Here is a 112112-nt window from a genome sequence, read left to right as displayed (position 1 = left end):
GCGACCACACGGGCCATGTCCGGGTCGGCCAGGCCCCCGGACACGTCGTTGATGATCGCGGCGCCGAGTTCGACGGCCCGTTCGGCGGTCGAGGCGTTCATCGTGTCGACGCTCACCGGGATGCCCTCGGCGACGAGCTGCCGGACGACCGGCAGGACGCGCTCCTGCTCGACCGGCACCGGCACCCGTTCGGAGCCCGGGCGGGTCGACTCCCCACCGACGTCGATGATGTCGGCACCCGCAGCGACGAGGTCACGCGCGTGCTGCACGGCGGCGTCGTAGGCCTGGTGCAGCCCGCCGTCACTGAACGAGTCCGGCGTCACGTTGAGGATGCCCAACACCCGCGTGCGGTCCGGTGTCGGACCGCCGCGGGTGTCGACCCGACGAGCACGTCTCGTCGGCAGGTCGGTCATGCCGGCCCCCTACGCCGGGGCGATACCCGGGTTGCCGAAGGGGCGACGACGGGGCTTCGAGGTCGACTCGCTGTCCGACTGGTCCGCTGCGGTGGCGGCGGCCTGCCCGGGCACGTCGATCGCGGGCAGGTTGCTCACCGGACGCTTGTCGCTGGAGAGCCACTGCGGGCGCTCCGGCAGCTTGCGGACGTCCTTGAAGATCTCCACGAGCTCCGGTGCGTCGAGCGTCTCCTTCTCGAGGAGCTCGCCGGCCAGGCGGTCGAGGATGTCGCGGTTGTCGTTGAGCACCTGGTAGGCCTCGTTGTGCGCGGCTTCGAGCAGCGCACGGGTCTCGGCGTCGACGGTCTGGGCGATGTTCTCCGAGTAGTCGCGACCGGTCCCGCCGCTCATGTCACGGCCGACGAACGGCTCGCTCGACCCGGAGCCGAGCTTGACGGACCCGACGGCCTGGCTCATGCCGTACTCGGTGACCATCTTGCGGGCGGTGCCGGTGGCCTTCTCGATGTCGTTCGAGGCGCCGGTGGTGGGGTCGTGGAACACGATCTCCTCGGCGACGCGTCCACCCATGGCGTAGGTGAGCTGGTCGAGCAGCTCGTTGCGGGTGACCGAGTACTTGTCCTCGAGCGGGAGCACCATCGTGTAACCGAGGGCACGGCCACGCGGCAGGATCGTGATCTTCGTGACCGGGTCGGTGTGCCGCATCGCCGCTGCCGCCAGGGCGTGGCCGCCCTCGTGGTACGCGGTGATCAGGCGTTCCTGGTCGGACATGATCCGGGTCCGGCGCTGGGGACCCGCCATGACGCGGTCGACGGCCTCGTCCAGCGCACGGTTGTCGATGAGCTGCGCGTTCGACCGGGCGGTGAGCAGCGCGGCCTCGTTCAGGACGTTCGCCAGGTCGGCGCCGGTGAAACCAGGCGTCTTGCGGGCGAGCAGCTCGAGGTCGACGCTCGCGGCGAGCGGCTTGCCCTTCGCGTGCACCTCGAGGATCTGCTTGCGGCCGGCCATGCCCGGGGCGTCGACACCGATCTGGCGGTCGAAGCGGCCCGGACGCAGGAGCGCGGGGTCGAGCACGTCGGGACGGTTCGTCGCGGCGATCAGGATGACGTTGGTCTTGCCGTCGAAGCCGTCCATCTCGACGAGCAGCTGGTTGAGCGTCTGCTCGCGCTCGTCGTTGCCGCCGCCGATGCCGGCACCGCGGTGACGACCGACGGCGTCGATCTCGTCGATGAAGACGATGGCCGGCGAGTTCGCCTTGGCCTGCTCGAAGAGGTCACGGACACGGCTCGCACCGACACCGACGAACATCTCGACGAAGTCCGAACCGGAGATCGAGTAGAACGGCACACCCGCTTCGCCGGCGACGGCGCGGGCGAGCAGGGTCTTGCCGGTTCCGGGAGGGCCGTACAGCAGCACGCCCTTCGGGATCTTGGCGCCGACGGCCTGGAACTTCGCCGGCTCCTTCAGGAACTCCTTGATCTCGTGGAGTTCCTCGATCGCCTCGTCGGAGCCCGCGACGTCGGCGAACGACACCTGCGGGTTCTCCTTGTTGTTGATCTTCGCCTTCGACTTGCCGAACTGCATGACCTTCGAGCCGCCGCCCTGGGCGCTCGAGAGCAGGAACCAGAACAGGGCACCGATGATCAGGAACGGGAGCAGGACGCCGAGGAGCGACAGGAACCAGTTGCCCGTGTTCACGTGGTCGTCGTAGCCCTTGGGCAGGTCGGCGTCGTTGACGGCCTGGATGACCTCTTCGCCACGGGGCGTGGAGTAGTAGAACTGCTCCTGCTTGTCGCCGTCGCGGGTGATCATGTCGACCCGCTGCTCGGTGGAGTTGACGATGACGGACGAGATCTTGCCGTCGGCGAGCTGCTCGAGGCCCTTCTGGGTGCTGACCTCGGTCGTGCTGCCCTGGCTGATGACGCTCCAGCCGATGAAGATGCCCGCCAGCGCGATCAGCACGTAGAGGTACGGGCCGCGGAAGATGCGCTTGAAGTTCATGTGATCCGGGCGCGAGTGCCCGACACCTTTCTCTGCCGAAGTTGCGTGCAGGTCAGCATACGGCCGCGATTCTGTGGCGAGAATGGGTGTCCTCTGCGGGCGAACTCAACCCGAGGCAAGTACCCCCTGGACGGGTTACGAGTACACGTGCGGCGCCAGGACGCCGACACCGCGCAGGTTCCGGTAGCGCTCGTCGTAGTCCAGGCCGTAGCCGACCACGAACTCGTCGGGGATGTCGAAGCCCACGTACTTGACGTCGACCTCGACCTTGGCGGCCTCGGGCTTGCGCAGCAGGGCGACGATCTCGACGCTCGCGGCACCGCGGGACTGCAGGTTCTGCTTGAGCCAGGACAGCGTCAGACCGGAGTCGATGATGTCCTCGACGATGAGGACGTCGCGGCCGTGCAGGTCGGTGTCGAGGTCCTTGAGGATCCGCACCACACCGGACGACTTCGTGCCGGAGCCGTAGGACGACACCGCCATCCAGTCCATCCGCGCCTGCATCTTGAGGTGCCGCGAGAAGTCCGCCATCACCATGACGGCACCCTTCAGCACACCGACGAGCAGGGGGTCGCGGCCCGCGTAGTCGGCGTCGACGACCGCCGCGAGTTCGGCGAGCTTGTCGTCGATCTGCTCGGGGGTGAAGAGGACTTCGGACAGGTCTGCCTGGACGTCGGAGAGTTCCACCGGTCCAGCCTAACCGGCGCTGAACGACAGGCGGTCACCGGATCGCGACGCCCGGACGCCCGGCAGGTCGATCGGTCCCTGTCCGCTCCAGTCCGTGACGAGCCGGCAGACCTCGAGCGTCTGCACGCGCGACAGCGTCACGCCGAACTCGCTCTCCACCGCCAGGCGCACGAGTCGCTGCCGGAGCGCCGGCGGGTTCGCCCCGAGTGCCCGGACGGACAGCGAGATGCCGGCCTCGGAGTGCTCGGCGATGTCCTCCGCCATCTCCTCCGCGAAGTGGTCGAGTGCTGCCGAGTCCTCGCGCAGCTGGTCGGCCGTCCGCGCCAGCGCCTCGGGCACTCCGGCACCGAGTTCGCGCTCGAGCACCGGCATGAGGGTGTTCCGCACGCGGACACGGGCGTACGCCGTGTCGTCGTTCTGCGGGTCGTGCCACGGCGCCAGCCCGGCGGCGGCGCATGCCTGCCGCGTGGCGTGCCGACGCACGGCGAGCAGCGGGCGGCCGTAGGCCGGTCCCTGGTCGCGCCGCGCGAGCGGCAGCATGCCCGACAGGCTGTCCGGCCCGCTGCCGCGCAGCAGGCCCAGCAGCACCGTCTCGGCCTGGTCGTCCAGGGTGTGTCCCAACAGCACGAGAGGCGCCCCTGTGGCGGACGCGACCTCGGCGATCGACGCGTGGCGGGCCTCCCGGGCGGCGCCCTCCGGACCACCGTCGGAGCCGACCGCGACCCTGCGGACCGCGACCGGGTCCAGACCCAGCTCGGATGCCTGCCGGGAGGCGCGGCTCGCGACCGCCTCGGAGCCCGCCTGGAGCGCGTGGTCGACGATCACTGCCCCGGCTCGGAGCCCCTGCTTGCCCGCCTCGAACGCGGTGGCCGCTGCGAGCGCGAGCGAGTCCGGTCCGCCGCTCAGCGCGACCAGCACGAGGTCACCCGCGGTGACGACGCCGTCGTCGAGCGCGGTGGCGAGCAGGTCGCGGACCGCAAGGCGGGTCTCGGCGACGGCAGGGTCCAGCCGGGGACGCGGAGAGTTCACCCGGTAACGTTAGCCGCGCTCTCGGGACCACCGACAGCCCCACCGACACACCAGGAGTGCAGACATGGCCGCGTACGACGTCGTCGTCGAGATCCCCAAGGGCAGCCGCAACAAGTACGAGGTGGACCACGAGACCGGTCGTGTCTACCTCGACCGCGTGCTGTTCACGTCGTTCGTCTACCCGACCGACTACGGCTTCTTCGAGAAGACCCTGGCCGACGACGGCGACCCCGTGGACGCGCTGCTGCTCCTCGAGTTCCCGACGTTCCCCGGCGTGGGCGTCAAGGTCCGTCCGGTCGGCGTCTTCAAGATGAGCGACGAGGCCGGCAAGGACGAGAAGGTCCTCGTGGTCCCCGCGAAGGACCCGCGCTGGACGCACATCCAGGACATCTCGGACGTCGACGAGCAGACGAAGGCCGAGATCGCGCACTTCTTCGAGCGCTACAAGGACCTCGAGCCGAACAAGTGGGTCAAGGCCGAGGGCTGGGGCGACGCCGCCGAGGCCGAGGCGATCGTGCAGGCCGGCCAGGCCGCGTACGTGCCCGCTGGTCACTGACGCTTCCTGACGCCGAACGGCGCCCGCTCTCCATCGGGAGGGCGGGCGCCGTTCTGTGTTCGTGGGGTCGGGTCGCGAACCTGGTGGGAACGGGCGTACCTGGTGCTCTGATCCGGGCAGGTATGCCCGATCCCGATTGCTACCGCAGCCGTTCTGGGAACGACCGGGCTGCGGGCTAGAGGGAACCGCTCGGGCGGGCGACGTACGGCAGGAGCTGACTCGGCGTCCAGACCGCCCGCTCGACCACGCCGACGCCCGGTCGGGCCGCTTCGACCATCATCCCGTTGCCGGTGTAGATCGAGTCGTGGTAACCGCCGGAAGCGGTTCCGTTCGACGAGTAGAAGAGGATGTCGCCGGGCTGGCGCTGCGAGAGCGGCACGAGGCGACCGATCGAGCCGAAGTAGTTGTACTGCCAGACGACGTTGTGCCCACCGGTCGCGATGCCCTGCGAGCTGTACGCCATCATGACGAGGCCGGAGCAGTCCCAGGTGCTCGGGCCGGCGCCGCCGAGGACGTAGGGCTTGCCGAGCTGGGTGCGGGCGTAGGAGATCGCACCGGCGGCCTTCGAGGGGCTGCTCGGGGCGGGCGCCGGAGTGCTGGGCGCCGGGGTGCTCGGCTTCGAGGGGGGGGCGTACTCGGCTTGGCGGGAGCCGGGGCGGGAGCGGGAGCGGCCGGCGTGCTCGGCTTCGACGGGGTGCTCGGGCGCGACGGGGTGGTCGTGCCGCTGCCATTGCCACCGCCGGTGCTCGGGTTGGTGGTCGTGTTGCCGTTGTCGGTGCCGCCGCTGGTGCCGTTGTCGGTGCTGGTGCCGTTGTCGGTGCTGGTGCCGCTCGTGCCGCTGCCGCTGGCCGTGCCGGTGCCGCTCGTCTGGGCCGCCAGGGCGGTCTCGGCCGCCTTGGCCTGCTGCGCACTCCAGTACGCGCTCTCCGTCGCGACGCTCGTGCCCTTGAGGTACGCGAGCTGGCGGAGGACCTCGTCCTGCTGGTCCTGCTGCTTCTGCACCCGGGCCTGGGCGTCGGCGGAGACGTCGTTGGCGGTGGCGAAGGCGGTCTTCGTCGCCTCGGTCGCCTTGCTCAGTGCCGTCGTGGCCACGGCCTGCTGGTCGGCGAGCGAGTCCACCGTCTTCTGGTCGGAGCGGGCCTGCGCCAAGATCGTCGCCGACCGCTCGGACAGGTGCGACATCGTGCCGACGCGGTAGAGCAGGTCCCCGGAGTCAGACGCGTCCGTGAGCATCGTCGTCGACAGGTCGCCGCCGCCCGTGCGGGACAGCTCGACCACGAGCGCGGCCACCTGGCCCGCGGAGTCGTCGGCCTTGCCCTTGGCCCGCTTCGACTGCGCGGACAGGTCGGCGAGGGTGTCCTTCGCCTCCTGCTGCTGCGACGCCGCGAGGGCGTACGCCTGCCCGGCCTGCTGCTCGACGATGCCGGCGCGGTCCGCGGCGGCCTGCAGCGAGGTCAGCCGGTCGCTCAGCTCGTCCACCGTCTGCTGCGCGTCGGCGGCATCCGACTTCGCGGCCTTGACGTCGTCCCAGGACGGCGCCGACGGCGCGGCCTGGGCGGGTCCGGCGATGACGACCGACAGTCCGATGCCGAGCACGGCGACGGTGGCGATCCCGCAGGAGAACGAGCGAGCGGACGGGGTCATGGCAGGGTCAACGCATCCCGGCTGCGCTGATGCTCATACCGAGATCCCCCGCGCTGCCATGAAGGGGACCGGGTCGACGGCAGCACCGTTGATCCGGGTCTCGAAGTGGAGGTGGCACCCGGTCGACCAGCCGGTCGAACCGATCTTGGCGATCTGCTGCCCGGCGGTGACGTGCTGGCCGCTGGCGACCATGATCCCGCCGTCGACGATGTGTCCGTAGGCCGTCGAGATGCCGCCGCCGTTGTCCAGGATGACCTCGTTGCCGTAGCCACCGCCGTTCCCCGCGAAGGTCACGGTGCCGTCGTGGGCCGCGTAGATCGGGGCGTAGCAGGCGGGAGCGAGGTCGACCCCGGCGTGCAGTGCCGTGTAGTGCGTGTACGGGTCGACGCGGATGCCGTAGCCGCTGGTCTGGAAGCCGCCGGCCGGACGGACCCACCCGGCGGAGTTGGCCGTCCCGCCGCCGGTGCCGCCCTGGCTCGTCGCCGCGGCCTTCGCGGCTGCCTTGGCCGCAGCAGCGGCGATGCGGGCCTGTCGCGCCTTCTCGGCGGCGACGCCCTTGCGGTAGTCGGCCTCGACACCGCGCTGCTTCGTGGTGAGGGCGGTCAGCTGGGCCTCGAGCCGCGACTCGTTGTCGTTCTGGGCGTCGACGGCGGTCTGCGCCGCGTCGGCAGCACCCTGCGCCTGCTGCATCTTCGACTGGGCCGCGTCGGCGAGGTCGCCCAGCGCCGCCTTGGCCTTGTCCGCCTTGTCGGCCTGCGCCTGGGCAGTGCCCCGGTCCTGCGACGCCTGCGAGTAGATGCCGTCGGCCTGCTCGCTGAGCTTCGACATGGCGCCGAGCTCGTAGAGCAGGTCATCGGAGTCCGAGGGGTGCGTGAGGATGTCGGTCGTCACGTCGTTGGCGCTGGCCCGACCGAGCTGCGCGGCGAGCTGACCGGCCTGCTCCTCGGACTGTGCGGCGGTCTGCTCGGCGTCGTCCGCCTGCGACTGGAGCGTCTTCTGCTCGAGGGTCGCCTCGTCGTACTTGTTCTGTGCCGCCTGGTAGGCCTCGCCGGCGGCCTGTGCGGCCTTCTGCTTCGCAGCGGCCTCGGACTTCAGGGTCGAGATGAGCGACTTGATCTCGGTGACCTTCGCCTGCTGGGCACTCGTCGAGGACTTGGCCTTCTGCACCTCGGACCAGCTCGGGTAGCTCGCGGCACTGGCCGACGTCGCCGGGGCGAGGACCGCGAGGGTGCTGCCGGCGAGCGCGACGGCGACCGCGGCGGCGACGAGGCGGCTGCGGTTGCGGAGGGAGAGCGAAGGTGAGGTCGACATGTATCTCGATTTCGTAACAGCGCGGCAAGGCTCACGCACGTAACACTGTTAACAGACGCAACAGTAACAACAGGTGTCGCAGCCCCGCAGCCCCTCGGACGAGGGGCGCGGAGCCGACGACGATGCTCGCACCGCAACCTCGACACCCGGTGCCGGACGGGCGCGACACGCCGGGGATTCCGCGGGAACGCGGCCCGATTTGCGAACCCCCGGGGGCATCCGTATGCTTGTCCATCGGTAGCGCGAAGCACCACTTGCGGCCCTATCGTTTAGTGGCCTAGGACACCGCCCTTTCACGGCGGCAGCACGGGTTCGAATCCCGTTGGGGTCACTCTCCGAGTGAGCGAGCAAGTAGTACTGAGCAACACCACAGCAATTCAACATGGCCCTGTAGCGCAGCTGGTTAGCGTGCCGCCCTGTCACGGCGGAGGTCGCGGGTTCAAGTCCCGTCAGGGTCGCCACGGCTGGATAGCTCAGTTGGTAGAGCGTTCGACTGAAAATCGAAAGGTCCACGGATCGATGCCGTGTCCAGCCACAGCAGGAAGCCCCCGGTGAAGCCGGGGGTTTTCTTGTTTCCGGGGTCGGATTCGCTGCCGCTCCGGTGACGCTGTGCCGGTTCTGTGCCGGTTGCTCGTCGCCAGGCAACTCCCCCAGGGCTCCCGATCGAGCTAGCGTCGGAGCATGGAAGACGCACGACGAGTACCCGAAGATGGAGCTCCGACGTTCGACTTCGATGCCGTCGACTTCGTCACCGCAGACCATCACTTCGGGCATGCGCGGATCATCGAGCACGCGAGGCGTCCGTTCGGCAACGTCGAGACGATGGATACCTCTCTCGTCGAGCGCTGGAACTCAGTCGTCCCGCCGGATGCCGTCGTGCTGCACCTCGGCGATCTGCTCATGGCCTCGATGAACGACATCGGTGATGCTCTTGCCCTCACCCGTCAGCTGCACGGCCGTCGGCTGCTCGTCCCGGGCAACCACGACTGGGTCTCGCGAGCGACGCAGACAAGGACTCGCATCCAATCAATGACGCCTCTGTACGAAGCCGCCGGCTGGACGGTGCTCCCCGAGGTGCTGAACGGGTCACGACACGGGCAACTGCTCCGTGCTTCGCACTATCCGTATGACACTGTCCCGATCGACAAGCTCAAGAGGGTCCGTCCGGTGGACGATGGTGTTCCACTCGTTCACGGGCACACGCACTCGACGGCGGTCTTCACGAATGACGACGCGATGATGCATGTGGGCGTCGACGCTTGGAAGTTCGCACCGGTCCCGATGAGCGCGGTCGACACCTGGCTCCGAGAACGCATCTGAGCGCGGCCGTGCGGATCACTCGGTTGTTCGAAACTGAAGGACGGAGGTTCCACTTACGCTCGCCCCATGTCTTGGACTGAAAGCTATGGACTCATCTGCCAGGTGTGCTCGTTCGACAGCTCTGTCGTCTCGTTCACGCCGATTGAGAACGGTGGGGTCATCTGCTCTTGTGGAGCAGCTTGGAACGCGGATGGATCGCGACGCAGCGACTACACGCCCCCAGCATCCTTCGGGGACTACCCCGACCTGACATTGACAGAGTGGGTGTCTCGCGGAGACGCCGGGACGCTCCCTCCCGTCACACGACGGGCCGATTGACACAGAGCCGTAGTACCCCTGCTCCCCCGCGCAGGAGGCCGAGAATTGGTGCTCCCTCACGTCGGCCGTCGCAATCACCGAGTCTGATGCAGCCTGGCGATCAGAGCGCTTGGCTCTGGTCCGGTGGACCGCAATCAAGGTCTCGAGAGCCAGGACACGCACTTCAAGGTCAGACCTGCTACCCGTGATCGGCCACGCCTCATCAAGCAGCTCTCGCTCGATCCGCACTCGGGCCATGGGCCAAGAGCGCGCCAGTAGGGGCCAGCGGCGCTAGCTTGTCACCTGAGGGTGTTAGGACTGAAATACTCGACCTATGGGACACTCGGCTTCAGCTCCTTGGTGGCTTGCGATCACCCTCGCGGTCCTACCAGCCCTGATCGCTCTAAGTGGAACGATCGTGATCGCGGTACGGCAAGGCAAGAGTCTCATGGCAGCGCAGCGCACTGCACAACAGAATGCAGAAGCCGCAGACCGTTCATCGCGGGCCGCTGACCGGGCAAGTGCCGTTGCAGATCGAGCGGCGCAGAACGCCGACCGTGCTGCGGAGAAGCTAGATACCTTTCGTCTCCATGAAGACACGATGCGAACGCTCTACTGGGCGGCTGACCACGCGGTCGTGCCAGACAGTGGACGCGCTCTGCTCGGCCTCGAAGTCCTCGGAGGGTTGGTAAGCCAAGTTGATGACGATCGCGATCAACGAGGCGGACGCATCGTGAGGGCGACCGCCGAAGCCGTCAAGACAGTGGCGATCCCCACCTTCATTTCCGTGCTTACGAACTCCTCCGAGGACGACGGGGAAGGCGGAGGACTGATCCGCGTCAAGGCGATCGAAGTCAATTCGGCGAAGTTGCTCCTAGCTGTATGAGGCCATGACGTTGGTGACGCCGGTGCGGAGACGAGTAGCGGGTGGCATGTTGCCGGCGGTGGTGTGGGGCCGATGGTAGTTGTAGTGCACGTTCCACACCTTCAGGGCGTCCGCGCGCTGCTGTTCTGAGGTGAAGGTGCGGGCGTAGAGGAACTCGTCGGCGAGGATCCGGTTGTAGCGCTCAACCTTCCCGTTATGCCGGGGCGTGTAGGGCCGTGTCCGTTGGTGCCGGGACGCGTGTGCGAGCACGATGCGGTGGAACCGGTCGGCGCGGTAGTTGGAGCCGTTGTCGGTCACGACCCTCGTCAACCGGGTGATGCCGTGCGCTTGGAAGAACGCTCTCGCGCGGGTGAAGAACCCGATCGTGGTCGCCGCGGTCTCATCCGGCAGGTGCTCGGTGTAGGCCAGCCTCGAGTACCCGTCGATCGCGGAGTGCAGGAACACATACCCGGGGCGTTTCCCACCTGTCGCGCGGTCCTTCGTGCGTGCCCGGCCGGTGGCGCGGTGTTGGTCGGAGCCGCGGCCGTGGACGCGCCAGCCGCCGCCGTCAGGGATCCGGCCGACCTTCTTCACGTCCAGGTGCACCATGTGCCCCGGATACCGGGCCGTGATCGTCCGCGGCGTCCGATTTACCTCCCCGTCGGGGTCGATGTGGCGGCGACGGTTCAACCCGAGCCGGTCCAGAACCCGGGTTACCGTCCGCACCGAGATGACCACCTGGTCTGCGGCGAGTTCGGTCACGATGCGGCGAGCCGAGTGCTTGCCGTCACGGCGGAGTTGCTCGATCCGAGACACGACGTGCGCGGGCGTCGCGGTCGGTGACGTTCCGGGCGCGCTGGAGCGGTCCTCGAGACCGAGACCGCCGTGCTGCCGCCACCGGTTCACCCACTTCGACGCGCACGCCCGTGAGATGCCCATCTCGGCGGCGACATGGCTGATGGGGCGGGTGCGGCAGCGTTCGATGAGGCGGCGGCGGCCCTCGACGGACAGCGGGGCGTTACGGTGGGTCACGAAGCGGGTCCTTGCAGGTCGGAACGGTTGTCAGCACTTCCATCCAACCGACAACGGACCCGCTTCTTCACACCCACCCGACGTCTACAACGTCATGACCCACAACACCTAGCCCACGGTCACGACCTTGACACCGACCTTCGCGCGGAAATCGCACTCATCGCTGAGGCAAAACTCGGCACCGCGATCAAGATCAACGTTCTGCACGGGGCAAGACATGTAAACCGCCAGCTCGAATCTACCCAGGAGAGCACGCTCGATGATGAGCATCGGCGGACGGAAGCGCTCGGCGTTTCGCTTGAACGGTAATAGCGCGCCAGTGAGTGGTTAGCGAATCGATGGGACTTCCAGCCCGCCAAGGTCCTGATGATACCGCCGTGCGCATTGCATCATAACGAGCGCGGCTGGACCGAATCGATCAGCCTCTTCCTACTCGATCACGGCTCGCCGTCCTGGACGCATAGATCACGTAGGCCGGTATGCAGTGTCAGACGGCGACGTGCTCGCGGAGATACTCGATGATCGCAGTCTCGTCGGGGTAAGTGTGAGAGCGCAAGTTTGGGATCACCTGCTCACACCTATTGGCGCGCGCCCTAAGCCCCCTGCCAATGAGCCGATTCCCGATCGAGTCCGTCACGGAAGCGGTCGATCAACGATGCGTCATCGAAATCTGCAACGGGCCGGTGCGCTCCCAATAGAAGAGTCTTCACGTCGCGGTCCTTCTTAGCGTCATACCGGGCCTCCCACATCGCTTCACGGAGGGCCACCCCGCCGACCTGCAGAGACATCCGCCCGCTGCGTACGAACGCATATGCGGGCTCCACAGCACTGAAGAAGAACCAAATCGTGTTCAGCTTGGCCGCAAACCCAGGCGTGCGGACCAGATTCGCTCGCTCTACTTGCCTCGGGAAGCGGTCGACCTCGACCACATCATCCGGGAAGTCCCGCAGCGACTCTGCGACGGTCGTCTTACCGTTCACGGACCCGTCCCTCCTAGAAACAGCTGGTCAAGTGCGCCGGTTGCTCGCACTGCGGAGTCGGAACGTGCACGACTGTAGCGCTCCGTGACCTGCATCGAAGAGTGTCCCAGGATGGCCTGCACGTCGTTGGCAGCGCTCCCGGCATCGAACAGGAGCGTTGCGAGAGTGTGTCGGAGATCGTGGATGCGCAGATCTGGCCGGTCCAGGACTCGTCGAAGGTTCTCCCAGTCGACGGCCCGACGGACGTTCGACACCTGCAGGCGTCCCCCCTTGGGACCGGTGAACACGAGATCGTTGCGGCGTTTACCCTCGACCTGCTCGGTTATCGAGGGCAGGAGCGTCCCTGGCAGGGGGACGGTTCGCTCCTTGTGACTCTTGGGGCTCTGTTCGATCAACTCACCATTGCGTCCAGGGGAGAAGCTCCGCCGGACGTGGATCACTCGTCCCGCGAGGTCGACGTCGGACACGCGAAGCGCGCTAGCCTCGCCCGCTCGCATACCGGTGAACACGAGTGCCGAGAGGTACGCACGGTAAGGACCGTCCTCTACAGCAGCGAGAAGCGTCCTGACCTCATCAGAAGAAAGCGCTCTCGACCGAAAACTCCGAGCTCCGTCTTCGCGAGGCCGACGAACCAGTCGCGCCGGGTTCCCGCCGATCACGCCGAACCGGACCGCACCGTCGAGAAGCCGACTGAGCATGGCAAGAGCGTCGTTGCGCGTCGAAGCCGATCCGCTCCACTGTCCGATTGCCTCATCGACGTCGCCGGCAGAGATCGTCTCGAGCTTGCGATGCCCGAACCACGGCTGCACTCGGCGTCGCCACGCAACGTCGTACCCGCGAGCCGTGGCCGGACGGATACTCGATTCGATGGTCGGCCAGTACCGCGAGTGCCAGACATCGAGGGTCATACCGCCGTCTGGCTTGATCCGCGTTTGGGCTTCACTCCGCACACGCTTCGCTTCGGCAAGCGACCCAACGAGGAAGCTCCGCTCTCGATCCTCACCGTTCAGGCCCGTAGCCCAGACGCGGACCTGGTACTTGCCCCGGTCCGCCCGGTACCTGATTCCCTCAGGGAGGGGCTTGCGCGTCCGCGGGTCCAGCCGTTCAGTGCGCTCCGCCACTGGTCCCACCGGATTCGAGGAACGCAACGATGGTCGACGTCTTCCAGAGCATGTGCTTTCCCATGCGCGCATCGGGGTAGGGCACTCTGCACTGCCGACGGAGTGCGTCGAACGTCGACAGCGGAACACGGCAACGCGCAGCTGCCTCTCGTCGCGTGAGGTACGCATCGTCCTCGACAAGCGCCGTCTCTTCCTGTACCTCGTGATCAGCAAACATGTTCTCCTCCATCTGTCCTCTTCGTTCTGCGTGAATCTCTCCACTCCCTCGCCGCACGGGCAGCTTCGATCGCGAGAGCCTTGTCGCCCTGCGAGGTCCAGCCCATTCCGGCGTAGGACCAACTCCCGATGACGAGCACGCTCTCGCTTTCTGCACCGTCAAGCTCTCTGTCGGCGGCAGCAGCGATCCGGTCCAGTCGCCACTGATGGCGAGCGTCGCGAAGCGAGCCGAGTGTGACCGAGTACCGCCTCGACTTCGTCGAGAAGTGGCCGCGAAAGCCGAGCATCCGAGACCAACGCTCAAGCAGCACGTACGGCGAGTGCGGTTCTGCAGCGACGCCGATCTGTTCGGCGATATCGCGGAGCCTGACGAGGTGTGGACGGGGCGAGGCCCCCGCATCCAGATCCTCCGTCGCCTTGGTCGCGTACTTGGCGATGTAGGCGGCGACGGCACGATCCGACAGGCGTCCATCGAGACCTTCGCTTCGAACGATCGGCTTCACATCGATCTGCCGCCCCCAACGGAGCACCTTCGGTAGGCGTCCTGAGGGAAGGCTGGGCGGTTGATACCGCACCGCACGCGCAGCCTGGCGGATCGCTTGCGTCAGGTGAGCGGTCGTCATGCGATCATCTGGCGCTGGGAAAGCATCATCGCTGTCGACACCGTCGAGTCGCACGATCGCGTGGAAGTGGACGGCGCCCCGCTTCTGGAACTCCGCCACTTTCGCGAACTGTGGTCGGACGAGGGTGGAAGCCTCTCGCTGACTCATGCCAAGGACTCTGGCGAGCTCTCTCCGAAGCTGGATGGTGAATCGCCTCCACAGCTCGGACGCGAAGTACTGCCACACGACGTGGCCCTCGTAGTCGTAGCAGTCTGGGCAAATCGCATCGCCGAGCTCGGGACTACCCCCTCCGTGTCCGGTCGCGCATTCCGGTCGACGACCGTGTGCGCAAGGTTTGGCCCGCGCGCAGGACGCGCCGTGGACGGCGCCGAATGACGGAGCGGTGAGCGTCAGGAAGACCATCGGGTGTGCCGCGACTGAGTTGGGAACGCCCTTCATCCCGCCAGCTGCACCAGCCATGATCATGTGCCAGGTGTCGCCCTTGTACTCGTGGCTGCACGAGGCGCAGCGTTGCGCGCGGCGGTTGCCGCAGCGGGTGAAGAGGACGTGATCCGGCTGGTCGGCCGACGAGAACCTGGCGCGCTCCTCCCCCGTCTCAGATCCGAAGGTCGCGGATGCTCCGACCAGCCGAACCGGGTTCGTGCAGAATCCCACCCGGGCGGCACCACGCATCCAACGGTCGAACTCCGGACTACGGAGACGGCGCGCGACTGACTCAGCGAGGCCCATCAGACACCACCAGTTCGGGGACCGCGCATCCGATCGGGTACACGTACCCAGTCACGTCGTCTGTGCGCAACACTGGACGGCAGACGTCGACCGCGGCGTGCTCCTTGCGTCGTTGATCGATCCAGTCGGTGAGCTGCGCGTCAGTGCACGACTGGTTCGCGATGTGCCCGTACCGCTGGACGAGTGAACGGTCTGCAGGATCTGGCGCAACGTAGATCGCGTGCTCTGCACCGTTCGTCGTGTCCCACGAGATGCGCAGGTTGCACATCGACGGTTTTGCCTGGGCCGCGGCTGGAGCGTGTTCCGCTGCGGTGAAGTGGCCGACGATCGCACCGCCGGCGACGAGCACCCCAGCGACGACGATGACCAGTACGGATCGTGCGATGTTCTTCATGACTCCTCCTTCGATTGAGCAGCGCTCCGCGTCCGACGTCGCGGACGGGCGGGCTCTCGCGCACTTTGTGTCTCAGGTACGACCACCGGCTTGAAGCGCGGCGCTGCGAAGGCTCGTGCCGCGTGCGTGATCAGGGCATCGTCTGCGTACCCAGCCCGCACCCGCTGCGGTGTCGCGAGCTCGTCGGACAGGACGTAGGCGGTGCCGGGCGCGCCGATCGGGATCTCGTGGCAGAGCGCACCGGCAGCGACAGAGCCGTCACCGAGCACCATCGACGTTTCGGTCCGGTCACGGAGACGAAGCCCGACCGTCTGGGTGAAGAGCCCCCGCGCGGGCAGCGTCTCCTTGCGTGGATCCTGCAGGCACGCGATCACCACGAAGCCGACAGCACGCCCTTGTGACGCCAGCGTTGCGATGCTGGCGTTCGCCCGGCGCTGCAGATCCCGGTCTGATTCGTACGCCGTCAGAGCAGCGAGTTCGTCGATCAGGACCATCACAAGGGGAGCCTCGGTGGAAGCTTCGTGCTGCCGAGTCGTCCCGGCGAGGTCGCGAGCCCGTGCCTGCATCTGAGCGACGGCCTCCTCGAGCATGGTCACCGCATGCACCGAGTCGTTCGCGAAGCGAGTCAAGAGAGGCTTACCCATCCCGAGCTCCATGCCGCCCTTGAGGTCAACGCCCCACACTTCGACCATCCCGGATCGAACTGCGCCGGCGAGCCCCAAGAGGAGCGCCCAGACGATCGACGCCTTGCCGCTGCCCGAGGCCCCTGCAACCAGCGTGTGCGGGCCGAGACGGAGCCTCCAATCGTCGCCCTCTTCAGTCCGGCCCATCGTGACCGCTCGGCCGTCCCACTCATCGCATGGAGCAAGTACGAACGGTTCGGCAAGAGGGTCGGCGTAGTACAGGCGAAGTTCGAGCTGATCGATCCGCGTCCCGGACAAGGTGGCGCGACGCGCCCCGAACGCTGCCGCGATCCGGTCCAGGTGAGCTCCGACGTCCCCGGACGTGAGACCGCTCGGGAGGTACAGCGGGACAAGACACGCATCTGCGTCCCAGCTCGGTGAACCGATACCGGCTGCGATACGCGATCCACTCGGACCATGCGCTTCAAGCCGGAGTGTCTGCGCAAGAGCCGGCCAGGCGGCCACGATGTGCCGGGAGATCGAGCGCTGCTGCGCTCGGTGGAGGGCTTCGTCGATGGTGCCCCACACCCGCAGACGGCGAAGCGCGAAGATCAGTGCCACGAAGCCGTTGAGCCACCACACAAGTGGCAACCAGGTGGTCAAGAGATCCACGAGAGTGAGGATCATCAGTCCGATCAGCACCCACCGGAAGCGTCGGGCGAACCCCTCGAACTCGTCAGACCAGTAGCGGACCTCCTTACGAACGGACCAACTCATCACTCACCACCCCGTGGCTTCGCGGCGGCCTTCATCTCGCGAGCCCGGAGTGAGTACGCGACGCGTGGTCGACCGCCGTTCTCCTTCACGTACGGGGTGACCGACAGACCATCGAAGACGACCGGCCGGAACGGGAGGCCTTGGATCTCCGGCGGGGCAACCGGCTCACTGATGCTGATGATCTTGACCGTTACCTCGTTCTGGCCCTTGCGCGCGTCAGGATCAGCGTCGATCACGCGCACCTGCCACATCGGCTGACCGGAGTTCTTGTCGAGGTCCTGTCCCTGACGCTGGCCGTCGTCGGACCACTTCACGACCGGCTCGACCTCACCCACCATGAACGCGCCCTTCGGGAAGTACGCGTCGAAGCTCACCGGGATTGCTGTCTGGAGTGCCATGGCATTCCTCTCTAACTTGGTCTGTCTAGATAGGTTGCAGTAAGCGCCCACCGACACCTACTGAGGCCAACGGTAACTTATCTAGACAGGCAAGTCAACCAACGTGACCGGCGCACGACCGTCACGAACGGTCTCCGACCGTATGACCTCAACCCCGTCGCTCAGTCCGACATGCCGCGTGACAAGCACAGGCTGCTCCCTCGGCAGAAGCAGATCCGCAGCCTCGCTCCGAGTCGGCATCCTGCTCAGGACCTCCTCGTGCAGTCCATCCACCGAGTCGGCAACCGCGCACAAAGTCGCTACGGATTCGGTGACTGCATCGCCATGCGGCGAGGCCTCAGGGAGGACGTAGCGGCTCACGGCGAAGACCTGACCGGAGTGCTTGTGGAAGATCTCCAGCACTCGGCCCTCACCCAGCCACTGCGGAGCGGACACTAGCCCTCCTCGATTAGACAACGCGCGCGAGTCGGTCAGTCGAAGATCACCCGCGGCGAGCATCGCCAGCACGTCAGCGAGGTCCGGCAGCTTCGGCAGCGCACCAGTCAGCGCAGGCAACGCTGACGCGTCGAAGGAGAGCGTCCTCATGGCCACGCGTAACGGCGGTGGCCCGTCCACGTACACACCCTTGCCCTTCTCCGACACGATCCGCCCGGCTGCGCGAAGGACGTTCAACGCCTCGCGGATCGTCATGGGTGCCACGCCGAAGTGCCGAGACAGCTCGGGCGTCGACGGCAGCATGTCCCCGGAGGCCAGCGCGCCGGCCTGCATGAGATCGAGGAGCCGGTCGGCGATCTGGCGATACAGCGGATCGCCAGAAGCTCGGTCGAGCTCGCCGAGGTCAGAAGCAGCCAGACGGTTCATATCTAGACAGGTTACCCGACTGCCCCGGCCAGCGCTTCAGCCCGAGCTGTGAGAACTTTCTCTACTCGTTCAAGGCGCTGACGCGCCAGGGTGGCCCGCCGAGCCTGCGGTGCGTCCGGTCCTCGCTCCGCTGCGGTCCGGGCGCTCCTCGTCTCGACGGGCCACCCACCGTCTGACCTTCGTTCCGCGATGAGATCCACATCGCTCAATTGAAGGTGCGTATCCAACGGATACCAAAGCAGCTACCGGCATCGTTCGCCCACTACTCGCCTTCATCGACCGCCTCAAACTTTGCCGCCATCGTCGGGTTACCACGAGTCAGCGCCTTGATCGTCAGCCCCTCTGCCTTGTCATTAGCAAGTCGCAAGTTGTTGCCGGACCTAAGCAGGGCCTCCTTAGTCTTCTCTAGATCCTTGATCGCCTCATCAATGCGCTTGATGGCCTCCTGGAACTGGGATTGAGCAAGATTATAGTTCCGACCAAAACCATCCTTAAAGATTTGTAGTTTATCCTCAAACTTCGTGATATCGAGGTTTTGTTCCCGAACTCGAAGTAGCTCATTCTTCACCTGCACCGTACTCAAGGCCGCATTACGCAAAACAGTAATCATAGGAATGAAGAACTGCGGACGGACTACATACATTTTCGGATAGAGATGCGAAACGTCAACGATGCCGCCGTTATAGAGCTCACTATCTGGCTCGAGCAGGGAGACCAAAACGGCATATTCGCAACCCTTTTGGTTTCTATCCTTGTCCAGCTCTTTGAGGAAGTCCTCATTTTTACGCTTGCTGCTTGTAGCCTGGTCCTCATTCTTCATCTCAAACATGATGGACACAAACTCCACCTGGTCTTCATCGAAGTCTCGGTAGATATAGTCACCCTTGCTGCCTTGAGAGGAATCGTTATCCTTCCCGAACGAAGCCGACCGGAAAGCAGAAGATCGCCAACGCTCGAACTCGATCTCGCAATGTTGCTCAAGCGTCTCGCCCAACATCTTCGTCGAAAGACGAGCCTTAAGATCCTTCCACCTCTCAATCTCATCCTCGCGATCCCTCAACTGCGTCTCGTACTTGTCCTTCAGTGAAGTCTCTACGAGCATCTTTTCCAGTTCTTTACGTTCAGCTTCCGCCTTGAATGAATCGCGCTCGTGAGCGATGGACTCGACTGCCTCTTTAACAGCGATCTGCTTTGAAAGTCCAGCCGAATGCAAATCAGCCTCCACACGCGCGATTTCTGCGGCCCCTGCAGACTTCTCCGCGGCCAATGTCGCTGCCGCTTCCGCCCTCGCCTGCGCAAGCATAGACGCGGCTTCGACCTTCTCGCTGTTGTACTTCTCCAGCAAGGAATCGCGCTCCTGGAGTACATTCGCAGTAGCCTCTTGCACTGCAACCTGAGTCCGCAGCTCTGCCGACTTCATCTCTTCGGACAAGCGGTCGAGTTCAATCGATTTAGCCGCAGCCGCTCGCTCATATTCTGCTGCAGCCTTAGCAAGCGCGAGCTCCACGGCCACAGACTGATCTCGCGCCGCAGTCTCCAGCCGGTCATGTACTGCAGCTTCGAATTCCGCATTTCGTACCTGATCCACAATCTTCGCATAGTTCACCTCGTCAATCGTGAACGCCTTGCCGCACTGAGGGCACGTGATTTGGTCAGTCATTGGTTCTCCTACACTTCATTGTGGGCAGTAAGGACTCGCTACACCTGTGGACGGCAACTCTCCGAGGATAGGAGACTTACAAGCGTCTAAGATCAGCTTGATCGGACTATCTGCGTGATGCGCCGCAGCCAACCCCGAAGGTCACCCGGTCCGTCAATCTCGTTAAGCATCTCCGCTGTCATGTGGCCGACGGCGTCCATGTTGAGCCAGGACTTCGCGCTGTTTGCCTTGCTCTTGCGCTTATCTTTTTCGAGGTCGGCCCAAGCGATGCCGTTGTCCTCTGCTTCATAGAGAGCCTGAGCACATACAGCAGGAACAGAGTCCCACTCACCGAAGTTGGCGAACTCATACCCGGGTCGAGCTAGGCGGATAGCATCCACGTGGAGATAATTTTCGAGTTCACGCTTGCCAGTGTGAACTGCCTCCACAAGCTCGAACGCATTGTGCTCGTCTGCCACCTTGTGATATTTGGGACTCTTCGGTGGCTGCAGATCGCGATCAAAAAGATGGAACTCACGGATTTTCAGATCGCGCAGCCGCGATACCCAAAGCGCCACGTTGCTTCCCCCAGCAGGCACGTAGATCAACTGCCCTGAGGCTTCTAGCTCGGAGAGGTCGGCGATATCAGGCTCTGATTTCGAGAGCGTGTGCGAGATGATGTTGAGGAAGGACATATCATGCTTGCCCTCCACACCGACAAAAACCTTCACGCGATGATCAGGCAAGATCCCCAGCGCTTCGGTTACGGCCTCAAAGGTTTCCGATCCAACGGGTAACACCTTGCGAGTTCCGTCGTCAAGCACGCTGATGTAGCGCAGAGATTCTTCAGGGACCAGTCGCCCCAGCGTCGGGGTATGTGTCGTCATGATTACCTGCGCGCCCTCACGCTCAGCGATATCCCTGACCGCGTTGAGTAGCGCCTTCTGGTGGTCCGGGTGCTGGCCCGTCTCGGGCTCTTCGATCGCGTAAATTACATTCCCACCAGCACTTTTAAGTTCAGCCTGAGCTTGAAGGAAACCGAGCAGAACCATTCTCCGGACGCCACTCCCCCGCTTGTTTATCGGAATCCCGGACTCCCCGTGGAGCGACACCTTGAAGACCGAGTCCCACTTCATCTCGTCGCCAATGCGCGGCGTTAGGCCTTTGGCGATGGAAGGGGACATTGCGGAGATCTTCTCCAAGGTCTTTGACACAACCTCCGTGAGCTGCGCGTTTACAGAGCGAGCGATCGCTTCTAGCTCGTCTTTCTGTCCGTCAATCGCGATCCTGACGGCTGCGCGCATAGGGTCTTGCGCTTCAACGTCCTGATCAGTACTTGGCCGGTCAGCGCTGAACAAGAAGAATGATGGAAGCTCCTGCTGTATCTTCCCAAACACTTCCTTTGCACCGTCGGCGCTTACTGGCACGAGACTTTCCCGGAGCTCTAGATCGGTGAGATGATCCCGGATCGCGGCACGCAGTTCCGCGTTGATCGTCTGGTTCACGCTCGAGAGGTCGACACCCAGATCCTTTGCCCTCTTGACTAGTGCTGCTCTTGTCAACGTGATCAGGTCGTCTGCCTGGGTAGCGGTCGGGTGGTCAGCCCGCAGGTAGATCTTCTTACCAGGCGCTTTCTGCGTGCCGTCGAATACCTGCTCGACCTCAAGAAGCCCCTGCCGATTAAGCAGATACTCCTGCTCAAATGAGGTCTTGAAAGTCGAATCCAGGACGATAGATTCGGGAAGCTGATCAAATTGGCAGGAAATCACCACTCTGGTTCGATCGCCGTTTTTACTGGCATCGTCCTGGTCTGCCTTTTGAACTCCGAAGAATATCGCAAGAGCTTCTAGGATCGTTGACTTACCCGCGTCGTTCCTTCCGATCAGCGCAGCGAAGTCGCCAAGCGGGACGTGAACCCTTTCCCTGTAGCAGCGGAAGTTTTCGAGGGATACTCCTATTAGGCGCATGGGGTCAGTCTGCCTGTGCATGCGAGGCTCGTCTGTAGCCCGTTGGGGGGACGTCGCCGACGTGACGGCGCCGCAGAAGACGAGCAACGACCGTCGTCAGAGTGCCGGTGTCGTGCCGGTGGCGCACCTAGGCCATCGAGCATCAACTGAGGTAGTCAAGCGCGGCGGGCCCAGAACTCTCTCGCAAGCGGGCCTGGATAGTGCCGCCGATCGCTTCAGAATCCAACTGAAAATCGAAAGGTCCACGGATCGATGCCGTGTCCAGCCACCGGTGAAGGCCCCCTGCTTCGGCAGGGGGCCTTTTCCGTTGTCTGAGCCGTCCGGCCCGGGTCGGCGCTAGGCCTCGCGGGTCTTCGGGCTGCTGTCGTTCGTCTTCGCCGGGTCGCGCTCGACGACGGCACCGAGGGCGTCGTCGATCCGGGCGAGCAGCTCCGCGGGGATCGTGACACCGGCAGCACCAGCGTTGTCGTGCACCTGCTCCGGACGCGACGCCCCGATGATCGCACTCGCGACGTTCTCGTTCTGCAGCACCCAGGCGACGGCGAGCTGTGCCATCGACAGGTCGAGCTCCTTCGCGATCGGCTCGAGCTCCTGCACCGAGGACAACACCTCGTCGCGCATGAACCGCTTGATCATGTCCGCGCCGCCCTTGTCGTCGGTCGCGCGTGAGCCCTCGGGCAGCGGCTGACCCGGCTTGTACTTGCCGGTCAGGACACCCTGGGCGATCGGGGACCAGACGATCTGCGAGATGCCGAGCTCCTTCGAGGTCGGCACCACCTCTTCCTCGATGACCCGCCACAGCGCCGAGTACTGCGGCTGGTTCGAGATGAGCTGGAACCCGAGGTCCTTCGCCAGCGCGGCGCCGGCACGGAGCTGCTCCGCGGTCCACTCGCTCACGCCGACGTACAGGACCTTGCCCTGGCGCACGATGTCGGCGAAGGCCTGCATCGTCTCCTCGAGCGGCGTCTCGTGGTCGAAGCGGTGTGCCTGGTACAGGTCGACGTAATCGGTCTGCAGACGGCCGAGCGACCCGTCGATCGACTCGAGGATGTGCTTGCGGGACAGGCCGGTGTCGTTGTGCCCCTTGGGCCCGGTCGGACCGAAGACCTTCGTGGCGATCTCGAGCGACTGGCGACGCTCCCCTTTGAGGGCTTCGCCGAGGACGGTCTCGGCGCCGGTGTTTGCGTAGACGTCGGCGGTGTCGAACGTCGAGATGCCGACGTCGAGCGCTGCCCGGACGCAGGCGATCGCCGCGTCGTTCTCGACCTGGGAGGCGTGGGTGAGCCAGTTGCCGTAGGTGATCTCGGAGACCTTGAGGCCCGAGTTGCCGAGGTAGCGGTACTCCATGTGCGTGTCACTCCTGTCGTGGGGCGCGTCGATGCGACCCGAACCGTGACGGTAGTCGCGCCGCCCCCAGGAGCACTCGGTCAGGAAGCGGGTACCTGTACGCTGAAGTTTCAGATGCAGCAGCCCAAGACGAAACCCCGGCGATGTGGACTGAGCCAGTGATCGTTCCGGGGTCTTCGATATATGAGTCTATGGGGCGAGCGTTCGATGTCAACTGGAGGTCGCGTGGAGCCGGCGGACGTGGTCGACCTGCTGACGCGGGAACGCCTTCGTTCCTACTTCCGAGCCCTGCCCGACGACGCACGCGCTGTCCGGCTCTACGAATGGAACATGCGAGCTGCGGCTGCCGTGATGGAGCTGACCGGGGCCGTAGAGGTCGTGGTGCGAAACGCTGCAGACGTGCAGCTCCGCGCTTGGGCAACTGCTCGTCGCCCAGGCTCATCCTGGCTCGACGTCGTTCCCCTCGACGCACAAGGCAGGAACGATCTGGTCGTCGCGCGAAGGCGTGCCACGCGAGGGGGGAAACGAGCAGAGGTGCACGGGCGAGTCGTTGCCGAACTGAGCTTCGGGTTCTGGCGGTACCTGTTCGAGTCTCGCTACCTGACGGCCCTGTGGACGCCAGCACTCCACCGCGCGTTCCCACACGGCCCAGCGGATGCGCTGACTCGCCAGCGCGAGGTTCGGACACGGATGCAGCAACTGCACTTCGTGCGCAACCGGGCCGCACACCACGAGCCGATCCATGGGCGTGATCTTCGGCGGGACCACGACTACGCGATCGAACTGCTCGGATGGATCCAGCCCGGCGCCGCGGCTTGGGCACAGGACGTGACGATGCTCGGCACGGTGCTCGATGCCCGACCCAGCATCTGAGGGGCAGGATCGGAGGGGTTCGGCGCAGGGTTGCGCCGCGGAGAGCGAGGGAGCATCCATGACCGGAGCGAGCGTGTTGTTCATCGGCGGGAGCGGCGTGATCAGCGCCTCCTGTGTGCGGGAGGCGACCGAACAGGGCCACGACGTCACGGTCCTGAACCGGGGGACCACCGGGGGCAGGCCGATCCCGGAGGGTGTGACGCGCCTCCAGGCCGATGTGTCGGACCGCAGCGCCCTGGCGGACGCACTCGGCGACCGCCACTTCGACGTGGTCGTGAACTGGGTGGCGTTCACGCCGGACCAGGTGCAGGCCGACATCGACTTCTTCGCCGGACGGACGCGGCAGTACGTGTTCATCAGCTCGGCCTCGGCGTACCAGACGCCGGCGACGCACCTGCCGATCACGGAGTCGACGCCGCTGAAGAACCCGTACTGGCAGTACTCGCGCGACAAGATCGCGTGCGAGGAACTGCTGATGGAGGCGTACCGGGAGCAGGACTTCCCGGTGACGATCGTGCGGCCGTCGCACACCTACGACGAGACGAAGCTACCGCTGACGGGCGGCTGGACTGCGGTGGCGCGGATGCGCGCCGGCAAGCCGATCATCATCACCGGTGACGGCACGTCGCTGTGGACCCTGACGCACAGCCGTGACTTCGCGGTCGGGTTCACCGGGCTGCTCGACAATGCGTCGGCGATCGGTGAGGCCTTCACGATCACGAGCGACGAGGCGCCGACGTGGAACGCCATCGCACACGAGATCGCTGCGGCGGCCGGGGTCGACGACCTGCGGATCGTGCACGTGCCAGCGGACGCCATCGCTGCCGCCGATGCCGAGTGGGGTGCGGCGCTGCTCGGCGACAAGGCCAACAGCTCGGTGTTCGACAACAGCAAGGTCCGGTCGCTCGTGCCGTGGTACCGGCCGCGGACGCCCTACCGGCAGGGTGTGCGCGAGGTCATCGCCTGGTTCGAGGCGAACCCCGACGCGCAGGTCGTCGACGATCGCCTCGATGCCCTGATGGACGAGTTGGCGGCGCGCTGGGCGGTGTGATCCGTGCTTGGTGAGCAGAAATGGTCGGGTGCCGTGTGGCGACCCGACCATTTCTGCTCACGAAGCGAGCGCGTGGCGCCGAGCGCGCGGGTCAGGCGCGCGCGGCCAGGACCGACGCGAGCGTGCCGATCGCCCTGCGCAGCTCGTCGTCGGTGACCACGAGCGGCGGGGCGAAGCGGATCGTCGAACCGTGGGTGTCCTTCACGAGCAGCCCGCGGTCGGCGAGGTCCTTCGAGATCGCCTTGCCGGTGCCGAGCGCGGGGTCGATGTCGATCCCCGCCCAGAGTCCGGCGACGCGGTGCGACACGACCCCCTTGCCGAGCAGGTCGTCGAGCAGCCCGCGCAACAGCGGTTCGCCGTCGAGGGCGCGCTGCTGGAACGTGCCCTCGCCGAGCATCGCCACGACCTCGGCGCCGACGGCAGCGGCGAGCGGGTTGCCGCCGAACGTCGAACCGTGCTCACCGGGACGCAGCACGCCGAGGACATCACGCGAGCCCACCACCGCGGACACCGGCACGATGCCGCCGCCGAGCGCCTTGCCGAGCGTGATGAGGTCGGGACGGACCCCGACGCGCTGCACGGCGAGGGTGTGGCCGGTGCGCCCGAGCCCGGACTGGATCTCGTCGGCGACGAACAGCGCGCCGAACTCGTCGCAGAGCTCCCGGACAGCAGGCAGGTACGACGCCGGCGGGATGACCACGCCGCCCTCGCCCTGGATGGGTTCGAGCAGCACGGCGACGACGGTCTCGTCCATCGCCGCGCGCAGGGCTTCGGCATCGCCGTACGGCACGGTGCGGAACCCCGGCGTGTACGGGCCGAAGTCGTTCCGGGCGTCGGGGTCGTCCGAGAACGAGATGATCGTCGTCGTGCGGCCGTGGAAGTTCCCGGACGCGACGATGATCGTCGCCTGCTCAGCAGGGACGCCCTTCACGCGGTAGCCCCAGGCGCGGGACACCTTGATCGCGGACTCGACGGCCTCGGCACCGGTGTTCATCGGCAGGACCATCTCGGTCTCCGTCAACGCCGCCAGCGCCGTGGCGAACGGCCCGAGCTGGTCGTTCACGAACGCGCGACTCGTGAGCGTCACCCGGTCGAGCTGCGCCCGGGCGGCGTCGAGCAGCCGCGGGTTGCCGTGGCCGAAGTTCACCGCGGAGTACGCGGCGAGGCCGTCCAGGTACTGCTTGCCGTCGACGTCGGTGACGGTCGCTCCGGAGCCCGACGCGATGACGACGGGCAGCGGGCTGTAGTTGTGCGCGAGGGCGCGGTCCTCGACGGCGAGCGCCGCCGCGGTGTTGACCCCGAGCGACGCTGCCGCCGACATCAGCTCACCCCGAGCGAGCGGGCGACCGAGTTGCCGGTGCCGACCGGGTGCAGGTCGAGCGTGCAGCACTTCACGCCGCCACCGCCGAGCAGCAGCTCGGACAGGTCGACACCGATCGGGTTGTAGCCCTTCTCCTTCAGCTGCTCGGCGAACCGAACAGCGCGCGCGGCGATCACGACGTTGTACCCGTCGGAGTAGGAGTTCAGGCCGAGGATCGCGGCGTCCTCCTCCGTCGCGATGATCGCGTCGGGGAAGCGCTCGCGCAGGATCGCCAGCGACGGCTCGTCGAAGGCGCTCTCGAGGTAGGCGATGTTGCTGGTGCCGTCAGCGGCGGGCTCGGGGTCGAGCACGGCGATGGCGGTGTCGAGGTGGTAGAAGCTCGGGTTGATGAGCTTCAGGGTGACGACCTCACGGCCGTAGATCGTCGCGAGCTCGTCGTGCGAGGTGCTGTCCGACCGGAAGCCGGTGCCGGCGAAGATCGTGTTGCCGATGAGCAGGAAGTCACCCTCGCCCTCGTTGGTCTGCTCGGGCTCGGCGACGGTCAGGCCGGCCTGACGGAACCAGTCCATGTACGCCGGGCCCTCGGGCTGGCGCTCGGGGTACTGGAACTTCGCGCCGTAGGCGATGCCGTCGAGGACGAACCCGCCGTTGGCCGCGTAGACCATGTCGGGCAGGCCGTCGATGGGGTCGATGTACGAGATGTCGAAGCCGAGCTGCTCGTACACGTCGACGAGCGTCTGCCACTGGGCGACGGCCTTCGACGTGTCGGTCGGCTCCTCCGGGTGCATCCACGGGTTGATCCGGTAGCTCACCGTGTAGAAGTCCGGCTTGCACATCAGGATCGTCCGCTTGGTGGCGGTGCGGGCCGGTGCGTGGGTGGTCGAGGGTGCGGTGTTCGACATCAGTCCTCCTGAGAAGGGACCGGGGCCCGAGCCTGCCAGGAACCGAAACGGAACGAAGGAGAGGTGCTCCGGCGAGATGCAGGCTCACTCGCCGTAGCGGACCAGGTCGACGCCACGTCGATCCTGACACAGACCGTCCGGCAAGTGCAGTACCGGGAGCGAAGCGCCGTGGCACCCGTTCGGGTGACGCACGTTTCGTGCGTCCGAACCGCCGACCTCGCAAGAAGTCCGCGTACGATGGGTGCAATGGATTCGCTCGACCACCGCATCCTGGATCAACTCCGGGACAACGCCCGCGCCGGCTACGGCGACATCGGGTCGGTGGTCGGACTCTCGGCATCGGCCGTCAAGCGCCGCGTCGACCGACTCGTCGGCGATGGTGTCATCCAGGGCTTCACGATCAAGGTCGACCCCGCCGTCGAGGACCGCGGCACCGAGGCCTGGGTCGAGCTGTACTGCCGCGGCACCGTCTCCCCCGACGAGCTCCGAGCGCTGCTCGACACCGTGCCGGAGGTCATCGACGCCGGCACGGTCACCGGGAGCGCCGACGCCGTCGTGCACATGCGCTCGAAGGACCTGTCCGCGCTGGAGGAAGCGCTCGACAAGGTCCGCCTCGCACCGCAGGTGGACCACACGCGGTCGGCGATCGTGCTCTCCAAGCTGGTCAGTCGCGACACCGCGTAACGTCCGGCAGGTGACACGTAACGCGCAGGCCGGGAGGCCCGTGCGGACTCCGCCAGACCGCGAGCAGCGACCCGTCCGGTCGCCGCCGACCCCGTCGCTGACGCGACCCAGCATGACCGGACCCATCGAACCGGAGGCGACCAGCTCGTGACCGACACCCGACCCACCCAGAGCACCCCGGGCCTCCCGGCAACCGCCCCCGGCCTGCCGGGCCGCCCTTGGATCTCGCAGGACTGGCTCGACGTCGTCTTCGTGCACTGGCGCGTCGACGTGTCTGCAGTGGCCCCGCTGCTGCCGGCCGGCACGCGACCCGACACGATGGCACTCGACGGGACCGACGACGGGGTGACCACCTGGGTGGGCCTCATCGCGTTCCGGTTCGAGGACACCCGGTTCCCGCCCCTCGGGGCGCTCGGGCGGACCGGCTCCATCGGCGACTTCGTCGAGGTGAACGTCCGCGTCTACACGGTCGACGAGCAGGGCCAGCACGGAGTCGTGTTCCTGTCGCTCGACGCCGGCAAACTGCTGCCGACGCTCGGCGCACGCGCGGCCACCGGGCTGCCGTACTGGTGGGCGGACGCCGAGTCGCGGAGCGGCGACGGCCGCGTCGGGTACGCGATGCGGCGGCACGGGACGCACCTGCGGTCGATGCTCGACGTCCGCGTGGGCGAGGTACTCGACGAGCCGGGGCCGCTCGAGACGTTCCTGACCGCGCGGTGGGGCATGCACGTGCACCGGGCCGGTCGGACCCGGTTCTGGCCGGACGAGCACGACGCGTGGCCGTTGCACCGGGCCTCGGTGGTGTCGTTGCGGGACGACCTGGTCGGCGCCGCCGGGCTGCCGTTCGGGTTGACGGAGCTCGAGCCGGACTCGGTGCTCTACTCGGCGGGGGTCACGACGCGGTTCGGTCGGGGGCGCTGAGCGGGTCGTCGGCCGGCGGCTCCGGTCGCTGTTCTGGTTCCGGTTCCGGTTCCGGTTCGCCGGCGTCCGCCGCCGATCCGTTCTGGTCGGGGTCGGCCGTCCCCGAGGCGGCTCGCCACTGCAGGACCGCAGTGGCGACGGCGACCGGAACGATGACGATGCTCCACCCGATCCACCGCGATGAGTGTGCTTCGTCGACGCTCGGGACCGTCAACGCCACGACCGCGTACACAGCCGACACGGCCGCGACGGCAGCCGACGCCGCCGAACGCCCCCACAGCTCGAACCGCGTCGGCTCGTCCCGCCGCACCGTGTACAGGCCCGTCGCAGCAGCCAGGGAGCCGATCAGGAGCGTCTGCGCGCCCACCGCGAGGGCGAACACCGCCAACGCGACTCCGGCGGCGCTCCAGACGACGACACGCGTGCGGTGCAAGCGCCAAACCGTCGCGCAACTCGGGTACCAGTACGCCCGTCGTCCGGCGACCGCGAGCACGACCGCGCCGACCAGCCCGACGACACCGACGAGGATCGCGACGGGCAGGGCGGGACGCTGCAGCCAGATGCCGATCGCCACGACCGCCAGCGCCCCGACTGCCTGGGCCGTCGGAGGACCCCACCACTGCTCGGGGAGGATCGGCGCCCGGCGGATCCAGCGCGGCTGCGGCTTCGCCTCCGGCTCGGGTTCCACCGGGTCATCTCGCGTGTCCACGCGACCATCATGCTCGCCACCGTCCGCAGGCACGGGCCGTCGGGGGACACCGGCTGAGTGGTGCATGGTCGGCCGCAGGTACAAGTGAGCCATGACTCGAGTGGCAGTGGTGACCGGTGGATCCGCAGGACTGGGGCGTGCGACCGTCCGGGAGCTCGCCGCGCGGGGGTGGGACGTCGCCGTCCTCGCCCGTGGACGGGACGGCGTCGACGCCGCGGTCGCCGAGGTCGAGGCCGCTGGGCGTCGCGGGCTGGCCCTGGTCGCCGACGTGTCCGACCGCGAGGCCGTCGAGGCCGCGGCCGACCGCGTCGAGCAGGAACTCGGGCCGATCGACCTGTGGGTGAACGGCGTGATGGTCGGGGTGTTCGGCAAGTTCCTGGACACCGCGCCCGAGGACTTCGAGCGGGCGCTGCACGTGACCTACCTCGGCTTCGTCAACGGGACCCGTGCCGCGCTCTCGCGGATGGTGCCCCGCGGCCAGGGGCACGTCGTCCAGGTCGGTTCGGCACTCGGCTTCCGGGGCATCCCGCTGCAGGCCGCGTACTGCGGCGCGAAGCACGCGATCGTCGGGTTCACCGAGTCCGTCGTCTCCGAGCTGCTCGAACAGGGCAGCAAGGTGAAGGTGTCGCGGGTCGACATGCCCGCCCTCAACACGATCCAGTTCGGGTGGGTGAAGTCGAAGCTGCCGCACCACCCGCAGCCCGTCGCACCGATCTTCCAGCCCGAGGTCGGTGCCCGCGCGATCGCTGCCGTGGCCGAGCGGCCGCGCCGTCGCACCTGGGTCGGCGAGTCGACCGTCTACACGATCCTCGGCAACCGGATCAGCGGGCGTATCGCCGACTGGTACGCCGCCAAGACGCTCGTCTCCGGGCAGCAGGCGCCCGACAAGGACGGGCAGGAGCTGCACGACAACCTGTACGAGCCGGTGCCGGGCGACCACGGCGCGCACGGTGTGTTCGACGAGTCCGCGCACGCCTGGTCGCCGCAGACCTGGTGGGTGGAACACCGACGGATCGGCAACGGGATCATCGGGGCGGCGCTCGGCGCAGCCGGGGCCGTCGCACTCGTTGCCGGACGACGACGATGAGCCGCCGCGGATCGTCAGCTCGGGGTCCAGCCATCGTCGAGCTGTGCCGGGCCGGACTCGGCCTGTGGCACCTGGGCCGAGCGGCTCGTGGTCGCGACCAGGGCGTGCTGCACGGCGTGCTCGGCGTCCGGCAGCTCGTGCAGGCCGCCCTCGTCGCACGCGCGGGCACCGGGAACGCACACACGCTGAGCGCCGCCGTCGACGCGGTGCACGGCGTGACGATGGTGCCGCTCGCCCTCGACCCACGACGCCGCGGGTTCGCCCTGCAGCAGGTGTGGATCGCCACAGTGCTCACCGTCGCCGAGGTCGCCGTCGTCGGTCGGGGCAGCCGGCGCTGACGGCGGGCGGCGCTGACGCCTGTCGGGGGTGCTCGGTAGCGTCCGGGGCATGGGTACCACCTACTCCGTCGCGTCCTCGCTGGACGGCTTCGTCGCTGCACCGGACGACGACCTCGACTGGCTGCTGCAGTTCGGTTTCGAGCCGTTCCAGGAGCACCACGACCGGTTCTTCGCGGGCATCGGCGCGATCGTCATGGGCTCGACCACGTACGAGTGGCTGCTCGAGCACGACGACACGTGGGCGTACCCGGACCTGGCGACGTGGGTGTTCACCACGCGTGACCTACCGGTGCCGGACGGCGCCGACGTGCACTTCGTGTCGGGCGAGGTCGCGGACCACCAGGCCGACCTCGAACGGGCAGCCGGCGAGCGCGACGTCTGGGTCGTCGGCGGCGGACTGCTCGCGGCGCAGTACCAGCAGGCCGGGCTGCTCGACGAACTCCGGGTCACCGTGATGCCCGTGGCGCTCGGCGCCGGTGCACCGCTGCTGCCGGTCGCGGCGCCGACCCCGGTGTTCAAGCTGGTCGGGACGACGCCGTTCACCGGCGGTGCGGTCGAGCTGCACTACCGGTCCGCAGCCACCGCGGCGTAGCGTCCGAGCCATGAGCGACAACGAGCAGACCGAGCCCGTCATGGATGGCGCCAACGAGGCCACGAACCACGAGAAGCTGCACGGCCTGATCGAACAGGTCGACAACGACCACCACGGCGAGGGCGCCGGAGCGATGGCCGACCACCTGCGTGACCGGATGGACGAGACCGGCGTCGAGGACGAAGAGGCCGGCGACACCGAGGACTGACCCGGTCGGCGCCACGCCGCACACTTCGTGAGCAGGAATGGTCGGGTCCGCCGCAGCGCACCCGACCATTCCTGCTCACCGAGCGGCAGCCCGTCAGACGCGCAGGTCAGCGAAGTCCGCGTCGACGTCCCCGAACCGGTGCGCGGTGATGGAGACCGACTGTTCACGGATGAACGGGAGCATCTCGATCAACCCGGCCTCGACGACGGGTGCGTCGTGGATCGCGACGTCGATGCTCGCCCCGAGGGCTTCCTCGAGTGCCAGGGCGTCGCCGCCGATGAGCCGGATCCGTGCGCCGGGGCCGCCGAACGCCGTGTGCACGGGTCGGTCCTGCCCCTGCGCGAGCATGTCCCCGAGTGCGTCGACGGGTTCGTCGTCTTCGCCGCTCGTCCAGTTCGCCTGGAACACGGCGCCGGACGACGCGCGGGCGTGGAAGTCCTGGTCCGACTCGACCAGGTGGTCGACGACGTCCAGCGGCGACCGACTCGAGGCCAGCAGCTGACTGAGTGGGCCGGGCAACGGGCGGGCGGTGCTGAGCAGGACGTGGGCGCGTGCAGCCGTGGCAGCGACCAGCGCGCGGACCAGGTCACCCGCCGAGGCGTCCTCGGCCTGCCGCACGATGACGGACTGCGGTCGGTGGCGCAGCACGTTCCGCTGCACCACGAGCCCCGACAGGTCGTGCGACCCGCCGTACAGCTCCTCGCGTGCACGGACGTCGCTCAGCGCACCGGCCCGCACCTGGTCGAACTCCTCGAACGACAAGCCACTGCGTGCGGCCTCGATCACCGAGGTCACACGCGGCGGGAGCCCGTGCAGCTGGATGCTCTTGTGCACGGTGCGCGGGACCGGCTCCCAGCGGCCGAGTGTCGCGACGTACATCGGTCCGCCCGCCTTCGTGCCGGTGCCCACCGACGACCGTTTCCAGCCGCCGAACGGCTGCCGGCCGACGCCCGCACCGGTGATGCCGCGGTTCACGTAGAGGTTGCCGGCGCGCACGCTGGCGAGCCAGTCCGCCACCTCGTCGGCGTCGAGCGAGTGGATCCCCGCCGTCAGGCCGTAGTCCGTGCCGTTCTGGATCGCGATCGCCTGCTCGAGCGTCTCGGCGCGCATGATGCCGAGCACCGGGCCGAAGTACTCGGTCTGGTGGAAGTCGCTGCCCGGCCGGACGCCGTCACGGATGCCGGGTGACCAGAGCCGCCCGGAGTCGTCGAGGGCCGTCGGCTGCACGAGCCAGGACTCCCCCGGCCCGAGCTCGGTGAGCCCTTGCCGCAGGTTGCCCTCGGGCTCGGCGATGACCGGGCCGACCTGGGCGGTGGGGTCGTCGGGCCAGGCGACCCGGAGCGTGCGCGTGGCGTCGACGAGCTGCCGACGGAAGCGTTCGCTCTCGCCGACCGTGCCGACCAGGACGACCAGGGACGCCGCCGAGCACTTCTGGCCGGCGTGGCCGAAGGCGGACTGCACGATGTCCTGCACCGCGAGGTCGATGTCGGCGCTCGGCGTGACGACGATCGCGTTCTTGCCGCTCGTCTCGGCGCTGAGCGGCAGACCGGCGCGCCACCAGCGGAACGACCGCGCGGTGTCGGCCGAACCGGTCAGGATGATGCGGTCGACGGCGGGGTGCCCGACCAGGTCACGGCCGAGTTCGTCCTCGGCCAGGTCGACGAGCTGCAGCAACGAGTGCGGCACGCCGGCGTCCCAGAGCACGTCGGCCAGCAGCGCACCACTGCGCTTCGCCTCGGGTGCCGGCTTGAGGACGACTCCGCTGCCCGCGGCGAGCGCCGCCAGCACCCCACCGGCGGGGATCGCGATGGGGAAGTTCCACGGCGGCACGACGACGGTCAGGCGTGGCGGGACGTAGCGGGCACCCTCGATGTCGCCGAGGCGGCGGGCGCGCTCGGCGTAGTAGTGGGCGGCGTCGACGGCTTCGGTGACCTCGGTGTCGGCCTCGGAGAACGTCTTGCCGGTCTCCGCCGCCATCACCTCGATCAGGTCGGCGCGGCGGGTCTCGAGCTCGTGCCCGATCAGGTCGAGGAGCTCAGCACGGTCGGAGGGGTCCTGCCGCCCCCAGTTGACGCCGGCTTGGGCGGTGCGGGCCATGATCCGTTCGAGCTTGGAGCGGTCGGCCACCTTGGCCCCGCGGATCGTCTGTGCGCCGAGCTGCGAGCGCGGCACCCGGCGCAGGACGTCGAGCGCCCACGCACGGTTGGCGGGGACGGCGGGGTCGGTGTCCGGGGCGTTCCGGAACGCGTCGCGCAGCACCGGTTCGCCGAGTGCCCGGTGGCGGTCCTGGGTGCGGTGCGTCGCGTGCACCGGCTCGTCGAGTGCCGCGACCGACGCCAGGTACCGGCCGTGTTCGCGGTCGAACACGCTGGCGTCGTGGTCGATGTCGGACGCTGCGGCGATGAAGTTCTCGGGGCTCGCGCTCTCCTGCAGGCGGCGGGCGAGGTACGCGATCGCGGAGTCGAACTCGTCCGGCTGCACGACGGGTGTGTAGAGCAGGATCTGTCCGACATCGGCGCGGACGGCGTCGGCGTGCGTCGATGCCATGCCGAGCAGCATCTCGACGTCGACCGCGTCGGTCACCCCGCGACGCTGGGCGAGCACCCACGCGGTCGCCAGGTCGAACAGGTTGTGCCCGGCGACGCCGATGCGCACGGCGTCGGTGCGCTCCGGGGTCAGCGCGGCGTCGAGCATCCGCAGGTAGGCGGAGTCGGTCTCGCGTTTGCTGCCCCAGGTGGCGAGCGGCCAGTCATGCACGATCGCGTCGACGTGCTCCATCGCCAGGTTCGCGCCCTTGACGAGCCGCACCTTGATCGGAGCACCACCCCGGGCCCGGCGTTCCTGCGCCCACGACGTCAGGGACTCCAGCGCCCCGGCGGCGTCGGGCAGGTATGCCTGCAGCACGATGCCGGCCTGCAGCCCCGTGAACTCGTCACGGTCGAGCAGGGTCCGGAACACCGCGAGGGTGACGTCGAGGTCGCGGTACTCCTCCATGTCCAGGTTGATGAACTTCGCCTGACCGCCGGAGGCAAGCGGAGCCGCCGCCAGCCGGTACAACGGCACGAGCCGGTCGACGACTCGCTCGACCGTCTGGTCGAACGCCCACATCGACATCTGCGGCACGACCGAGCTGACCTTGATCGACACGTAGTCGACGTCGTCGCGGGCGAGCAGGTCCATCGTCCCCTGGAGCCGGCGGTCGCTCTCGGCGCTGCCGAGCACGGCTTCGCCGAGCAGGTTCACGTTGAGCCGGGTGCCCGGTCCACCGACCTTGGCGAGCGCCGGACCGAGCTTCGCCGTGCTCGCGTCGATCACCAGGTGGCCGGTCATCCGGCGCAGGATCCGCCGTGCGGTGGGGATGACCGCCCACGGCGCCATCGTCGCGAAGCCGCCGCCGAGCGTCACCGCGCCGCGCAGGTACCAGGCGAGGAAGTCCGGGACGTCGCGGCTGACCTGCTCGAGGTTGCGGGCGGCGACCCTGGGGTCTTCGGGGCGGATGACCTTGTCGACGAAGCTGCGCGTGAAGTCGAGGCCACGTTCGTCACGCAGGGCCTCGGCGAGACGGGCGGCACCGGCGTCCGGCTTCGCCCCGGCGGACGCCGCCAGCCACTTGCGGACCAGCGCAACGGCGTCGTCGGTGCAGTCCTGGAGGCGGGCGCTCGGCATGCTCCGATCGTATGCCGCACCTCCGACCTCACCTTGGAGCGCGCCGCACGTCGGCTCGGAACCGTCCTGGGGGATGACGTCAGCCGAAGACCCGGATCAGTTCCGGCAGCATGAGCAGCACCGGCAGCACCGTGAAGACGGAGATGACCGCGCCGACGACGATGCCCGTGATCGCGAGACCGCGTCCGGCCTCGCCCGTCCGCCGCAGCTGCGGCAGCGCGATGAGCCCCACGACGACCCCGCCGATGGGCACCACGAACCCCAGCACGAGCGCGATGATCGCCAGGGTGTTCGTCGGGCGGACCGGTGTCGTCGGCGGCTGTGCGTAGGGGTTCGTCATGCGGGTTCCTGTCTCGTCGCGCCGGGCGCTGCACGGCCCGGTCATCGTACGGGCCGGACGGATCGGTCCGCAGCGCCCCGTTCGGGTCATCCGGACGGATGAAAGGCGCGGCGACGGGGTCGGTCGGTCCCCACGGTGGATACGCTGGTCGGCATGTCGACGCAGGGCAACGATGGCCACGACTGGGCGACGTGGGACGCCTACCACGACGTCTGGCGACGCCTCGACCGAGCGCTCGACCAGGCCGTCCAGGCTGGCGCCGGCATCTCCATCCCCGAGTTCGAGATCCTGATCGGGCTGCAGCGCGAGCCGGACCACCGGCTGCGCGTCCGCGACATCGCCGCCGGCATCGGTTGGGAGAAGTCGCGCGTCAGCCACCAGGTCACACGGATGGTCTCCCGCGGCCTGGTCGGACGCGCCGACTGCCCGACCGACGGCCGCGGCAGCTGGGTGGAGATGACCCCCGACGGCCGCCGCGCGGTGCTCGCCGGCATCCGCGCGCACACCGGTGCGCTGGAAGACCTGTTCTGGAGGCCCGTGGGGACCGACGCGGACACCCTCCGGTCCGTCAGCGCGCGCGTCCAGGACGCGATCGGCCCCGACGTGTCGGACGAGGCCGTCTCGGGCTAGCTGCCCCCGCACGTCCGCCGAGGTTCCACGACTCGCCGTCCGGGGAGCGCCGAGGTTCCACGAACGCCCTCTTGCCGCGCCGAGGTTCCGAAATCTCGGAACCTCGGGACCCGGACTCGGTCGTCACGCACCGCCGCTCCGCGCGCGCCGTTCACACCACCCGCGTCCGAGGACTCCCCCGAGCGCTTCCGCCGAGGTTCCACGACTCGCCGTCCGGGGAGCGCCGAGGTTCCACGAACGCCCCTGAGCTGCGCCCAGATGCCGAGATTTCGGAACCTCGGGGACTCGGGGGCGGGCGGGGCGGGCGGGGGCTCCGCGGGCAGCTAGAGGTCGACGACGGCGAGGGCTCCCTGTTCGCCGCGGAGCCGCACCTGTACGCTCGCGATGTCGTCGCGCGGGATGTCCGTCGACGCCGACAGCCCCTTCGCGTCCTCGCCCGCGGCCGTCCACGAGCCGACGATCTGCGCGGTGCCGTCGGACCGCACCACGACGAGGTCGTACATGACCGAGCCGTCCGCTGCCCACTCCTTGCCGCCGTACGAGCAACCCCAGTCGAAGCGGGTGCCCCACTGTTCGCCGCTGACGGCCAGGTCGACGTCGAGTCCCTGGGCGCCGGTCATGTCGTAGCGGTCCGCGGTCGCCGATGCCGAGACGTCGCGTCCGGCCTGCACCGAGCCACGGTCCCCCGCCGTGCCGACGGCGAGCCCACCCAGGATGGCGGCGACCACCGCGAGCCCCGCGGTGGCGGCGACCCAGACCCGGCGACGGCGACGACGGTGTCGAACGCGGTGCGCGACGGAGGCGAGGGTGCTCTCGGAACCGGTGTCGGGCCTCCCGTCCGGTTCGGCGATCTCGATCGCCTGGTCGGCCGGCAGCTTGGCGAGCAGACCGGGCAGGCCGACCAGCTCGGCGACGGCGGCCGTGCAACGGTCGCACGTCTCCAGGTGCTGCTCGTACTCGAGCCGCTCGTCCGGGCTCAGGGACCCGAGCACGTACGCCGCGTCCCACTCTGCGTACCGGTCGTCGCTCATCGGGTCACTCCTCGTTCCTGCAGTGCGAGCCGCAGGGCTCGCAGCCCGTAGTGCAGCCGCGACTTCGCGGTGCCCTCGGGGATGTCGTGTCGTCGTGCGATCTCCGGCACCGTGTGGCCGAGCCAGTAGGCGTCCACGACCACGCGGCGGCGGTCCGGCGAGAGCGAGGCGAGCGCGTCGGCCACGACGATGCGGTCGAGCACGGCATCGGTGCGGTCCGACTCCGCGCGGTCGACGGGGTGTTCGGTGCCGAACTCCCGGCGGTTCCGGGCGGACCGGGCATCGTCGACGACCAGGTTCCGCGCGACCGTGAACAACCAGGCGCGCGCGCTGTCCGGCGCGCGTTCCAGCACCGCCGGGCGCTGCCAGGCCCGGACCATGGTCTCCTGCACGACGTCCTCGACCGCCGAGCCGTCCCGCGTCAGGTGCCGGACGTGCCGGGTGAGCGCGTCACCGTGCTCGCGGTAGAGCGTCGCGAGCAGCTCGTCGGCGGAACGACTCGTCACGGTCACTTCTGCAGGTCGAGGGAGAACTCGACGGAGCCCTTCCCGTCCACGGTGACGAAGCCGAGCGAGGGAGCCTTCACGCCGTAGTCGGCGAACGTGATCGGCACCGAGCCGGCGACCTGGACGGTGCCACCCGTGCCGACCGCCACCTGCGCGTCGGCGGTGACGGCCTTCGTGACGCCGTGCAGGTCCATCGTGCCGGTCAGGGTGACGTCCTGCGTGCTGCCGTCGAGCGCCGTCGAGACGTCGACGGGCTTGGTGAGCGTGAAGGTCGCCGTCGGGAACTTGTCCGTCTCGAGGGCGGTGTCCCGGAAGTAGGCGTCGCGCGCGGACTCGGGGGTGGTGATCTTCGCGACCTGGACCGTGACCGTCGCCGTCGCGAGGGAGCCGCCGTCGACCTCGGCGGTGCCCTCGACGTCCTTCGTGCGTCCGACCACGTTCACATCATTCCCCTGCAGCACCTCGTGCACCCGGTAGCCGGCGTACGAGGTCTTCGTGCTGGTCCAGGTGCCGTCGGCGTCCGCCGCGTCGAGGGAGGCGGACGACGTCGCCTGCAGCGAGGGTGCGGCGGCGGCCTGTCCGTTGACGGTGTTCGCGTAGATGGACGGACCGGCGATGACGGCGGCGGCCGCGATGACCACGACGCCGGTGGAGATGCCGATGATGACCTTGGTGCGTGTGCGGAGTCCCATACCCGGTCAACGAGGGGGCGGGGCGGATCGTTCAAACGGGTTTCAGTCGGAGGTGCGGGCGCGGTCCTGGTCGGCGCGGTCCTGGTCGATCGCCGCTGCGTCGTCGGTCGCGGCGGGGGTTTCTCCACGCATGCGCACGAGGCTCGCCAGCGTCGACACGGCCATCGCGGCGATGATCACGATCAAGGAGACCCACGTGTTGATCTCCGGCGCCCACTCGATGTGCTCGCCACCGTTCAGGAACGGCAGCTCGTTGTCGTGCAGTGCGTGCAGGACGAGCTTCACACCGATGAACGCGAGGATCACCGCGATCCCGTACTTCAGGTAGACGAGCCGCTCGAGCAGTCCACCGAGCAGGAAGTACAGCTGCCGCAGGCCCATCAGGGCGAAGACGTTCGCGGTGAACACGATGAACGGGCTCTCGGTGATGCCGAAGATCGCCGGGATCGAGTCGAGTGCGAACAGCAGGTCGGTGGTGCCGATGGCGATCAGCACGATGAGCAACGGGGTGAAGTGCCGCACGCCGTCGTGGGTGGTCCGGAACTTCATGCCGTCGAACGTGTCGGTGAGGCGCACGCGACGGCGGAGCAGCCGGACGATGAAGCTGTCCTTCTGGTCGTCGGCGTCGTCCTCACCGCGGAGCTGCTGGATCGCCGTCCAGATCAGCCACGCGCCGAAGATGTAGAAGATCCACGAGAAGTTCTCGATGAGCTGGGCGCCGACGAGGATGAAGATGCCGCGCAGTACGAGCGCGATGATGATGCCGAGCATCAGCACCTCTTGCTGGATCTTCTTCGGCACCGAGAAGCGCGCCATGATGATGACGAACACGAACAGGTTGTCGATGCTCAGGCTGTACTCGGTCAGCCAGCCCGCCAGGAACTGGCCCGCGGAGTCGCCACCGGCGAAGACCAGCATCAGCACCGCGAACACCAGCGCCAGCCCGACGTAGATGCCCACCCAGATGCCGGATTCGCGGAGCGTCGGCACGTGTGGGCGGCGCGCGACGATGAGCAGGTCGGCGAGCAGGATCGCGACCAGGGCTATCAGCGAGCCGACTTCGAACACGACGGGGAGCTCGGGCATGCGGAGCCTTCCTTGCTGGTGGTGAGGCGGGCCGCTTCGTGAGCGACCCGCACCAGTCTCCGGCATGATCCGGGCGGTGGCGAACCCCGGGGACTGCGTGCGGCGGACAGTCAAGCGCGACACGAACGTGCCCATGCCCCCTGGGACCGGTCCGCTGAGGCCAACCTGTCGACACGACGCATGCTGCGAGCACAGCGCTTGCTGGCCGCAGTCGCGCCGCTCCCGCCGTTGAGGGGATCGTTGCAGTCCCCTTGGAGCAGGCGTCGAGGCGTTCGCCCGCGGTGACGACCAGGCGCAGGGGGCTGCCGACCAGGAACGTCTCGACCTCTTCGGTGCCGCGCTTGCCCGTCGTGGCGAGCTGCACCGCCGAGGTGTCGATCTGGGCGGTGCGCTCCGTCTTCCGTCGGAGGTCGAGCGGACGAGCGAACATGGGGCTCCTGGGGTGCAGTGTCGGACGAAGGTCGCCTAGACGATAACCGTTCTCATCGAGACGAGACGCTCCAGGACTGCACGAAGACGCTCAGCATCCCGACGAAGGGGATGGCACCCACGGCTACCGACAGGGCAGCGAAGCAGATCGCCGGCGTCCTGGCCTCGAGACCGCGGAGCCGCACCGCCGCGACGAGCGCACCGACCGCGAACGGGAACGTCACGAGGACGGCGTACAGCGGCCACGACAACGGCGCCCACGACTCCGCGCTCTCCCCCACGGCTCCGACGGAGACGATCGAGCCGGCGACGACGAGCACGATCTCGACGACCGGGGGCAGGGAGATCGCCACATCACGCACCACCCGTCGCCGCTGCCGCCCCATGCGCCGACCCTAGCGATCCGTGATGTGCATGCCTCCCCGCCTTCCACCAACCGGCCGTGCCAAGGTCGACGGGTGCACAACAACGACACCGTCGTGATCGCCGGCTGCGGCGACCTCGGGACCGAAGCCGGCCTCCGCTTCGCGCAGCAGGGACACCACGTGATCGGCCTCCGACGCCGCGCCGAACTGGTCCCGGCCCCGATCACCGGCCGCAGCGCCGACCTGCGGCACGAGGTCCCCGAGATCCCCGCCGACACCTCCGTCGTCGTCGTGGCCTTCGCCGCGGGCAGCCGTGACCTCGACGAGTACCGCGCGACCTACGTCGACGGCCTGCGGAACGTGCTCGACGGCATCGCTGCCTCGGACGCCGATCCACGCCTGCTCGTGGTGTCGTCGACCGCGGTGTACGACGTCGACGACGGCAGCGAGGTCACCGAGGACACCCCGGCGCACGGTGCGACCCCGACCGCTCAGGTGTTGGTCGAGGCCGAGGCACTACTGCGCGACCGTGCTCCCGACGCCGTGCTCGTGCGGCTGTCCGGTGTCTACGGTCCGGGCCGCGAGCGCCTGATCGACCAGGTCCGCTCCGGTTCGGCCCGGTTGGCTCCGGGTGCCTCGCCGCACACGAACCGGATCCACCGCGACGACGCCGCCGCGGCGCTCGTGCACCTGGCAACCGTGCCGGACCCGGCGCCGACCTACCTCGGCACCGACGACGAACCGAGCCGGCTCGACGACGTGCTGCGGTTCCTGGCCGACGAGCTCGGCGTTCCCGAGCCCGTCACCGGTGACGGCGGTGCCCGGCAGTCCGGTGGTGACAAGCGCTTGTCGAACGCGCTGCTCCGGTCCACCGGCTGGGCGCCGCAGTACCCGACGTTCCGCGAGGGCTACCGCGCCGTGCTGGCCGGCGAGGGCGTCCGCCACCCCTGACGCGCCCGTAGCGGGCCGGCACGCGCGACCGCTCAGTGCCCGCGGTGGTCCTGGATCGTGAGCCGCGGCCCGAACGAGGGCTTCCGGAACCCCGAGCCGCCGATCAGCCGCACGACCCGCTCCCGGTGCCCCCGCCACGGTTCCAGCAGCTCGAGCATCCCGTCGTCGTCGACCGGTCCCCCGGTCAGCGCCCACCCGACCAGCGCCGGCACGTGGAAGTCCCCGACGCTCGGCGAATCGGGGTCGCCGTGGGAGCGCTGCGCGGTCTCGGCAGCCGTCCACTTCCCGATGCCGGGGATCGACTGGAGCCGCGCCGACACGACCGAACCGCCGCGACCGAGCGTCAGCGTCCGTTCGAGCGCCGGAGCCACACGCACCGCGCGCATCACCGTCGCCGACCGTCCGGGCTCGATGCCGGCCCTGTGCCACTCCCAGCTCGGGATCCGCGCCCACTCGTCGGCCGTCGGCGGCACGATGAGACCGTCCGGCGCGGGACCCGGCGCGGGCGTGCCGTACCGCCGGAGCAGGTACCGCCATGCGCCCCACGCCTGCCGCGAGGTCACCTTCTGCTCCATGATCGCCGGCACGAGCATCGCGACGACGGTGTTCGTCCGGAGCAGCCGGAGTCCGGGCTGCCGGTGTCGGGCGGCAGCGAGGAACGCGTGCCCGGAGACGTCGAACCCGTCCCAGTCGTCGCCGCGACCGAGCAGCTCCGGCGCATGCTCGACCGCCCACGCAGCACCGTCGCCCCACGCCGAGACCGCGATGGTGTCGCCGGCCGGCCGGATCGCAACGGCAGCGGGGCCGGTGGGCGTCCGCAGGGCGAGCCACACGACCGACCCGACCACCTTGTAGGCGGGGTCGCCGGAGCCGCGCTGCAGGGGCCGCAGGGTCGACGTGACGTTCACCGGGCCTCCCGGTCGGTACACGGTGTCGACGCGAGACGCATCGACGGACGCACCAGGAGCACCGGACGCGTCGCCGGACGCACCGGCAGACGCATCGCCGGACGCGTCGCCGGACGACGAGGCGGAGTCGAGCAGGGTCACACCGGGATGGTAATGCGCAACCACCGTCAGTCATGATGGTCGCAGTCCCCCACGACCCCCACCCGCACCACCCGACGACGGAGTTCCCATGCGCATCGGCATCCTCACCTCCGGAGGCGACTGCCCCGGTCTGAACGCGGTCATCCGCGCGATCGTCCTCAAGGGCATCGCCATCCACGGCCACGAGTTCGTCGGGTTCCGGGACGGCTGGCGCGGCGTCGTCGACGGCGACATCGTCCCGCTCGGCCGCAAGGACATCCAGGGCATCGCCAAGCAGGGCGGCACGATCCTCGGCACCAGCCGTACGAACCCCTTCGAGGGCCCGAACGGCGGCGTCGAGAACATCTCGAAGACCCTGGACCGGCACGGCATCGACGCCATCGTCGCGATCGGCGGCGAGGGCACGCTCGCCGCGGCGAAGCGCCTGACCGACGCGGGTCTGAAGATCGTCGGCGTCCCGAAGACGGTCGACAACGACCTGGGCGCCACCGACTACACGTTCGGCTTCGACACCGCCGTCGCGATCGCGACCGAGGCGATGGACCGCCTGCGCACCACCGGCGAGTCGCACTCCCGTTGCATGGTCGCCGAGGTCATGGGCCGGCACGTCGGCTGGATCGCCCTGCACTCCGGCATGGCCGCCGGTGCGCACGCGATCCTGATCCCGGAGCAGAAGACGAGCATGGAGCAGATCGCGAAGTGGGTGCGTGCCGCCTACGACCGCGGGCGCGCACCGCTCGTCGTGGTGGCCGAGGGCTTCGTCCCCGACCACGAGGACAACGCGCACACCGAGCGCGGACTCGACGCCTTCGGGCGTCCGCGGCTCGGTGGCATCGGTGAGCGCCTCGCACCCCTCATCGAGGAGATGACCGGCATCGAGACGCGCGCCACGACCCTCGGGCACATCCAGCGCGGTGGCACGCCGACCGCGTACGACCGCGTGCTGTCGACGCGGCTCGGCCTGGCGGCCATCGACTCGGTGGTCGAGGAGCGGTGGGGCCGGATGGTCGCCCTGAAGGGCACCGACATCGTGCACGTCTCGTTCGACGAGGCGCTCGGCGAGCTGAAGACCGTGCCGCAGGCGCGCTTCGACGAGGCCGCCATCATGTTCGGGTAGCCGCTCGCCGCACGCGAACCTGGCCGTTCCGGGCGTGCCTGGTCGTTTCTTCCGACCCGGTACGCCCGGTTCCGCCAGGGATCGCGCGCGTTCTGGGAAAGAACGGACCGCCGGCCGGGAGGCCCGGGGTAGCGTCCGGCGCATGACCCGCGCCGTAGTCGTGTCCAGTTCAGCCCCGCCCACCGTCGCCGACGTCGACCTGCCCGATCCGACCGAGGGCGAAGCCCTCGTCGACGTCACGTACTCGAGCGTCAACTACAAGGACGGCCTCGCCCTCGCCAGGAACCCCGGCGTCGCGCGGGTCGACCCGCTCGTGCCCGGCATCGACGTCGTCGGCACCGTGTCGGCGCTCGGACCGGGCGTGCACGACGTGGCGATCGGCGACCGGATCGTGCTGAACGGTGCCGGACTCGGCGAGACCCGGCACGGTGGTTGGGCCCAGCACGCCGTGGTGCCGTCCGGGTCGCTCGTGGTCCTGCCCGAGGCGATCGAGGACTCGTTCGCGGCGGCGATCGGCACGGCGGGGTTCACGGCGATGCTCAGCGTGCTCGCGCTCGAACGGTTCGTCGAGCCCGGTGCCGGGCCGGTGCTCGTGACCGGTGCGTCCGGCGGGGTGGGGACGGTGGCGATCGCCCTGCTCGCCGCGCGCGGGTACGAGGTGACGGCCTCGACCGGCCGGAGCACCAACGAGGCCTCGCTCCGACGCCTCGGCACGACCGAGGTCGTGGACCGGGGTGCCCTGTCCGAGCCCGGCAAGCCGATGCAGCGTGCCGCGTGGGCCGGGGCGGTCGACAGCGTCGGCGGGGCCACCCTCGCGAACGTGCTGGCCGGCACCCGGTGGGGTGGAGCCGTCACGGCGTGCGGGCTCGCGCAGGACTCCGCCCTGCCCACGACGGTGCTGCCGTTCATCCTGCGTGCGGTGTCGCTGCTCGGCATCAACTCGGTGGACGCCCCGCTGGAGCTCCGGCGTCGGGCGTGGGAGCGGTTGGCGACCGACCTCGACCCGGCGCTGCTGGCGGGTGTCACGCGGACGATCACACCGGAGCAGGCCATCGAGGTCGGCGCGGACGTGGTCGCCGGGCGCGTGCACGGTCGGACGGTGGTCGACCTACGGGGCTGAAATACTCCTGTACCACAATTTCACAAGCGCTTGCAAATTGACACGTTAGGATTCCAGTACCGAGTCCGATGCACGAGGAGATGACATGCCGGTCCCGAAGTCCACGGTCGAGAACTCACCCCGCAAACTGCTCCGCGACGTCGTGTACGAGAAGATGCTGGCAGCCCTCCGCGACGGCACGCTCCAGCACGGCGAGCGCCTGAACGACGACGAGCTGGTCCAGTGGCTCGGAGTCAGTCGCACCCCTATCCGCGAGGCGATCGCGAAGCTCGTCGACATCGGCCTCGTCGAGATGGAAGCGAACCGGTACACCCGCGTCGCCACCCCCACGTTCGACGACTGGGTGACCGCGACCCGTGCCACGGCCGGGTTCTTCGAGCTCAGCCTGCGCTGGGGCGTTCCCGAGTACGACGACGCGGACGTCGCGGCGATGCAGAAGCTGCTCGACCGTGCCGACGGACTCCGCAAGGTCCGCGACCTCGGCTTCAGCGGCGCCGTGACCGACATCATCGAGTTCGCCATCGCCCACTCCGGCAACCCCCTCGTGCAGGTCGCCGCCGAAGGTGCGCTCGAGCGTGTCCGCTTCACGCTCAACCCCACCCCGGCGTTCGAGCAGTACGGTTCCGAGGCGTTCTTCTCGATCCTCGGCGAGGCACTCGACGAGCGCGACGGCGAGACGGCCGCCGAGGCCGGGCGTGCGCTGACGCGGAACTTCGAGCAGCACATCGAGTCGGTCCGCTCCGCACGGAGCTGACGGGCCAGGATGGATGGGTGACCGACGTCCTGATCAACGCCACCGGTGTCCGCGTGACCCGGTCCGGGCGCGACCTGCTGCACGACGTCGACCTGACGGTCCGGCGCGGTGAGCACTGGGCGCTCCTCGGACCGAACGGCGCCGGCAAGTCGACGCTGCTCGCGGTGCTCGGAGCAACGGGCCACCCCACGGCGGGCACGGTCGAGGTGCTCGGCCGGCGCCTCGGACGCGTCGACGTCCGGGAGCTCCGCGAGCACATCGGCCACGTCGACCCGCGGCACCGGATGCTCTCCCCGCTCACCGTGCTCGAGACCGTGCTGACGGGCCTGACCGGCACGACCGACCTCATGGTGCGGTGGGAGCCCACGGCCGCGCAGGTCGCACTGGCCGAGCAGCACGTCGCCGACGTCGGGCTCACCGCACGACGCGACGCACGCTGGCCCGTGCTGTCCCAGGGCGAGCGCGGACGGACCCTCATCGCACGGGCGCTGATGTCCGAGCCGCAGTTGCTGCTGCTCGACGAACCGGCGACCGGGCTCGACGTCGCCGCGCGCGAGCACCTGCTCGAGACGGTCGACGCCCTGCGGCACCGGCACCCCGAGCTCGGCAGCGTCATGGTCACGCACCACCTCGAGGACCTGCCGGTGTCGACCTCGCACGCGATGCTGCTCCGCGACGGTGCCGTGGTGGCACAGGGCACGGCGGACGAGGTCATCACGTCGTCGGCGGTGTCGCACGCGTTCGACTTCCCGCTCGCGATCCTGCGCTCCGAGGGGCGCTGGGCCGCACGCCGTTCTGCCTGACGCGTTACGGCCGTACCGCGCGTGCTTGAATGGTCCCTCAGGTGTCTGCGGTCCGTGTCGGGGAGGGACCCGACGCCGGACGACGGTGTCAGGCCGCGCACTGCAACGAGGGGGAACACCATGACGAACACGCCGCCGCCCTACCCGGGGTCCGAGCCGCAGCCGAACGCCGGCCCGCAGCAGCCCGGCCCGCAGCAGCCGGGCCAGCAGCCCTGGGCGCAGCAGCAGCCCGGCCAGCAGCCGTACGCGCAGCCCGCTCCCGCCGGTGCTCCGTACGCCCCGCCGCCCAAGCAGTCCCGTGGCAAGCGCGTCCTCATCTCACTGCTCGGCGTCGTCGTCGCCGTGGTCGTCGCGTTCCTGGTCCGCCAGGCGCTCACCGCCGCGTTCAGTGACTCGACGGAGGAGAAGGTCTCGAAGGCCGTCGTGCAGATCCGCGAGCAGAGCGACCTGCCGAAGCAGGTGGACTCGGTGACGTCGTGGACGGGCGTCGAGGCCGAGGGCAACGCGATCCACTACGACTACACGGTGTCGTCCAGCGTCGACCCGGCCTCGATCACCGAGAGTGCCATCCGCGACTCGGTCGGCCCGACGCTCTGCTCGAACAGCGACACGAAGGACCTCCTCGACGAGGGCGTCGACATGCGGTACACCTACGCGTTCGACGGCACCTCGAAGACGCTCGACACGACCTTCACCAAGGCCGACTGCTCCTGACCCGTCGAGGGTGGGGCGGTGCTGTCCCCTGTCCCGCCCTCGTCGGTCCGGTCGGTACGCGGTTGTGCGTGGTGCGGTGTGCACCGTACCTGGTGCGCCGTACTGGGCTGCGATGTGCACGGCTCTCGCCATGGCGCTGCCCACTGCGCCGACAGGTGACCGGGTTGCCCGCCGGTCATCGGGTCCGTACCCGCCCCGGTCCGTCTACCGACGCACCGCCCGCTGCTCAGTCGACCAGGGTGACCTCCCAGTTGGTGCGCTGGACGACCGCGTCGAGTTCGCGGATCTCCTTCGCCAGGGCGTCGGCCCGCGACCGGAGCTCGGCGGTCGGCAGCGCGGCGAACGTGCGGAGTTCGCTGCGGAGCTGTCGGTAGCCGCCGTTCGTGCCGGCCGTGGCGTCCGCCGCTCCGGTGACGAGCGCGTGCCGCAGCCGGAGGGCATCGCGTCGGGCGAGCAGCGCGGTGACGGTCTGCCCGGAGGCGACGGTGGTGCTGGCGTTCGTCGCGTTGATGCGGGCGAGCAGGACCTCGAGCGCGTCGATCGACCGCTCGGCCTCGGCGAGGAGCTCACGGGCGTCCTCGTCGGGCTCCTCGCCCTCTTGGTAGCTGGCGTTCGCGGCGATGCGGCCGCGCAGTTGTTCGATGCGCTTCTGCAGGTCGGCGCGCTCGATGAGGGCCTCGGCGAGTTGCATGCGGCCAGTCAACCAGCCGAGGCCTCGGCACGGCGCGCGCCGATCCCTACGCCGTCGCGGCGGCCGCTGCCCTCGCCGCGGCGGGCAGGGCGTCGAGGATGCGTCCGACGGCCCGCTCGTCGTGGGCGGCCGTGACGAACCACGCCTCGAACACGCTCGGCGGCAGGGTCACCCCGGAGTCGAGCATCGAGTGGAAGAACGGCGCGTACCGGAACACGTCCTGCGCCCGCACGTCGTCGTAGTTCCGCGGGGCGGTGTCCGTGAAGGCGAACGAGAACAGGTTGCCGGCGCGCTGCACGGTGTGGGCGACGCCCTCGGCGGACAGCGCGTCCGACGTGGCCGCGGAGATGACCGAGGCCGTGCGGTTCAGCGATTCGTACACCGACGGCGTCGCGGCCCGGAGCGTGGCGATGCCGGCGGCGACGGCGAGCGGGTTGCCGGACAGGGTGCCCGCTTGGTACACGGGGCCGAGCGGGGCGAGGAAGTCCATGACCTCGCGTCGGCCGCCGAGCGCGGCGAGGGGCATGCCGCCACCGATGACCTTGCCGAACGTGATCAGGTCGGGCTTCCAGCCGGCGCCGTCGGGGACGACCTTCGACGCCTCGAGGCCCCACCAGCCGGCCGACCCGACGCGGAACCCGGTCAGGACCTCGTCGACGATGAGCAGCGCCCCGTGCGCCTGCACGATCTGCGCGAGCGCGCGGTTGAACCCGCGCTCGGGAGCGAGCACGCCCATGTTCGCCGCGGCGGCCTCGACGATGACGCCGGCGATGCGCTCGGAGTGCTCGTCGAACGCGCGGCGGACGGCGTCGAGGTCGTTGTACGGCAGCACCAGGGTCTGCGCCGCGGTCTCCTCGGTGATGCCCGCGCTGCCCGGCAGGGCCAGGGTGGCGACACCCGAACCGGCCTCGGCGAGCAGGGAGTCGGAGTGTCCGTGGTAGTGCCCGGCGAACTTCACGAGCAGGTCGCGGCCGGTGTAGCCGCGGGCCAACCGGATCGCCGTCATCGTGGCCTCGGTGCCGGTGGACACCATGCGGAGCTTCTCGATGGGGCCGTCGCCGTCGACCGACACCCGCTGCTTCACGAGCTCGGCGAGCTCGGTCTCACCCGGGGTCGAGGCGCCGAAGGACAGTCCGCGCGCGGCGGCCTGCTGCACGGCCTCGACGGTGCCCGGGTGCGCGTGGCCCAGGATCGCGGGTCCCCACGACGCCACGAGGTCGACGTACTCGCGACCCTCGGCGTCGGTGACGTACGCGCCCTTCGCCGACACCAGGAAACGCGGGGTGCCGCCCACCGATCCGTAGGCACGGACGGGCGAGTTCACGCCGCCGGGGATCGCGTTCTTCGCGCGGCCGAACAGCTGGTCGTTCGTGGTCATTCGGGGGCCTTCCCGGTCGAGGCGATGCCGGCGACTGCGGCGGTGGTGCCGGAGGTGCGGAGGCCGGCCTCCTGGTTGAGCTTCCGTGCGATGTCGACGGCGAAGTAGGTCAGGATCGCGTCGGCGCCGGCACGCTTGATGCCGATGAGCGACTCCATCGCGGCGGCGTCACGGTCGATCCAGCCGTTCTGCGCGGCTGCCGTGATCATCGCGTACTCGCCGGAGATCTGGTAGGCCCAGACCGGCACGGGCGACGTCGCAGCGGTCTCGGCGAGCACGTCGAGGTAGCTCATCGCCGGCTTCACCATGACGACGTCCGCACCCTCGTCGACGTCGAGCGCGACCTCGCGTAGCCCCTGCCGACCGTTGGCGGCATCGATCTGGTACGTCCGCCGGTCGCCGACGAGCGACGACGACACGGCCTCGCGGAAGGGGCCGTAGAAGGCGGACGCGTACTTGGCCGCGTAGGCGAGCAGCGCGGTGCCGGTGTGGCCGGCGCCGTCGAGCGCGTCACGCGCGGCGGCGATCTGGCCGTCCATCATCCCGCTCAGGCACACCAGTTCGGCACCGGCCTCGGCCTGCGCGACCGCCATGTCGCGGTAGCGCAGCAGGGTGGCGTCGTTGTCGACCGTGCCGTCCGCCGCCAGGACACCGCAGTGGCCGTGGTCGGTGAACTCGTCGAGGCACAGGTCGGACTGCACCACCAGGTCGTCACCGACCTCCTCCTTCGCCACGCGGATGGCCACGTTGAGGATGCCGTCGGGGTCGGTCGCGCCGGAACCGGTGGCGTCCTTCGCGGTCGGGACGCCGAACAGGTTCACGCCGCCGATGCCGACCTCCGCGGCCGACACCAGGGCGCGACGGAACGAGTCGAGCGAGTGCTGCTGCACGCCCGGCATGCTCGAGATGTCGACGGCGTCGGTCGCGCCCTCGCGGATGAACATCGGCAGCACGAGCTCGGCTGGGTGCAGACGGGTCTCGGCGACGAGCCGTCGCATCGCGGGGGTGGCGCGGAGTCGACGGGGGCGGACCTGGGGGAAACGGCCGGTCACGGGTGGCCTTCCTGTTCGGGGGCGGTGGGGTTCAGGGCCTCGACGACGGCGTCGAGCAGGGCTTCTGCGGACCGGGTGGGTCCGACGACGTCGACCGGCAGTCCAGCCGCGCGCGCGTCGGCGGCGGTTCCGGGGCCGATGCAGGCCACGAGGGTGCGGGGGTCGAGCGGGGTCATCCGGCGGGCGATCTCGCGGGCGACGCTGCCGCTCGTCACGAGCACCGCGTCGGGCACCGCGTCGAGGGTGACCGGCTCGTCGCCGGTCCCCACGGTACGGTACGCGACCACGTCGTCCACGTCGATGCTGCGGGCCCGCAGTCCGTCGACGAGGGTCGGCGCGGCGATCTCGGAGCGCGGGAAGAGCACGGTGCCGTCGGTGTCCGGCAGCGCGTCGACGAGGGCAGCGGCCGAGGCCTGCTCCGGCACGAGGTCGACGACCCAGCCCGCAGCACGCGCGGCACGGGCGGTCGGCTCACCGACCGCCGCAACGCGGACACCGGACGGGAGGCCCGCCACGCGTTCCGCGAGCACCGTGACGGCCGTCGCACTGGTCACCACCACCCACGCGTACCCGGCTACGCGGGCGACGGCACGGTCGAGCGGGCCGCCGTCGAGCGGCGGCTCGGTCGTGATGAGGGGCACGACCCGCGGGTCGAGCCCGCGCTGCCGAGCCGCCGTCGCGACGCGCTCGCCCCACGCGCCGCCCCGGGGGATGACGACGACGGGAGCGGGCGTGTCCGTGACGGGCTCTACTTCACCGAGTCGGCGAGGTCCGCCAGGTCGCCGGCACCGTTCTCGAGCAGCTCGGCGGCCACGCGGCCACCGACCTCGAGCGCTTCGGCGAGACGGTCCTGCGCGGATCCCTCGAGCACGGCAGCGTGCGACGCCGTGCGGTACTCGGCGCCGTCGGGGCTGTAGACGGTGGCGGAGACGAGCAGGAGCTCGGCGTCCACGACCGCGGTCGCACCGATCGGGGCGGAGCAGCCGGCCTCGAGCTTCGCCAGCACCTCGCGCTCGGCCGTCACCGTCAGGCGGGTCGGGGCGTGCTCGATCTTGCGCAGCGCGGCGAGCAGGTTCGTGTCGGTCTCAGCAGCGCGGGTCTCGATCGCCAGTGCGCCCTGCCCCGGAGCGCTCGGCCAGAAACCGAGGTCGAGCAGTTCGGTGGCGGCCGACAGGCGGTCGATGCGGGTGAGCCCGGCGGCGGCGAGCACGACGGCGTCGAGGTCGTCGTCCACCCGACCCAGGCGGGTGTCGATGTTGCCGCGGATGTCGATGACGTCCAGGTCGGGGCGCTTCGCCTTGAGCTGCGCGACGCGACGCGGTGAGCCCGTGCCGACCTTCGCGCCCTCGGGCAGGCTCTCGACCGTGGCGCCGTTCCGCGCGACGAGGACGTCGCGGGCGTCGGCACGCTTCGGCACGGCAGCGATCGTCAGGCCCGGGTACGGCGCGGTCGGCAGGTCCTTGAGCGAGTGCACCAGGACGTCGACCTCGCCGGCGACCAGGGCTTCGCGCAGGGCGCTGGCGAACACACCGGTGCCGCCCAGCGACGCGAGCGAGGCCCGGTTCGTGTCGCCCTCGCTCGTGACCGTGACGAGCTCGACCGGACGACCGGCCGCCGCTGCCAGGCGGTCGGCGACGTCCTGCGACTGCGCGACCGCGAGCCGGCTGGCGCGGGTGCCCAGCCGGATCGGGGTCGGTGCATCGGTCACGGTGCGACGCCGGCGGCCGCGGGCTTGAAGCCGGCGCGGACGTTCTCGCAGCAGCCCGGGCGGCAGACGTCGTACCAGGGGCCGATGTCGGTCAGGTGCGGACGCTCGCTGGTGGGGGTGCCGTTGACGCGCTCGAGCACCAGGTCGACCAGACCGGAGACGTAGGCCGGATCGACGCCGGGGGTCTGCGTGCGGACCGACCAGAAGCCGAGCTCCTGCGCGGTCTCGGTGGCTTCCTCGTCGAGGTCCCACATGACCTCCATGTGGTCGCTCACGAAGCCGAGCGGGACGATGAGCACGGCGCGGGTCGAGCCGCCCTTGAGCTCCTCGTTCATGTAGTCGTTGATGTCGGGCTCGAGCCACGGCTGCGTCGGGGGACCGGAGCGCGACTGGTAGACGAGCTTCCACGCCGGCTTGGACGTGCCCTGCAGGTGTGCGTGCTCGGGCTGCTCGAGCAGCTCCGCCCACGCCTGGTCGAGGACGACCTGCGCGACGGCGAGGTGCTGTGCCTCGTAGGCGCCGTGCTCGTCGAAGCCCCGGTAGTCGGGGCCGGACTTCGCGGCGTCGGTCGACGGGATCGAGTGGGTCGAGAACAGCACGTGCAGCTCGGTCGCGACGTCGAGCCCGTCGTTCTCGGCGATTGCCTGGGCCATGCCGTCACGGACACCGTCGACGAAGGGCCGGACGAAGCCGGGGTGGTCGAAGAACTGCCGGATCTTGTCGATCTCGATGGTACCGAGCAGTCCGGTCTCGTCGAGCACGCGCGCGTAGTCCTCGCGGTACTGGCGGCAGCTGGAGAACGACGAGTAGGCGCTCGTCGCGATGGCGATGAGCTTGTTGTAGCCCTTGTCGGCTGCCTCGGTGAAGGCGCCTTCCAGGTAGGGCTCCCAGTTGCGGTTGCCCCAGAGCACGGGCATGTCGATGCCGCGCGATGCCAGCTCGGCCTCGAGCGCGGCCTTCAGCGCGCGGTTCTGCGCGTTGATCGGGCTCACGCCGCCGAAGTGCCGGTAGTGGTGCGCCACCTCCTCCAGACGCTCGTCCGGGATGCCGCGGCCGCGGGTGACGTTGCGCAGGAAGGGGATGACGTCGTCCTGGCCCTCGGGGCCACCGAAGCCGGCGAGCAGGATCGCGTCGTACGCGGTCGGGACCTCGACGTGCTCCGGGCCGGAAGCGGCCGCGGGGGTGGCGGCGAGGACGGGCTGACCGTTCGTGATCAGGCTGGTGTCGGTCATGACAGCACCTCCGGGAGTTCGGCGGTCGTCACGCGACGACCCGTGAAGAAGGGGACCTCTTCGCGCACGTGCAGACGGGCCTCGGTGGCCCGGAGGTCGCGCATGAGGTCGACGAGGTCGACGAGCTCGGGGCTCTCGAGCGGCAGGATCCACTCGTAGTCGCTCAGGGCGAAGGTCGCGATGGTGTTCGTCAGGACGCGGCGGTACTTGGCGCCGGCGATCCCGTGGTCGCGCAGCATCTTCGAGCGCTCGTCCTCGGGCAGCAGGTACCACTCGAAGGAGCGGACGAAGGGGTACACCGTGATCCACGCCTCGGGGTCCTTGCCGCGCAGGAAGGCGGGGGTGTGCCGCTTGTTGAACTCGGCTTCGCGGTGCATCGCCATGACGTGCCACACCGGTTCGGTGTCCTGGAACAGCCCGGTGCGGCGGATCTCGCGCAGCACGGCCTGGATGACCTGCGCGTCGTCGCCGTGCAGCCAGATCATGACGTCGGCGTCGGCACGGAAGCCGGAGACGTCGTAGAAGCCACGGACGGTCACCCCGCGCTCAGCGGCGGACGCGACCACGGCGTCGAGTTCGGCCACGGCGTCGTCGCCGACGCGGTGGACCGGGCCGAGCGGCCTGCGGAACACGGCCCAGAGGGCGTACGCCGTCATGAGGTTGGGATCGATCCCCGTCGCGGGGTCGGTCTCGTGCGGAGAGGTGTGCGCAGTTGCAGGAGCGGGCGCGTCGGAACTCATGGATCCTTTGTCCTATCGGTTGCCAGGGTTGTGGCCGCCCCGCACCCGGTGGACCGCGCTCGGGCGGTCTACCGCCGTCGGAGCACCATCACGACGATACCCCCGACCACCGCTACTCCGGCTGCGAGCCCGGCCAGGTACGGGACCGGCTTCTCGTCGATGCCGCGCTTGACCTTCGACGCCGCGATGCCAATCTGCTTCGGCACGTTGAGCTTGTCCTCGATCGCGTCGAGGGTGTCGAACAGCTGGGCGCGGGTCGCGGCGACGCGGTCTGCGAGATCGTCGTGCGGATCGGTCACGGTTCCTCCGTCGGTGGTGCGGCTGTCGGGGCTCAGAACCGGCCGCCGACGTCCGGCTTGCGGCTGCCGTACTGGCTCGGCGGAGTGGGCTTCTTGCCCATCCCCTTCACCGCGTTGATGTCGTTCTTGACGCTGTCGATCGTGCGCTTCGGCGTGATCGGAAGACCCTTCTTCAGGCGCTTCCAGCCGATCCACCCGAGGATGGCGGCGACGATCAGCATCACCACGGCGATCACGATCGCTGCGAGCCAGGCCGGCATCACGGTCGCCAGGCCCATCACGGCGGCGGTCAGGAGCACGCCGATCGCGTAGAGCACGATGACGAGTGCGCCGACCAGCAGCCCCGCGGCGAGCCCGAAGATCTTGGCCTTCGTGAGCATCTCGGCCTTGAGCAGGTCGATCTCACCCTTGACCAGGCCCTTGACGAGCTTCGGGACGTCGCCCACTAGACCGAACAGCGAACGCGACTTGCGGTCGCGGGTGTCGGTCATGAGGTGGTGGTGTCCTTCTTCTGGCCGACCTTGCGGACGGCCTTCTTGGTCGTCTCACCGATGAACTCGGCGACGTCCGGGGTCTTGTCGGCGATGAAGTCCTCGGCGACGTGCACGCCCTTCTGGACGCCGTTGCTGTTCCAGACCTTGCCGCTGACGGTCTTGATCTGCTCGTACCGCGCCCGTCCGGCTCGCGATCCCAGGACGTACCCGAGTGCGGCGCCGGCGACGAACAGGAGCTTTCCGCGCATGTGCGATTCCTCCGTTGGTTCAGTGTGCGGTGGTCATGCGCCGAACGGAATACGTCCGACGGTCTCACCAACAGTAGCCCCCGGGCGGTCTGGGGTCCGCTCAGGAATCCAGGATCTGTCCAGCGGCGGTCCGGGCGGCCGCGATGATCCCCGCCAGGCCACGACCGGTCGCGACCTCGCCGACAGCGACGACCCCCGCTCCGAGGCCGGCAGCGGTCAGGTCCGGACCGTGCCAGCGCACGCGCGCAGCGCCCACGACGTGCGTCGCCGTCAGGGGGACGCCGAGCAGCGTGGCCGCGTCGTGCAGCGCTCGGGTGCCGACGGGTGCGTCCGGGTCGACCGGGAGGCTCGTGGCCGCGTCGTCGGGACCGCTCGCACCCGGTGCGCTGGTCGCGTCGGCGGGCGTCGCGTAGCTCAGGCGCAGCACGTGGCGGCCGGCAGCCGCCTCGGCGAGCCACGGCCACTTCACCGTCGCGTGCGTCAGGGCCTTCGCCGACACGGCCTGCGCGTCCGGGTGCACGAGCATCCCGGTCCCGCGGGGGGCTGCGTCGAGCTCGGGCTGGTCGACGACGAGCGTGACGAGCTCGATGCCGGCCCGGTCCGGCGCCGCGGTGCGCTCGGGATCGGGCACCGACGACAGGGTGTGCTGGGCGGGCAGGCGTTCGACCGTGCCGTCGACGGAGACGACCTCGACCGCGTGGGCCTCGATCCGGGTCGCCCGGGTGTGCAGCCGGACGTCGACGCGGTAGGTCTCCATGTCGGCGACGAGTTCGTCCACGAGCCGGACGATCCCGCCCCGGATCCCCTGCACCGGGGTACCGGCGGCCGCGCGGGCCCGGAGTGCCAGGACCGCGCGGGCCAGCGAGCCCTCGCGGAGCAGCGCCGCACGGAGGCCGGGAGCCACCCGCTCCGGGTCGAGCTGGTCCGGGTGGGTGGAGTGCACCCCGCCGGCGATCGGGACGACCAGGTCGTCGAGGACCCGCTCCCCCATGCGCCGCCGGACGAGTTCGCCCAGGGACTCGGCCTTGGCGCCGACCGGTCCGGGCAGCAGCGAGTCCATCTGGGCGCGGAGCCCGCCCTTCTGCCCGACGACGGCGAGCACGTCGGCGGCCATCGGGGTGCTCGGGATGCCGAGGAGCCCGGTCGCGGGGATCGGCGACGTCCGGCCGTCACGGGTCATCAACCAGGCGCCGCGCGGGTCCGGGGCGACGACGTCGTTGCCGAGCCCGAGTTCGATCGCCAGGCGGCCGACGGCATCCGTGCGGGTCGCGAACGAGTCCGCCGCCATGTCGAGGTCGAGGCCGCCGACCGTGTGCCGCCGGATCATGCCGCCCAGCACGCCGGACGACTCGACGAGCACGACGTCCGCGCCGCCCTTCGCCAGGTCACGAGCCGTGACGAGTCCGGCGATCCCGCCGCCGACCACGACGACGTCGGTCACGCGGCAGACCCGTCACCGAGCGAGTGGACCAGCTCGACGACGCGCGTCAGCACCGTCGGGTCGGTCTCCGGCGGCACACCGTGGCCGAGGTTCACGACGTGGGCTCGGGCGGCGCCACCGCGGCGGACGACCTCGCGCACGTGCGCTTCGAGGACCTCCCACGGGGCCGCGAGCATCGCCGGGTCGATGTTGCCCTGCACACTGACGCCGGTGCCGACGCGGCGGACGGCCTCGTCGAGCGGGAGCCGCCAGTCGACCCCGACCGCGTCGACGCCGACCGTGTCGGTGCCGAGCGTGGTCATGTCGGCGAGGACCTCGCCGCTGCCGACGCCGAAGTGGATGCGCGGCACGCCCAGGTCGGTCACGTGGGACAGCGCCTGCGCCGAGTGCGGTGCGACGTACCGGACGTAGTCGGCGCGCGACAGGGACCCGACCCACGAGTCGAAGAGCTGTGCGGCCGAGGCCCCGGCGAGCACCTGGGCCCGGAGGAACGCCCCCGACACCTCGGCCGCCCAGGCCAGCAGCCGCGACCACGTCTCCGGCTCGGCGTGCATGAGGGTGCGTGCGCGGATGTGGTCCTTCGACGGGCCGCCCTCGACCAGGTACGCCGCGAGCGTGAAGGGAGCGCCTGCGAACCCGATCAGCGGGGTGTCGCCGAGCTGCTCGACCGTGCGGGCGACCGCCTGCCGGATCGGCTCGAGGGCCGCCGGGTCCAGCGGCTCGAGGGCGTCGACGTCCGCCGCGGTGCGGATCGGTGCGCCGAGCACGGGGCCGCGACCGGGGACGATCTCGACGTCCACGCCCGCGAGCTTGATCGGCACGACGATGTCGCTGAAGAAGATGCCGGCGTCCACCCCGTGCCGGCGGACGGGCTGCAGCGTGATCTCCGACGCCATCTCGGGGTCCAGGCAGGCGTCGAGCATGGCCGTGCCCACCCGGAGCTCGCGGTACTCGGGCAACGACCGACCGGCCTGCCGCATGAACCACACCGGGAGCGTCTCCGGACGGTCACCCCGCAGGGCACGGACGAGGCGGGAACCACTCGTCCGCCCTGATGCCAGGGGGTGGGAGTCGGGGAGGGATGTGGTCGTCGCGTCGGTCACCGGATGATTGTCCCATCGAGCGCGTTACCATTGGCTACGTGCTCATCTGTCTCACGGCGTCGCATCGCAACGCCAGCTTCGACCTCTTGGAGCGACTGAGCATCGCTGCCCCGGCCGCAGCAGGCCACCTCGTCACCGATTCCGACGTCCTGGACGGTGCAGTGGTGCTGGCCACCTGCAACCGTTTCGAGGCGTACCTCGACATCGCCGGCGACGACCGCGACTCCGCCGTCGCCGCCACCGTGCAGGCCGTGGCCGCTGCGAGCGACCTGGACGCCACCGAACTGCGTGATTCGGTCAGTGTGCTCGGCGGCAAGGACGTCGTGCAGCACCTGTTCGCCGTGTCGAGCGGACTCGAGTCCGTCGTCGTCGGCGAGACCGAGATCTCCGGGCAGGTCCGCCGCTCGCTCGAGGACGCCCGGAGCAACGGCACCACCACCTCGGACCTCGAGCGGCTCTTCCAGGAAGCCGCCCACACCTCGCGCGGCGTCAAGACCCGCACCCGGATCGGTGCCGCCGGTCGTTCGCTGGTGCGCCTCGGCCTGCAGCTCGCGTCGTCACGCGTCACCGACTGGGCGCACACCCGCGTGCTGCTGATCGGCACCGGGAGCTACGCGGCCACCACCATCGCGGCCCTGCGCGACCGCGGCGCCGTGCACATCCAGGTGTTCTCGCCCTCGGGCCGTGCCGCCTGGTTCGCCGCGAAGCACGACCTCGTCGCCGCACGTGACCTGCGCCACGCGATCGGCACCAGCGACGTCGTGATCACGTGCACGTCGAGCGAGGTCCCGGTCGTCGCACCGGCCGACCTCGACGACGGCGTCCGCCGCATCGTCATCGACCTCGGACTCCCCCGCAACGTCGACCCGGCCGCTGCCGGTGTGGACGGTGTCGAGCTGCTCGACCTCGAGACCATCAGCCTGCACGCCCCGATCTCCGAGCTGAACGCCGAGTCCGAGGCCCGCGCGATGGTCGACGACGCCGTGTCCCGCTTCCGGGCGCAGGCACTCGAGCAGTCGACCACCCCGGCCCTGGTCGCCTTCCGCAAGCACGTGTTCGACATCCTCGACGACGAGATCGACCGTGCGAAGCGCCGCGGTGACGCCGACGGCGAGTCCGCCGAGCACACCGAGCGGGCGCTCCGGCACCTGGTCGGCGTCCTGCTGCACCGCCCCTCGGTCCGGGCCCGCGAGCTCGGCCGCGCCGGCCGTGGTGAGGAGTTCGTCGGGGCCATCGACGCCCTGTTCGGCGTGCGACCCGAGCCCGAGGCAGAGCTGCCGGCGCCCGTCGTCCCGCTCGCCGACCGCACTGCCCTGGACCCGACGGTCTCGGAACGCGACGACCAGGCGGACGCGAGCTGAGCCTCCAGACAGGCTCGCAACCACCCACGCTGCGTGTCAGTGCGCTCCTGCTGATCCGTGATCGACGGGTGCTGATGGTGCGCGCGCGAGCGCGCGACGTGCTCTACCTGCCCGGCGGCAAGGCCGAACCGCACGAGACCGACCTCGACGCCGCCATCCGCGAAGCACACGAGGAGACCGGCCTGCGGGTGACCGCCGATGACGTCGACCCGTTCGGCGTCGTCCTCGAGCCGGCCCACGGGCAGGCGCCCGGCACGATGGTCGCGATGACGCTGTTCCTGGTCCGACCAGGAGGCCCGCTGGACTCCGCCACGCCCGTCGCCTCGGCCGAGGTGGACGAGGTCGAGTGGGTCACCTCGGCGGACGCCGGTCGCTGCCCGCCAGCGGGTGTGGAGACGCTCCGCCGCCTGGTGGCGGCGGAGCGCATCGACTAGTCGTCAGGCCTTGTCGGTGTCGGTGTACTCGCCGACCTCGCCGTTCTGGGCCGGCTCGGCCTCACCGGGGATGTCCGAGTCGACGTACTCGCCGTCGGGTCCGGTTCCGGTCGGACGCGTCTCACCGGGGATGTCGCTCGAGACGAACTCCCCGATCGGCTCCGTCGACTCGACGTGCCCCTCGCTCGGGATCTCGCTGTCCGTGAAGGCACCTGCGCGGGTCTCGACCCCGTCCGCGCGGCCCTCGTCGCCACGTGCCTGTTCGTGCTTGCCCGTCATGTCCGACCTCCGCTGCTCGGGTTCCTTGCTCCGGAGTGTGCTCGCGGTCCCTGGACGCCGACCGAACCGCGATCTCCCGGTGGTGGTTGCCTGTGCACCATGCAACGCAGCAGCCGATCGAAGTTCCTGCTCGCCGTCACCGGGCTCGTCGCAGTCGGGGCGTTGGCGGGTTGTGCCTCCGGCGGGGAACCCTCCGCCACCGAGACGGTGACCGCACCCGCGCCGTCGCCGTCCGCGTCGTCGTCCTCGTCGGCGTCGTCGTCGTCCGCGACCCCGTCCTCCGGCGCTTCGGCATCGGCCGGTGCCGGTGCTGGGTCCTCCGGATCCGGGTCGTCGGGATCCGGGTCGGCCGCTGGCAGTCGCTGTGCCGCGTCCTCGCTCGCCGCCAGCATCGAGCCGGGCAGCGGCGGTGCGGCAGGCAGCGTCATCGTGCACCTCGCACTGCGGAACACCGGATCGACCACCTGCACGCTGCAGGGGTGGCCGGGCGTCTCGTTCGTCGGCGGAGGCAACGGCACCCAGATCGGTGCTGCGGCGACCCAGGAGAAGAGCTCACCGCACCCGACCGTGACCCTGGCCGCCGGGCAGACCGCCGTGGCCCCGCTCAAGATCGTCCAGGCCGGGAACTACTCGAAGGCCGACTGCTCGCCGAGGACCCCGGACGGCTTCCGCGTGTATCCGCCCGGATCCAAGCAGTCGCTGTTCGTGAAGGACACCGACTACCAGGCGTGCTCGTCCGCCGATGCGTCGCTGCTGTCCGTGCAGGCGCTCGTGCCGGAGGGTCAGGCGACGTCGTAGCGGGTGGGTGACGGCTGGCTCGTCGGGCAGTCGGATCGCCGTGATGCCCACGGAGGGCACCTCCGAGAGTTCACCGGAGGCCCGGCGGCGGTGTCGACCTCGGCCTGGCCACCTCGGGTCTCGTGCACGATGGACTGGTGACCTTCGCCATCAGGGACGAACGACCGGGGACCGACGAACTCCTCACCCTCTACGACGCCGTCGGGTGGACCGCGTACACGCAGGACCCCGCCGCCCTCGCCAGGGCGATCGCGGGCTCCCACACCGTGCTGACCGCACGCGACGACGATGACCGCTTGCTCGGGCTCGTCCGCACGGTGTCCGACGGCGTGACGATCGTCTACGTCCAGGACCTGCTCGTGGTGCCGGCAGCGCACCGGTCCGGCGTCGGCGGCGCGTTGCTCGACGCCGTCCTCGAGCGGTACGCGGGTGTCCGCCAGACGGTCCTGCTCACCGATGCGGAGCCAGGTCAGCGCGCGTTCTACGAGTCGCGTGGCTTCGTCGAGGTCCACGACGTCGCCCCGCAGCCGTTGCGGTCGTTCGTGGTCCTCCGCTGAACACCGATGGGTCTCGCGACCGATACCGCACTGCGACGGCCCGTTCCTAGACTCACGGCATGGGGGCTCGTAGACGAACACGTTCCGCGGCCGCGATCGCGACCGCACTCGGGGCCCTGCTGGCACTCGCAGCGTGCACGATGCCACCGCCGCCGCACGGGTCGGAGTCGGCGCTCGCGGACCTGATCGCGGACGTCGATCGGCTGCCCGGCGTGGGCTCGACCGAGGGTGAGATCCGCCAGTTCGACGCCAAGGACGACCCGGACCACTGGCTCACGTCGCTCCAGGTCACCGCGGACACCGCCGACCTCGCCGTCGCCGAGCGGGTCCGGCGGACCGCCGAGCGCGGTGTCACCGGCACGACGCTGCAGGTGACACTCGACGTGCCCGCTGCGCGGAAGACCGCTCCGGTCAGCCTCGACCCGATGGACCGCAGGGTCGTCGGCCTGGCCGGTCGGCTGCGCACGCAGACCTTCGTGCGACAGCTGTGGATGACCCCGACCGGTCCGAGGATCGGGCTCGTGCGGGGCGTCAGCTTCAGCGATGCAGCGAAACGTGTACGGACGATCACCGGTCCAGAGCCGACGATCACGAGTACGACGAGGACGACGACCTTGAGCCGCGGCGACGTGTCCGTCGGCGTCACGACCACGCACCCCGGCCGGGCCCTGCTGCGCACGATCGACGCACTCGCCGACGACCACCACGTGGAGCACCTCTTCTACTCGCCGGGGAGGACGTACGCAGACGCGGCGCGGGCCTCCGACGACTCTTCCGGCCTCCCAGCAGTGGCCGATCGGCCGTCCCTGTCGATCGGCGTGCGCCCGCTCGGCGAGGTCGCCGAGACCCTCGCCGCGACGACGGACGAGGCAGCCGATGCACACCGCGCACCGCGGACCGCCTTCGACCTGGGCAGCGGCGCGGTCAGTGGGTGGCTCGGACTCCCCCTCGACGCACCCAGGCCGCGGGACGTCGGTCCGGACGGCGACCCACCGACGAGTCCCACGCCGACCCCGTGGGTCCCCGCAGACGTCGACGACCGCGCCACCGTGCTCCGCACGTTCCTCGAGCGGTCAGCCGCCGCCGCCGGGGTCCCAGCGACCGTGACGACGGGCACCGAACAGTGCGCGACGTCCGGGTCGTCCGACACGACCGGCACCCGGGCGACGGCGTTCAGCGTGGTGCCCGTGTTCGACGTGGTCGACGACGGCCAGGAGCCGTTCGACGCCGTGACCGCGCTCTGGACGTCCGAGGGCCTCGGGGTCAGCGACCGCGCGATGGGCCGCGACTTCTGGTCGTCTTCCTCCGGCGCAGACCCGGCCACCGCCAGCATCCGCGGCACCGTCGACGGCTTGAGCCTCAGCGCCGAGTCGGTCTGCGTGCCGCCACCCGACGCAACGTCCGAGGGGAACTGAGCGACCCGGTCAGCGGCGCGCCGGGGCGTGCACGGCCTCGAGCAGCTCGGTGCCCATGGTCCGTAGCGACTCGATGACCGCGAGGCGCCGCTGCAACGAGGCGTCGTCGAACGTCACCGTCACCGCGTAGCTGACCGACGACCCGGGCCCCCGCAGGATCCCGGCCTCTGCGCGGACGCCCGTGCTCGACCCGGTGACCGCGACGACCTGCAACCCGTGGTCGAGCGCACGGTGCGCCAGGGGGTCGAGGCCGAACGAGCCGGCGACCAGGTTGAGGTCACTCGCCAGCGACAGCCAGCCGAGCACCCGGTTCGAGACCGCTTCGTCCACGACCTCACCGAGCGCCAGTCCGCGCATCACCCACGCGAGCTCACCCGTCGGGGCCACCGAGGCATCCGGGGCGTCGTCCGGACCACGACGGTCACGCACCCGGTCGATCAGCGCGGTCCGCTCGATGCCGAGCGACTCCGCACGCTCGCGGACGGCGTCGATGCCGACCGTCGACAACAGTGCGTTCATCGCCCACGTGTCACCGGTGGCACCGACCAGGGTCGCCAGGTCGGGCACTTGCATCGTCGGCTCCTGCAGGAACTGCCACAGGCCGGCACCGGTCGCGGTGTCCCGCGCCATGCGCTGCAGGCGGTCACCGTGCAGGCGGCCGTCCTCGAGCTGCGCCGCGACCTCGATCAGCAACAGCACGCGCCCGAGGCTCGCGACGGGCTGCACCAGGGTGTCGTCGATCGCGAGCAGCGCCTTGCCGGTCGAGGTGTCGATCACCGACGCGCTGACCCCGGCGCCGTCGAGCGCCAGGGCACCGAGGGCCTCGGTGGTGGCGCCGAACCGGTCGTCCGGCCGACCGCTGTGCCGGCCGCGGGCCCGACCGCCACCACCCGAGCGGTCCTCCGGCCGCCGACGGCGTGACGACCGAGCCGCGTCCGGCTCCACCATCACCAGATCGCGACGCGCTCGGCGGGGTCGAGGTACATCGCGTCCGTCTCGGTCACGCCGAACGTGTCGTAGTAGCCGTCGATGTTGCGGACGACCTGGTTGCACCGGAACTCGTTCGGCGAGTGCGGATCGATCGACAGCAGGCGAGCGGCTTCCTCCGGACGGATCGCCATCTGCCAGGCCTGCGCCCAGCTCAGGAAGAACCGCTCGGCACCGGTCAGGCCGTCGACGACCGGGGGCTCCTGGCCGTCGAGCGACAGCAGGTACGCCTTCCACGCGATCGACAGGCCACCGAGGTCGCCGATGTTCTCGCCGATCGTCAGGGCACCGTTGACGTGGCCGTCCGGCACCTCGGTCGGGACGAGCGCGTCGTACTGGGCGATGAGGGCCTTCGTGCGCTCCTCGAACGCCGTGCGGTCGGCCTCGGTCCACCAGTTCTCGAGCTTGCCGTCGCCGTCGTACTGCGAGCCCTGGTCGTCGAAGCCGTGCCCGATCTCGTGGCCGATGACGGCACCGATCGCACCGTAGTTGGCGGCGGCGTCGCGCTCGGCGTCGAAGAACGGGAACTGCAGGATCGCCGCGGGGAACACGATCTCGTTGAAACCGGGGTTGTAGTACGCGTTGATCGTCTGCGGGGTCATGAACCACTCGTCGCGGTCGATCGGCTTGCCGATCTTGCCGAGCTCGCGGTCGACCTGGAACGACGCGACGGCGCGGACGTTCGCGACGAGGTCGTCGGGCACGACCGGCAGTGCCGAGTAGTCACGCCACTTGACCGGGTACCCGATCTTCGGCGTGAACTTGTCGAGCTTGTCGAGGGCACGGGCACGGGTCTCGTCGGTCATCCAGTCGAGCGCCGTGATGCTCTGCCGGTACGCCTCGACCAGGTTGGCGACGAGGTCGTCCATCGCGGCCTTCGAGGTCTCGTCGAAGTGCTCCTGCACGTAGATCCGGCCGACGGCCTCACCCATCGCGCCCTCCACCAGGGAGACGCCGCGCTTCCAACGCTCGCGCTGCTTCGGCGCCCCGGTGAGTGCGGTGCCGTAGAACGAGAAGTTCGTGGCCGAGAACGCGCTCGTCAGGTACGCGGCCGAGCCACGGATGACCTGCCAGCGCAGCCAGTCCTTCCAGACCTCGAGCGGCTGGTCGCGCAGGAGCTCGGCCAGGCCGGTGATGAACGACGGTTCGCGCACCACGACGGTCTCGAACGCGCCGGCCGGTGCGTCGATGGCCTGCCACCAGGTCTGCAGGTCGATGCCCTCGGCGAGCGCCGCGACCTCGGCCCACGGCAGCTTGTTGTAGGTCTTCTGGCTGTCGCGGGTGGTGACGTTGTCCCAGTGCTTCGACGCCAGGGCGGTCTCGAGTGCGATGACGTGCTCGGTGCGGTCGCCGCCGTCCTCGAACCCGGCGAGCGGGAACATCGCTGCGACGAACTCGCGGTACTTCGTCCGGATGTCGGCGAAGCGCTCTTCGCGGTAGTAGGACTCGTCGGGCAGGCCGAGACCGGACTGCTCGAGGAACACGACGTAGGACTCGGGGTCGCCCGGGTCGTTGTCGACGAAGAGCTGCAGGAAGCTCGGCAGGCCCAGGCGCTCGAAGCGTCCGACGGTGGCGATGAGCTCGGGCACGGACTGGATGGCCGTGATCTCGGCGAGGAGCGGCTCGATCGGTGCGGTGGCGAGCTCTTCGAGCCGTGCTTCGTCGGTGAAGGAGGAGAAGAGGTCACCGACCTTGCGTTCCTCGGTGCCGGGGGCGGCCTGCTGCGAGCGCTCGATGATCTCGCGGACGGCGAGTTCGGCGGCCTCGGCCAGCACCGTGAAGGAGCCGTAGCGGGCCTTGTCGTCGGGGATCGGCGTCTCGGCGATCCAGGTGCCGTTCACGTGGCGGTACAGGTCGTCCTGGGGGCGCACCGCGGGGTCGAGTTCGTCAGTGTGGATGCCTGAGGCACGTGCGACGTCGGTCATGCGGTCCACGATAGCCACCGACGCCATGCAGCAGGTCGGTGTCCGTCGTCACCTGCGCACGGCTGCCGGTACGGTCATCGCATGGGACTTCCGTGGAAGCTGCACGGCGACGGCAAGACCGTCTCCGCGACGACGATCGTGGCACCGGACGAGCGACTCACCTGGGGCCGGACGATCGGTCTCGGCGTGCAGCACGTCGTCGCGATGTTCGGCGCCACCTTCCTGGTGCCGCTGCTCACCGGCTTCCCGCCGTCGACGACCCTGCTGTTCAGCGGCATCGGCACGATCCTGTTCCTGCTCATCACCGGCAACCGGCTGCCGAGCTACCTCGGGTCGTCGTTCGCGTTCATCGCGCCGATCGGTGCCGCGACGAAGATCGGCGGCATCCCCCTCGCCCTGTCGGGCATCATCGTCGTCGGTGCGCTCCTGGCGATCGTCGGGCTCGTGGTGCACCTGGCCGGCGCCGGCTGGATCGACCGCCTGATGCCGCCGGTGGTGTCCGGTGCGATCGTCGCCCTGATCGGGTTCAACCTGGCTCCGGCGGCGAAGGACAACTTCACGGCCGCCCCGGTCGTCGCGGTCATCACCCTCGCGGCGATCATCCTGGTCACCGTCCTGTTCAAGGGGCTGATCGGTCGCCTGTCCATCGTCATCGGCGTCCTGGTCGGCTACGTGGCGGCGCTGATCGGCGGCCAGGTCGACTACTCGAAGGTCGGCGACGCCGCCTGGATCGGCCTGCCGACGTTCACCGCTCCCGCGTTCGACCCGTCGCAGCTCGCGATCTACCTGGCGTTCGTGCCGGTCGTGCTGGCGCTCGTCGCCGAGAACGTCGGCCACGTGAAGGGCGTCGGGCAGCTCACCGGCCGCGACCTCACGCCCCTCACCGGCCGCGCGCTCTTCGCCGACGGCATCTCGACCGTGCTGGCCGGCGTCGGCGGCGGCTCCGCCACCACCACCTACGGCGAGAACATCGGCGTCATGGCCGCCACCCGCGTCTTCTCCACCGCCGCGTACTGGGTCGCCGCGATCGCCGCCGTCCTGCTCGGCCTCTCCCCGAAGATCGGTGCGGTCATCTCCTCCGTCCCCGCCGGCGTGCTCGGCGGCGCGACCACCGCCCTGTACGGCCTGATCGGTGTCATCGGCATCCGGATCTGGGTCGAGAACCGGGTCGACTTCTCGAAGCCGAAGAACCAGCTGACCGCTGGCATCGCGCTCATCATCGGCATCGCGGACTTCACGTTCGCGTTCGGCCAGGCGAGCTTCGGCGGCATCATCCTCGGCACCATCGCCGCGATCGTCGTCTACCACCTGATGGACCTGATCGGACGGGCGCGCGGCACCGACGAAGCGACGCCCGCTGCCTCAGAGGAAGCGCACGCCGCCACCGGCGGCGTCCCCGCCGAACCGCGCGCCGACTGACGCGAGTGGTCGGCCGGAACGCGCGTCCGGCCTGACGACGTGGGACCACCGGACGGGAGGCCCGTGGCGGCGCCGCCACGGGCCTCCCGTCCGCCCTGTCGCCACGTCCACGGCGTGAGCGGACCACACAGGCCGCGCATCGCCGCCAGAATGGGCCGGTGCCCCGACCGACGCGACCCGCAGTGACCACCGAACGGCGCGCGGTCGATCGCGACATCGTGCGGCTGGCCGTGCCCGCGCTCGGCGCGCTCGTGGTCGAGCCGCTCTTCCTGCTCACCGACACCGCGCTCGTCGGGCACCTCGGCGCGACGCCCCTGGCAGCCGTCGGACTCGCGAGTGCCGTGCTGTCGACCGTGACCGGGCTGCTGGTGTTCCTGGCGTACTCGACGACGCCGGCCGTGGCCCGCGCGCTCGGCGGAGGCGACCGACGAGGCGCAGTCCACGCCGGCATCGACGGGATGTGGCTCGCGCTCGTGCTGGGCGTGGTGCTGGCGCTGATCGGGTGGCCGCTCGCCGGGCCGCTCGTCGACCTGTTCGGTGCCTCGCCCGACGTGTCGGCAGCGGCGACCGCGTACCTGACGGTGTCGCTCATCGGGCTGCCCGGGATCCTGGTCGTCACTGCCTCGACCGGGCTGCTGCGTGGGTTGCAGGACACGAAGACCCCGCTCGTCGTCGCGACCGTCGGGTTCGTCGCGAACGGGCTGCTCAACGCGGTCCTGATCTACGGCGCGGGCTGGGGCGTCGAGGGGTCCGCCGCCGGCACCGTCATCGTGCAGTGGGCGATGGCGATCGTCTACGTCCGGATCGCCGTACGGGCCGCGCGGTCGTCGGGAGCACCGCTGCGACCCGGCGCCTCGGGCGTCGCTCGGGCGCTGCGCTCGGGCGCCTGGCTGTTCCTGCGGACCGCGTCGCTGCGGATCGCGATGCTCGCGACCGTCGGGGGTGCTGCCGGGTTGGGGACCACCGGGCTGGCGACGACGCAGGTCGGGCTGACGGTGTTCTCGACGCTGGCGTTCGCGCTCGACGCCCTGGCGATCGCCGGGCAGGCGCTCGTCGGGCACGGACTCGGCGGGCGTGACCCGGAGCGGGTGCGACTGGTGACGCGGCGGCTCGTGCTGCTCGGGATCGCCGGTGGTGTGCTGCTCGGGGTGCTGACCCTGGCCGTGAGCGGAGTGCTCGGGCCGGTGTTCTCGGACTCGCAGGCGGTGCGGGACGCCCTACCCGTCGTGCTGGTGCTCATCGCGGTCGGGATGCCCGTCGCCGGGTACGTCTTCGTACTCGACGGGGTACTGATCGGGGCCGGCGATGCGCGGTACCTGGCGATCGCGGGCGGTGTGAACTTGATCGTGTACCTGCCGCTGCTGTGGTGGGCGGGTGGGACGCTCGCGGGGCTGTGGGCGGCGTTCGCCCTCGGGTACATCGGGGTCCGGGCGGTGACGCTCGGGGTGCGGGCGCATCGGCGTGGATGGGTGGAACAGGCGTTGGCGCGGTGAGCGGCTCTTCTGGTCCTGGTGCTGGTGCTGGGGCTTCGCCTATCGCGTCGTCGTCTTCGGTGGCGTCGTCGGCCGTGCTCGCCACCGTCGGGATCGGGGTGCAGGGCGTCGCGAAGCTGCTCGTGACCGTCGTCGTCGGGCGGGTGTTCGGCACCGAGACCCTCGGGCAGACCACGGCGCTGCTGTCCCTGTCGGTGTTCGTCGCGCTGCTCTGGCCGAACGCCGCGGGCAACACCGCCTCTCGGTACCTGGCGATCGCGTTGCGGGGTCGGCGGTCGGACGCCGCGGTGAACCGGCTGCTCGGGCTGTCGATGCTGGTGTCGACCGTGGTGCTCGTAGCGGTCACCGTCCCGGTCGCGGTCGCCCGGGGCAACGGCCCCGGCATGGTGCTCGGTGGTGTCGGGGTCGTCGTCGGCTACGGGTTGTACTGCTACGCCCGCGGCGCGCAGCTCGGCTACGGCCGGGCGCCGCGGGTTGCACTCTGGGACTCGGTGACGAGCGTGCTGGCGCTCGGGTTGCTCGTGGTGGCGTGCGTCACCCGACTCGAACCCTTCGTGCTGCTGCCCCTGGCCATCGGGTACACGGTGTTCGCGATCGCGTGCTGGCCGCGGGGGAACGGTTTCGGGTCTGCTGCTCGCGAACCCGCCGCCGGGGTGCTCGGGTTCGCGGCGTGGAACGTGCTGGCGGTGGTGACGTCGAACGGGTTGCTGCAGTTGACGATGATCTCGGCGCAAGTGACCTCGTCGGCGCACGAGGCCGGGGTCTACGCGGCGGCGTTCACCCTGGCGACCCCGGCGTCGATGCTCGGGCAGGCGTTGGGGCAGGTGCTCGTGCCGGCGTTCGCGCACCGGACGGATGGTGGGTCGTTGCGGTCTCGCGGAGCGCTGATGCTCGTCGTCGGGTTCGCTGCTGCTTCGGCCGTCGTGTTCGGGCTGGTGGCGCTGCTCGCCGGGTGGTTCCTGCCGATCGTCTACCCAGCCGAGGGTGCCGCTGCCGTCGCCGACCTGCGGTACTTGATGGTCGCGGTATGGGTATTCACCGTCAGCCTCGTGCCGGCGGCGCTGCTGCTCGCGTCGGGGCGGTCACGGCAGGTCGCCCTGGCTTCGGTCGCCGGGTTCGTTGTCGGAGCGGCGCTCATGGCGGTACTCGGACGCGTCGCGGGGGTCGCGGGTGGGACGACGGGGTTCCTGGTCGGGAGTGCGGTGAACCTGGTCGCGGTGGTGGGGCTCGGGGTCTTGGCCAGATCCGAATAACTCCTGCAATACAACGATCGTCGTTTGCGTCGCGAATCGAATGTCCCGCCAGCACGGCACCGACACCGGTCGGCCCGATCTCCGCTCGACGCAGGGAGTGCTTCTCCTAGCAACAGATGAGCTATGCCCCGCTTAAACGTCAGGGAGCAAGAATGTCGAAGAAGACCACCCGCACCAAGCTAGACGCCAGCTTAACGCTGGGAGGCGAGCAAGCCGAGGCAGACCCACTTCTTCAGGCTGCCTTTCTCGAGACCGGCGCGAGTTCAGTCCTCCGAAGCAGGATCGATGAACGTTGCTTCGTGGTTGGACGAACTGGCGCAGGGAAGTCAGCCGCGCTGCAGCACCTCGAGGACACGGATCCCGATCACACGATTCGTATTAGCCCCGAAGATCTCAGCCTCCCGTATATCACGGGACTTGACGCAATCCAATTTCTTGACTCGCTCGACGTGAACCTCGACCAGTTCTGGATGGCTCTGTGGAAGCACGTGTTGCTAGTCGAGATCATCCAGCATCGATACAAAGTGAATTCACCGGCCGCTAAACAGACCGTACTGCAGACACTCCGCGAAAGACTCGCAAGGGATCCTGGAAAGCAAGCCGCCCTCGACTATCTCGATGAGTTCGATGGCCGATTCTGGGCTGAAACAGATGAACGAGTTCGAGAAATCACAGACAAATTTGCGACCACCGTCCGGGGAGAGGGCTCCGCCGGAATAAACCTTGCCCCCCTGAAACTAGGCGGCCGGACGTCCGGCACGAAAACAGTTGAACATTCCACGGGTTACCAGCAGACGGAGCGATTTCAGCGAATTGCAAACGATGTTCAGCTGGCAAAGTTGAATAAAATGATGGCAGTTCTAGATGAGGAAATACTCGATGAACAACATTTCACCTATGTCGTCATCGACGATCTCGATCGCGACTGGGTCGATCAGCGACTGTCCAATGACTTGATTCGGTGCCTCTTCCGGGTCGTACTCGATCTAAAGCGCGTAACGAACCTGAAGGTCATCGTCGCTTTGAGAAGCAACATCTTCCGAGAGCTCGATTTCGGCCAGAGCGGAGGCCAAGAGGAGAAGTTCAGGTCAATGATTCTCGATGTCCGATGGACATCGCATCAGCTCGAGGACCTACTAGACGACCGTGTGAAGGTCGCCGCAGATACCCACGGTATTCAGGCCCAGACACTGCGAGATATCTTACCTCCGGGCAAGAACTCTTCACGAGGGAGTGCCGTCGACTACATTCTGAAAAGGACCCTGATGCGCCCCAGGGACGCCATTGCATTCCTGAACGAGTGCCTAGCCGCCGCCGCCGGTGGTTCTCGGATCACTTGGGAAAACATCATTCGGGCCGAGCGGGGCTATAGCGCTAAACGACTCCTCGCGTTGAGGGACGAGTGGAAGCCAACTTACCCCAGCATCGGTGAAGTGATAGAGAAGTTCCAGGGAGCGCCGTCGCGGCTCACCCCCGAGCAGCTGGTGAAAATCCTCGACGACATCGCGATCCTGGGGACGAGTTCCGCCTTCGGAGGGCGCAGCTGGATTGAGGACCTGATCGATCCAATCTGGCAGGAGGGGAGCCACGATTGGTATCGCCAATACCAATTATTGACAGCTTTTTGTTTCTCGTTGGGGTTTCTCGGAGTCGCGATGGAGGGTTCCGCTGCTCCCCGCTTCCATTCTGACGACCCCTTGATGGTGGATTCTCCCGATCGGCTTAGATCAGCCCGGTACTTTTACATTCACAGGACTTATCACAGCGCTTTATCAGTTCGAATTGGGGGGGCGCCGTACGACTCGACGAGGCTCGTCGATGAGAGTTGAGGAGAACCAGGGACACTAGGCCTCAGTCGCGCCCATTTGCCTCTCACCGGGTCGTAGCGGCTGAAGCGAGCGTCGATGAATGCGGACTGGCGCTGCCTCGAGGGGTCACGCACCTAGCCAAGACACCCAGATGGAGGACTTCGGCACGGACGGGCGACCCGGGATGAGATAGCGGTGGCGCCGAGACGCCTCCAACGAGCCACTGGCCCTGAAGAGGTACTCTCGGCGGCGCCCAGGGGCTCGGTGCCAGCAAGACGCCCATCTCCCACCGATCTGCCGGCGGTCTTGACGGCAACGCCGCACCGGCAGACCTCCCCACACCCCGCAGGCGTTCGACTGTGGTGAAGGCGATGCCCTCGTCCTGCCGACTGCGTCGATCGGGGCCACGGCGGCGTGCGGCAAAGAGGGGCAGGGTGAGGACAGCTACGCCCTAGTGGCCGAGCCCTCCGTAGTCAGCAGCGGGCTCTCGGGGCGTACGTTATGCAAACGCCGAGGCTTTAGCAGTAGCCCGACGTCGGCAATGATCTACTACGACGAACCACAGCGAGGGCGATTGTTCATGTCGCTGGGCGCACGCGGGATCATCGAGCAATACTCGCATCGCAGCGCCTTGGGCACTGAGAGGCGCGCGGAATCAGACCAGCGCCGCCGAGTTCCGGGTTGAACGTATTCCGAAGGACACGGATCAACGCGAAGTCGGCGGCGACCCCGTCGTGTCCCCCACCCGCAACTCCGACGTGAACGACGCCGGCTGCGGCTCCGCCCCCTCGAGCATGGCCAGCGCAGCACGAGCGGCGGCCTGTCCCTTCTGCACGAACGGCTGCACGAGTGTGGTCAGGTGCCGGATCGGGGTCCGGTGCAACAGGCTGTCGTCCACCGTGATGCCGTCGAACCCGACGACGCTGACGTCCTCGGGCACCCGCAGCCCGGCGTCGAGGGCAGCCGAGATCACCCCGACGGCGATCAGGTCACTCTGCGCGATGACCGCGGTCGGCCGTGGCCCGTCCGCGGCGAACAGCTCGACACCAGCCAGACGTCCTTCTTCCACCGAACTGCCAGCAGTCTCGACCGCCACGGCGGAGGGGTAGACCTCGCGCACACCGCGGAGCCGTTCGAGCGTGGTGAACGCGATGCCCGAGGCGAAGCGGTCGTCGTCAACCGGCCCCCGCCGGCGAGCAGCATCGAGCGGCAGCGTCACCACCGTGACGTCGGCGTGCCCGAGGTCCTGCAGGTACGCAGCAGCACGGCGTGAGGCATCCCGGTTGTCGAGCTGGACGGGCACGGCACCCTCGATCTCGTCCGCCTCGATCGCGACGACGGGGATCTGCCGACGCCGCAGCACCGCCACGGCCGGGTCAATCCGGACGTTGCACCCCACGAGCACGACGGCGTCCATCGGGGCATCCACCAGCGGGCCGGCACCCTGCTCATCGTCGAGCGGACTCCGGACCAGCAAGAGCGAAGCCCCCGCAGCCCCGGCGACCTCGGCGATGCCGTCGAGCGTCAGGACGTTCACCGGGTCGCGGAAGGCATCGCTCAGGCGCTCGTCCATCACGACGCCGATGACGCCGGAACGGCCTCGGCGGAGCGAACGCGCACGGGGATCGGGACCGCCGTACCCGAGCTCGGCGGCAGCGGCGAGGACTCGTGCCTTGGCGTCCTCGGACACCGGGCCGCTGCCGCTGAACGCGAGCGAGGCCGTCGACGGCGCGACACCGGCGGCACGGGCGACCGCGGCCAGCGTCGGGCGCGACCGACGGGTGACTCCGCCGCGGGAAGGCGACGCGCCGAGTGCTGTTGCCGGTTCGTCCATCGCCGGTTAGCGTAGCGGGAACAAGCGGTCGAATCGATTCGATAGCGGCCGACCCAGAACAAAACGCGCAGCGCGACCCGCACGACGACCACCAGCAACGAAGCACGATGGGACCACCATGACGACGCCGTCCACCCGCACCGTTCCGACCACCAGGGCCTGGATCATCGCGGTGTTCGTGGTGTTCACCCTGTCCGGGCTCGACATCGCGACGTGGCTCGGCCGGATCCCGAGCGTCCGCGACTCATTGGGCGCGAGCACGTTCGAGATGGGCCTGCTCGTCCTGGGCATGGCCGTCGGTTCGATCGGTGGCCTGACCTTCGCCGGCCACATCGTCGCCAAGCTCGGCGCGCGCCGCGGGATCCAGATCGCCGCCGCCTGCTTGGCGCTCGGCATGGTCTTCGCCGGCATCGCGGTCACGCTCGGGTGGGGCTTCGCCGCCATCTGGATCGCCCTCATCGCCTTCGGGTTCGGCAACGGCCTGTGCGACGTGTCGATGAACGTGTCCGGTGCCGCAGCCGAGAAGGCCGGCGGGCGCACGATCATGCCGCTGTTCCACGCCGCGTTCTCTCTCGGCACGCTGGCGGGCGCCGGGCTCGGTGCCCTGGCCGAGCGGCTCGAGGTCCCGGTCTCCGTGCACTTCATCGTGCTGGTCGTCATCACGAGCGCCGTGATGCTCGTCGCCGTCACGAAGTTCCAGGACGAGCACCGCTTCGCCGAGCAGGTCTCCACCGACACCAGCCCGGTCGCGACGCCGCTCACCCGCATGCAGGTCTGGGCGCAGCCGTCCACGATCCTGATCGGCGTGATCGTGCTCGGCATGGCCCTGGCCGAGGGCTCCGCGAACGACTGGCTGCCGCTCGCGATGATCGACGGACACGGACTCGACAACGCCGCCGGCGCCGGTGTGCTCACGGTGTTCCTCGCCGCGATGACCGTCGGCCGCGTCGCCGGCAGCCCCCTCATCGACAAGTTCGGGCGCGTCCCGATCCTGCGCATCAGCGCCGCCGTCGCGGTGGTCGGCCTCGGCATGCTCATCTTCATCGACAACGTGCCGCTCGCGATCGTGGGCGTCGTGCTCTGGGGCCTCGGTGCCAGCCTCGGCTTCCCGATGGGCATGTCGGCCGCCGCCGACGACCCCCGCACGGCCGCCGCCAAGGTCAGCGCCGTCGCGACCATCGGGTACGTGGCGTTCCTGGCCGGTCCTCCGCTCATCGGGTTCCTCGGCGAGCACGTCGGACTGCTCGGTGCGCTCCTGGTCGTCTTCGTGTTCATCATCGCGGCGGGACTCGCGTCGGGTGCTGCCCGTGAGACCGGCGCCGCCGCCCGGCCGACCCGCGGGAGCGGCGACGGACACGGCGGGGGCGAGCCGCGCCTCCCGGCCGACAGCGCTGACCACGCCGACAACGCCGACAACGCAACCAGCGCTGCCAACGCAACCAGCGCTGCCGACGCGACGAGCGCGCCGTCCGGGTCGGGACGCGACGCCCGTTAGGCTTCCCGGGTGCGTCTCGTCATCGCCCGCTGCTCCGTCGACTACGCCGGACGGCTCTCAGCCCACCTGCCGCTCGCGACCCGTCTGCTCATGCTCAAGGCGGACGGCTCGCTGCTCGTGCACTCCGACGGCGGCAGCTACAAGCCGCTGAACTGGATGAGCCCGCCGTGCTCGATCGAGATGAGCGAGCCCGACGAGGAGCAGACCGTCGGTGGCATCACCGAGGTCTGGACGGTGACGCAGAAGAAGACCCAGGACCGCCTGATCGTGTCCATCCACGAGGTCATCGCGGACCAGACCCACGACCTCGGCGTCGACCCGGGCCTGGTGAAGGACGGGGTCGAGGCGCACCTGCAGCAGCTCCTCGCGGAGCAGATCGAACTGCTCGGCGACGGCCACACGCTGGTCCGCCGCGAGTACATGACCGCCATCGGGCCGGTCGACATCCTGGCGCGCGACGACGCCGGTGCGAGCGTCGCGGTCGAGATGAAGCGCAACGCCAACATCGACGCGGTCGAGCAGCTCACGCGCTACCTCGAGCTCATGAACCGCGATCCGCACCTGCGGCCGGTGCAGGGCGTGCTGGCGGCGCAGACAGTGGCGCCGCAGGCGCGCACCCTCGCCGAGGACCGCGGCATCCGCGTCCTCGTGCTCGACTACGACGCGATGCGCGGCATCGAGGGCGGGCACACCCGCCTGTTCTGAGCGTTCCGCTCGCCGCCCGCAGCGTCTCCCGCAGGAACCGCCGACCGGGAGGCCCGGTGCACGTCCGCCCCGTCGCCCGCGGCACCAGGATGGTCCCGTCGACCGCCGCCGGTAGGGTGGGCAGGACATGACCAGCCCGTTCTCCGCCATCCTGTTCGACCTCGACGGCACCATCAGCGACTCCGCGCCGGGCATCCTCGAGAGTCTGACGCACACCTTCCGCACCGTCGGCGTCCCGGTGCCCGACCACGACACCCTGATGTCGTTCGTCGGCCCGCCGATCATGGACACGTTCCGGGTCGCGATGGGCATGGACGAGGCGCAGGCGGAGTACACCCTCGCTGTGTACCGCGAGCACTACTTCTCGCACGGGGCCCTCGACTCGACGATGTTCCCCGGCATCGACGTCGTGCTCCGCACGCTGCACGACGCCGGGCTGCCGATCTCGACCGCGACGAGCAAGCCCGAGACGCCGGCGACGTACATCCTCGAGCACTACGGGCTCACCGGGGACATCGACATCATCACGGGTGCGAGCGACGACGAGGTCCGGTCGAGCAAGGCCGACGTCGTCGAGGAAGCGCTGCGACGCCTCGACGCCCGCGGGTTCGACATCAGCCGCCCGGTGCTCATCGGTGACCGGGTGCACGACGTCGAGGGCGCCACGGTGCACGGTGTCCCGGTGGTCTTCGCCGAGTGGGGGTACGGCTCGCCCGCCGAGGCCGAGGGCACCATCGCCAGGGCCGCCACCCCGCTGGACCTGCTCCCGATCCTGCTGCCGTGACGGGCGGGACCGATGCGACGGGCGGGACCGACGCGACGAGCGGGCGCGGCCGGACCGGCGCGACGCGGCAGGGGCTGCGTGCCGCCGCGTGGGTGCTGCCCGCCGCCATCGTCCTCATCGCACTGAACTTCCGCGGGCCGATCGTCGCGACGGCCCCGGTCATCGGCGACGTCCGGCTCGACCTCGGCCTGACGTCCACGATCGCCGGGCTGCTGACGACGATCCCCGTGCTCTGCTTCGCCCTGGCGACGCCGTTCGCCAGCTGGGTCATCGCAAAGGCCGACCCCGAGCGTGCGGTGTCCCTGTCGCTCGTCATCGTGCTCGCCGGCACCGTGGTGCGTTCGATGCCGTCGTCCGCCGCACTGCTCATCGGCACCGCGGTGATCGGCATCGGCATCACGATCGGCAACGTGGTGATCCCCGTCGTCATCCGGCGGGACACCTCGCCGGAGCGTGTCGGCCTGGTCACCGGCGTCTACACGTCGGCGCTCAACGTCGGGTCGATGATCACCTCACTCGCGACCGCTCCCCTGGCGGCGCTGTGGGGTTGGCCCGTCGCGATCGCCGTGTGGGCGGTCTTCGCGGTCATCGCCGGGTTCGCCTGGACGTACGCAGTGGGTGCCCGGGCCGCGTGGCGCCGCCCGGTGCGCTCCGACGACGAACCCCTGCCGATCACCGGGCCGATCGACCAGGTGCTCGACACCGGGGCGATCCGGACGATCCGCGCCGACCGGGCCGCGGCTGCCGCTGCTGCCACCGCCGCCGAGCCGGTCCGTCCCGCGCGACGACTCATCACGTGGGGCCTCACGCTGGCGTTCGGTGGCCAGGCGTTCTCGTACTACGCCCTGACCGCCTGGATCCCGACCCTGCTGCACGACGAGATCGGGTTCTCGAAGGCGTCGTCCGGGGCGAGCTCGTCGGTGTTCCAGATCCTGGCCGTGGTCGGTGCGCTCGGGGTCCCGCTGCTCGCGGCGAAGTGGCGGCCGCGGGCGATCATCGCGCTCGTCGCGTTCCTGTGGCTGGCGATGCCGCTCGGGCTGCTGTTCGCCCCGCAGCTCTGGCTGCTGTGGTCGGTGCTCGGCGGTGCAGCCCAGGGCGGCGGCATCACCGTCATCTTCATCGTGATCGTGCGGATCGTGTCGAGCGACGCCGATGCCCGTCGGATGTCCGCGTTCGTGCAGGGCGGCGGGTACCTGATCGGCTCGGCCGGGCCGCTCGTCGCCGGCGCGCTGCACGGTGCGACCGGGGACTGGACGGCACCACTGCTCGTCGTGCTCGTGTCGGTGCTGACGCTCGGGTTCGTCGGCACGATCGCCGCGCGCCGCGTGTCCTGAGGGGCGCCGCGCCCGCTACCCGGCGGCGAGCACCTCGCGCAGCGACATCGGCGCCCTGCCCGTGATCCGCTCGACGTCGCCGGACACGTGCGCGAGAGCCCCCTCGGCGATCGCCGTGTAGGTGCTCACCCACGCATCGGCCTGCCACGGCTCGGGGTTCCACTGCGCCCGCGACGCGTACGCCTCGTCCAGCGTCTCCGGGTGGTAGGTCACCGTGCGGCCGCGCACGTCGGACACCACCGCGGCGGCTTCGGCGAGCGTGATCGCTGCTGGCCCGGTCAGCTCGTAGGTGCTGTTCACGTGCGCGCCCGGGTCCCGCAACACGGCCGTCGCGACCCGTGCGACGTCTGCACGGGCGACCGCCGCCATGGCGCCGTCGCCTGCCGGCCCGCGGATCACGCCGTCCTCACCGACCAGGTCCTCGACGAAGTCCAGGTAGAAGCTGTCCCGCAGGAACGTGTACGCCGTGTCGGTCGCGCGGATCGCCTGCTCGGTCGCCCAGTGGTCGCGCCCGAGGGTGAAGGTCGCGTCCTCGGCCGCGCCGAGGAACGACGTGTAGACGACGTGCCGCACGCCGGCCCCGGCAGCTGCTGCGACGAAGGTGCGGTGCTGGTCGAGCCGGTCCTCGGCCTCGGCCGCCGACACCATCAGGAGCACGTCGATCCCCTCGAGTGCCGCGCGGCTGGCGTCGGCGTCGGCGAACGTCGCGACCGCGACCTCGGCGCCGGGCAGCTCCGGGGCGCGCGCTGCGTCGCGCACGATCATCCGGAACGGCACGCCGTCCGCGGCGAGCGCGCGTGCGACGGCGCCCCCGATGTTGCCGGTCGCTCCGGTGATGGCGATGGCGATGGTCATGGTCGCTCCTTCGATCGGTGTCACGTCGTTCTGCTGGTCACGTCCGAACCGTCCTGGAGGCACGGATCACCGTGGGCGCGACCCTCGCCGCGTTCACACCGTCGACCTCCACCGCCCACGCGCGCGCGGCGTCGTGGTCGCGACCGTGACGCATGTGCCGACCGACCAGGCGGTCGACCCGCACCCCGTCGTCGACGGCGCAGAACCAGGTCTCGGTGAACAGGTCGCCGAGCGCTGCCCACGGTTCGGCGTCGTCGAGCAGGTAGTTCCCCTCGGACACCACGAGCCGGGCGGTCGGCGGGACGGCGATGCTGCCGGCGACGGGCTCGTCGATGCGGCGGTCGAAGTCCGGCGCCCACACGGTGGTGTCGGCAGCGACGAGTCGTCGGACCAGGGCGACGTAGCCGTCGGCGTCGAAGGTGTCGACTGCGCCCTTGCGGTCGTGCCGGCCGAGGGCGTCGAGCGCGGCGTTCGACAGGTGGAAGCCGTCCATCGGCACCTGCACCGCCGTGCCGGCCCCGAGTCGCTCGCCGACGGCGGCGACCACGCGGCGGGCCAGGGTCGACTTGCCGGCGCCGGGAGCACCCGCGATGCCGAGCACTGCCCGGGGGCCCGCCGAGGCCAGCTCGACCGCACGCTCGACGGCGTCGTCGACGCTGCTGTCCGGGTGGCTCACGGCCCCATCCTGGCAGAGCGCGCCGACACCGGACCGGGGTGGTTCACTGGCCGCATGATCGATGCGACGAAGGCGTTCAGCGGGTTCTCGGTGCGCGATGTCCCCGAGGCGAAGGCGTTCTACCAGGACGTCCTGGGGGTCGAGGTCACCGAGGACCACGGCATGCTCTTCCTGCAGCTCGGCGACGGCCACGGTGTCCTCGTCTACCCGAAGGGCCCTGCGCACGAACCGGCTGCCTTCACGGTGCTGAACTTCCCGGTGCCGGACGTCGACGCCGCGGTGGACGAGCTCACCGAGAAGGGCGTCGCGTTCCTGCAGTACGAGGGGATGACCGACGAGAAGGGCGTGAACCGCACGGGCGGCCCGCTCATCGCGTGGTTCACCGACCCGTCGGGCAACGTCCTGAGCATCGTCGCCGAGTAGCGCGTCGCGTCAGCGGGTGAGCGCGCCCGCCCACGCCAGTGCGACGGGCACGAGCAGCCCGTGCCGGTGGTGCGGGAGCTCGGCGATGGGCAGCCAGCGCGACTCGTCGGTCGACCCGTTGATCTCGTCGCGCAGTGCGCCGCCGACGACCGTCGCGCGGAACACGACCTGCACGGCCTTCATCGGGCGACCGTTGGCGTGGATCCGGCGCTCGGCGGGGACGACGTGGTGCCGGACGCCGAGCAGGGCACCGACCTCCGACTCGTACCCGGTCTCCTCGCGGACCTCGCGCACGACGGCCTGCTCGACGGTCTCGTCGAACTCGACGCCGCCGCCCGGCAACGTCCACGTGCCGGCTTCGGGGAAGCGCAGCTTCGCCAGGAGCACCCGGTCACCGTCCGTGATCACGCCGTAGGCGGCGAGCCGGGTGTCGTAGTCGGTGTACTCCATGGGCCGACCATGCCAGGTGGGCGAGCCGACGCACGCAAGCCGCGCCGTGCCTCCCGTCCGTGCTCCCGCTCGGAGTCCTCAGGCGTCGACGCGCGCTGCTGCCCAGCCGACCCGCATACGGGCGACGGCGCGGTCGAAGCCGCTCAGCGGCTCGGCGTCGTCACGGACCATCGCCTGCAGCTGCAGCCCCTCGAACAGGGCCATGAGCTGCTCGGCGGCGTGCCGGGGCGAGGCACCCCGCGGCTCGCGGGCGGCGACGACGTCACGGACCAGGGCGAGGGTGAGGTCCTCGAACGCCCGGGTGTACTGGGTACGGAACCACCCGGCTGCGGGGTGGCCGGGGTTCGATGCGGCGCTGAGCACGGCGATCCGGAGCCGGACGAGGGCCGGGTCCGTGATGCCGGCCTCGAGCCGGGCACGCAGGTACGCGACGGCACCGTCCCGTTCGGCGACGGGCCACAGGGCGAGTCGGCTGCCGTTGTTCCACCGGTCGATGACGGCGACGACGAGGAGTTCCCACATCGGGAACGCTCGGCTGACCTCGGCGACCGGCACGTCGGCGTGCTCGGCGACCTCGTCCGGTCCGACCCGGTGGAAGTCCGTCGCGCGGTACGCCTCGATCGCACCGGACACGATGCGTGCACGGAGATCGGCGTCGGGCGTGGGCATGCAGACGATTGTCCGGTCCCGGGGACGACCACGCGACCGCCAGTTCAGGGGGCGCGAAGACGGTCAGTACCGGTCGAAGGTCAGCGTCTCGTCGTCCGGGGCGGTGACGGCGCCGGTCCGGGCGAACTCGGCCCAGATCGCACGGAAGGCCCGGCCGCGCCGCTCGACCTCGGGCCAGTCGCGCTCGGGGACGAAGCGGGTGCCGGCCCAGGCCTCGCGGCCGCCGAGCAGCAGCGGCAGGTCGCTCATGTGGACGGCGCCGGTCGGCGCGGTGGTCACGCCACGGACGAGCCGGTAGGACGTCGCCCGCCCGCCGGCTCGACGGTGCCGCGCGGTGAAACGTCGGACGTCGCGGCCGTAGATGACGTCGGAGAGCGGACGGACCACCCACCAGCGGAGCGCCGGGCGCAGGATCCGTGACCGAGCGACCCGCGACAGACCGCGGACCAACGGCACGTACATGCCGGTCTCGTCCGTCGCGGAACCGATCAGCACGTCGACGTCGGGAGCGACTCGACTCCAGGCGTCGTCGAGGTCGCGTTCGGCGGGCAACGGGGCGAACCCGTACTGGGTGCCGAACGGCATCCCGCCCGCGAGTCCGTACGGCGCAGCTGCCCGGGTGCCGAGGGCCTGCCGTTCGAGCAGGTCGTCGAGCGGGGTGTCGGCGTGCACGGCACCGACGGCCCGGATCATCGCGCGGTTCATCCGTGACCGACCGCGCGACAACCCGAGCGGTGCGCTCTGGATGATCGCCCGGCGGAACAGCCCGGCCGCGCCGTCGCTGATCATCAGGTGGGCTGCTGCGTCGCCGCCGGCCGACTGCCCGAACACCGTGACGAGGTCGGGGTCGCCACCGAACGCGGCGATGTTCGCCTGCACCCAGCGGAGCGACTCGAGCAGGTCGAGCAGCCCGAGGTTCGCCAGGATCGACGCCCCGTCGCCCAGGAACCCGAGGACTCCGAGCCGGAAGGTCACCGACACCACGACCACGCGCTGCTCGGTCACGAGGTCGCGGGCGTCGTAGATCGGCAGATCGCCGCCGCCGATGACGTACGAGCCGCCGTGGATCCAGACCATCACGGGCAGGCGCTCGTCGGGCTGCACGTCGGCGGGCAGCGTGATCGACAGGCGCTGGCAGTGCTCGTCGACGGTGATGTCCTCGACCTCGCCGAGCAGCTGGTCGACGAACTGCGCGTGCGGCTGCGGCGCCACGGGGACGGCGTCGACGCGTGCAGTTCGCTCGCGAAGGGCGGCATCGGCTCCGGCGGCGCGAACCGCTCGGCCCGCGCGTAGGGGATCCCGAGCACGCGGACGACGTCGCCGTCCACCGTCCCGACGATCGGGCCGGCCGGGGTGTCGAACGGGGCAGGCGTCGCGTCGAGCATGGGCTCCACGCTACCGAGGGTCGCTGACGCGCTCGTGGGTCGGCTCGGCGACCGGACGCAGCGATCCGGAGGCGGCGAAGGCGGCCACGAAGAGCACGGCGATCAACCAGAGCGCGCTGAGCGCGCCGACCTGCTCGGCGATCGCGCCGATGACGGGCGGGCCGGCGAAGTTCGCGACGTACCCGATCGACGCGACGACGCTGACCCGGGCAGCCGGGTTCGGGCCGCTCTGCGCCGCGGCCGACATGCCGAGCGGGAACCCCATCGAGACGCCGACCGCCCAGAGGACCACGCCGATGAGCGTGAGCCACCAGGTCGTCCCGACGATGAACAGGACGGCGCCGAGGATGCCGAGCGCGGTCGTCCAGCGGACCGTCCGGACCCGTCCGAGTCGATCGACGACGGGGCCGGCGAAGACGCGCGTCGCGGCCTCGGAGACCGCGAACACGGTGAAGAAGAGTGCGCCGACCGTCGCCGTCTGACCGTGCCCGTCGGTGGCCGCGAGGGCGAGCCAGTTGTTCGCCGACCCCTCGCCGAGTTCGACGCCGAGCATCACGACGCCGATCAGCAGCAGGCGGACGTCCGCCCAGCCACGCGCCCACTGCCGCAGGCGCTGCCGCGGGGTGAGCGTCGTGTCGTGTTCCTCGGCGCGCGTGCCGTCCGGGATCGCGCGCATCGCGATCACGCCGACCACCAGGATGACGACGGCCTCACCGATCAACTGGGCTGAGGGGGTGATGCCCAGCCACGCGCAGAGGGCGGCGATCCCGGCACCGAGGGCCGCGCCTCCCGACCAGGCGGCGTGCATCAACGGGAGCAGCGTGCGACCGGCGAGCGCCTCGATCGCCGTGCCCTCGACGTTCGCCATGACGTCGAGCGCGCCGATCCCGGCACCGGCGACGACGAACCCGACGCTCGCGAGCGGCACGGAGTGCAGCGCAGCGGCGACGCCGATGAGTGCCAGTGCGGCGGGGACCAGGACGGCGACCGCCGTCAGGGCACGTCGGCCGCCCAGGCGCCGGAGCAGCGGGGCGGCGCTGAGCAGGCCCCCGATCGAGCCGATGGTGACACCGCCGAGCATGAGGCCGATGGTGCCGATGTCGACACCGAGCTCGACGCGGAGCTCCGGGAGCCTGGGACCCCAGCCGGCCAGGCTGATCCCGCCGATGGCGAACGCGACGATGATCGCGTTCCGCCACCCGGCGAGCTGGCTGCGGTCCACGTCGACCCCGGAGGTGTGCATCCGGCTATCGAACCCGCTTGATGGGGATCACCACAAGAGCACCGATGATGGCGATCGCACCGGCGGCCCAGCACATGAGCGTGTAGTTGTCGGCGGCGTCGCCCGACCCGATCTTCAGGAAGAAGAGTGCGACGGCCGGGGCGAGCGACTGCGGCAGCGCGTTCGCGATGTTGATGACGCCGAGGTCCTTGCCGGGGCGGTCGGCGTTCGGCAGCACGTCGACGACGAGCGCGGTGTCGATGGCCGAGTAGATGCCGTACGCGAAGCCCATGATGACCTCGGCCACGTAGAAGCCGTTCACGGTGTCGGCGTGCGCGAGCACGACCAGGCCGACAGCGAACATCGCCGTCGAACCGCCGACGAAGACCTTGCGACGGCCGATCTTGTCGGATGCCCAGCCGGACAGTGCCGCACTGACCAGGAGCGCGATCGTGTAGAGCAGCACACCGAAGGCGACCGCCGCGGTGGCCTCCTTCGCGTCCTCGATGCCGAGGTGCTTCTCCATGTAGAGCAGTCGGTAGGTCGTGAACATGAAGGTGGCGAAGATGATCAGGAAGCGCGACCACCAGGCGAACGCGAAGTCCGGGTTCTTGATCGGGTTCGTCCAGAACGAGGCGATGAGGTTCAGGAACGTGAACTTCTTCAGCTTGTACGTCGGCAGGTCGTCACGGGCGACCACGGCGTACACCGCGACGAGGATGATCGCCAGGATGCCGGGTGCGATGAACAGCACGGGCAGGTTCGCGACGAAGAACACCGACAGGTAGGTGCCGGCGAGCACGGCGATGTTCTGCGCGAGGGCGATGATGCTCGACGAGCGGCCGCGCTGCAGCTGGGGGACGTTGTCGGCGAAGCTCGCGAGCAGGGTGGCCAGCGTCGCGTTGGCGGCGAGCTGGGCGAGGAGCCAGGCCAGCGTCAGGTTCAGGACGTCGGGCGAGTAGGCGATCCAGGCGAGGGCGATCGCGAAGACGACGACACCGCTCAACAGCCAGGGCCGACGACGACCCCAGCGGGTGCGGGTGCGGTCGGACAGTGCGCCGGCGAGGGGATTCATGATGAGCGCACCGAACGCGCCGATCGGCAGCACCGAGCCGATGACGTTCGCCGCGTCGTCGCCGACCAGGGCCTGCGCCTTGAGCTGCATGCTGACGTAGACCGGTGCCATGAGTGCGACGAAGAGGCCGAACTGCCCGAGGAACAGGGCGATCTGGTAGCCGATGCCCACCTTCACGGTGCTGATCGGCTGCGTGATGCCCTCTTCGGGGTTCAGCAGTGCCGGGCTGCCGGGTTCGGGTGTGCTCATGACGCCTCCTTGAGTCGATGCTGGTGACCAAAACCGTCCTGTGCACGGTTTTGACTGGCTGAGCATACATCGACAGGTGTCGTTCACGTACCGACGTGCGACACGGGAGGACGCAAAAACTACACACCGGGTGGTTTTTGGGGTAGCGTCGTCATCGATCTCGCCGTGGAGCATCGCTCCTCGACGGACTGCGACACCCGGTGCTTCGACACCTGGGTGTCGCGACACCCAGACAGGACCGAAGGAGCCTTGAGCAATGCCCACCACTTCTGTGCAGCTGTACTCGCTGCGAGACGCCATCGCCGAAGACCTCGACAAGGCCATCGCCCGCGTCGCCGAGATCGGGTACGAGAACGTCGAGCCCTACGCGTTCGTCGAGCGTGCCACGGACCTCGAGCGTGCCTTCGCCGCGACCGGCCTCAAGGCACCGTCCGGCCACGTCGCCGTGATCGACGCCGAGGACACCGCCCCGATCTGGGACGCCGCCGAGCGCCTCGGCATCCAGACGGTCATCGACCCGTTCATCCCGACCGACCGCTGGCAGACCGCCGACGACGTCGCGAAGATCGCCGAGCGCGTCAACGTCCTGACCGCCGAGGCAGCCTCGCGCGGCCTCAAGTTCGGCTACCACAACCACCAGTGGGAGTTCACGAACAAGGTCGACGGCCGCACGGTCTACGACCACTTCGTGTCGCAGATCAGCCCGGAGACGGTGCTCGAACTCGACACCTTCTGGGCGACCGTCGGCGGCGCCGACGCCCCCGCCGTCCTGCGGGCGCTCGGCGACCGTGTCGTCGCCATCCACGTCAAGGACGGCAAGGTCGACGGTGACATCCTCACCGCGCTGCCCTCGTCGGAGAGCGCGCTCGTCGTGCCCGAGGCGCTGCAGCGTGCGTTCGAGAACCAGACCCCCGCGGGCCAGGGCGACGTGGACGTGGCGGGCATCCTCGCCGCGGCGCCGCAGGCCATCCGCGTCGTCGAGTTCGACGCCTACTCGGGCGACGTCTTCCAGGGCATCACCGAGTCCCTCGCCTGGCTGAAGGACAACGACAAGTGAGCCGCATCGGAGTCGGCATCATCGGTGCGGGGAACATCTCGGACCAGTACCTGACGAACCTGACCCAGTTCGCCGACGTCGAGGTCCTGATGGTCGCCGACCTCATCCTCGAGCGCGCCGCGTCCCAGGCCGAGAAGTACGGCGTGCCCGCGTCCGGCACGGTCGAGGAGCTCCTCGCCCGCGACGACATCCAGATCGTGGTGAACATCACGATCCCTGCCGAGCACGCCAAGGTCGGCCAGCAGATCATCGCTGCCGGCAAGCACACCTGGAGCGAGAAGCCGGTCGCGACGAACGCCTCGGACGCGCAGGAGCTGCTCGCAGCCGCTGCGGCCGCCGGTGTCCGCTACGCCTGCGCCCCCGACACAGTCCTCGGTGCGGGCATCCAGACCGCCATCCGCGCCATCGCCCGCGGCGACATCGGCACGCCGCTCACCGCGACGACGATGTTCCACGTGCCCGGACCGGACCAGTGGCACCCGGACCCCGAGTTCCTGTACGCCCAGGGTGCCGGTCCGCTGTTCGACATCGGCCCCTACTACGTCACGACGCTCCTGCACGCCTTCGGCGCCGCCTCGCGCGTGCAGGCCGTGTCGTCGAAGTCCCGCGAGACGCGCGTGATCGGTTCCGGCCCCCGCGCTGGCACCGAGTTCGCCGTCGAGGTGCCCACGCACCACGCAGCGCTCATCTCGTTCGAGGGTGGCCAGTCGGCGCAGACGACCCTGTCGTTCCAGCACGCACTGCCCCGCAACGGCTTCGTCGAGATCAACGGCTCCGAGGGCACCATCGTGCTGCCGGACCCGAACGTCTTCGACGGTGACAGCACGCTGTGGACGCTCGGCAAGGACGAGCCGACCACGCTGACGCACAAGGGCTCCACCTGGGGCCGCGGCACGGGCGTCGTCGAGCTGGCCCGCGCGATCGCCGAGGGCCGCCCGGAGCGCGCCTCCGGTGCCGTCGCGTCGCACGCGCTGGACGTCATGCTCGGCATCCGCGATGCCGCCGAGTCGGGCCAGTCCGTCGAGATCACCTCGTCGATCGACCCGATCCAGCCGCTCCCCGAGGACTTCGACCCCGCTGCCGCGGTCCTCGCCGAGGCCGCGAACGCGTAGTCACGTCGTGCGTCGCGCACCGCGCCGCACCTGGTGAGCAGGAATGGTCGGGTCCCGAACGGGGACCCGACCATTCCTGCTCACGAAGCGCACGGCCACGAAGCGCGCGCCGCGCAGGCGCACGCCACACGCCGCTCACTCCGGCGGCGCGGGCACGATCTGCTCCAGCAACCGCAGCACCTTCTCGCCGTCGACCGCCTCGGGGTCGAGCAACCACTGCACCTGCAGCCCGTCGGACGCCGCGATGCTCAAGCTCGCGAGGTCGACCGGGTCCAGGTCGCTGCGGATCCGCCCCGCCGCCTGGTCCGCCGCGATCAACGCGGCCAGGTCGGCCCGGAGCCGCGTGAACCGTTCCCGCATGAAGTCGCGCGTCGCCGGGTGCCCCTCCTGCACGGCGTCGGCCGCGAGCGTCGTGTAGAGCTGCACCAGACCCGGCACCGCACGGTTGCGCGAGGCACTGTCGCGCATGTCCCCGATCGCCGACTTCAACCGGTCGGGCGCCCCCTGCTCGCGCACCTCGTGCTCGCGGTAGACGGCGAGCAGCAGTTCGTCACGGCTGGGGAAGTAGTGGCGGAGCGCCGCGTGGGTGATCCCGAGGGCTTCGGCCACGGATCGCAGCGACGATGCGTCGACGCCCTGTTCCGCGACCATGCGGATCATCTCGTCGAGGATCTGGGTCCGGCGCTCGGCTCCCTTGCGGTACCCGCCGCGTCGCGGCGGGGCCGCGTCGTCGTCGGCGGGGTGCGTCATGCACCCAACTTACCGCTGGAAGGTTTTAGCGCCACCCCTGGACTGGAGGCCCGTGTCGGGGCCGCACCGCATCTCCCGCCCTCAGGCGGTCGCGACGACTGCCCCGGGTCACGTCCGCCCGGTCGCGTCAACCCTGGTGGTCGACCGCGATCGTGTCAGTCGTACTCGTCCACCGGCACGGGCAGCCCCTCGGCGAGGGCATCGCTGATCTTCGTCAGCGACTCCGCGAGGACGGCGTTGTCGGCGTCGGACAGGTGGTCGAGGACCCCGACCACGGCTTCGTGGAAGCGGGCGTACGAGGCATCGATCTTCTCGGCGGCGAGTTCGGTCGGTTCGAGGACCTGCGCACGACGGTCGGTGGGGTGCGCTGTGCGGACCAGGAGTTCCTTGTCGACGAGCGCGTCCACGAGCTTCGTGACCGAGGCGTTCGACACGGTCAGCATGACGGCGAGGTCCTTCGGCCCCATGGTGCGGCCGTCGCGGTGCGCCTGGAGCATGTACCGGATCGCCAGCGACTCGTTCTTGCTCAGCCCGCTCTCGATGCGTGCGGACTCGATCTGCTGCTCTTCTGCGTGCTGGAGGCGCAGCAGCGCGTCGACGGCGGTCTTCGCGGCCTCGGATCGGGGCTCGTGGGCGTAGAGGTGGACGTGCTCTCGACGGACGACGGTCAACGGCATGTGATCATGCGCTCCTTGCTACGCGGCGGGGACGGTGAAGAAGTCGGCGTACGCCGGCTCGGCGCGCCCGGCGAGGAGCGACGGGTCCTCGATGCGGCGCTCGACGTAGGCGTCGATGACGGCCGGGTCGGTCAGACCGATGCGGGGGTGGCTGCCACCGATCCGTGCCGCCCGAGGCATCCCGGAGTACGTGCTGTGCATGTCTGATCCCGCCCTTCTGCGGCCGTTCGTCCCCTGCGGACGTTCGAACTCTTTCACGACGTGAACGTTTTCCGCAACGAACGGTTCGACAAATGTACGTTTCGCGCGCCGAACCGGTTCAGACCATCGCTGCGGCCATGACCGCCACCGCGATCCCCATGGCGAGCGTCTCGACGACGGGGAGCGCCCGGGCCCGACGCCGGATGCCGTCCCGCACCATGTGGGCGGTGAGCAGCAGGTAGCCGGTGGTCAGGCCACCGAGGACGACCTGCCACGTGACGGCGACCGCGCCGTCGTGTCCGTGCATGCCGACACCCGTCATGCCGGTCATGCCGGGGTCGTGCGCCATGCCGACGCCCAGCGCGCCCATCACCAGCAGACCGAGCGCCGCGTGCAGTCGCCCGAACCGACCGTGCGCCGAGGTGCCCCGGACCGACGGAGCCGACCCGGGCCTCCCGTCCGAACCGGACGCAACAGACGCACCGGACGCACCGGACGCACCGGACGCACCGGACGCACCGGACGCACTCTGTACCCGGTGCACTGCGGCGACCACCACGGCCAGCAGTGCGAGCACCACGAACCAGAGCACCCCGGGCAGGACGCGCGGCCCGAAGGCCCCGTCCACCATCGCGGCCACCATCACCACTGCCGCCACCACGTCGACCGCACGGCCGGGGCGCCACGCCCCGACCGTGCAGCAGGCCCCGGCGGACGCCGGCACGATCGCGGCGAGCCCGAGCAGGTCGGTCACGTCAGTGTCCGTGCCCGTGGTCGTGTGCGACGGCGTCGTGCGCCGCCTCGACGCCACCGGACGCTCGGTGCGAGCAGTGCGACGCCGCGGTCGCACCGATCGCGGCCGGCACGTTGAGCGCCGGGTTCCGCGGGAAGAACCCGTACGGCTTGAGCGTGAACTTGGCGTGGTCGACCGGCATGACGGGCCAGTCCTCGGGCCGCGGGAAGTGCGTCGGGCCGAAGGTGTGCCAGAGCACGATGTCCTCGCCGTCGAGCGGTCGGTCCCCCTCGACGTAGCGGGCGACCCCGTCGCCGCCGGGGTTCTGGTGCACGAAGTCGCCGGCGGCGAAGCGCTCCGCCGGGTCGTACTGCGTGACGTACAGGTGCTTGCGGGCGAACTCGGCACGGGCGGCGACGGAGGACGAGTCGTCGGCGAGCAGCACGGGGGCGTCCTGCGGGTACAGCACGTAGCCGGTGGGGCGGTCGAGGTGGTTGCGCTCCTGGGTGTTCGAGACGAACCACGTGCGCGCCTTGGACGCGTCGGCGAGACGACCCGACGACGACTCCGACGCGATCCGGGTCACCGACTTCGTGAACGCGTTGCCGTGCTCGTTGCCCGGCCCGACCGGCACCCGCACGGCGTCGACCTCGTCCACGGCGTTCGACAGCCCGTCGACCATCATGTCGAGCCGCGCCGAGAACAGGTGCTGGTGGTACGGGGCACCGAGGCCGGGGGCGACCTCGGATGCGTACGGGTAGTCATCGCCGGACTCCGATCGCCCCGGGTACGAGCTGGTGAAGAGCACGCCGGTGAGCTTCGCCTCGCACTCGATCGTGCCGTCCAGGTACAGGTACCAGTAGAAGCCGTAGTCGTAGTTGCCGACGGTGGTGAAGAACGAGATCACCAGGCGCCGGGACCGACGGACCTCCTGCGAGCCCGTGTAGATGTCGCCGTGCTTCCAGAGCGTGCCGAAGTCCTCCTCGTGCATGCAGATGCCGTTGCGGATGGTCTGCGGGTTGCCGAGCTCGTCGGCCAGGACGGCGTCGAAGTACTGGATCTCGCCGACGCAGTCGCAGCCGAGCTCGAGCGAGTTCGTGAACCGCCCGAACAGGTACTCGCCGGTGTCGAAGTAGTTCTGCCAGAACCGCACCGGAGACGGGTCGCCGTACGGCACGAGCATCTCGTCGATCGACGCCCGGTACACGATCGGGCGCAGCCGCTCGCCGTCCTGCCACGAGAGCTGGCGGAGCACGAGTCCCTCGCGGGCGTCGAAGCCGACCTGGAACCGCCAGTTCGCCCACTCGACGAACTCGCCGTCGACGCGGAACGACGGCCCCTCGGGCTGGGTGATGACGATCGGCTTGAGGTCGAGCGGTTCGCCCTGCATCGCCGGGTCGTCGAAGTTCCCCGAGGTGGTCGGCACGGGCATGTCCGCCACGTCCACGATCCGCGTGACGGCCCGGTTCGCGGCGTCGACGTACGCCGACAGGCCGTCGACGGGGTGCGCCCACACGTGGTCGGCCGGGTGGTCCTGCTTGAAGGCGAGCACGCGCAGGATGCGCCGACCGACCTCTTCCGGGTAGTCGTAGTACCCGGCGGACAGCGGCACGCACTTGACCTCGTCGGCGGACAGTCCGCGCTTCGCCAGGGCAGCGACCCAGCGCTCGTCCGCGTTCGCGATCTCGCCGACGGCGTCGAACTCCTCGATCAGGACAGGCAGCTGGCCACGGGACCCGTCCAGCACGTCGGTCCGCAGCACCGCGCCGGTGGTGATCGACACGACGCGGTCGGTGGAGCGACCGGTCGCCATGTCGAGCAGCATCACCCGGGCCGTGCGGTCCGGCAGGGGGCCGTCGCCGGCCTGCCACGCCAGGACCTCCTGCTTGTGCGGCTCCTCGAGGCCGACGTAGGCGAAGCGGGTGGTGTCGGTCCAGTCCGGCTGCGCCGTGACGAGGTCGCGGACGGCGGTGAACTCATCGGGCGTCAGGCTGCCGAGCGGGTGCGTGGTGGTGGCTGCGTCGGTGGTCACGGTGGTCGGGTCGGTGATCGTCATGTGCGTGGTGCTCCTTGCGCGTTGCGTCGTGCGTCGGGTCAGGTCGGTTCGGCCGGGAGGCGCGTGGTGCGCCCGGCGGGTCAGCTCTCGGTGGCGAGACGGTCGAGCATCTGCTCGTAGCGGCTCCGGCTGCGGCGTCGCAGCACCACCGCCTGCACCACGCCGATGACGGGAACGACGACGACCAGGCCGGTGAGCACGATGCTCACGACGCCGAAGACGCTCGCGCCCGAGGCGTCGACGTCGCCGACGAGCGTCGGGAAGTTCACCCAGATCAGGACAGCGGCGGCGACGAGCCCGAGGAACCCGAGGACGGGCGCGACGATGGTGTTCCAGACCCGCCGGTCACCGGGGTTGCGGCGGAAGTACACGATCACGGCGAGGCTCGTCGCGGCCATCAGGATCGCGACGCCCAGGGTGGCGACGCCGGCGAACCAGCTGAACACCTGCAGCACCGGGTCGAGGCCGAGCACCGCGAACAGCACCATCAGCACGGCGGCGGTGACGGTCTGCACCAGGCTCGAGGTGTGCGGGGACGCGTGCTTCCGGTGCACGTCGCCGAGCCGGCCGGGCAGCAGCGACGCGTTCGCCATCGAGTGCTGGTACCGGGTGATCACGTTGTGGAACGACAGGACGCAGGCGAACATGCTCGTCAGCAGCAGCACGTTGAGCACGGCTTCCCCCGCGCTGCCGATGTACTGCGCGGCGGTGGTGAGGATGAGCGATCCGGGGTCCTTCGCGACCTCGGCGAGGATGCCGTCGGGGCCCCAGGCCATCACGAGCCCCCACGACGCGAGCGTGTAGAAGACGCCGATGCCGATCACGGCCGTGTACGTCGCACGGGGGATGGTCCGCTCCGGGTCCTTCGCCTCGTCGCGGAAGATCGCGGTGGCCTCGAACCCGATGAACGCGGCGATGGCGAACATCAGCCCGACGCCGGGCGACCCGGACATGATCTGGGTCGGCTCGAACGGTGCGAGGGACAGGCCGTCGGCTCCGCCGCGGAACACGATCGCGGCGACCAGGACGAGCACGATGCCGACCTCGCCGACGAGCATCACGCCGAGCACCTTGCTCGACAGGTCGATGTGCCGGTAGCCGAGCATCCCGACCAGGGCCACGACGACCAGGGACCAGACGTACCAGGGGATGTCCGGTCCGCCGAGACCCGTGACGGTGACGCCGAGCAGGTACCCGATGTAGCCGTGCACGCTGACCTGGATGGTCGTGTACGTCAGGAGGGCCAGCGTGGCGGCTCCCGCGCCGGCCGGACGACCGAGCCCGTGCCCGACGAACGTGAAGAACGCGCCCGGCCGCGGCACGTGCCGGGTCATCGCCGCCAGGCCCACCGAGAAGAGCAGCAGCACGACGGCCGACGCGGCGTAGAGCGACGGGAACCCGACGCCGTTGCCGAGCAGCATGCCGAGCGGGGCGGCGCCGCCGACGACGGTGAGCGGGGCGGCGGCCGCGACGACCATGAACACGATCGCGGTGACGCCGAGCGAGCCGCGCATGGTCCGCTGCGGCGCGGGTGCGGCTCCGAGTGACGCGGGGTCCTTCGTGATGCTGGACATCGTGGCCTTCCGGTTCGGGTGGGACGGGGTGGGTGGGGATCGCAGGTGGTGGTGCTGGGTGTGACCACGGTCCCGTGCCGCCGTTGCAGTGCCGTTCCACCGACGTGAAGCCCTGTCGCCGCCGAATGGGACGTGCTCGTCGGAGGCGTCTCGTTTGCGTGAGACCCCGTCGAAACACCACCGAGACACGGGCGCAACGACGCAGCCCTACGGTTGCCGCATGACCGCGCTCGACCGAGCCATCGCCGACCCGCCACGGGTGCCCGGCGTCGGCACGCGCTCCCCCGTCGACGGGTTGTCGCGGCGGAGCATCGGCCCGGTCGACGTCCTCGCCCAGTCGGTGTCGGCCGTGGCACCGTCCGCCGCCGCGACGACGATCCCGGTCCTCGTCGCGACGGTCGCCGGCCAGGGGGCCACGTGGTCGCTGCTGGCTGCGATGGCGCTGTCGTTCCTGGTCGGGCGGACGGTGAACCAGTTCGTCCGACGCGTCGCCGGTACCGGCTCGCTCTACACCTACGTCTCGCTCGGGCTCGGCCCGGTCGCCGGGGTCGTCGCGGGCGCAGCACTCCTGCTCGGGTACGGCTTCATCGCGATGTTCTCGCTCACCGGCAGCGGCTACTACCTCGACTACCTGCTGTCCCGCTTCGTTCCGGCCGCCGGCGACGACGCCCTGGTCACGATCGTCGTCGTGCTGGTGATGGGCGCGGCCGTCTTCGCGGTGATCGCGCTCGGGGTCCGGTTGTCGACCCGGCTGACCCTGCTCGTGGAGTCGCTGTCGGTCGCGGTCATCGTGGTCCTGATCGTCGCACTGGTCGCGCGCCTGCACCCGGCAGACGCCTCCGCCGTCGCCCTCGGGCCGACGCAGCCGGCGTCGTTCGCGGTCGGCACCGCCCTCGCCGTGACCGCGTTCGTCGGGTTCGAGAGCGCGTCGGTGCTCGGTGTGGAGGCCCGGCGCCCGTTCCAGGCGATCCCCCGCGCGATCTCGTGGACCGTCCTGGTCGCCGGGGTGCTCTACGTGGTCAGCGCTGCGGCCCAGCAGATGGGGTTCGCCGCCGTGGGCGCCGACCTGGCGTCGAGCGCCTCACCCGTCAACGAGCTGGCGAACGCCTTCGGCATGCAGTGGATCGGGTGGGCGCTCGACCTCGGGATCGCGGCGTCGTTCGCGGCGTGCGCGATCGCCTCGACCACCGCGCTCGTGCGGGTCCTGTTCGCGATGGGCCGCGAAGGGGTCCTGCCCCGGGTGCTCGGTCGGGCGTCGCCTCGCTTCCGGACCCCGTTCGTGGCCGGCGCGGTCGCGTGCGGCGTGCTCACGGTGCTGCCGGTCCTCGGCCTGGCGGGCGGGATCCCGACGTGGACGCTGATGGAGGCCGAGCTCGTCGTCGCCGCCCTCGGGTACATCGCGGCGTACGCCCTGACGTGCTTCGCGGCCCCGGTGTTCCTGCGGCGCATCGGTGAGCTGACGGCGGGTGTCGCGGTCGTCGCCGTCACGACCGGGGTCCTGCTGACCGCCGTCCTGCTCACCTACCTCGGGGTCGAGGCCGCGTCGTCCCGCTGGCCGGCCGTCGCCCTCGCCGTCGGGACGGTCGCCGCGGTGGTGGTCGCGTTCCTGGTGGCCACGCGTCGGCGACCCTGGCGGCGGGGTCGGAGCCGCGCCGTGTACGACGTGCCGGTCGAGGCGGACCTGCTGGGGGCCTCCCGTCCGTCCGCCGGAACCGGCCACCAGGCGGAGGTGCGGTGAGCGAACCCGGACTCCGCGCGCGGCAACCGAAGGCGATCCAGAACGCCCTCGCGGTGCTGGAGGCCGCCGCGCACGCGGGACCGGGCGTCACCGCCCAGCAGATCTCGGAGGCCCTCGGGATGCCGCGGGCCACCACCTACCGGCTCATCACCCTGCTCGTCGAGGACGAGTACCTCGTCCGGTTGCCGGACCTGCGCGGCTTCGCCCTCGGCCACAAGGTCGCCGACCTGGCCGGGGTGTCGCCCGCGCCGACGCTCGCTCCGCTGCCCCGGGCCGTGCGGTCGGTGCTCGCCGACGTCCGCTCCGCCGTCCGGGCGGGCGTGCACCTGGCGCGCTACGACGCCGCCGGTGTGCGCGACATCGACGTCGACCCGGACTTCCCCCTGCTCGACGAAGCCGCACTGCGGGCGACTCCCGGGTCGAGTGCGATGGGGCGGCTGCACGCCGAAGGGGGCCTCGGACCGGTGCACCAGGTCGGCGCGTTCACGGCGGGGTTCGGGTGCCTGGCGCTGCCCGTCCGGGGCGAGCGCGGAGAGCTCGTGGCGGGCCTGACCCTGTCGGCGCCGGCTGCCCGGGTGTCGTCGCCGGGCGACGCGTTGGTGCACCTGCGCCGGGCGGTGAGCCGGCTCGAACCGCTGCTCGGGTGAGGTTCTCGGCGAGCTCTGAGCACACTTTTGGCACTCGCCAGGGTCGAGTGCTAAAACGGAGGCAGTTGAGTCGAGGGGACTCAACGAGAACCACGAAGGAGTTGATTTTCCGATGACGATGAACTTCGATCCGTTCCGCGAGCTCGACCGACTCGCCGGTTCCCTCCTCGCCGGGGCCGGTGCCGGGCCGCGTTCGATGCCGATGGACCTGTACCGCACGGGTGACCACTACGTGCTCGACGTCGACCTGCCCGGAGTCGATCCGGGCTCCATCGACATCGACGTGGACGGCTCCGTGCTGACGATCCGCGCCGAGCGCACCCTCGGCGCCCCCGAGGGGTCGCAGTGGATCACGCGCGAGCGGCAGCCCGGCTCGTTCGTCCGCCAGCTCACGCTCGGTGACGGTCTCGACGCCGAGCGCATCACGGCCGGGTACGACAACGGTGTCCTGAGTGTCACCCTGCCCGTCAAGGAGTCGGCGAAGCCGCGGAAGATCGCGGTGGACGTCGGCGCGGGTCGCGAGCAGCTCGCCGTCGCGGCGGGCGACTCCGCGCGCTGAGGGGGCCGGCCGTGGCCGACCTCGTGAACGCCCTCGTGGCGGTCGTCGCGGTGACCGTCGCCCTGACCCGTACGAGCCTCGACCGCCCGGTGGCGATGCTCCTGGGCCTGACCGGCGGACTGACGGGCAACTTCCTCGCCTGGCTGGTCGCACCCGGCGCGTGGGAGCACTCGGCCGTGCTCCCGTGGGTCGCGAGCCTGGTGGGGACGGTCGCGGTCATCGCCGGGTGGAGCGCCACCCGTGCCTACTCGGGGCTGTTCCGGACATCCGAGCCGGTCGGCACCGACACGGCAGGGATCCGCGACCTCAGCCCGGTAGGCGTTCCCGACCGCTGACGGGCACGGTACTGACGAGGCCGACGGCGGACGGCTGGACCTCGGTCCGGTCGTCCGCCGTCGTCGTGTCCGGAGCGCGGCAGGTCGTCACGTCCGCAGGCCGGCGGGCCGTCACGCCCCCGGGCCTTCAGGCATAGCGTGGGCGCGTGGACCTCGAACTCAAGAACCGTGTCGCACTCGTCGTCGGAGGCAAGGGGTACATCGGTGCCGCAGTCGCCGACCGCCTCCGGGCCGAGGGGGCGACCGTCGTCGTCGCGTCCCGCAGCGCCCACGACTCCGACGACAGCGTGTCGATCGACACCGCCTCGCAGGAGTCGGTGGACGCGGGCATCGCCGCCGTCCTCGAGCGGCACGGGCGCATCGACGTGCTCGTCGTGACCGCTGCCCCGAGCGCGAGCACCCTCGACCCGGCCCGGAAGTCCGACCCGGAGCAGGTCCTCGACGCGATCGACGGCAAGGCGCTCGGGTTCCTCCGCGTCGCGAACGCCGTGCTCCCCGCCCAGCGCGAGGCCGGGTTCGGCCGGGTGGTCGTGGTGAGCGGGCAGAACGCCTACTTCTCCGGCAACATCACGGCGTCACTCCGGAACACGGCGGTGAGCGTCATCGCGAAGAACCTGGCCGACGACGTGGCGGGCACCGGGGTCACGGTGAACGTCGTCAACCCCGGGACCGTGACGAACACCCCGTCCGCCGAGGTCCGTCCAGGGGGCCCCGGCGACTCGACACCGCAGCAGATCGCCGACCTCATCGCGTTCCTGTCGTCGCCGCTCAGCGCGGTGTCCGGCGAGTCCGTCTCGATCGCGCACCGCCAGCGGGGCTCCGTCGTGGTCTGATCCCGAGGACCGAGTGCTCGCCCTCGCTTCACCCGCAGGGACGAAGCGCTTCGCTCCTGCGCCCGATGCCCCGGCGACTCCGGACCGCGAGTCTGGTGACATGGAGTCCTCGACGAAACACACCATCGCCACGCTGCTGCTCTGTGCCGCGATCGTCGCCACGACCGTCATCGCCCTCGCCGCCATGACCCCGGGCGCGTGACGACGGTGCACGCCGCCCGGCGCGGGCGGCATGCGATGATCGAGCCGTGACGGACCGGCGCACGTTCATCCGGCCGCTCGCCACCCGTTCGATCGTCGTCGACGTGGCGTGGGCGGTCCTGGCGGCGTTCGTCTTCCTGCTGCCGATCGAGGTCGAGCTCGAGCACGCGAGCTTCTTCGCGGTGCTCGCCGCCGCCGGCGCGATCGCCCTGCGTCGGGTCTCCCCGTCGGCGGCGATGCTGATGGTGGTCGTCCTCGGGATCATCCAGGTGGGCGGTGGCGAGCGCCCGTCGCTCGTCGACCTCGCCATCTTCGTCGTCATCGGCACCGCGGCCGTGGTCGGCACCCGGACCGAGGTCATCCTCTCCGGGGTGCTCGCGCTCGTCGCGGGCGTCGGCGCGACGTTCTACCTCGCCGTCACCGGCTTCCGGTACCTGGTGCTGCTCAACGGCCCCCGCGACCAGGCGTTCCTCGCGATGGCCGCACCGGTCGCCGCGCTCCTCGGGGTGTGGGCGGGCGGGGTCGCCGTCCGGGCCTTCCGGTCGCGCGACCGCGAATCCGTCCGTCGAGCCGACGCAGAAGCTGCCGCGTCGCGCGCCGAGGCCGTCGCCACCGAGGCCGAGGCGACCGCCACCCGTGCCATCGACGTCGCGGAGTCCGAGCGCATCCGCGCGGACATCGCCCGTGACGTGCACGACGTCGTCGGCCACTCGCTCGCGGTGATCATCGCGCAGGCCGACTCGGTGCCGTTCCTGGCCGACGAGGCCCGCATCCGCGAGGTCAGCGCCACCATCGCCAGCACCGCCCGCAGCTCGCTGCTCGAGGTCCGGCAGGTCCTGGGGCACATCGACGGGTCCGGGGAGACGACCGATCCCGGCTCGCTCGAGGAGATCGTGCAGGGCATCCGCGACGCCGGAGTCGACGTCGACCGCACGGTGCGCGGCGTCCCCGTCCCGCTCCGCCCGGACACCGGCACGGCAGCACGGCGCGTGCTGCAGGAGATGCTCACCAACGCGCTCCGGCACGGCGCTCCAGGGCTGCCCGTCGTGGTCCGCGAGACCTGGCGGAGCGCCGACGTCGTGCTTGAGGTCGAGAACGTCGTCGGCGACGGCACCACCGGGGGCTCCGGCCGGGGGATCGACGGCATGCACACCCGTCTCACCGCACTCGGCGGGTCGTTCGACGCCGCCGCGCTGGACGACGTGTTCGCCGCACGCGCCCGCATCCCGTTCGACGTCCAAGGGGGACCCGTCCGATGACCGAACCGATCAGGATCCTGCTCACCGACGACCAGGCGCTGTTCCGCGCCGGTCTGCGCGTGGTGCTCGACGCCCAGGACGACATGCAGGTGGTGGGCGAGGCCGCGGACGGCGCCGAGGCCCTCGCCCGCATCCAGGAACTCCGACCCGACGTGATGCTGCTCGACATGCGCATGGCCGGCATGGACGGCGTCGAGACCGTCCGCCAGCTGTTCTCCGGCGCCGTCGAGGGCCCACTCCCCCGCGTCGTCGTGCTCACCACGTTCGGCCTCGACCCCGCCGCCGCGACCGCGATCCGGCTCGGTGCGAGCGGGTTCCTGCTCAAGGACGCCACCCCGACGTTCCTGTTCGCGGCGGTCCGGGCGGTCCACGAGGGCAGTTCCGTCATCGCGCCGAACGACCTCGCGCAGCTGTTCGGGGCCGACGTCGCGAGGGCACCGGCGCCGCAGCCACCCGAGTTCCAGGCGCTGACCGAGCGAGAGCGCGTGGTGTTCGGCTGGGCGTCGCGCGGGCTCTCGAACGCCGAGATCGCGACGAAGGAGTACGTCACCGAGTCGACCGTGAAGACCCAGATCTCGAGCATCCTCGGCAAGCTCTCGCTCCGTGACCGCGTGCAGCTCGTGGTCTACGCGCACGACCACGGGCTGGCGGGCACCCGAGACGCTTGAAAGGTATGCCTATTCAAGGCCGCCGAGGTCGAGCGCTGCGACCTCGTCGAGGATCGCCTCGACCGCAGCCGGGTCGTGCGCGAACCGACCGAGGAACAGGCCGCCGATCCGCCCCTGCCCACGGGTGAGCAGACCGGGCCCGGCGCTGCCCCCGTACAGCACGGTGCTCCCGCGCAGCTCGGGTCGCGTGCCGAGGTGCTCCTCGATCCCCGCGAGCACCGCCACGATGTGGTCGTCCGGCGCCGGCGCTGGCGCGCCGATGGCCCACACCGGTTCGTAGGCGACGGTCAGCGCCCCGGCCAGTCCGTCAGCGATTGCAGTCGAGACACTGCGGTCGAGCTGCGCGGTCACCTCCGCCACCGCTTCCGCTGCACCCGGATGGGAGGCCCGGGTCGTCTCCCCGACACAGAGGAGCGGACGCAGGTGGTTGCGGAACGCCGCGTGCACCTTCGCGGTGACGGTCGCGTCGTCCTCGTGGAACAGGGAGCGTCGTTCGGCGTGCCCGATCTCGACCAGGTCGACCCCGATCTCCCGCAGTTCGGTGCCGGAGACCTCGCCGGTGAACGCTCCTTCGTCGGCCCACGACAGGTCCTGCGCAGCGAGGAGCACTCCCGACCCGGAGAGCACGTCGCGGACGGGCACGAGCGCCGGGAACGTCGGCGCCACGAACAGCGTCGCCGCTCCCGACCGCGTCGCGGGGTGCCGCCGGGCGATCTCCGCGACAGCCGCGGCCCACTCCAGGGTCCGGGCGTGCGAGAAGTACGTCTTGAGCGACACCCCGATGGTGATCACGGTGCGACGGTCTCCACGATGAGCGCGAACGACACCGCGCCGGGATCCGGTGTGCCGACGGCCTGCTCGGCGTGGGTGCGTGCGCGGCCCATCTTCGGCACGAGCGACGCGGTGGCGTCGGCGGCCTCGCGGGCGGCGCTGACGGCGTCGGCCCAGGCGTCCGCGAGCGACGCTCCCGCGTCGACCCGGGTGCGGAGCACCTCGTCGAACGGCACGAGCGCGTCCACCATGGTCTTGTCGCCGACGGTCGCGCCGAACGCGAGGACGGCCTCGGTGGCGGCGTGCACCGCGCTCTGGACCGCGGCGGCTGACGGACGCTCGTCGTCCCCGAGGACGCGACCCAGTGCCTCCAGGGCGGCTCCCCAGATCGCACCGGACGTCCCACCGGCCTTGTCGGACCAGGCGTCTGCGGCGATCCGCAGGATGGTACCGACACCTGCGCCGGCGGTTACTGCGTCCGCGGCTGCGGCCGCTGCGGCGTGCGCGCCGCGCTGCATGCCGATGCCGTGGTCGCCGTCACCCGCGACGGCGTCGATCCGTCCGAGCTCGTCGGCGTGCTCGTCGAGGAGCGCGCGGACGGCCGCGAAGCCGGCCGCGAACCGCTCACCCGCGGCGCGGGAGTCGTCGCTCGCTGCGCCGATGGCGACTCCTTCGGCGTCCGCTTCGACGGTGGAGGCGTCGACGCGTTCCTGCGGGACGGCGCCGCCCTTGCGGTAGGCGGGGGTGTCCGCGGGCGCTGCCCAGAGTTCCTCGAGTTCGGCGTCGAGCCAGAACAGGGTGAGTGAGACGCCGGCCATGTCGAAGCTCGTGACGAGTTCACCGACCTCGGGTTCGACGATGACGACCCCCGCGTCGGCGAGCCGCTGCTGCACCGAGCGGTAGACGACGAAGAGCTCCTCGTACTTGACGCTGCCCAGCCCGTTCAGGATCGGGACGACGCGCGCGCCGTCGGGTGTCACGCTCTCCGGCAGCTCGTCGAGCAGTCGGGACACGAGCAGCGACGCCAGCTCAGACGCCGTCGGCACGTCGGTCTCGTCGATTCCACGTTCGCCGTGGATGCCCATGCCGATGGCCATCCGCCCCTCGGGCACCGTGAACAGGGGTTCGTCGGCGCCGGGCAGCGAGCACCCGGAGAACGCGACGCCGAACGACCGCGTGCGGTCGTTCGCGCGCTCCGCGACGGCCGTGACCTCGTCGAGGCTGCGGCCCTGCTCGGCGGCGGCACCGGCGACCTTGAAGACGCAGAGGTCGCCCGCGATGCCACGCCGCTCCTGCGGGCGGTCCGCGGGCGCACTCACCACGTCGTCGGTGACCCGGACCGTGCGGGCCGGGATGCCGTCGGCCTCGAGCGTGCGGGCCGCGGCGTCGAAGTTCAGGACGTCACCGGCGTAGTTGCCGTAGCTCAGCAGCACGCCGCCGCCGTGCTCGGCGGCCCGTGCGACGCCGGCGACCTGCTGGGCGCTGGGACTGGCGAACAGGTTGCCCATCGCGGCACCGGCTGCCAGGCCCGGCCCGACGAGTCCACCGAACGCCGGGTAGTGGCCGGAGCCGCCACCGATCACGACGGCGACCGTGCCGTCGGGGCTGGTGGTGGCGCGGGCGACGCCGCCGTGCACCTTCCGCACCCATCGTTCGTTCGCGGCGACGAAGCCGTCGGTCGCCTCGTCGGCGAAGTCCGCCGGGTCGTTGAACAGTCTGGTCACGCGTTCGTCTCCTTCGACGTCGTGGTGCGGACATGCGAGGTGTCGAGGAGATCATCCGCCTTCGACCCCCGGAAGAACTTCGTGCAGGAGATCATCACGGCCGCGACGAACGCCAGGACCCCGAGCGAGACGATCCCGAACGCACCACTGTCGGTCGGCACCACCTCGTTGATCGCCGTGCGCATGATCGGGGCGACGAACCCGCCCAGGTTGCCGAGCGAGTTGATCAGGCCGATGCCCGCCGCGGCGGCTGCCCCGGTGAGGAACGCCGTCGGGTACGCCCAGGTGATCGGGCCGACGGCCAGGAAGCTCGCGACCGCCAGCGTGATGAAGACGATGCCCAGGATCGGCTGCCCGTTCGCACCGGCCCAGGCCGACCCGAGGATCGAGAGCCCGGTCGTGATGTAGAACATGGTCCCCCAGCGACGACGACGGCCGACCGAGTCCGCCTTCGACCCGACCAGGTAGCAGGCGACGAGTCCGACGAGCCACGGGATAGCGGTCACGAGCCCGACCTGCCACCCGACGTCCTGCCCGAGCAGCGAGGAGACCTGCTGCGGCAGGTAGAACGTCGTGCCGTACACGGCGACCTGCAGGCAGAAGTAGATGATCGTGAAGTACCAGACCCGGCCGCTCGCCATGGCCTTCCAGATGCCCGTCGGACCGTCCGCGCTGCGGGCGGTGTCCTCGCGTGCCATCGCCGCCGTGAGCGACTGCTTCTCGCCCGGCTCGAGCCACTTCGCCTGCTGCGGACTGTTCGTCAGGAACACCAGGGCCGCGATGCCGGCGAGCACCGCGAGGATCCCCTCGCCGAAGAACATGACCTGCCAGCCGTGGAACGGGGTCGCCTGGTCGCCGAAGCTCAGCAGTCCGCCGGACAACGGGGCGCCGATCATCTGCGAGAACGGCTGCGCCAGGTAGAAGATCGCGAACATCCGCACGCGCACCTTGTTCGGGAACCACTCCGACAGGTACATGATCACGCCCGGGAACAGCCCCGCCTCGGTCACACCGAGGATGAAGCGGAGGACGATGAACATGGTGTCGTTCGTCGTGAAGGCGAACAGCGCGGCGACGATGCCCCACGTGACCGCGATGCGGGCGAGCCAGAACCGGGCACCGAAGCGCTTGAGCAGCAGGTTCGACGGGATCTCGAAGATCGCGTAGCCGATGAAGAAGATGCCGGCGCCGAGGGCGAACGCAGCGTCGGAGATGCCGCGGTCGACGCTCAGGGCCTCTTCGGCGAACCCGACGTTGGTGCGGTCGAGGAACGCGACGAAGTACAGGATGACGAGCATCGGCATGAGGTGCTTCGTCGCCTTGCCGATGGCGGACTTGAGGCCGGGGTCGTTCGTCGACCCGAGCGCGGGGGCAGGGGGAAGTGACACGGGTTCGCTCCTTTGCGAGCACGGTGTGGTTTCGGGGCGTCCGGCGGTCGGGCCTGGTGGCCGTCTGGCCGTCTGGCCGTTCGGCCTGTCGGACGGGAGGCACGGATCGCGTCGCGCGGACGGCGCGCGATCCGTGGCCGGTCGGCTCTAGTGCATGTACAGGCCGCCGTCGACGTTGAGCGTCTGGCCGGTGACGAACCCGGCGTCCTCGCTGATCAGGTACGCGATCGCCGCGGCGATGTCCCGCGGGGTGCCGATGCGCGGCAGCACGCCGTCCGCTGCCATCTCGGTCTTGCGCTCCTCGGTCAGGGTGCCGCCCATGATGTCGGTGTCGATCGGGCCGGGGGCGATGGCGTTGACGGTGACGCCGCGCGGGCCGAGCTCGCGGGCCAGGCCACGGGTCAGGCCGATCACGCCGGCCTTCGCCACCGTGTACGGGGTCTTGCTGAAGGTGCCGCCACCGCGCTGGGCCGACACCGACGACAGGTTCACGATGCGGCCGTAGCCGGACCGCACCATCGACTCCGCTGCCCGCAGGCTGGCGAAGTGCACGCCGTCGAGGTTGATCGACAGCACACGGTGCCACTCCCCCTCGGGCAGGTCGAGATAGGCGTGCGCGGACGAGACGCCGGCCAGGTTGACGAGGGCGACGATGGGGTCGAGTTCGGCCTCGATCGTGTCGAACGCTGCCCGGACCGCTGACTCGTCGGCGACGTTCGCGCCGACGCCGACCGCGCTGACGCCGTGCTGCTCGCGGATCTCGGTGGCGACCTGTTCGCTGGCCGTCTGGTCGAGGTCGATGATGCCGATGTCCCATCCGGCCTCGGCCAGGTGGTGGGCGGTGGCGCGACCGATGCCACGCGGTGATGCCGCTCCGGTGAGGACGGCGGTTTGCTGTTCGTTGCGCATCGTCGTGCCGCTCAGTGGATCGGGGCCGGGCCGAGGTCGTCGAGCAGCTTCTGCATCGCGACGTAGGCCTTGTTGCGGTAGGCGACGAGTTCCGGCGTCCGGTCGGCCGGCACCTCGAGGTACCCGGCGCCGGACTTCGTGCCGAGCTCGCCCGCGTCGACGTGCTGCTGCAGCGACGGCGGGGTGGCGAAGCGCTCGGGCCAACGGGTCTGCAGCGACTCGAAGCAGAACGCGTAGACGTCGAGACCGGCCATGTCGGCGATCGCGAACGGGCCGAAGAACGGCAGGCGGAACCCGAACGTGGTCCGCACGATGGTGTCGATGTCGTCGGGGGTGGCGATGCCCTCGTCGGCGATCTTCGTGGCTTCCTCGAACAGCGCGTACTGCAGGCGGTTCAGCACGAACCCGGTCGAGTCCTTCACCCGCGCCGACTGCTTGCCCGTCGCGGCGACGACGGTCTCGCCGACGGCGATCGCGTGCTCGTTCGTGGACGGGTGCGGGATGAGCTCGACGCCGGGGATGAACGGGGCCGGGTTCGAGAAGTGCACGCCGAGGAACCGCTCCGGGCCCACGACGGCCTCGGCCAGCGACTCGATCAGGATCGTCGAGGTGTTCGAGCCGATGATCGCGTCGGGGCGGGCGGCCTCGCTGATGCGGCGGAGGGTCGCGTGCTTGATCTCGATCTTCTCGGGGACCGCCTCCTCGATGAAGTCGGCCGTGGCGACCGCTTCCTCGATGGAGGCGGCGGCGCTGAGGTGCGCGTCGACGCGCGCCACGGCGTCCGCGGGGAACAGGCCGTCCGCGACGAACTGCTCGGTCTCTGCGATGAGCCGGGCGCGGTTGGACGCGGCGATCTCGGCCGAGACGTCGGCGATCCGGACGGTGTGGCCGGCGAGGGCGAGGACTTGGGCGATCCCGCCGCCCATGTAGCCGGATCCGACGACGGCGATGTCGAGGGTGCTCATCGGGTTGCTCCTTCGGTGCTGGTTGCTGCAGTCGGGGTCGCCGTCGCCGTCGCCGGCGCGTCGAGCTTCGTCGTCGCGAGGACGGATCGGATGTACTGCTGGTTCGTGGCGCAGACGCCGAGGCTGTCCCCGCCGTACTGCTCGGTCATGACGATCCCGCGGAACCCGTCGGCGACGGCGTCGCGCAGGACCTGGCGGTAATTGATGAGGCCCGTCTCCATGGTGCTCGGAGCGCTCGTCGCCCAGCTGCCGTCGCCGGCCTCGTCACGCGTGTAGTTCTTCACGTGCAGGTAGTTCGTGTGCGGCATGGTCTTCGCGAAGAGCTCCCGCCAGTCCTCGATCGGCCGGTGCAGGCGGATGAGGTTCGCGACGTCCGCGTTCAAGCCGACGTTGTCGAGCCCGATGTCCTCGACCAGTCGCACGGCGCTGTCGGCGGTGCCGAGGTAGGTGTCCTCGTACAGCTCAAGGGCCATCGGCAGCCCGACGCTCGCGGCGTGCTCACCGAGCTCACGCAGGCGCTTGACCGCCGCGTTCCAGACCTCGGGGTCGTCCGGGTCCTTCGGGCCTTGCGCGGTCCAGAACCACAGCGCGCGCTTCTGGGCCTCGGTGAACGGCTGGTGCAGGCCCGTCGAGAACACCTGCATGCCCCACTCGGCCGCCGCGTCGATGGTGCGGTGGGCGTAGGCGAGGTTGTCCTCCTCGTGCCCGGGCTGGATGACGCTCTTGCGCTGCAGGTGCACCGAGGGGATCCCGATGCCGTGCGCCTTCGCGACGGCGAACAGCTCGTCGCGGCGGGAGCGCTCGAGGTCCGCGGGGCGGATGTGGCTGTCGGCGAGTTCAGCGAGCGAGAACCCTGCGGCTGCGATCTGTGCGAACACGTCGTCCCAGACCTCGGCCGGGGCATCGTGGAACGCGGTGCCGTCGCGGGTGACCTGGGCGAAACCGTGCAGACAGGCGGCGATCGGCCAGGTGTCCGACGTCCAGGTGGTGGGGTCCCAATCCTGGTCGACCCAATCCTGCGGTGTGCTCACGGAATGCTCCTTCGCATGTCGGGGTTCGACAGTGAACCTCTTTCCTATAGGAAAGATACTCGCACCTCGACAGAGCGCAACCCCTACGGGATCAGCTCGTGTGCGAAGCGTCCTCGCGCGACCGGAGCCGGACGGCGTCGATGTGGTGCCGCATCGCCGCGACCGCTTCGGCCGGCCCGACCGCGAGGGCGTCGACGACCGCTCGGTGCTCGTGCACGGCGCGGTCGGTGTCGTCCCCGCCACCCTCGACGATCTGCCGCATACGGTGCACCCGCGTCGTGATGATCTCGGACATCTCCTCGAGGAACGGGTTCCGCGTGGCATCGAAGATCAGCTGGTGGAACTGCCAGTCGCTGCGGAAGAAACGGGCCATGAGTTCCTCCGACGCCTCAGCCGCACCGACCGCCGCGACCTCGTCGGCCACCGCAGCCTGCTCGTCGAGCGCTGTGCCGAGCCGCTCCCGCAGGGCGTCGACGTCACCGCGCGCAGCGAGCTCGACGGCGCCGCTCTCCACGATGAGTCGGGCGTCGAACAGCGCCTCGAGCTGGTCGCCGGCCAGGGGCGGGGAGACCCGGTAGCCCTTGTTCGCTTCACGGGTGACGAGGCCGGTGCGTTCGAGCTGCACGAGGGCTTCGCGCACCGGGGTCGGGGAGACGCCGAGGGTGCGGGCGAGCCCGTCGATCGACAGTCGCATGCCGGGTTCGACGTCGTGGCCCATCAGGACCTCGAGCACCCGGTCGTAGACGCGGTCACGCAGGCCGAGCTGCGTGATGCGCTCCGTCCCGAAGCCGGGCATGGTCGTGGACATGGGTCGATCCTAGAGAATCCACGACTCGGGCTCGGTGCGGAGGCCCCGAGCCAGGCCGCGCCGTCACGAGGTGTCGCCTAATTGACGTCGCCTTCACCTTGCGCTCTGCCGCCGATGGGCTTGCTCGACCGCCCCTCCCCAGGCGCGTAACTAGTTGCGATGCCGCCGGTGATCGCGGCGGCGTGGTGCCTTTTCGAGGAGTGAGCCAGCTTCGTCGAGGGCGGTGGCACGTGAGGATTGCGCGCTTCAGAACAGGCCTTGCGCTGTGCTGATATCGAGCTGGCCATATTGCACGACGGGAAGAGCGGGATTGTTCTTAAAGCGTCGGTCGGGCCGCCCCGGACGTTGACGTACTGCCAGGTATGGCCCATCAGCTGTGTGCCTTTGGGCACATGTCCCGCAGTTCAACAAAGCGGGTCGCTGACCCCAGTACGGTCAGGTGCCGGTAAGCGGCGTCCGTGTAGCAGCGCCGACGAAGTGCGTGCTCAATCCGCTCATGATGGGGCCCTGCGTTTCGGCCGAGAAATGAGCGGTGAATCAGCTTTTCATCAGCGCTTTGTAGCATTGGCGTCATCGGGTTGATCCCGGATGCGCATCACCCAACCACGCAGAAGGAGAAGACCGATGACGACGACCATGCTGATCAAATACACGAGAGCCACGGGACTATTGTCCTCGGATGCGTAATTCGACCACCGAACACCCAAGAGCATCTGGAATAGAGGGCCCAGAGTACCAACAAGTCCGCCCGGGATCAGGATCACGAGCCATTTTTTGGGCCAGGCAAGATCACGTTGATTTATTGTCAAGATCACGCCAGTGATCGCAGCAATTGAAATGCCGCTCCAAAACCACGAGGACCCGGACATTCTCCAACCGGCATGGTTCAACCATGCGTTAATCAACGACAAGGTGCGTTCCCATGCGTCGTTCTGTACGTATCGCCCCGAAACAATGGGGAGCGGCCATCCAATGATGGCGAGGATTCCAGTGAATGCACCTATCACTCCAGCTACCCAGCGGACGAGTGGCCGGTGATCGATCTTTTCAACATCGAACGAGCTGATACTCACGCTGATCACTCATTCAACTAGCCGGGACATGTGTGAGGATTGCGGATTTCAGCCTTCCCCGTTATCTGCGTCTTCCCCACCCCGAAACGATGACCCCACAGATCACGTAAATGCCGAACAAGCCCGCGATTGCACCCCAGATTCCAATGCCCGCGTCGGCGCGATTAGGCGAAAGTAGCGCGACGACACCGAGAGCTATGGCAAATATGCCGATGATGGTGGGAAGTAGCAGGTTGCCCTTCATTCTGAACACTTAAAACACCTTCCCAGTCGTTACGTTTGACACGGCAGTACCGACCGCGTAGCAGCCAGCTGTTGCAATAACCCCGACACCGCCAGTAGCGGCTGCTATGCCGAGTTCGCAGGCGGCTCCGGCAAGAGTGCCGGTGATCAAGCCGACAGTCTCTGTCGCTGCCGCCTTACTATTCCCTGTAGCAGCGTAGTAGCCAATATTGGCGAGGTTGCCAACCAAACCGGCTTTCCCGAAAGCGTCAGTGGCTGAGTCGAAAACGTCTCGCCCACGGGGGTCAGACTTGTTGATTGGGTCAGCACCCGCGTAGGCATATCGGTTCGCGTTACTAGGACTGAGAGGCGCGTCGAGTGTGTCGCGTTCGATCCAGCTGCCGGTGGCGGCGGACTGCCAGCGGTAGCCGAATTTCGTGAGTCCGGTGTCAGTGTTGCTGGCGCGGATGCCGGCCTTGTACCCGTACGGGTTCTGCTGCCACTGCGCACTGCTGCCACCGTCGGCGTTGACCTGCTCCTTGCCGTACGCGTCGTACGTCACCTTGTAGGCAACAGCGCCCGTGTCCTTGAGGGATGCAACCGGGTTCCCGATCCCGTCGAGGACGTACATGCTCGTCGTGCCGTCCGTAGTCCGCAGATCCAGCAGCTGACCAGTGGTGGGGTCGCTGATCACCGCGGCCGTGCCCGTACCAACGAGCTCACGGCTGGCGATCACGGGGACACCATTCGAGTCGGATGTGCCATAGGTGTAGCCGTACTCCGCTCCCCCGTCGGTTGCCTGGTAGAGCAGCTTGTTCATGTCCGCGCCCGCGTACTCGTACGTGGTCGTCTTGCCATCCTTCGTGGAAGACGTCATCTGCTGCGCACCGTTGTACGTGTACGTCTGTACGTGTACGTCGCACCCGGCGATGCGGTCATGTTGCCGGTCTTGTCGTACGCGTACCCGGTGGTGGTGATCTGGCCAAGCGCGTTGTAGCTCAGCTGCTGATCGCTGACCGTCGCTTCGATGGTGGCGTTGGTTGCGGTGGCGCGGGTGCGATTGCCGGCCTTGTCGTAGGTGAACGCCCAGTTGGTGGGAGTGTCCCCACCGGACTGGGTGATCTTCGTCAGTCGACCGGAGGTGTACCCGTACTTCGTCGCCTGACCAGAGCCGTCGCGGGTCCACTGCAGCTTGCTGCGGTCCTTGGACTTGTCGCTGTCGTCGCAGGTGCCGTCAGAGGGCGCCTCGAACTGGTAGCAGTACTTCGTGTTCACCTCGAGCGCGGCGTCCTTCCCGGTCCACGCCTTGATGTGGGTGATCTTGCCGGAGGCGTCGTACTCGACCTGCTGATGCCCCGTCCACGACGCCGGCTCCGCACCGGGAGTCGCGTTGCTGGGCGCGCCGAGCCACGTGTCGGTGCGGCGGCCGTGGTCGTCGGTCAGGTACACCTGCTTCGCCGTGCCCGTATTGGTCGGGTACGTCGTCGCAGTGAGCACGTTCGACGGGTCGTACTCGTGCGTCACCTGCCCCTGCGCATCGGTCACCGTGACGGTGTTCCCGGCGAGGTCGTAACCGTAGGAGACCGTTCCGCCACCGGCGGTGTTCACCGTGGAGGTGAGGCGGTTCCGCTGGTCGTACGTGTTGGTGATGGTGCCGGTGGCGGAAGTCTCGGTGAGGAGGTTGCCGTTGCCGTCGTACGACCTGGTCACCGTCGCGGTGCCGTCACTGAAGGCGATCGAGGTGGTCCGGTCGTCGTTGTCGTACCCGTAGGTCGTCGTGTTGCCGCGCCCGTCGGTCTCGGTCCGCATCCGCCCGAATCCGTCGTACGTGTACTCCTTCGCGCCGACGATGTCGGTATTGCTCGAGGGGTTGTTCGGGGACGCGTGGCGCTGGCTACAGCTCCGCGAAGCAGTCGGCACCGCGACGTGGGCCTACGCCGTCGGGGACGAGAGCTTCGAGGCCCAGGGCCACGACATGCTCCGGCGCGCCCTCACCGCCTTCTGACGGTCAGGAACGACGGCAGCTCACGGCACCCGCACGAACCGCGGGGCCCCGCGATCCCGCAGCCGGAACCCGAGGTGCTGGTACAGCCCGATCGCCCCGGTGTTCCCCGCGGCCGCGTGCATCAAGGGTGTCTCCCCACGCTCCCGGATCCCGTGCGCGACGGCGAGCACCAACCGGCGCCCGAACCCCTGCCCCCGGTACGCCTCGTCCGTGCACACCGCGCTGATCTCGGCCCACCCCGGCGGGTGCAGGCGCTCCCCCGCCATGGCGACGAGCCGGCCGTCGCGTCGGATGCCCAGGTACGTGCCGAGCTCGATCGTGCGCGGCAGGAACGGCCCCGGCTTCGTCCGCTCCACCAGCGCGGTCATCTCCGGCACGTCGTCGGGCGTCAACACGACGGCCTCGGTGTCCGGCGCACCCTCGATCGCCTCGCCGGTCAGCTGCACGCCGCCGGCGCCTTCGACCAGCTCCCACCCCGACGGCAGGACAGCAGCGGCACCCACGCCGAGCATGCCGCCCGACCCGAGCAGCGCCCGGACGTCCTCCCAGTCCTGCGGCGTGGGCTGCGCGGGGATCCCCGTCCACACCGACACGTCGGTCTGGTAGCGGACCACGTCGCCGCGCCGCTCGGCGAACCGCGCGTGGTGGCTGTTCAGCGCGGCCATCGCGGGCGCGTCGAGCATCCGCGTCGGCGTGCCGTCGTCGGCGATCGTCAGGTCGAGGGTCCGGAGCGCTTCGCCGCGGGCATCACCACCACGGAACCCGAGGTCCTCGATCCGCCGACGATCGCCGTCCGCCCACCCGGCGGTGTCCGCGACGACACCGGAGGCGTACTGGTTCGTGGCGCGTTGGACGACCTGCTCGACCTCCGCTGCCGAGGCCACGAGGACCTCTCCGGGTCGGGGCAGCGCGGTCGAGGTCAGCGCAGTCGTCGTCATCCCACCATTCTCTGCCCGCGGCGAGCGCCGCCGGCGCATCGTTGCACCCGGTGACGCCGCGCTGCGGCTCGCACGGTGCGAGGGGGCGCACGGCCCGTGCGAGGTTCCGTGCTCGGTGCGAGGGCACGTGCACCGCACGGAGTACGGAACCTCGCACCAGACCGAGGGAGGCGCCTCACGCCAGCCGCGCCGCCACGAACTCCACCATCCGCCGCACGAGCAGCGCCCGCGACGACGCCCGCCGGTACTCGTGCCCTTCACCCGCGAGCTCGAGGTACTCGACGTCGTGCGACCGCTCCTGCAGCGCCTCGACCACCTGGTGCGCCTCGCCGATGGGCACGTTGGTGTCGAGCTCGCCGTGCACGACGAGCAGCGGCGCCGTGACGTCGTCGATCGCCCGCATCGGCGACAGGGCCGCGAGCAGCGCTTCGTCGTCGACGGGGTGGCCGTACTTCGTGGCGGCAGCAGCCGCGATCCACGGTTCGGTGTCGCGGTAGAAGGTCGCGAAGTCGCTCATCCCGCACACCGCGACCCCGGCCGCGAACACGTCGGGGGTGAACGCCAACGACGCGAGGGTCGCGTACCCGCCGTAGGAGCGGCCCTCGACGGCCACCCGAGAGCGGTCGGCGTACCCGTTCGACACCAGGAACCGTGCGCAGTCGACGACGTCGGCGAGCGCGTTCCAGCGCAGGGCCAGGTCGTCGGCGTGCACGAACTCGTGTCCGTACCCGGACGATCCGCGGATGTTCGGGGCGAGGACGGTCACGCCCGCTGCGGCGAGCGCCTGGTGCTGCGGCGAGAACGTGGGTCGTTCCTGCGACTCCGGTCCGCCGTGCAGGTGGACGAGCGCTGCGCGCGGGCCGGGAGGCACGGCAGCAGCAGCACGAGCGCCGACGGCCGAGGACATGGCCGGCCCCACCGCCCGGTACAGCCAGGCGGTCAGCTCCAGTCCGTCACGCGCGGTGAACCGCTCGAGGGTCGGCTCGACCAGCTGCACGTCCGGCAGTGCGGGAACGTCGGTGACCCGGTTCCAGGTGAGTGCGTTCGTGTCGAGCCGCCAGAGTTCCCGCGGTCGGGTGGGCCCTTCGACGGCGAGCAGCACGCTCCGGCCGTCGCGGCTGAGCACCGGGTCGGTGACCACGTACCCGGGCAGGTCCGGCACTGGGGTGCGCGAGGCGTCGTGGGTGTTGATGAGGTCGAGTTCGCTGCGCCCGTCGACGTTCCAGACGAGCAGCAGCGTGCGGCCGGCGTCGTCGGCGTCGAGGTACTCGAGCTCGGCGTCGGGCCGTTCGGCGATCCGGCGGGGTGTGCCGCGCCACCCGTGCGGTCCGACGGGCTGGGCGACGAGTCCGCGTCGGGGCAGGCCGGCCTCGGTGGCGACGTAGGCGACGAGCGGGCTGGTCTCGCTCGCGGGCGAGGGCCGCAGGAACGCGATGTCAGCGGACCCGTCGGGGTCGTCGGCGAACAGGGCGTGGCTCTCGTCGGTCAGGCGGTCGACCACGACGACGAACTCCTGGCCGCGCTGCCCGTCGCTCAGCACGACGAGCCGTTCCTCCACCGACAGGTCGAGGATGTGGATGAGTTCGCCGACGGCCAGGTCGTCGCGGTCGCCGGACACCGGGTCGACCAGGTACGAACGGGCCGGCTGCTCGGCCTCGGTCGAGGGCAGCGTGATGACGACCCGGTGACCACTGCGGCTCCACGGGCCGAGTTCGGCGTGCTGGTAGCGCGAACCGGCGATCTGCGCGGCGTCGGTGCCGTCCGGCCGGACCACCCAGACCTGCTGCTTCACGCCACCGTCGGTCGCGATCGCCACGGCGAGCCACTCCCCGTCGGACGAC

113 protein-coding genes and 3 tRNA genes (2 of these 116 only partly in view) are annotated in these 112112 nt (G+C 69.7%); 45 read left to right on the top strand and 71 right to left on the bottom strand.

What is annotated here, in order from left to right; genetic code table 11:
- The 4 genes from folP to tilS all read right to left on the bottom strand — a co-directional run.
- On the bottom strand, window positions 1–413 hold the 5' portion of the coding sequence (gene folP, locus DEJ14_RS00830; protein ID WP_181437669.1) for a dihydropteroate synthase. It extends 454 nt beyond the left edge of the window; the window shows 413 of its 867 coding nt (coding positions 1–413); it begins with the start codon at window positions 411–413; its stop codon lies beyond the left edge, outside the window.
- Window positions 414–422: 9 nt separating this feature from the next.
- On the bottom strand, window positions 423–2411 hold the full coding sequence (gene ftsH / locus DEJ14_RS00825) for an ATP-dependent zinc metalloprotease FtsH (protein WP_111086934.1): 1989 nt from the start codon (window positions 2409–2411) through the stop codon (window positions 423–425).
- A gap of 135 nt (window positions 2412–2546) precedes the next feature.
- Window positions 2547–3098: a hypoxanthine phosphoribosyltransferase gene (gene hpt / locus DEJ14_RS00820; RefSeq protein ID WP_111086933.1), complete on the bottom strand. Its 552-nt coding sequence runs from the start codon at window positions 3096–3098 to the stop codon at window positions 2547–2549.
- Window positions 3099–3107: 9 nt separating this feature from the next.
- Entirely contained in the window at window positions 3108–4127 is a 1020-nt protein-coding gene (tilS, locus tag DEJ14_RS00815) for a tRNA lysidine(34) synthetase TilS (RefSeq protein WP_111086932.1), read from the bottom strand.
- A 64-nt stretch (window positions 4128–4191) separates the two neighbouring features.
- Here tilS and DEJ14_RS00810 point away from each other — a divergent pair, with 64 nt between their 5' ends.
- Entirely contained in the window at window positions 4192–4683 is a 492-nt protein-coding gene (locus DEJ14_RS00810; protein ID WP_111086931.1) for an inorganic diphosphatase, read from the top strand.
- Window positions 4684–4858: 175 nt separating this feature from the next.
- Here DEJ14_RS00810 and DEJ14_RS00805 read toward each other — a convergent pair whose 3' ends face one another.
- Genes DEJ14_RS00805 through DEJ14_RS00795 form a run of 3 tightly spaced genes read right to left on the bottom strand, consistent with a single transcriptional unit; the run spans window position 4859 to window position 7638 of the window.
- A complete protein-coding gene (locus DEJ14_RS00805; protein WP_284179984.1) occupies window positions 4859–5149 on the bottom strand; it encodes an NlpC/P60 family protein in 291 nt (96 codons plus the stop codon).
- On the bottom strand, window positions 5146–6327 hold the full coding sequence (locus tag DEJ14_RS00800; protein WP_284179982.1) for a coiled-coil domain-containing protein: 1182 nt from the start codon (window positions 6325–6327) through the stop codon (window positions 5146–5148). The genes DEJ14_RS00805 and DEJ14_RS00800 overlap by 4 nt, the downstream gene beginning before the upstream one ends.
- 33 nt (window positions 6328–6360) lie before the next feature.
- Window positions 6361–7638, bottom strand: coding sequence for a M23 family metallopeptidase (locus DEJ14_RS00795; protein WP_111087058.1), 1278 nt, complete (start codon window positions 7636–7638; stop codon window positions 6361–6363).
- Window positions 7639–7896: 258 nt separating this feature from the next.
- Between DEJ14_RS00795 and DEJ14_RS00790 the strand changes: the two genes are divergently transcribed.
- From DEJ14_RS00790 to DEJ14_RS00770, 5 genes are all read left to right on the top strand, one after another.
- Window positions 7897–7969, top strand: a tRNA-Glu gene (locus tag DEJ14_RS00790).
- A gap of 53 nt (window positions 7970–8022) precedes the next feature.
- Window positions 8023–8099 (top strand) — tRNA-Asp (locus tag DEJ14_RS00785).
- Between the two features lies 1 nt (window position 8100).
- Window positions 8101–8173 (top strand) — tRNA-Phe (locus tag DEJ14_RS00780).
- Between the two features lie 146 nt (window positions 8174–8319).
- Entirely contained in the window at window positions 8320–8958 is a 639-nt protein-coding gene (locus DEJ14_RS00775) for a metallophosphoesterase (RefSeq protein WP_111087059.1), read from the top strand.
- 745 nt (window positions 8959–9703) lie between these two features.
- Window positions 9704–10141 (top strand): hypothetical protein, encoded by a 438-nt coding sequence (locus DEJ14_RS00770; protein ID WP_146249869.1) that lies wholly within the window; start codon window positions 9704–9706, stop codon window positions 10139–10141.
- On the opposite strand, the gene DEJ14_RS00765 is transcribed toward DEJ14_RS00770, so the two are convergent.
- From DEJ14_RS00765 to DEJ14_RS00710, 12 genes are all read right to left on the bottom strand, one after another.
- On the bottom strand, window positions 10130–11152 hold the full coding sequence (locus tag DEJ14_RS00765; protein WP_284179978.1) for an IS481 family transposase: 1023 nt from the start codon (window positions 11150–11152) through the stop codon (window positions 10130–10132). The two genes, DEJ14_RS00770 and DEJ14_RS00765, sit on opposite strands and share 12 nt — an antisense overlap.
- A 108-nt stretch (window positions 11153–11260) precedes the next feature.
- Window positions 11261–11422, bottom strand: coding sequence for a hypothetical protein (locus DEJ14_RS00760; protein ID WP_181437378.1), 162 nt, complete (start codon window positions 11420–11422; stop codon window positions 11261–11263).
- A 323-nt stretch (window positions 11423–11745) separates the two neighbouring features.
- The gene (locus tag DEJ14_RS00755) at window positions 11746–12132 is read right to left on the bottom strand and encodes a hypothetical protein (RefSeq protein WP_111083808.1); all 387 of its coding nucleotides are present in this window, start codon (window positions 12130–12132) and stop codon (window positions 11746–11748) included.
- Window positions 12129–13253: a tyrosine-type recombinase/integrase gene (locus DEJ14_RS00750; protein ID WP_181437377.1), complete on the bottom strand. Its 1125-nt coding sequence runs from the start codon at window positions 13251–13253 to the stop codon at window positions 12129–12131. Before DEJ14_RS00750 ends, DEJ14_RS00755 begins: the two co-directional genes overlap by 4 nt.
- A gap of 206 nt (window positions 13254–13459) precedes the next feature.
- Window positions 13460–14764: a replication initiator gene (locus tag DEJ14_RS00745; RefSeq protein WP_146249666.1), complete on the bottom strand. Its 1305-nt coding sequence runs from the start codon at window positions 14762–14764 to the stop codon at window positions 13460–13462.
- Window positions 14765–14807: 43 nt separating this feature from the next.
- Window positions 14808–15215: a hypothetical protein gene (locus DEJ14_RS00740; RefSeq protein ID WP_111083805.1), complete on the bottom strand. Its 408-nt coding sequence runs from the start codon at window positions 15213–15215 to the stop codon at window positions 14808–14810.
- Window positions 15212–16615 (bottom strand): FtsK/SpoIIIE domain-containing protein, encoded by a 1404-nt coding sequence (locus tag DEJ14_RS00735; protein WP_111083804.1) that lies wholly within the window; start codon window positions 16613–16615, stop codon window positions 15212–15214. The genes DEJ14_RS00740 and DEJ14_RS00735 overlap by 4 nt, the downstream gene beginning before the upstream one ends.
- Window positions 16615–17013 (bottom strand): plasmid replication, integration and excision activator, encoded by a 399-nt coding sequence (locus tag DEJ14_RS00730; RefSeq protein ID WP_111083803.1) that lies wholly within the window; start codon window positions 17011–17013, stop codon window positions 16615–16617. The genes DEJ14_RS00735 and DEJ14_RS00730 overlap by 1 nt, the downstream gene beginning before the upstream one ends.
- A gap of 81 nt (window positions 17014–17094) precedes the next feature.
- A complete protein-coding gene (locus DEJ14_RS00725) occupies window positions 17095–17874 on the bottom strand; it encodes a GntR family transcriptional regulator (RefSeq protein WP_111083802.1) in 780 nt (259 codons plus the stop codon).
- Between the two features lie 262 nt (window positions 17875–18136).
- Window positions 18137–19534 (bottom strand): DUF2130 domain-containing protein, encoded by a 1398-nt coding sequence (locus DEJ14_RS00720; protein WP_111083801.1) that lies wholly within the window; start codon window positions 19532–19534, stop codon window positions 18137–18139.
- A 92-nt stretch (window positions 19535–19626) separates the two neighbouring features.
- Entirely contained in the window at window positions 19627–21501 is a 1875-nt protein-coding gene (locus tag DEJ14_RS00715; RefSeq protein ID WP_111083800.1) for an ATP-binding protein, read from the bottom strand.
- A gap of 315 nt (window positions 21502–21816) precedes the next feature.
- Entirely contained in the window at window positions 21817–22827 is a 1011-nt protein-coding gene (locus tag DEJ14_RS00710; RefSeq protein WP_111083799.1) for an aldo/keto reductase family protein, read from the bottom strand.
- Between the two features lie 225 nt (window positions 22828–23052).
- Here DEJ14_RS00710 and DEJ14_RS00705 point away from each other — a divergent pair, with 225 nt between their 5' ends.
- Window positions 23053–23700 carry a hypothetical protein gene (locus DEJ14_RS00705; RefSeq protein ID WP_181437375.1) on the top strand — a complete coding sequence of 216 codons (648 nt, stop codon included), beginning with the start codon at window positions 23053–23055 and terminating at the stop codon, window positions 23698–23700.
- A gap of 58 nt (window positions 23701–23758) precedes the next feature.
- Window positions 23759–24751 carry an SDR family oxidoreductase gene (locus DEJ14_RS00700; protein ID WP_111083797.1) on the top strand — a complete coding sequence of 331 codons (993 nt, stop codon included), beginning with the start codon at window positions 23759–23761 and terminating at the stop codon, window positions 24749–24751.
- 91 nt (window positions 24752–24842) lie between these two features.
- Here DEJ14_RS00700 and rocD read toward each other — a convergent pair whose 3' ends face one another.
- Both rocD and ddaH read right to left on the bottom strand, forming a co-directional pair.
- Window positions 24843–26072, bottom strand: a complete 1230-nt coding sequence (gene rocD, locus DEJ14_RS00695; RefSeq protein ID WP_111083796.1) for an ornithine--oxo-acid transaminase — start codon at window positions 26070–26072, stop codon at window positions 24843–24845.
- Window positions 26072–26974 (bottom strand): dimethylargininase, encoded by a 903-nt coding sequence (gene ddaH, locus DEJ14_RS00690; protein ID WP_111083795.1) that lies wholly within the window; start codon window positions 26972–26974, stop codon window positions 26072–26074. The genes rocD and ddaH overlap by 1 nt, the downstream gene beginning before the upstream one ends.
- A gap of 246 nt (window positions 26975–27220) precedes the next feature.
- On the opposite strand from ddaH, the gene DEJ14_RS00685 reads away from it, so the two are divergent.
- Together DEJ14_RS00685 and DEJ14_RS00680 are read left to right on the top strand one after the other, a co-directional pair.
- Complete coding sequence (locus DEJ14_RS00685) at window positions 27221–27658, top strand: Lrp/AsnC family transcriptional regulator (RefSeq protein WP_111083794.1); 438 nt, start codon at window positions 27221–27223, stop codon at window positions 27656–27658.
- A gap of 147 nt (window positions 27659–27805) precedes the next feature.
- Window positions 27806–28579 carry a YqjF family protein gene (locus DEJ14_RS00680; RefSeq protein WP_220036374.1) on the top strand — a complete coding sequence of 258 codons (774 nt, stop codon included), beginning with the start codon at window positions 27806–27808 and terminating at the stop codon, window positions 28577–28579.
- Here the strand turns inward: DEJ14_RS00680 and DEJ14_RS00675 are convergent.
- Entirely contained in the window at window positions 28551–29288 is a 738-nt protein-coding gene (locus DEJ14_RS00675) for a hypothetical protein (protein WP_146249664.1), read from the bottom strand. The two genes, DEJ14_RS00680 and DEJ14_RS00675, sit on opposite strands and share 29 nt — an antisense overlap.
- Window positions 29289–29379: 91 nt before the next feature.
- On the opposite strand from DEJ14_RS00675, the gene DEJ14_RS00670 reads away from it, so the two are divergent.
- Genes DEJ14_RS00670 through DEJ14_RS00655 form a run of 4 tightly spaced genes read left to right on the top strand, consistent with a single transcriptional unit; the run spans window position 29380 to window position 31513 of the window.
- A complete protein-coding gene (locus DEJ14_RS00670; protein WP_111083792.1) occupies window positions 29380–30375 on the top strand; it encodes an SDR family oxidoreductase in 996 nt (331 codons plus the stop codon).
- Window positions 30372–30713 (top strand): hypothetical protein, encoded by a 342-nt coding sequence (locus tag DEJ14_RS00665; protein ID WP_111083791.1) that lies wholly within the window; start codon window positions 30372–30374, stop codon window positions 30711–30713. The genes DEJ14_RS00670 and DEJ14_RS00665 overlap by 4 nt, the downstream gene beginning before the upstream one ends.
- Before the next feature lie 49 nt (window positions 30714–30762).
- Window positions 30763–31305 carry a dihydrofolate reductase family protein gene (locus tag DEJ14_RS00660; protein WP_111083790.1) on the top strand — a complete coding sequence of 181 codons (543 nt, stop codon included), beginning with the start codon at window positions 30763–30765 and terminating at the stop codon, window positions 31303–31305.
- 10 nt (window positions 31306–31315) lie between these two features.
- Window positions 31316–31513: a hypothetical protein gene (locus DEJ14_RS00655; protein ID WP_111083789.1), complete on the top strand. Its 198-nt coding sequence runs from the start codon at window positions 31316–31318 to the stop codon at window positions 31511–31513.
- Window positions 31514–31606: 93 nt separating this feature from the next.
- Here the strand turns inward: DEJ14_RS00655 and DEJ14_RS00650 are convergent, their stop codons facing one another.
- Both DEJ14_RS00650 and DEJ14_RS00645 read right to left on the bottom strand, forming a co-directional pair.
- The gene (locus DEJ14_RS00650; RefSeq protein ID WP_111083788.1) at window positions 31607–35179 is read right to left on the bottom strand and encodes a proline dehydrogenase family protein; all 3573 of its coding nucleotides are present in this window, start codon (window positions 35177–35179) and stop codon (window positions 31607–31609) included.
- A gap of 79 nt (window positions 35180–35258) precedes the next feature.
- Entirely contained in the window at window positions 35259–35519 is a 261-nt protein-coding gene (locus tag DEJ14_RS00645) for a DUF4190 domain-containing protein (protein WP_181437374.1), read from the bottom strand.
- Between the two features lie 153 nt (window positions 35520–35672).
- Here DEJ14_RS00645 and DEJ14_RS00640 point away from each other — a divergent pair, with 153 nt between their 5' ends.
- A complete protein-coding gene (locus DEJ14_RS00640; protein WP_111083786.1) occupies window positions 35673–36149 on the top strand; it encodes a MarR family winged helix-turn-helix transcriptional regulator in 477 nt (158 codons plus the stop codon).
- Between the two features lie 323 nt (window positions 36150–36472).
- Here the strand turns inward: DEJ14_RS00640 and DEJ14_RS00635 are convergent, their stop codons facing one another.
- The 5 genes from DEJ14_RS00635 to DEJ14_RS00615 form a co-directional block, all read right to left on the bottom strand.
- On the bottom strand, window positions 36473–37180 hold the full coding sequence (locus tag DEJ14_RS00635; RefSeq protein ID WP_111083785.1) for an anti-sigma factor: 708 nt from the start codon (window positions 37178–37180) through the stop codon (window positions 36473–36475).
- Window positions 37177–37692 (bottom strand): sigma-70 family RNA polymerase sigma factor, encoded by a 516-nt coding sequence (locus tag DEJ14_RS00630; protein ID WP_111083784.1) that lies wholly within the window; start codon window positions 37690–37692, stop codon window positions 37177–37179. Before DEJ14_RS00630 ends, DEJ14_RS00635 begins: the two co-directional genes overlap by 4 nt.
- Window positions 37689–38378: a YceI family protein gene (locus DEJ14_RS00625; RefSeq protein ID WP_111083783.1), complete on the bottom strand. Its 690-nt coding sequence runs from the start codon at window positions 38376–38378 to the stop codon at window positions 37689–37691. The genes DEJ14_RS00630 and DEJ14_RS00625 overlap by 4 nt, the downstream gene beginning before the upstream one ends.
- Before the next feature lie 42 nt (window positions 38379–38420).
- Window positions 38421–39464: a TerC family protein gene (locus tag DEJ14_RS00620; RefSeq protein ID WP_111083782.1), complete on the bottom strand. Its 1044-nt coding sequence runs from the start codon at window positions 39462–39464 to the stop codon at window positions 38421–38423.
- A gap of 482 nt (window positions 39465–39946) precedes the next feature.
- Window positions 39947–40279: a hypothetical protein gene (locus DEJ14_RS00615; protein WP_146249663.1), complete on the bottom strand. Its 333-nt coding sequence runs from the start codon at window positions 40277–40279 to the stop codon at window positions 39947–39949.
- A gap of 72 nt (window positions 40280–40351) precedes the next feature.
- On the opposite strand from DEJ14_RS00615, the gene DEJ14_RS00610 reads away from it, so the two are divergent.
- Window positions 40352–41209, top strand: coding sequence for an NAD-dependent epimerase/dehydratase family protein (locus DEJ14_RS00610; protein WP_111083780.1), 858 nt, complete (start codon window positions 40352–40354; stop codon window positions 41207–41209).
- A gap of 32 nt (window positions 41210–41241) precedes the next feature.
- Here DEJ14_RS00610 and DEJ14_RS00605 read toward each other — a convergent pair whose 3' ends face one another.
- Complete coding sequence (locus tag DEJ14_RS00605; RefSeq protein WP_258373148.1) at window positions 41242–42258, bottom strand: DNA-3-methyladenine glycosylase family protein; 1017 nt, start codon at window positions 42256–42258, stop codon at window positions 41242–41244.
- A gap of 88 nt (window positions 42259–42346) precedes the next feature.
- Between DEJ14_RS00605 and DEJ14_RS00600 the strand changes: the two genes are divergently transcribed.
- The 5 genes from DEJ14_RS00600 to DEJ14_RS00580 all read left to right on the top strand — a co-directional run bounded on the left by DEJ14_RS00600 (window position 42347) and on the right by DEJ14_RS00580 (window position 46766).
- A complete protein-coding gene (locus DEJ14_RS00600) occupies window positions 42347–43375 on the top strand; it encodes a 6-phosphofructokinase (RefSeq protein ID WP_111083779.1) in 1029 nt (342 codons plus the stop codon).
- Between the two features lie 142 nt (window positions 43376–43517).
- A complete protein-coding gene (locus tag DEJ14_RS00595) occupies window positions 43518–44495 on the top strand; it encodes an MDR family oxidoreductase (RefSeq protein WP_111083778.1) in 978 nt (325 codons plus the stop codon).
- A gap of 85 nt (window positions 44496–44580) precedes the next feature.
- Window positions 44581–45249, top strand: a complete 669-nt coding sequence (locus tag DEJ14_RS00590) for a GntR family transcriptional regulator (RefSeq protein ID WP_111083777.1) — start codon at window positions 44581–44583, stop codon at window positions 45247–45249.
- Window positions 45250–45266: 17 nt separating this feature from the next.
- Complete coding sequence (locus tag DEJ14_RS00585) at window positions 45267–46052, top strand: ABC transporter ATP-binding protein (protein ID WP_111083776.1); 786 nt, start codon at window positions 45267–45269, stop codon at window positions 46050–46052.
- 120 nt (window positions 46053–46172) lie between these two features.
- Window positions 46173–46766, top strand: coding sequence for a hypothetical protein (locus DEJ14_RS00580; RefSeq protein ID WP_111083775.1), 594 nt, complete (start codon window positions 46173–46175; stop codon window positions 46764–46766).
- A gap of 226 nt (window positions 46767–46992) precedes the next feature.
- Here the strand turns inward: DEJ14_RS00580 and DEJ14_RS00575 are convergent, their stop codons facing one another.
- The 12 genes from DEJ14_RS00575 to hemE all read right to left on the bottom strand — a co-directional run bounded on the left by DEJ14_RS00575 (window position 46993) and on the right by hemE (window position 57152).
- Window positions 46993–47457 carry a DIP1984 family protein gene (locus tag DEJ14_RS00575; protein WP_111083774.1) on the bottom strand — a complete coding sequence of 155 codons (465 nt, stop codon included), beginning with the start codon at window positions 47455–47457 and terminating at the stop codon, window positions 46993–46995.
- Between the two features lie 46 nt (window positions 47458–47503).
- Window positions 47504–48835, bottom strand: a complete 1332-nt coding sequence (gene hemL, locus DEJ14_RS00570) for a glutamate-1-semialdehyde 2,1-aminomutase (protein WP_111083773.1) — start codon at window positions 48833–48835, stop codon at window positions 47504–47506.
- Window positions 48832–49887 carry a porphobilinogen synthase gene (gene hemB / locus DEJ14_RS00565; RefSeq protein ID WP_258373147.1) on the bottom strand — a complete coding sequence of 352 codons (1056 nt, stop codon included), beginning with the start codon at window positions 49885–49887 and terminating at the stop codon, window positions 48832–48834. The genes hemL and hemB overlap by 4 nt, the downstream gene beginning before the upstream one ends.
- Window positions 49884–50600 (bottom strand): uroporphyrinogen-III synthase, encoded by a 717-nt coding sequence (locus DEJ14_RS00560; protein ID WP_502868838.1) that lies wholly within the window; start codon window positions 50598–50600, stop codon window positions 49884–49886. The genes hemB and DEJ14_RS00560 overlap by 4 nt, the downstream gene beginning before the upstream one ends.
- Window positions 50601–50635: 35 nt before the next feature.
- Complete coding sequence (gene hemC / locus DEJ14_RS00555; RefSeq protein ID WP_111083770.1) at window positions 50636–51595, bottom strand: hydroxymethylbilane synthase; 960 nt, start codon at window positions 51593–51595, stop codon at window positions 50636–50638.
- A complete protein-coding gene (locus DEJ14_RS00550; protein WP_111083769.1) occupies window positions 51592–52827 on the bottom strand; it encodes a ferrochelatase in 1236 nt (411 codons plus the stop codon). The genes hemC and DEJ14_RS00550 overlap by 4 nt, the downstream gene beginning before the upstream one ends.
- On the bottom strand, window positions 52824–53567 hold the full coding sequence (gene hemQ, locus DEJ14_RS00545) for a hydrogen peroxide-dependent heme synthase (protein ID WP_228505515.1): 744 nt from the start codon (window positions 53565–53567) through the stop codon (window positions 52824–52826). The genes DEJ14_RS00550 and hemQ overlap by 4 nt, the downstream gene beginning before the upstream one ends.
- A 68-nt stretch (window positions 53568–53635) precedes the next feature.
- The gene (locus DEJ14_RS00540) at window positions 53636–53866 is read right to left on the bottom strand and encodes a DUF3618 domain-containing protein (protein WP_111083767.1); all 231 of its coding nucleotides are present in this window, start codon (window positions 53864–53866) and stop codon (window positions 53636–53638) included.
- Between the two features lie 32 nt (window positions 53867–53898).
- Complete coding sequence (locus DEJ14_RS00535; RefSeq protein ID WP_111083766.1) at window positions 53899–54357, bottom strand: phage holin family protein; 459 nt, start codon at window positions 54355–54357, stop codon at window positions 53899–53901.
- A complete protein-coding gene (locus tag DEJ14_RS00530; protein ID WP_017887727.1) occupies window positions 54354–54608 on the bottom strand; it encodes a hypothetical protein in 255 nt (84 codons plus the stop codon). Before DEJ14_RS00530 ends, DEJ14_RS00535 begins: the two co-directional genes overlap by 4 nt.
- Before the next feature lie 100 nt (window positions 54609–54708).
- The gene (locus DEJ14_RS00525; protein WP_111083765.1) at window positions 54709–56049 is read right to left on the bottom strand and encodes a protoporphyrinogen/coproporphyrinogen oxidase; all 1341 of its coding nucleotides are present in this window, start codon (window positions 56047–56049) and stop codon (window positions 54709–54711) included.
- Window positions 56046–57152, bottom strand: coding sequence for a uroporphyrinogen decarboxylase (gene hemE, locus DEJ14_RS00520; RefSeq protein ID WP_111083764.1), 1107 nt, complete (start codon window positions 57150–57152; stop codon window positions 56046–56048). Before hemE ends, DEJ14_RS00525 begins: the two co-directional genes overlap by 4 nt.
- Window positions 57153–57190: 38 nt before the next feature.
- Here hemE and DEJ14_RS00515 point away from each other — a divergent pair, with 38 nt between their 5' ends.
- Complete coding sequence (locus tag DEJ14_RS00515) at window positions 57191–58513, top strand: glutamyl-tRNA reductase (RefSeq protein ID WP_111083763.1); 1323 nt, start codon at window positions 57191–57193, stop codon at window positions 58511–58513.
- Window positions 58510–58947, top strand: coding sequence for an NUDIX hydrolase (locus DEJ14_RS00510; protein ID WP_258373153.1), 438 nt, complete (start codon window positions 58510–58512; stop codon window positions 58945–58947). Before DEJ14_RS00515 ends, DEJ14_RS00510 begins: the two co-directional genes overlap by 4 nt.
- A gap of 3 nt (window positions 58948–58950) precedes the next feature.
- Here DEJ14_RS00510 and DEJ14_RS00505 read toward each other — a convergent pair whose 3' ends face one another.
- Window positions 58951–59226, bottom strand: a complete 276-nt coding sequence (locus DEJ14_RS00505; RefSeq protein ID WP_111083761.1) for a hypothetical protein — start codon at window positions 59224–59226, stop codon at window positions 58951–58953.
- A gap of 99 nt (window positions 59227–59325) precedes the next feature.
- On the opposite strand from DEJ14_RS00505, the gene DEJ14_RS00500 reads away from it, so the two are divergent.
- The 3 genes from DEJ14_RS00500 (at window position 59326) to DEJ14_RS00490 (ending at window position 61996) form a co-directional block, all read left to right on the top strand.
- The gene (locus DEJ14_RS00500; RefSeq protein ID WP_111083760.1) at window positions 59326–60024 is read left to right on the top strand and encodes a DUF4232 domain-containing protein; all 699 of its coding nucleotides are present in this window, start codon (window positions 59326–59328) and stop codon (window positions 60022–60024) included.
- Between the two features lie 137 nt (window positions 60025–60161).
- The gene (locus DEJ14_RS00495; RefSeq protein ID WP_111083759.1) at window positions 60162–60581 is read left to right on the top strand and encodes a GNAT family N-acetyltransferase; all 420 of its coding nucleotides are present in this window, start codon (window positions 60162–60164) and stop codon (window positions 60579–60581) included.
- A 59-nt stretch (window positions 60582–60640) separates the two neighbouring features.
- Complete coding sequence (locus tag DEJ14_RS00490; protein WP_146249662.1) at window positions 60641–61996, top strand: hypothetical protein; 1356 nt, start codon at window positions 60641–60643, stop codon at window positions 61994–61996.
- 9 nt (window positions 61997–62005) lie between these two features.
- Here the strand turns inward: DEJ14_RS00490 and DEJ14_RS00485 are convergent, their stop codons facing one another.
- Entirely contained in the window at window positions 62006–62944 is a 939-nt protein-coding gene (locus tag DEJ14_RS00485; RefSeq protein WP_111083757.1) for a serine hydrolase, read from the bottom strand.
- Entirely contained in the window at window positions 62944–64908 is a 1965-nt protein-coding gene (locus DEJ14_RS00480; protein ID WP_111083848.1) for a M13 family metallopeptidase, read from the bottom strand. Before DEJ14_RS00480 ends, DEJ14_RS00485 begins: the two co-directional genes overlap by 1 nt.
- Before the next feature lie 81 nt (window positions 64909–64989).
- Here DEJ14_RS00480 and DEJ14_RS00475 point away from each other — a divergent pair, with 81 nt between their 5' ends.
- The 4 genes from DEJ14_RS00475 (at window position 64990) to DEJ14_RS00460 (ending at window position 70902) form a co-directional block, all read left to right on the top strand.
- Window positions 64990–66327, top strand: coding sequence for a uracil-xanthine permease family protein (locus DEJ14_RS00475; protein WP_111083756.1), 1338 nt, complete (start codon window positions 64990–64992; stop codon window positions 66325–66327).
- A gap of 182 nt (window positions 66328–66509) precedes the next feature.
- Window positions 66510–67820, top strand: a complete 1311-nt coding sequence (locus DEJ14_RS00470; RefSeq protein WP_111083755.1) for an MATE family efflux transporter — start codon at window positions 66510–66512, stop codon at window positions 67818–67820.
- A 74-nt stretch (window positions 67821–67894) separates the two neighbouring features.
- Entirely contained in the window at window positions 67895–69073 is a 1179-nt protein-coding gene (locus DEJ14_RS00465; protein WP_146249661.1) for a lipopolysaccharide biosynthesis protein, read from the top strand.
- A 152-nt stretch (window positions 69074–69225) separates the two neighbouring features.
- A complete protein-coding gene (locus DEJ14_RS00460) occupies window positions 69226–70902 on the top strand; it encodes a P-loop ATPase, Sll1717 family (RefSeq protein WP_146249660.1) in 1677 nt (558 codons plus the stop codon).
- Between the two features lie 685 nt (window positions 70903–71587).
- Here the strand turns inward: DEJ14_RS00460 and DEJ14_RS00455 are convergent.
- Entirely contained in the window at window positions 71588–72715 is a 1128-nt protein-coding gene (locus DEJ14_RS00455) for a LacI family DNA-binding transcriptional regulator (RefSeq protein WP_181437373.1), read from the bottom strand.
- A gap of 118 nt (window positions 72716–72833) precedes the next feature.
- Between DEJ14_RS00455 and DEJ14_RS00450 the strand changes: the two genes are divergently transcribed.
- From DEJ14_RS00450 to DEJ14_RS00435, 4 genes are all read left to right on the top strand, one after another.
- Window positions 72834–74210: an MFS transporter gene (locus DEJ14_RS00450; RefSeq protein WP_258373145.1), complete on the top strand. Its 1377-nt coding sequence runs from the start codon at window positions 72834–72836 to the stop codon at window positions 74208–74210.
- Window positions 74211–74219: 9 nt separating this feature from the next.
- A complete protein-coding gene (nucS, locus tag DEJ14_RS00445; protein WP_111083752.1) occupies window positions 74220–74915 on the top strand; it encodes an endonuclease NucS in 696 nt (231 codons plus the stop codon).
- A gap of 127 nt (window positions 74916–75042) precedes the next feature.
- Complete coding sequence (locus DEJ14_RS00440; RefSeq protein ID WP_111083751.1) at window positions 75043–75699, top strand: HAD hydrolase-like protein; 657 nt, start codon at window positions 75043–75045, stop codon at window positions 75697–75699.
- Window positions 75696–77033, top strand: coding sequence for an MFS transporter (locus DEJ14_RS00435; protein ID WP_349775263.1), 1338 nt, complete (start codon window positions 75696–75698; stop codon window positions 77031–77033). The genes DEJ14_RS00440 and DEJ14_RS00435 overlap by 4 nt, the downstream gene beginning before the upstream one ends.
- A gap of 15 nt (window positions 77034–77048) precedes the next feature.
- On the opposite strand, the gene DEJ14_RS00430 is transcribed toward DEJ14_RS00435, so the two are convergent.
- Window positions 77049–77888, bottom strand: a complete 840-nt coding sequence (locus DEJ14_RS00430) for an NmrA family NAD(P)-binding protein (RefSeq protein WP_111083845.1) — start codon at window positions 77886–77888, stop codon at window positions 77049–77051.
- A 37-nt stretch (window positions 77889–77925) separates the two neighbouring features.
- Window positions 77926–78564, bottom strand: a complete 639-nt coding sequence (locus DEJ14_RS00425; RefSeq protein WP_111083750.1) for a nucleoside/nucleotide kinase family protein — start codon at window positions 78562–78564, stop codon at window positions 77926–77928.
- 54 nt (window positions 78565–78618) lie between these two features.
- Here DEJ14_RS00425 and DEJ14_RS00420 point away from each other — a divergent pair, with 54 nt between their 5' ends.
- Window positions 78619–78987, top strand: coding sequence for a VOC family protein (locus DEJ14_RS00420; RefSeq protein ID WP_111083844.1), 369 nt, complete (start codon window positions 78619–78621; stop codon window positions 78985–78987).
- Window positions 78988–78996: 9 nt separating this feature from the next.
- Here DEJ14_RS00420 and DEJ14_RS00415 read toward each other — a convergent pair whose 3' ends face one another.
- From DEJ14_RS00415 to DEJ14_RS00395, 5 genes are all read right to left on the bottom strand, one after another.
- On the bottom strand, window positions 78997–79437 hold the full coding sequence (locus DEJ14_RS00415; RefSeq protein WP_111083749.1) for an NUDIX hydrolase: 441 nt from the start codon (window positions 79435–79437) through the stop codon (window positions 78997–78999).
- 78 nt (window positions 79438–79515) lie between these two features.
- Complete coding sequence (locus tag DEJ14_RS00410; RefSeq protein WP_111083748.1) at window positions 79516–80106, bottom strand: TetR/AcrR family transcriptional regulator; 591 nt, start codon at window positions 80104–80106, stop codon at window positions 79516–79518.
- Between the two features lie 63 nt (window positions 80107–80169).
- Complete coding sequence (locus tag DEJ14_RS00405) at window positions 80170–81318, bottom strand: carboxylesterase family protein (RefSeq protein WP_258373144.1); 1149 nt, start codon at window positions 81316–81318, stop codon at window positions 80170–80172.
- A 183-nt stretch (window positions 81319–81501) separates the two neighbouring features.
- A complete protein-coding gene (locus tag DEJ14_RS00400; RefSeq protein ID WP_111083747.1) occupies window positions 81502–82734 on the bottom strand; it encodes an MFS transporter in 1233 nt (410 codons plus the stop codon).
- 4 nt (window positions 82735–82738) lie between these two features.
- On the bottom strand, window positions 82739–84037 hold the full coding sequence (locus DEJ14_RS00395; RefSeq protein ID WP_111083746.1) for an MFS transporter: 1299 nt from the start codon (window positions 84035–84037) through the stop codon (window positions 82739–82741).
- Between the two features lie 256 nt (window positions 84038–84293).
- On the opposite strand from DEJ14_RS00395, the gene DEJ14_RS00390 reads away from it, so the two are divergent.
- Complete coding sequence (locus DEJ14_RS00390; protein ID WP_181437372.1) at window positions 84294–85094, top strand: sugar phosphate isomerase/epimerase family protein; 801 nt, start codon at window positions 84294–84296, stop codon at window positions 85092–85094.
- On the top strand, window positions 85091–86206 hold the full coding sequence (locus tag DEJ14_RS00385) for a Gfo/Idh/MocA family protein (RefSeq protein ID WP_111083744.1): 1116 nt from the start codon (window positions 85091–85093) through the stop codon (window positions 86204–86206). The genes DEJ14_RS00390 and DEJ14_RS00385 overlap by 4 nt, the downstream gene beginning before the upstream one ends.
- A gap of 135 nt (window positions 86207–86341) precedes the next feature.
- On the opposite strand, the gene DEJ14_RS00380 is transcribed toward DEJ14_RS00385, so the two are convergent.
- The 6 genes from DEJ14_RS00380 to DEJ14_RS00355 all read right to left on the bottom strand — a co-directional run bounded on the left by DEJ14_RS00380 (window position 86342) and on the right by DEJ14_RS00355 (window position 92197).
- Window positions 86342–86956: a TetR/AcrR family transcriptional regulator gene (locus tag DEJ14_RS00380; protein WP_111083743.1), complete on the bottom strand. Its 615-nt coding sequence runs from the start codon at window positions 86954–86956 to the stop codon at window positions 86342–86344.
- Between the two features lie 155 nt (window positions 86957–87111).
- Entirely contained in the window at window positions 87112–87633 is a 522-nt protein-coding gene (locus DEJ14_RS00375) for a MarR family winged helix-turn-helix transcriptional regulator (protein ID WP_111083742.1), read from the bottom strand.
- Between the two features lie 18 nt (window positions 87634–87651).
- Window positions 87652–87834, bottom strand: a complete 183-nt coding sequence (locus DEJ14_RS00370) for a hypothetical protein (RefSeq protein ID WP_111083741.1) — start codon at window positions 87832–87834, stop codon at window positions 87652–87654.
- Between the two features lie 118 nt (window positions 87835–87952).
- Window positions 87953–88588 (bottom strand): hypothetical protein, encoded by a 636-nt coding sequence (locus tag DEJ14_RS00365; RefSeq protein WP_146249659.1) that lies wholly within the window; start codon window positions 88586–88588, stop codon window positions 87953–87955.
- 1 nt (window position 88589) lies between these two features.
- Window positions 88590–90623: a primary-amine oxidase gene (locus tag DEJ14_RS00360; protein WP_111083739.1), complete on the bottom strand. Its 2034-nt coding sequence runs from the start codon at window positions 90621–90623 to the stop codon at window positions 88590–88592.
- 80 nt (window positions 90624–90703) lie between these two features.
- Window positions 90704–92197, bottom strand: coding sequence for an APC family permease (locus DEJ14_RS00355; RefSeq protein WP_111083738.1), 1494 nt, complete (start codon window positions 92195–92197; stop codon window positions 90704–90706).
- 220 nt (window positions 92198–92417) lie between these two features.
- Between DEJ14_RS00355 and DEJ14_RS00350 the strand changes: the two genes are divergently transcribed.
- The 7 genes from DEJ14_RS00350 to DEJ14_RS00320 all read left to right on the top strand — a co-directional run bounded on the left by DEJ14_RS00350 (window position 92418) and on the right by DEJ14_RS00320 (window position 98437).
- On the top strand, window positions 92418–93935 hold the full coding sequence (locus DEJ14_RS00350) for an APC family permease (RefSeq protein ID WP_111083737.1): 1518 nt from the start codon (window positions 92418–92420) through the stop codon (window positions 93933–93935).
- The gene (locus DEJ14_RS00345; protein WP_258373143.1) at window positions 93932–94582 is read left to right on the top strand and encodes a helix-turn-helix domain-containing protein; all 651 of its coding nucleotides are present in this window, start codon (window positions 93932–93934) and stop codon (window positions 94580–94582) included. Before DEJ14_RS00350 ends, DEJ14_RS00345 begins: the two co-directional genes overlap by 4 nt.
- A gap of 112 nt (window positions 94583–94694) precedes the next feature.
- Window positions 94695–95141 (top strand): Hsp20/alpha crystallin family protein, encoded by a 447-nt coding sequence (locus DEJ14_RS00340; RefSeq protein ID WP_111083736.1) that lies wholly within the window; start codon window positions 94695–94697, stop codon window positions 95139–95141.
- An 11-nt stretch (window positions 95142–95152) separates the two neighbouring features.
- The gene (locus tag DEJ14_RS00335; RefSeq protein ID WP_111083735.1) at window positions 95153–95476 is read left to right on the top strand and encodes a hypothetical protein; all 324 of its coding nucleotides are present in this window, start codon (window positions 95153–95155) and stop codon (window positions 95474–95476) included.
- Window positions 95477–95622: 146 nt separating this feature from the next.
- The gene (locus DEJ14_RS00330) at window positions 95623–96309 is read left to right on the top strand and encodes an SDR family NAD(P)-dependent oxidoreductase (RefSeq protein WP_111083734.1); all 687 of its coding nucleotides are present in this window, start codon (window positions 95623–95625) and stop codon (window positions 96307–96309) included.
- A 248-nt stretch (window positions 96310–96557) separates the two neighbouring features.
- On the top strand, window positions 96558–97769 hold the full coding sequence (locus DEJ14_RS00325) for a sensor histidine kinase (protein WP_111083733.1): 1212 nt from the start codon (window positions 96558–96560) through the stop codon (window positions 97767–97769).
- Window positions 97766–98437 (top strand): response regulator, encoded by a 672-nt coding sequence (locus DEJ14_RS00320; RefSeq protein ID WP_111083732.1) that lies wholly within the window; start codon window positions 97766–97768, stop codon window positions 98435–98437. Before DEJ14_RS00325 ends, DEJ14_RS00320 begins: the two co-directional genes overlap by 4 nt.
- A gap of 9 nt (window positions 98438–98446) precedes the next feature.
- Here the strand turns inward: DEJ14_RS00320 and DEJ14_RS00315 are convergent, their stop codons facing one another.
- From DEJ14_RS00315 to DEJ14_RS00270, 10 genes are all read right to left on the bottom strand, one after another.
- The gene (locus DEJ14_RS00315; protein ID WP_111083731.1) at window positions 98447–99229 is read right to left on the bottom strand and encodes a triose-phosphate isomerase family protein; all 783 of its coding nucleotides are present in this window, start codon (window positions 99227–99229) and stop codon (window positions 98447–98449) included.
- A complete protein-coding gene (locus DEJ14_RS00310; protein WP_111083730.1) occupies window positions 99226–100932 on the bottom strand; it encodes a dihydroxyacetone kinase family protein in 1707 nt (568 codons plus the stop codon). Before DEJ14_RS00310 ends, DEJ14_RS00315 begins: the two co-directional genes overlap by 4 nt.
- Window positions 100929–102320, bottom strand: a complete 1392-nt coding sequence (locus DEJ14_RS00305) for an MFS transporter (RefSeq protein WP_111083729.1) — start codon at window positions 102318–102320, stop codon at window positions 100929–100931. The genes DEJ14_RS00310 and DEJ14_RS00305 overlap by 4 nt, the downstream gene beginning before the upstream one ends.
- Before the next feature lie 147 nt (window positions 102321–102467).
- Window positions 102468–103229 (bottom strand): SDR family NAD(P)-dependent oxidoreductase, encoded by a 762-nt coding sequence (locus tag DEJ14_RS00300; protein ID WP_111083728.1) that lies wholly within the window; start codon window positions 103227–103229, stop codon window positions 102468–102470.
- A gap of 11 nt (window positions 103230–103240) precedes the next feature.
- Complete coding sequence (locus DEJ14_RS00295) at window positions 103241–104194, bottom strand: 3-hydroxyacyl-CoA dehydrogenase family protein (RefSeq protein ID WP_111083727.1); 954 nt, start codon at window positions 104192–104194, stop codon at window positions 103241–103243.
- On the bottom strand, window positions 104191–105225 hold the full coding sequence (locus tag DEJ14_RS00290) for a sugar phosphate isomerase/epimerase family protein (RefSeq protein ID WP_111083726.1): 1035 nt from the start codon (window positions 105223–105225) through the stop codon (window positions 104191–104193). The genes DEJ14_RS00295 and DEJ14_RS00290 overlap by 4 nt, the downstream gene beginning before the upstream one ends.
- A 91-nt stretch (window positions 105226–105316) precedes the next feature.
- A complete protein-coding gene (locus DEJ14_RS00285) occupies window positions 105317–106033 on the bottom strand; it encodes a GntR family transcriptional regulator (protein ID WP_111083725.1) in 717 nt (238 codons plus the stop codon).
- 548 nt (window positions 106034–106581) lie between these two features.
- On the bottom strand, window positions 106582–107106 hold the full coding sequence (locus DEJ14_RS00280; protein WP_146249658.1) for a hypothetical protein: 525 nt from the start codon (window positions 107104–107106) through the stop codon (window positions 106582–106584).
- 253 nt (window positions 107107–107359) lie between these two features.
- On the bottom strand, window positions 107360–108205 hold the full coding sequence (locus tag DEJ14_RS00275; RefSeq protein WP_111083724.1) for an RHS repeat-associated core domain-containing protein: 846 nt from the start codon (window positions 108203–108205) through the stop codon (window positions 107360–107362).
- On the bottom strand, window positions 108202–109137 hold the full coding sequence (locus DEJ14_RS00270) for an RHS repeat domain-containing protein (RefSeq protein ID WP_111083723.1): 936 nt from the start codon (window positions 109135–109137) through the stop codon (window positions 108202–108204). The genes DEJ14_RS00275 and DEJ14_RS00270 overlap by 4 nt, the downstream gene beginning before the upstream one ends.
- Before the next feature lie 40 nt (window positions 109138–109177).
- Here DEJ14_RS00270 and DEJ14_RS00265 point away from each other — a divergent pair, with 40 nt between their 5' ends.
- A complete protein-coding gene (locus DEJ14_RS00265; RefSeq protein WP_258373154.1) occupies window positions 109178–109333 on the top strand; it encodes a hypothetical protein in 156 nt (51 codons plus the stop codon).
- Window positions 109334–109353: 20 nt separating this feature from the next.
- On the opposite strand, the gene DEJ14_RS00260 is transcribed toward DEJ14_RS00265, so the two are convergent.
- Window positions 109354–110271 (bottom strand): GNAT family N-acetyltransferase, encoded by a 918-nt coding sequence (locus DEJ14_RS00260; protein WP_258373141.1) that lies wholly within the window; start codon window positions 110269–110271, stop codon window positions 109354–109356.
- A gap of 175 nt (window positions 110272–110446) precedes the next feature.
- Window positions 110447–112112 carry the 3' portion of a S9 family peptidase gene (locus DEJ14_RS00255; protein ID WP_111083722.1) on the bottom strand. The gene runs 269 nt beyond the window's last position, so the window shows 1666 of its 1935 coding nt (coding positions 270–1935); its start codon lies beyond the right edge, outside the window — the gene reads right to left on this strand; its stop codon occupies window positions 110447–110449.

The organism is Curtobacterium sp. MCJR17_020, assembly GCF_003234365.2.
In the GTDB taxonomy this organism is placed as follows: Bacteria; Actinomycetota; Actinomycetes; order Actinomycetales; family Microbacteriaceae; genus Curtobacterium.
This window is presented reverse-complemented; position numbering and strand designations above follow the sequence as displayed.

Bases quoted from the DNA above. Each gene is read 5' to 3' on its own strand.
- DEJ14_RS00500 (WP_111083760.1), top strand. From the start codon at position 59,326: ATGCAACGCAGCAGCCGATCGAAGTTCCTGCTCGCCGTCACCGGGCTC.
- DEJ14_RS00395 (WP_111083746.1), bottom strand. From the start codon at position 84,037: ATGAGCACACCCGAACCCGGCAGCCCGGCACTGCTGAACCCCGAAGAG.
- DEJ14_RS00580 (WP_111083775.1), top strand. From the start codon at position 46,173: ATGACGAACACGCCGCCGCCCTACCCGGGGTCCGAGCCGCAGCCGAAC.
- DEJ14_RS00355 (WP_111083738.1), bottom strand. From the start codon at position 92,197: ATGTCCAGCATCACGAAGGACCCCGCGTCACTCGGAGCCGCACCCGCG.
- DEJ14_RS00450 (WP_258373145.1), top strand. From the start codon at position 72,834: ATGACGACGCCGTCCACCCGCACCGTTCCGACCACCAGGGCCTGGATC.
- DEJ14_RS00660 (WP_111083790.1), top strand. From the start codon at position 30,763: ATGGGTACCACCTACTCCGTCGCGTCCTCGCTGGACGGCTTCGTCGCT.
- DEJ14_RS00340 (WP_111083736.1), top strand. From the start codon at position 94,695: ATGACGATGAACTTCGATCCGTTCCGCGAGCTCGACCGACTCGCCGGT.
- DEJ14_RS00575 (WP_111083774.1), bottom strand. From the start codon at position 47,457: ATGCAACTCGCCGAGGCCCTCATCGAGCGCGCCGACCTGCAGAAGCGC.
- DEJ14_RS00300 (WP_111083728.1), bottom strand. From the start codon at position 103,229: ATGCGCAACGAACAGCAAACCGCCGTCCTCACCGGAGCGGCATCACCG.
- hemL (WP_111083773.1), bottom strand. From the start codon at position 48,835: ATGACCACGAACGACCAGCTGTTCGGCCGCGCGAAGAACGCGATCCCC.
- DEJ14_RS00420 (WP_111083844.1), top strand. From the start codon at position 78,619: ATGATCGATGCGACGAAGGCGTTCAGCGGGTTCTCGGTGCGCGATGTC.
- DEJ14_RS00805 (WP_284179984.1), bottom strand. From the start codon at position 5,149: ATGATGGCGTACAGCTCGCAGGGCATCGCGACCGGTGGGCACAACGTC.
- DEJ14_RS00715 (WP_111083800.1), bottom strand. From the start codon at position 21,501: ATGCACAGGCAGACTGACCCCATGCGCCTAATAGGAGTATCCCTCGAA.
- DEJ14_RS00720 (WP_111083801.1), bottom strand. From the start codon at position 19,534: ATGACTGACCAAATCACGTGCCCTCAGTGCGGCAAGGCGTTCACGATT.
- DEJ14_RS00390 (WP_181437372.1), top strand. From the start codon at position 84,294: ATGCCCACCACTTCTGTGCAGCTGTACTCGCTGCGAGACGCCATCGCC.
- rocD (WP_111083796.1), bottom strand. From the start codon at position 26,072: ATGTCGGCGGCAGCGTCGCTCGGGGTCAACACCGCGGCGGCGCTCGCC.
- DEJ14_RS00380 (WP_111083743.1), bottom strand. From the start codon at position 86,956: ATGACGCACCCCGCCGACGACGACGCGGCCCCGCCGCGACGCGGCGGG.
- DEJ14_RS00810 (WP_111086931.1), top strand. From the start codon at position 4,192: ATGGCCGCGTACGACGTCGTCGTCGAGATCCCCAAGGGCAGCCGCAAC.
- DEJ14_RS00410 (WP_111083748.1), bottom strand. From the start codon at position 80,106: ATGCCCACGCCCGACGCCGATCTCCGTGCACGCATCGTGTCCGGTGCG.
- DEJ14_RS00590 (WP_111083777.1), top strand. From the start codon at position 44,581: ATGCCGGTCCCGAAGTCCACGGTCGAGAACTCACCCCGCAAACTGCTC.
- DEJ14_RS00760 (WP_181437378.1), bottom strand. From the start codon at position 11,422: ATGCTCATCATCGAGCGTGCTCTCCTGGGTAGATTCGAGCTGGCGGTT.
- DEJ14_RS00665 (WP_111083791.1), top strand. From the start codon at position 30,372: ATGAGCCGCCGCGGATCGTCAGCTCGGGGTCCAGCCATCGTCGAGCTG.
- DEJ14_RS00370 (WP_111083741.1), bottom strand. From the start codon at position 87,834: ATGCACAGCACGTACTCCGGGATGCCTCGGGCGGCACGGATCGGTGGC.
- DEJ14_RS00710 (WP_111083799.1), bottom strand. From the start codon at position 22,827: ATGGAGTACCGCTACCTCGGCAACTCGGGCCTCAAGGTCTCCGAGATC.
- DEJ14_RS00625 (WP_111083783.1), bottom strand. From the start codon at position 38,378: ATGGGACTCCGCACACGCACCAAGGTCATCATCGGCATCTCCACCGGC.
- DEJ14_RS00620 (WP_111083782.1), bottom strand. From the start codon at position 39,464: ATGCCCGAGCTCCCCGTCGTGTTCGAAGTCGGCTCGCTGATAGCCCTG.
- DEJ14_RS00735 (WP_111083804.1), bottom strand. From the start codon at position 16,615: ATGAGTTGGTCCGTTCGTAAGGAGGTCCGCTACTGGTCTGACGAGTTC.
- DEJ14_RS00740 (WP_111083805.1), bottom strand. From the start codon at position 15,215: ATGAAGAACATCGCACGATCCGTACTGGTCATCGTCGTCGCTGGGGTG.
- DEJ14_RS00490 (WP_146249662.1), top strand. From the start codon at position 60,641: ATGGGGGCTCGTAGACGAACACGTTCCGCGGCCGCGATCGCGACCGCA.
- DEJ14_RS00650 (WP_111083788.1), bottom strand. From the start codon at position 35,179: ATGCCGAGCGCCCGCCTCCAGGACTGCACCGACGACGCCGTTGCGCTG.
- DEJ14_RS00530 (WP_017887727.1), bottom strand. From the start codon at position 54,608: ATGCGCGGAAAGCTCCTGTTCGTCGCCGGCGCCGCACTCGGGTACGTC.
- DEJ14_RS00645 (WP_181437374.1), bottom strand. From the start codon at position 35,519: ATGACGAACCCCTACGCACAGCCGCCGACGACACCGGTCCGCCCGACG.
- DEJ14_RS00670 (WP_111083792.1), top strand. From the start codon at position 29,380: ATGACTCGAGTGGCAGTGGTGACCGGTGGATCCGCAGGACTGGGGCGT.
- DEJ14_RS00295 (WP_111083727.1), bottom strand. From the start codon at position 104,194: ATGAGCACCCTCGACATCGCCGTCGTCGGATCCGGCTACATGGGCGGC.
- DEJ14_RS00505 (WP_111083761.1), bottom strand. From the start codon at position 59,226: ATGACGGGCAAGCACGAACAGGCACGTGGCGACGAGGGCCGCGCGGAC.
- DEJ14_RS00745 (WP_146249666.1), bottom strand. From the start codon at position 14,764: ATGCGTGGTGCCGCCCGGGTGGGATTCTGCACGAACCCGGTTCGGCTG.
- DEJ14_RS00430 (WP_111083845.1), bottom strand. From the start codon at position 77,888: ATGACCATCGCCATCGCCATCACCGGAGCGACCGGCAACATCGGGGGC.
- DEJ14_RS00360 (WP_111083739.1), bottom strand. From the start codon at position 90,623: ATGACGATCACCGACCCGACCACCGTGACCACCGACGCAGCCACCACC.
- ddaH (WP_111083795.1), bottom strand. From the start codon at position 26,974: ATGTCGAACACCGCACCCTCGACCACCCACGCACCGGCCCGCACCGCC.
- DEJ14_RS00285 (WP_111083725.1), bottom strand. From the start codon at position 106,033: ATGTCCACGACCATGCCCGGCTTCGGGACGGAGCGCATCACGCAGCTC.
- DEJ14_RS00455 (WP_181437373.1), bottom strand. From the start codon at position 72,715: ATGGACGAACCGGCAACAGCACTCGGCGCGTCGCCTTCCCGCGGCGGA.
- DEJ14_RS00595 (WP_111083778.1), top strand. From the start codon at position 43,518: ATGACCCGCGCCGTAGTCGTGTCCAGTTCAGCCCCGCCCACCGTCGCC.
- DEJ14_RS00260 (WP_258373141.1), bottom strand. From the start codon at position 110,271: ATGACGACGACTGCGCTGACCTCGACCGCGCTGCCCCGACCCGGAGAG.
- DEJ14_RS00800 (WP_284179982.1), bottom strand. From the start codon at position 6,327: ATGACCCCGTCCGCTCGCTCGTTCTCCTGCGGGATCGCCACCGTCGCC.
- DEJ14_RS00320 (WP_111083732.1), top strand. From the start codon at position 97,766: ATGACCGAACCGATCAGGATCCTGCTCACCGACGACCAGGCGCTGTTC.
- DEJ14_RS00415 (WP_111083749.1), bottom strand. From the start codon at position 79,437: ATGGAGTACACCGACTACGACACCCGGCTCGCCGCCTACGGCGTGATC.
- DEJ14_RS00725 (WP_111083802.1), bottom strand. From the start codon at position 17,874: ATGAACCGTCTGGCTGCTTCTGACCTCGGCGAGCTCGACCGAGCTTCT.
- DEJ14_RS00475 (WP_111083756.1), top strand. From the start codon at position 64,990: ATGGGACTTCCGTGGAAGCTGCACGGCGACGGCAAGACCGTCTCCGCG.
- DEJ14_RS00775 (WP_111087059.1), top strand. From the start codon at position 8,320: ATGGAAGACGCACGACGAGTACCCGAAGATGGAGCTCCGACGTTCGAC.
- DEJ14_RS00350 (WP_111083737.1), top strand. From the start codon at position 92,418: ATGACCGCGCTCGACCGAGCCATCGCCGACCCGCCACGGGTGCCCGGC.
- DEJ14_RS00550 (WP_111083769.1), bottom strand. From the start codon at position 52,827: ATGACCGACACCAGCCTGATCACGAACGGTCAGCCCGTCCTCGCCGCC.
- DEJ14_RS00615 (WP_146249663.1), bottom strand. From the start codon at position 40,279: ATGGGGCGGCAGCGGCGACGGGTGGTGCGTGATGTGGCGATCTCCCTG.
- DEJ14_RS00400 (WP_111083747.1), bottom strand. From the start codon at position 82,734: ATGCACACCTCCGGGGTCGACGTGGACCGCAGCCAGCTCGCCGGGTGG.
- DEJ14_RS00460 (WP_146249660.1), top strand. From the start codon at position 69,226: ATGTCGAAGAAGACCACCCGCACCAAGCTAGACGCCAGCTTAACGCTG.
- DEJ14_RS00275 (WP_111083724.1), bottom strand. From the start codon at position 108,205: ATGACGTCTTCCACGAAGGATGGCAAGACGACCACGTACGAGTACGCG.
- DEJ14_RS00375 (WP_111083742.1), bottom strand. From the start codon at position 87,633: ATGCCGTTGACCGTCGTCCGTCGAGAGCACGTCCACCTCTACGCCCAC.
- DEJ14_RS00795 (WP_111087058.1), bottom strand. From the start codon at position 7,638: ATGTCGACCTCACCTTCGCTCTCCCTCCGCAACCGCAGCCGCCTCGTC.
- DEJ14_RS00535 (WP_111083766.1), bottom strand. From the start codon at position 54,357: ATGACCGACACCCGCGACCGCAAGTCGCGTTCGCTGTTCGGTCTAGTG.
- DEJ14_RS00655 (WP_111083789.1), top strand. From the start codon at position 31,316: ATGAGCGACAACGAGCAGACCGAGCCCGTCATGGATGGCGCCAACGAG.
- DEJ14_RS00270 (WP_111083723.1), bottom strand. From the start codon at position 109,137: ATGCGGACCGAGACCGACGGGCGCGGCAACACGACGACCTACGGGTAC.
- DEJ14_RS00480 (WP_111083848.1), bottom strand. From the start codon at position 64,908: ATGACCGACGTCGCACGTGCCTCAGGCATCCACACTGACGAACTCGAC.
- DEJ14_RS00635 (WP_111083785.1), bottom strand. From the start codon at position 37,180: ATGAGCGACGACCGGTACGCAGAGTGGGACGCGGCGTACGTGCTCGGG.
- DEJ14_RS00600 (WP_111083779.1), top strand. From the start codon at position 42,347: ATGCGCATCGGCATCCTCACCTCCGGAGGCGACTGCCCCGGTCTGAAC.
- DEJ14_RS00700 (WP_111083797.1), top strand. From the start codon at position 23,759: ATGACCGGAGCGAGCGTGTTGTTCATCGGCGGGAGCGGCGTGATCAGC.
- DEJ14_RS00265 (WP_258373154.1), top strand. From the start codon at position 109,178: ATGTCGGTATTGCTCGAGGGGTTGTTCGGGGACGCGTGGCGCTGGCTA.
- ftsH (WP_111086934.1), bottom strand. From the start codon at position 2,411: ATGAACTTCAAGCGCATCTTCCGCGGCCCGTACCTCTACGTGCTGATC.
- DEJ14_RS00640 (WP_111083786.1), top strand. From the start codon at position 35,673: ATGTCGACGCAGGGCAACGATGGCCACGACTGGGCGACGTGGGACGCC.
- DEJ14_RS00485 (WP_111083757.1), bottom strand. From the start codon at position 62,944: ATGGTGGAGCCGGACGCGGCTCGGTCGTCACGCCGTCGGCGGCCGGAG.
- DEJ14_RS00770 (WP_146249869.1), top strand. From the start codon at position 9,704: ATGGCAGCGCAGCGCACTGCACAACAGAATGCAGAAGCCGCAGACCGT.
- DEJ14_RS00730 (WP_111083803.1), bottom strand. From the start codon at position 17,013: ATGGCACTCCAGACAGCAATCCCGGTGAGCTTCGACGCGTACTTCCCG.
- DEJ14_RS00685 (WP_111083794.1), top strand. From the start codon at position 27,221: ATGGATTCGCTCGACCACCGCATCCTGGATCAACTCCGGGACAACGCC.
- DEJ14_RS00440 (WP_111083751.1), top strand. From the start codon at position 75,043: ATGACCAGCCCGTTCTCCGCCATCCTGTTCGACCTCGACGGCACCATC.
- hemQ (WP_228505515.1), bottom strand. From the start codon at position 53,567: ATGAGTTCCGACGCGCCCGCTCCTGCAACTGCGCACACCTCTCCGCAC.